Raw genomic sequence first — 115,343 nt, forward strand, 5'->3', positions numbered from 1 at the left:
TCCCTCCATAAAGCGCCGGGATACGGCTGTGAATTCTGTTGCGGGCCACCGGGCCCCTTCTGTGCTTGCAGCCGCTCAGGCGTCCGCAGATTTCGGGCCGAAACGCGCCCAGGTCTCTTCTTCGGTGAGCCGCGGATGATCCCCCGCGATCTCGTAGCAATCCGGTTTGCGGTCGACGAAAATCTCCCGCTCCAGTGGCACCTCCACCCGCTCCAGCAGGCCGATGGCCACCTCAAAATCCCCCGCGCCGTCCGTCCCATGGTCCAGACGATACCAAAGTGGCGCGCCGCAGCGGGTGCAAAAACTGCGCGAGGCCCAGCCAGAGGAGCGGATCGTTCCGATGGCGTCGCCGCCCGCGTCGATCCTCATCTCCGCCTCCGGCACGGTGACCGCGTGAAGCGCAGAGCCGGTCCAGCGGCGACAGGCATCGCAATGACAGATGCCGTAATCCCCGATCTGGCCTGCGGTGAAGCGCACCGCACCGCACATGCATCTGCCCGTCGTCGCGCCCATCGGGCCTCCCCCTTGCCGGAAGGCAGGTCAGCCTTTGTGACCTACGCCCCGTCTCCCGTCACACGATCGTATGCCGCTGTGTCATACGATTGTCATACACATGTCATACGCCGCCGCGGGCCTATTCCGCGGCGATGGCCGTCGCCCCGTCGAGATACCCCAGGATGGCATCCGCCGTGTCACGACCGTCGCGGATCGCCCAAACCACGAGGCTTGCCCCACGGACGATATCGCCGACCGCATAGACCCCCTCGAGCGCGGTTTGCCCGCTGGTGAATTCCGCCTTGATCGTGCCCCAGCGGGTCACTTCAAGCTCATCCACGCCCCAGAGTTTCGGCAGGTCTTCCGGCTCGAACCCCAGCGCCTTGATGACAAGGTCCGCAGGTTCGACATAATCTGATCCATCAATCAATTCAGGAGCTTGGCGACCCGTCGCATCGGGTGCCCCGAGGCGCATACGCTGCGCAAGAACACCCTCGACCGGCTCCCCGACAAAGCCCTTGGGCGCGGTCAGCCATTCGAACACGACGCCCTCTTCTTCGGCGTTCTGCACTTCTCGCTGCGATCCCGGCATGTTGGCCCGGTCCCGGCGATAGAGGCATTTGACGCTCTCAGCACCTTGCCGGATCGCCGTGCGCACACAGTCCATGGCCGTGTCACCACCACCGATGACCACCACGCGCTTGCCTTTGGCGCTGAGCGAGCCGTTCTCCAGCTCCTCGACCTCATCGCCAAAGCTCTCCCGGTTGGACGCCGTGAGATAGTCGAGCGCGCGCACGATGCCCTCGGCCCCGCTGCCCGGACCACCAAGGTCGCGCGACTTGTAAACGCCCGTGGCAATAAGAACGGCATCATGCTTGCCGCGGATCGCGTCGAACGACAGGTCTTCGCCAACGTTGCAGTTGAGCACGAACTCCACACCGCCTGCTTCGAGTTGCTCGATACGGCGCATTACAACGTGTTTTTCCAGCTTGAAGCCCGGAATCCCATAGGTCAGAAGGCCGCCCGCGCGATCATAGCGGTCATAGACAGTAACCTGTACACCAGCCCGGCGCAGTCGATCCGCCGCCGCAAGTCCGCCCGGTCCAGCGCCGATGATCCCCACGGATTGGTCCCGCTCCTGCTTTGGTGCGGCGGGCTTGACCCAGCCCTTTTCCCAAGCGGTGTCGGTGATGTATTTCTCCACCGAACCGATCGTCACGGTGCCGTGGCCCGATTGCTCGATGACGCAGTTACCTTCGCAGAGGCGATCCTGCGGACAGATCCGGCCACAGATCTCGGGGAAGGTGTTGGTCGCCTGACTGACCAGATACGCCTCTTCCAACCGCCCCTCGGCAGTCAGCTTCAGCCAGTCGGGGATGTTGTTGTGCAGGGGGCAATGTGTCTGGCAATAGGGCACGCCGCATTGGCTGCACCTAGAGGATTGCTCCTTGGCCTTGGCATCGGCGAACTCTGCATAGATCTCATCGAAATCCTGCTTGCGTACACTGGCATCCCGCTTCTTCGGCATGTCCCGCGGCAAGTTCACGAATTTCAGCATTGGCTGCTTCGCCATTGGCTCCCACTCCCGAATTTAGGTGGCTCACCGCTCCACTACCCGACCTGCCCGCGAAAGAAAAGTAAGTAGTGCTGACCTATTTGATAGATTTTTTCGCCTTTGCGTCCATCGCCGTCATTTTTTTCGCGATTTTAGGTATTGATGCGGACCTAACTTCTCTCTTCCCCCCTTTCCACCCCTGTCTATAAGGGATGCGAGACCGCTATTCAGGACGCCATCATGCCCCTTCTCCACCTTCTCCTCGTGGCAATCATCCAAGGCGTGACCGAGTTTCTCCCAATTTCGTCGTCAGGTCACCTGATTCTACTGCCGACCCTCACGGGAATGGCCGATCAGGGGCTGGTTGTGGATGTTGCCGTGCACTTGGGAACCTTGGGGGCGGTGGTGCTCTTTTTCCGTCAGGATGTCGGGCGCGCCCTGCGGGGTTTCATTGCGCTTTTGTCCGGACGGGCACGGACCCCCGAGGCACGCCTCGCGCTCGGCCTCGTCATTGCGACGATCCCGGTGGTCCTCGCTGGGCTCGCCATCAAGGTTGCCGGGCTGGACGCGGGGCTGCGTTCGGTGACTGTGATTGCATGGACGACCCTCATCTTCGGGCTGCTGCTCTTCTGGGCTGATCAACGGGGTCCTGAAGATCGCACCGCCGAGGACTGGACCCTGCGGGATGCCGTCATCATGGGCCTGTGGCAGACGATCGCCCTCATCCCCGGAACCTCGCGTTCCGGCATCACCATCACCGGCGCACGACTGCTCGGCTATGAGCGGAGCGATGCGGCGCGGCTTGCCATGTTGATGTCGATCCCGACCATTCTCGCCTCCGGTGCCCTGCTTTCGATCGACGTCGCTCAGCAGGCCGATCTCTCGATTGTCCGGGATGCGGGGATCGCCGCGATCTTTGCCTTTGGCGCAGCGCTTGGCGCGCTTGCTCTTATGATGCGCTTGCTGCGCAGCGTGAGCTTTACCCCCTACGTGATCTATCGGGTGATCCTCGGGGTTGGGCTTCTGCTATACGCCTACACATAAAAAAAGGCCCGAGCCGAAGCCCGGGCCAGTCCAACAGGGAGGTGCAGATCAGACCGGACCTGCAACGGGATCGCCAATCGCTTAGCTTTCTCACATATGGATCGCAAAACGCGGCGGACAAGGGTTTTACATGACCTTCTAGGCGACCAGCCGATATCCGCCGGCTTCCGTCACCAGCAACCGTGCATTCGAAGGGTCGGGCTCAATCTTCTGACGCAGCCGATAAATGTGGGTTTCCAGCGTATGAGTGGTAACCCCGGCATTGTATCCCCAGACTTCGTGCAGCAGCACATCCCGCGCCACCACGCCATCGGGAGACCGGTAGAGAAACTTGAGAATGTTGGTCTCTTTCTCGGTCAGCCGGATCTTGCGGTCGTCCTCCGAAATCAGGACCTTCATGGAGGGGCGGAAGGCATACGGCCCAAGCTGGAACACGGCATCTTCGCTCTGTTCGTGCTGGCGCAGTTGGGCGCGGATCCGGGCGAGAAGAACGGGGAACTTGAATGGTTTGGTCACATAGTCATTGGCACCGGCATCCAGACCAAGAATGGTGTCCGCATCGCTGTCATGCCCGGTGAGCATCAGGATCGGTGCCTTGATCCCCTGTTTGCGCATCACGCGGCAAAGCTCCCGCCCATCGGTATCGGGCAGGCCAACGTCAAGGATGACAAGATCATAGATCTCTTCCTTGGCCTTGGTCAGAGCGCCCGCACCGTTCGCCGCCTCGAACACGTCGAAGTCTTCGGTCATGATAAGCTGTTCGCTCAGCGCCTCACGAAGGTCTTCATCATCATCGACGAGCAGAATGCGTTTGAGCTGTGCCATGTCGTGTAATCCTTTTCCTCTGTTCAACGCGATGTGATGCGCAATGGGCCGATGAACAAGATTTGTGGCGTTTGCCTCACGTGGACGTGCGAACAGGGCGGCAAATGTTTCAATTTACTGCAGGTGGCGATAGACGAGAGCGATTGCAACGAAAGGGCGCTGGCGTGACCTTGGCACCGGACATCACCGATCTTCTGGCTCGCGCGCGGGCCGATATTCGCATGGGCGTGCCTGTCGTGCTCACAGGTACGGGCGATGGTGGTGCCGTGCTGCTCGCGGCAGAGACCGCCTCGCCGGAACGCCTTGCCGATATGGCCGGGCTGTCGACCGAGACCTGCCTCGTGGTGACTGGGCGGCGGGCCGAAACCTTGCGGGCGCGTGCCTATGATGGCGATATCGCGCGCCTGCCGCTGCCTCGCGGGGTCACGCCAAGCTGGGTGCGTGCCGTGGCCGACCCCTCCGACGATCTAAAGACGCCGATGAAGGGGCCATTCAACGCCCTGCGCGGCGGCGATGCGAGCCTTCATCGACTTGCGGTCGATCTGGTCAAGGAAGCGCGTCTTTTGCCCTCTGTGATCGTGGCGCCGGTAAAGGATGCCGTGGACTTTGCGTCGAAGAATGGCCTGACCTCTTTGCCGGCGGAGGAAAGCGCCGCCACCATGGGGGCCGAGGCTCTGCTCGATCCGGTGATCCGCGCGCGCGTTCCCCTCCTTCTTGCGCCTGATGCGCGTCTGCATGTGTTTCGCCCGAAGGACGGTGCGGAAGAGCACTACGTTATCGAAGTCGGCAGTCCGCCCCGCGACCGGCCCGTGCTGGCCCGTCTTCATTCGGCCTGCTTCACCGGTGATCTGCTCGGCAGTCTGAAATGCGACTGCGGGCCGCAACTTCGCGCCGCCCTCGCGCAGATGGGAAGCGAAGGCGCAGGCGTGCTGCTTTATCTCAATCAGGAAGGGCGCGGGATCGGGCTTGCCAACAAGATGCGCGCCTATTCGTTGCAGGATCAGGGTTTTGACACCGTCGAAGCAAACCACCGCCTCGGGTTCGAGGACGACGAACGTGATTTCCGCCTCGGTGCCGCCTTGTTGCTTAGGATGGGGTTTTCCGCAGTGCGCTTGATGACGAACAATCCCGCCAAGATCGACATGATGCGCCGGATGGACATCGACGTCGTGGAACGAGTGCCGCTCAAAGTCGGCAAAACGCCCCAGAATGAGGCCTATCTCGCGACCAAGGCGGCCAAGTCGGGGCATCTGCTGTGACCCCACAGGATATGGTCCTCACCCCGCTCGGAGTGCGCTTTCACGGGCGGCTCTTTCCCTGTGCCATCGGGCGCGGCGGTATCACGAGCAACAAACGCGAAGGCGATGGCGCCACGCCGCGCGGAGTTCACCGCATCACCGGCCTGCTCTATCGCCCCGACCGGCTCGCCCGCCCCGCGCCCTGGGCCGCGCCTATCGGCCCGACGGACCTTTGGTCGGACGATGCCGGGGATGCGCAGTACAACAGCCTCGTTCAAGCGCCCTACGCCCATAGCCATGAGCGCCTGCGCCGAGCGGACCCGCTCTATGACCTCGTCCTGCTTACCGATTGGAACTGGCCTGCATCGGTGCCCGGCCGTGGCTCCGCGATTTTTCTTCATCAGTGGCGGCGCCCGCGCTTCCCCACGGAGGGCTGCATCGCCTTTCGGCGGGATCACCTGCAAGAAATCGCAGCGCTGGCGCACCCCGGAACACGACTCATCGTGGCCTGACTGTCCATTTCCGACATCTTCGGAATCAGCATGATTCGCCCAAAATCTCAGCAGTTTTTCAACCTTGCCATTGCGTGAGCCAAGAGCTTGGCCAGTTTGCGACATGCCGCTGTTTTTGCCCGCCCTTGGCACGAATTTATCTCAATTGACGCAAGGGCGAATGAGGGCACAAATGCGGCGTCGAGCGAGGAGGCTCGACCACCGAATCACCCGGGAATCAGACCAACCAGGGCCGGCCGAGCTTTGCCGCCGGCGGCCCCCTTTTGAGGATTATCTTCATGTCGGATTACGATCGAGCGCCTGTCGGGGAGGCAGGCCTTGTTCCGGCAAACCGCTGGCTACAACTTGTCGCCGGGGTCGCCTGTATGGTTGCGGCATCGAACGTCCAGTATTCTTGGACGCTCTTCGTTCCCGCAATTCAGGAAGCCCACGACTGGAGCCGCGCGGCGATCCAGACTGCCTTTACCATCTTCGTTCTCTGCCAGACCTGGAGCACGCCCCTGGTCGGTCACTTCATCGACAAACACGGCCCCCGCGCACTCGTTATGCTGGGCGGCATCCTCATCGCCATCGCCTGGATCATCAACTCCATGACCGGCACGCTTTCGGGCTTCTATCTGGGCGGTGCAATTGGCGGCTTCGGTGTGGCTTGCGTCTATTCAAGCTGCATCAACAACGCGCTGAAATGGTTCCCTGACAAGCGCGGCCTTGCGGTGGGCCTGACCGCTGGCGGTTACGGCGCGGGCACGATCTTTACGATCATCCCCATCCGCAACATGATTGAAAGCACTGGCTATTCGAGCGCGTTCTTCACCTTCGCGCTTATTCAGGGTGTCGCTGTCTTTGCGTTGGCATGGCTGCTCAAGGCACCACGGGCCGATCAGGTCGTGTTCTCCGATACCATCGCACAGACGCGTCGCAACTACACCCTGCAAGAAGCACTGCAAACGCCCGTCTTCTGGGTCATGCTCGCCATGTTCACTGCCACGGTGACGGGCGGCCTGATGGCTGTCGCGCAGCTTGGCCCCATGGCCGAGGATCTTGGGGTCAAGGATCAGGTCGTCTTCTGGGGCATGGCTGCTCTGCCGCTCGCCCTGATGCTCGACCGGGTAATGAACGGCCTGTCGCGCCCGCTGTTCGGCTACATCTCCGACCGGATTGGCCGGGAGCCGACGATGTTCATCGCCTTCTCGCTCGAAGGGATCGGTATCTTCGCCCTCGCCCATATGGGCCACAACCCCTACGCCTTCGTGCTGTTGTCGGGCCTCGTGTTCATCGCTTGGGGCGAGGTGTATTCGCTCTTTTCGGCCACGGCGTCTGACGTCTTTGGAACCAAGCATATCGGCAAGATCTACGGCGCGCTCTATACGGCAAAGGGTATCGCCGCACTGCTCGTGCCGGTGGGCAACCTGGTGATGGAGGCCACCGGCGGGTGGACCACCGTTCTGCTTGCCATGGCATGTCTCGACGCCTTCGCGGCTATCTGCGCCATTGCGGTTCTGCGGCCAATGATCAAACGGCACCACATGCGGAATGGCATGACGGAGGCCGATTTGAAACATTCAGCCGTGGCTCACTGACTTCCAACCAACGTAAAATGAAACGGCCCCCAATTCGGGGGCCGTTTTCGTCTGTACTAGCTCTTTGCGCTCGCGATCGGCGGCGCCGTTGGATCGGCGCCATAAAGCTCACCCGGAAGTTCAGGCGGCATGGCATGATCTGCCTCTTCGTCATCACGGTATTTCTGATTGTGGCGATAGACCATCAGCGGATCCCATCGCAGCGCCTTTACCAGCCCGATCAGGATGAACATGACCACCACCGCAAACGGGAACCCGGCGACCACAGCCGCGGCCTGCAAGGCGTTGAGCCCGCCGACCAGCAGCAAGACCGAGGCCACACATCCCTCTGAGATCGCCCAGAAGATGCGCTGAACCTTCGGGGGATCAGGATCCCCGCCCGCCGTGAGCATGTCGATCACAAAGGAACCGGAATCCGACGAGGTGACGAACCACAGGATGATCAGAACGACCGCGAAGCCAGACATCAGATCCGCCGCCGGAAAATAGTCCAGCAGCGCGAACATCGCGTCGCCATAGCTATTCTGGGTCGCCTCCACGAGCGATCGGTCCCCGCCAAGCGAAATGCGCAGCGCCGTGCCGCCAAAGGCGCAGAACCAGAAGAACATGATCGTGCAAGGCAGCAGCATCACCCCAAGCAGGAACTCGCGGATCGTCCGGCCCCGGCTGATCCGGGCAATGAAGACCCCCACAAACGGGGCCCATGAAACCCACCAGGCCCAATAGAAGATCGTCCAGGAATTCTGCCAGGTGCCGCCTTCCTGCCAAGCTTCGGTCCACGTTCCCCAAGACACGAGATCGCGCAAGTAGGCCCCGTAGCTTTGCACGAAGAGGTCGAAAATGAAGAGCGTCGGTCCGACAATTAGGACGAAGCACAGGAAAACGAAACTCAGTGCGATATTGATGCTGGACAGCCGTTTGATCCCGCCATCGAGCCCTGCCACGACTGAGATGGTCGCGAGGCCGGTTATGACGGCGATGATGACGATCTGCGCACCGACGGATTGCGGCACACCGAAGACCTCTCCCAGACCTGAGTTGATCTGCATCGCCCCCAGCCCGAGCGACGTGACGATGCCGAACATTGTCCCGAACACGGCAAGGATATCGACCATGTCGCCAAGGGGGCCGTATATCCGGTCACCCAAGAGGGGATACAGGGCGGAACGGATGGTCAGCGGCAACCCTTTGCGGAAGTGAAAATATGCCAGTGCCAACGCTACGATGGCATAGACGGCCCATGCGTGGAATCCCCAGTGCATGAAGGAGATCACCATCGCCTGCCGCGCGGCGGCTTCCGTCTCTGGCTCCCCGGAAGGCGGCGCGAAATAGTGATACAGCGGTTCGGCCGCCCCCCAATAAATCAAACCAATCCCGACACCGGCGGAGAATAGCATCGCCGTCCAACTGAAGAGGCCATAGGCGGGCTTTTCGTTCATTCGGCCAAGGCGAATATCGCCGAAACGCCCGAAGGCGATCCAGCCAACCGCGATCAGCAAGATATTCACTTCGAGGATGAGGGCCCATCCGAGCGTTTCGGCAAGCCAGCCCTGCATCCCGGAGAAGATCTCATTTGCCAGATCATTGAAGAGCGCACCAAAGATTATGAACCCGACGATCAGGACGGCCGACGTGATGAACACCCTCGGATTGACCTTCGGGAAAATAAACAGGCGACTCTGAGGTATCTTGTTGCTCATGCGCAATTCCCTTCTGATCCGGGCCATACGTGAGCCCACGTTGATACTTGGGGGGGAGATAGCGCGCCTGACCTGCGCAGCAAACCGACGTGGATCGGCCGCGTACCTTTCGGGACGTGACGCGCGGGTCGCTGTGCGGTGTCCTTCAGCAGGATTGGTGCAACGCGGCCGATGAGACGGGGGTCTTAGTTTAGGTCAGTCTGAACCTGAAACCCGGCCTCTTGCATCAAACGATCAGACGCACTCTCAATGTCGGATTCGAGTTTGGCCATGAATGCCGAAATCGGCATCCCGGCCGGGATACGCGGAAGAAACTCTACAACGGCAAGACCCGGGCGCCGCAAAAGACCCCTCCGGGGCCAAAACACGCCGACGTTCGTCGCGGCAGGCACGCAATCCAATCCGAACTGACCATACAGCACTCCCGCCCCGACCTTGTAGGGAAGGCGCGCACCGGGGGCGACGCGGGTGCCTTGCGCATAGATCACCAGTTGCCCGGGGTTGTTCCGCCCCTGTTTAACTTCGGCCACCATCTGCTTCATGGCCTTGCCCCGTTTGCCGCGATCCACAGCGATGCACCCGACGCGACGGGCGTATTGGCCGAAAATGGGCGTCATCAAAAGCTCTTGCTTCATGATGAAGCGCGCCCGCGGAAGTGCGGCATAGATCAATATGATATCGAGGAACGACTGATGCTTTGCCGCGATCAGCACGTCATCCGTGGGAACCTCCCCCCGAACTTCGGAACGCAGCCCCACCATCCAGCGCGCGGTCCAACGAACCCACTGGGAGTAGCTGCGGCACGCCATGCGGGCGCCACGGTTCGAGAGGAGCGCCCAAGGGGCAAATCCGATCCCGATCACCGCCATCGCCAGATACATCTGGCCGATGAACAGCGCCGATCGCACTACTTGAAACGCATGACCCATCAGGACAATCCTCTTAAGGTGCGAAAGGCCGCTCGGCGGGTCGCGGCAAATGCAACAAGCGCCGCGAGTGGCGGGATGGCAAACGGGACGAGCCAATCGAGGTTCGCAAACCCGATCCCGGTCAGGAAACTCATCGGAGCGTCCGGCAAAAGTGCACTTGCGATCAGGCCAAGCCCGGTGCCCACGGCAGCACCGGTCAGGGTGCGAAACGTAAACCGCCGGATGAAGGCACGGGCGATATAGTCGTCGCGCGCGCCGATCAACCGAAGAACGGAAATGACCTGCGCATTGGCTGCAAGGGAGACACTGGCGGCGAGCGTCACGATGGCCGCCATGGTAGCGCCAATAAGCACCATCGCCCCCCAACCCAGCCAGCGGAGCGCCCGCGCCGCTGCGAGAAAGGGCTTCCGCCAGCTTTCGTGATCGTCCAGCATTGCGCCCGGCACTTCCCCTTCGAGACGCAACCGGAGGCCTTCGGCATCGAACCCCTCGGGCGTTTTCTCAATCTCGATCAACTGCGGGATAGGGAGCGACTCAAGCTGCAGATCAGGACCGAACCACGGCTCCAGCAACGCGCGCTGTTCCTCTTCAGTCAACGCTTGGGCGGAGGCAACGCCCGGCGTTTGCTCCAGCACGCGAAGCGCGGCCTCCGTGCGTTCCTGCATCGTGTCGAGCGGCCCGTCGATACGCAATGTGGCTGACCGTGCGAGCGCGCCCCCCCAGTCATCCGCGAGCCGCCCGGCAGAAAGCGCAAGGGCGAGCGCCATTACCGCGAGAAACCCCATGGCAGCAGCGCTAAAGATGGTGAGGCGAACCGTGTAGCCTGAGGGCGGCACCACACGATCCCCGCTCGCATCACCACGCCAAAGTATGCGCAAGTCCCGAAGAAACGCCTTCAAAGGTCCGCTCCCGCAAATTGCAGACGTCGGTTTGAAATCCGCAAGACCCGCACCTGCGTCTGGGTCTTGGCCGCGCGGATCAAAGCAAGATCGTGCGAGGCAACCAGAACGGATTTCCCCATCCGGTTGAGTTCAACCAAAAGCCGCAACAGTCGCTGCGACATCTCCCAATCCACATTCCCGGTCGGCTCATCCGCAAGGATCACATCCGGCGAAAGGATCACCGCTCGGGCGAGTGCCGCCCTCTGACGTTCACCGCCGGAAAGCTCGGGAGGTGTCGCCTTGGCGCGATGGGTCAGACCGACCCACGCCAAGAGCTCATCAAGATTGGCTTTTTGCGCGCGCATATCCTGCCCCGCCACCGTGAGCGGCAAGGAGATGTTCTCCGCCACTGTGAGGTGGTCCAGAAATCGCGCATCCTGCGGGACAAGGCCAATTCGCCGCCGCGCCCCGGCGAGCGCATCGCGCGTCATGCCTGGCAGGCGCTGGCCAAAGAGTTCGACGCGCCCCGAGGTCGGGACGAGTTCGCCAAAGCACATCTTGAGCAGGGTCGTCTTTCCCGCGCCCGATGGCCCGGTGAGGAAATGAAACGATCCTGGCGCGAGTTCGAGCGTCACGCCCGCCAGCAATTCACCGCCGCCATAACTATAGGCCACGTTATCGAGTGCAATCACCAACATACCCCCGGGGTCCGGGCCGCCCGCAGGGCCCTTTGTTCCCCTTCTGCCTCAGTCTCTTGCGTGTTTCAATCCGGTCTGCGCCGCGACACTTTCCATCGGTGCGCGCTGAGGCTACAAGCGCGGCAAAGGCCAAGGGTGCGCCGGCGCACCCGTCAGGATAGAGCAGAAGGGTGTGTCATGCGGCTCACTTGCCCCAATTGCGGCGCGGAATACGAGGTCCCGGAGGAAGCGATTCCCCTGAGCGGGCGGGATGTGCAATGTTCCAACTGCTCAACGCAGTGGTTCCAACTCCCCGCTGAATTCGAGGACGAAGAAGAGTTTGACCCGGCCCCGGAGCCTCAACCGACCGCGACGGATGAGATGCCCAGCCCGCCGCGCGATCTTGATCCCGCAGTTGCCGCGATCTTGCGCGAAGAAGTTGTATTCGAGGAGCGCAGACGCGCTGAAGAAGCGCAAGCTGCGGAGTTGGCCCGCGCCAAGGCTGAGGCTGAGGCGGCTGTTGCATCTCCTGCGCCCCCTCGCGCCCAAGAGCGGAGCGAGTTGCCTGACGTCGCCGAAATTGCCTCCTCCTTCCATGAGGAGCCCGCAGCCGAACAGACGCCCAAGAGACCATCGGGTTTCCGTCGCGGCTTTCTGGTGACACTGTCGCTGGCGGCAATTGCGCTTGTAATTTATGCCTTTGCTGCCGAAATCGGAACCACCATTCCTGAACTGCAGGGCCCGCTCGAAAGCTACGTTCAAACTATCAACGAGTGGCGCAATGCACTCGATACGTTGCTGGTACGCGTCTTGCGGGGCGCCGGGCTCTAGAAACGGTCAAGCAAGCGCCGGAGATAATCTCGCTCCTGCTCGCTTCGCTCCCCATCCCCTGACCGGCGGCGGATTTCGTCAAGAAGCTCGCGCGCCCGGCGATAAACGTCTTCACCCTGAAGCAGGTTTTCCTGCGTGCCCACTTCCCCGCCTTCGCCAGTGCTGCGGCCCAGCGGGTCACGGCGGCTGCTGTCCGGTTGGCCCATCGCCTCACCCTGACCGCCGCCACCGCCTTGTTGCTGCTGTTGGGCCATGGCCTCGCCCATGTTGCGAATCCCTTCGCGCAGCGCATCCATCGCCTCGGCCTGTCGGTCGATTGCCTCGGGGATATCATCTCCGCGCAAGGCCTCCTCCGCGCCATCCATTGCTCGCCCGGCCCGGTCGAGAGCATCGCGCGCGGCCTCGCCTTCTTCGCCGCTCAGGCTTGGCAATCCATCACGCTGGCGCTGCAGTTCGTCCCGCAGAGCGCCCTGCCGGTTGGCAAGTTCGTCCGCGCCGGGGGTGCCTCCCTGGCCGTTCTCGCCGGTTCCCGGCTGGCCGGGCTGTCCCTGCCCTTGCCCCTGCCCTTGTCCCTGCCCTTGTCCCTGTTGGCCGGGCTCCCCTTGCCCCGAGCCGAATTGCTCCTGCAGTTCGCTGAAGGATTCGTCCGAGAGGCCTTGTTGCTCACGCAGGGTTTCAGCCAACCCTTCCATCGCCTGCTGCCCCGGGCTTTGCTGGCCCTGACCTTGGCCCTGCGCCATACGCATGTTTTCCATCATCTGGCGGAACTGTTCGAGCAGCGCTTCGGCCTCCTCCATCCGGCCCTCTTCCATGAGTTCCTGAATGCGATCCATCATGTCCTGCATATCTTGCTGGCTAAGCTGCATGGCGTCGGGATCCATGGGCGGTTGGCTTTCGGCGCTTTGCTGGTCCTGATTGCGCTGCATTTCTTGTGCCAGTTGCCGCATGAAATCGCGCATCGCATCGCGTAGCTCGTTCATAAGCTCAGCGATTTCCTCGTCGGAGGCGCCATTTTCCATCGCTTCCGAAAGGCGATCCTGAGCCCTGCGCAATCGCTCTCGAGCGTCGTCCAGATCGCCCTCTTCCAGAAGGATCGCGAGATTCCATAGCGCTTCGGCGAACTCGGCTTGCTCCGCATCGCTCATCGAGGCGCCCGCGCTCTCTATGCGCCGCATCAGCGTGCGCATCCGGAGGTATGCCCCCTCATTGCGGAACACCTCGTCAGGCCGATGAGAGATCGCGCGCAGAAGCAGTGCGATGTTTGGAGCATTGGACCGCGCCCAGAGCAACGCCTGTCTCTGCTCAATGACAGCGGAGGCCATGGGATCGAAAAAGCGCCGCCCGGGCAGTGTTACATGCAGCGGCGTGGTGCGGCCAACCTGTCCCAAGGCGTCTTCGGCCTCGAAAGAGATGACGACCGGCAACTGCGCGAAAGGATGCTCCGAGAGGTTCTCTACGAGTTGTTCTTCAAAAGCCGAACGGTCGCCCGCAAGTGGAAGGGGCAGGTCGAGCACAATTGCCTCGCGCGGCTCGGGTTCGGCGGCACGGCCATATCGACGATCCACCGACGGCAGGTCCAGCGCGATGGTCGCCCGCCCGGCGACCACTCCGAAGTCATCCTCTGCCCGGAAAGGTTGGCGCATTTCTCCATCGGCTTCTGCGGACAAAGCACCACCGACCTCGATGGACGGTGGCGCGTCTGCCTCCATTGACAGATCCCAAGCGCGACCACCCTCTCCCTCGATGGCAAGTCGGCCGGATTGGGTAATGTCAAAGCTATAGCCATTTGGTGCAGGCGCTTCGGGATCGTGTGCCGGTTGTGCCGAAACACTCTGCTCGATCCGAAGGCTTCCTATCTCGCCGTAGAGTCTGACCGTAATGCGACTGCCTTGAGGAACGGAGAGTTCTCCCGCGCGCTGGTCCGCCAGATAAAGCGTGGGTCGCCCGGTATAAGCGGGTGGCTCGATCCACCCCTCCCAACTTGGCCCCGAGGCGAGCGCAGTGCCCCCCGGCGCGAGGTCCGTGACCGTGCCAATCCGCAAGACTGAGCCAAACAACAGCGCCACAAAGAGCGCAAGCACCGCCACATAGCGCAGGGCATAGGGATCGCGCGGGGCAAGAACCAGATCGGGCTCCACCGCACGGGCCTCCGCGGCACGCGCAGCCATGCGTCTTTGGTGTGCTGCCCAAATCGCGCGGGACGCGGGATCGTCACGGCCAATCGCCGTATCGTCGGTCATGGCGGTGATCGGGCGACCGGGCATGGATCGGTCCAGACGGTCACGCGCCGCAGCGGCGGAGGGCCACCGAAACCGCCTGAACCCATACAGGAGGGAAAGCCCAACGCCGACGACCAGAATTGCCCCCAGTGCCCAGACGAGTTCCACGGCGATGAGATCGTGGAGGCCGAGCGCAAGGGCGGCAATCCCGACAAACAGGACCGACCAGAAGGGCCAGAAAGCGCGCACAGCCGATTCCGCCAGCAGACCGAGCCGGGTCAGAAACAGGGGGCGACGCAGGGCGGCAAGGGTCGTGGTTTGGCGATCGCGCATCAACTCATCCCGATAGGGCCGTGACGCGGGGTCGCGCTACAACCACTCAGGGAGCGTATCGCGTTTTATGATTTCGTCAAACGTCGGACGGGCCCGGATAACCGCGAATTGATCACCGTGCACCATCACTTCGGGCACAAGTGCCCGCGTATTATACTCGCTGGCCATCACCGCGCCATAAGCACCCGCGCTGCGAAAGGCCACCAGATCCCCCGGAAAGACCGGGGGCATGGGGCGCTGTTTGGCGAAAGTATCGCCAGATTCGCAAACCGGCCCGACGATATCGACGTCAGACATCTCCGCACCCGCCTCCGGTTCGACCACCGGGACGATATCGTGATACGCGTCGTACATCGCAGGACGCAGGAGATCATTCATCGCAGCATCAAGGATCAGGAATTCGCGGCCCTCACCGGACTTGTTGTAAATGACCCGCGAGACGAGAAGCCCCGCATTCCCTGCAATGAGACGTCCCGGCTCAATCTCAATCTCGCATCCCAGATGCCCCACGGTGCGCTTGATCAATGCACCATAGTCCACCGGCAGCGGGGGCGCCTCATTCGAACGCGTGTAGGGAATGCCGAGGCCGCCCCCCAGATCCAGTCGCGATATCTCATGCCCATCGGCCCGGAGTTGTTCGGTGAGATCGGCGACTTTGTTGTAAGCAAGCTCAAACGGCATCAGATCCGTGAGCTGCGAGCCGATATGCACGTCGATCCCGACCACCTTGAGCCCCGGCAGGCTGGCAGCATGGGCATACACCTCCCGCGCGCGCGCGATCGGAATGCCGAATTTGTTCTCCGACTTGCCAGTGGCGATCTTGGCATGTGTCTTGGCATCCACGTCCGGGTTTATGCGGATCGTGATCGGGGCCACCACACCCAGAGACGACGCGACTTGGGAAATCACCGCCATCTCGGGTTCGGATTCTACGTTGAACTGGCGAATTCCTTCGCTGAGCGCGGTATGAATTTCCTCTTTCGTCTTGCCGACGCCGGAGAAAACAATGCGATCTCCCGGTACACCGGCGGCGCGCGCACGTGCATATTCCCCGCCCGAAACGACATCCATGCCGGCCCCGAGATCGGCAAGCGTCTTGAGGATCGCTTGGTTGGAGGCCGCCTTCATCGCGTAGCACACGAGATGTGGCATCCCGTCGAGCGCGTCATCGAAAAGCTGGAAATGGCGGGTCAGCGTCGCCGTCGAGTAGACATAAAAAGGTGTTCCCACTGTGGCCGCAATTTCAGCCAGCGGAACGTCTTCGGCATGCAGCGCGCCGCTCTTATAGAGAAAATGGTCCATCGCTTGCTTCCGTTGCCCCAGTGTCGGGTTTCCATAGCAAAGGGGCCAGCCGCGTCAATCAATCGATCCGTTTGTGAGGCGGCGCTTGGAAAAGCTCTCGGTTCAGCGCGGAGTTGGAAAACTCCGACGCTCAAGCGCACAAAAGGCGGCCGATGCGGCCGACCTTCCTCTTCAAGTATTGGTTTTCAGCGCTGTTTCTTGCGAAAGATCCCAAGCCCTGCGAGCCCTACGAGAGCCAGCGGAAGACTTGCAGGAAGAGGCACATCGGGCAGCGGCGTGGTTACGAACCGGCCCTGGAAGTAAATGCCAGTCGGAATAAATGCGTCGGTGTAGCTGATGGTCACACTATCATCGGTGAACGAGACTGATGCATCGCTATAGTTTTGCACGATCACGAAATCCGTCAACGGGAGCCCACCTACGAAGTCCAAATCAGCCAATGTCCAGACCACGGTATCCCCGAGGCAGTTAATTCCACAAAGGCTTCTCTCCGAGCGGATCGTGAAGAGATCGCCATCCGGTCCCGCGTTGAGATCATAGAACTGGCTAGAGATGTTGCCGTCTTCGCCGGCCCCTGCAGTCGGCGTATAGTCGCCCCAGCTAAACGAGGCGAACAGGCCAAGGTTCACAGAGTCGCCATCAAGTGTCGCCGCAGCAACAGGCAGTGCCAAAGCTTGCGCCGCGACCAAGGCCGCCAATAATTTCCTCATCTTCCAACACCTTTTTAGTAAAAACTCTTAAAAACGCTTTGGGTGATAGGTATGCCACCTGTCTTTGTCTACGCTGTTAACCTTTGGGACGTCTTCTAACCTTTGGGACGTCTTCGGTTGAGAATGACCAGCTGCAGAGTAGTTCGCTGTTCCTTCGCTCCCGGCTTTTTGCCCCTACAAAGGCCGAGCCCGCAAAAATAAATAGAGGGGCAGGCCGCAACTGACCCCGACAAGAAAAGTCGCAGGTATGGCAAGCAAAGCCATAAAATTTCGGCGAACGGCCACCTCTGAGATAATCCAGAGTGTAAGCGCGATGGCCGCGATCATCAGATCCCACGCAAGTCCCCTGCTTGCGGCATTGGCGGTCCAGCCCTCCAAGAGGGAGCCGAGCGACCACGGATTGCCGGCGAACCATTGGGCTGCCCAGTATAGCGGGTGCACCGCTCCCCAAATGGCAAGCAGGAGCCAGAGCAACCGCAAGGGGCTCATCGGCTTCCGAACTCCACCCCGATGGACGTGCGGGTGAAGCCGCCATTCTTGGAGTTGACCCCGATGGTCGTATCCCCAGTCACGCGAGGAGGGGTTGGTTCCCCATCTGCACCGCAGGCCGCCAGCGCGAGGATGAAGAGCAAAGATATGGATCTCATGCGAGGGCGTCCTTCCAGCGGGCGACTTGCGCACGGACCTGCTCCGGCGCGGTGCCACCATAAGATGTACGGCTGGCAACGGAGTTGTGAACCCCCAAGACATCAAAGACGGCGCTTGTGATACCGTCATGGACGGATCGCAGGTCATCAATGCTCAATTCCGGCAGGTCACATCCCTTCTGTTCCGCCATCGCCACCAGCGCCCCCGTAACGTGATGCGCCTCTCGGAAGGGAAGGCCAAGCTCCCGCACAAGCCAGTCTGCAAGATCGGTCGCGGTCGAGAAGCCCGCCCCCGCTGCGGCCTGAAGCGCATCCCGGTTGGCCGTCAGATCGGCGATCATTCCGGTCATCGCCGCAAGGGCGAGCATCCAGTTGTCGGCGGCGTCAAAGACTTGTTCCTTGTCCTCCTGCATGTCCTTCGAATAGGCCAGCGGAAGCCCCTTCATCACCATCATCAATGCGGTTTGCGCACCAAAAATCCGCCCGACCTTGGCGCGGATGAGTTCCGCCGCGTCGGGGTTTTTCTTCTGGGGCATAATCGACGAGCCGGTCGAAAAACGATCCGACATTGTAACAAACCGGAATTGTGCCGAGGACCAGATCACCAGCTCTTCGGACAGACGCGACAGATGCATCGCACAGATCGAGGCCACGCCCAGAAACTCCAACGCGAAATCCCGGTCCGAAACGGCATCGAGCGAATTGGCGGTGGGGCGATCAAAACCGAGCGCCTTTGCCGTCATGTCCCGATCGATCGGAAAGGACGTTCCGGCAAGCGCGGCAGAGCCTAGCGGGCATTCGTTCATCCGCGCGCGGGCATCCCTCACGCGGGATCGGTCCCGGGCGAACATCTCGACATAGGCCATCATGTGATGGCCCCAAGTGACCGGTTGCGCCGTCTGAAGGTGCGTGAAGCCCGGCATGACCCAACCGGCCCCCTGCTCGGCCTGCACCAACAGCGCTTGCATCAACGCGGTAAGTCCCTGCTCTGCGGCGTCGAATTGATCGCGCACCCAAAGGCGGAAGTCGGTCGCAACCTGATCGTTGCGCGACCGCGCGGTATGAAGCCGCCCCGCGGCCTCCCCGACCACCTCTTTCAGCCGTGCCTCGACGTTCATGTGAATGTCCTCCAGCGCGGCGGAGAATTCGAACGTGCCGCCCTCGATCTCTGACAACACCGTGAGGAGGCCTTCACGGATGGCCTCTGCGTCTTTATCAGTGATGATGCCTGTCGCAGCCAACATGGATGCATGGGCACGCGAACCTGCGATGTCCTGTGCGGCCAACCGCTTGTCGTATCCGATCGAAGCGTTGATCGCCTCCATGATCGCATCCGGCCCGGCGGAGAAACGTCCGCCCCACATCTGGTTCGCCTTGTCGTTGGTCATGTTCAGCCCTCGGAGGGAAAATGGGAAAGCTCTTTGCCGCAGCGGTGTATACGGCCCTTCTCGTCGGTGCAAATGCCACTCATGCAGACATCGCCAGTCTGCGCGAGGGAGACATGAAAAAGCTCGTGGTTCACACGGAGCCCCGCGGTGCTGCGACGGAAGTCACGTTTGAGACGGCCTCAGGCGGCACGGCCACGCTCAGTGATTACGCGGGCAAGTATGTCCTGTTGAATTTCTGGGCCACGTGGTGCGCCCCCTGCCGCGAAGAGATGCCGATGCTTTCTGAATTGCAGTCCAGCTTCGGCGGGGAGGACTTTGAGGTGGTCACCGTCGCGACAGGGCGAAACATGCCCGCCGCCATCGACCGGTTCTTTGCGGAGATCGACGTGGACAATCTGCCGCGTCACCGCGACCCGAAACAGGCTCTCGCGCGGCGGATGGCCGTTCTCGGGCTGCCGATCACTGTGCTTCTCAATCCCGAGGGGCTTGAAATAGCCCGGTTGCAGGGGGATGCGGATTGGTCGAGCGAGAGCGCCAAGGCGATCATCGCCGCGCTGCTGGCACAGCCTGAAGGCTAGTCGGTCGTATTTGAAAGACTTCCCCAGCAGGGATTCACACCGCGTTAGCCTGAAATCTCTAGGCAAATTGCTCAGGTGAAGTTCGGGGAATTTTCATGGCAGATGATTTCGGTACGAACCGTGGCAACGGCGGTGTGTCCTCACCGCTCGACCTTGCGGTGGAGCAGCGGGATCGAAATACGCTCAGGATGGTGCAAGAAGCGGTCGCCGCTGGCGATCTCACGCTTGCCTATCAACCGGTCGTACAGGCGCGCCAGACGGATCAGGTCGCCTTTTACGAAGGACTGATGCGCATCATCGATGAAACAGGCCGGATCATTCCCGCAGCCGATTTCATGTACGCGGTCGAGGACACCGACACTGGCCGTGAGATCGACCGCGCGGCCCTCGCCATGGGGATGCGAACGCTGATGATGCATTCGAACATCCGGATTTCCGTCAATATGTCGGCGCGTTCCATCGGGTATGAGCCTTGGATGCACACGCTCAACCAGTTTCTCACCGAAGAACCCGGAATAGGGGAGCGTCTGATCCTTGAGATCACCGAAAGCTCGGCCATGCTCATGCCTGACCTCGTGGTCGACTTCATGGATCGCCTGCAGGCACATGGCGTCGCCTTCGCGCTGGACGATTTCGGCTCCGGCTACACCGCGTTCCGTTACTTCAAGGATTTCTTCTTTGATGCGGTCAAGATCGACGGGCAATTCATCTCCGGCATTCATCGCAGCGAGGACAATCAGGTTCTCACGCAGGCTCTCGTGATGATCGCCCGTCATTTCGATATGTTCTCCGTCGCGGAAAACGTGGAAAGTGAGGCAGATGCCCGGTATCTCGCCTCCATTGGAGTGAACTGTTTGCAGGGGTATCTGTTTGGCGCTCCCACAACCGAAGCACTCTTTGACGGGGCTCCACAGCGCAACCGTCAGGCGTAAGGTTCGAAGGTTTTGCGCGCGCCCCATTGTTGACCATGGGTTAATCCATTATTCAGATATCGAGATGCCGGGGGACATCGATCCCCGGCGGGCTCGTGATGGAAAAAGGATCGAACCTCATGACCAACGTTGTAATCGCTTCAGCCGCTCGTACCGCAGTCGGCAGTTTCACCGGATCATTCGCGACGACCCCTGCCCATGATCTCGGCGCGAAGGTTCTGGAGGAAGTCGTCGCAAGAGCGGGCATCGAAAAGGGCGAGGTTTCCGAGACGATCCTCGGTCAGGTATTGACCGCTGCCCAAGGCCAGAACCCCGCCCGCCAAGCCCATATCAACGCAGGATTGCCCCAAGAATCAGCGGCTTGGAGCATCAATCAGGTTTGTGGCTCCGGTCTGCGCGCGGTCGCTCTGGGCGCGCAACACATCCAGCTTGGCGATGCAGATATCATTTGCGCAGGCGGACAGGAGAACATGTCGCTCTCCCCCCATGCCGCCCACCTTCGGGCCGGTCACAAGATGGGCGACGTAAAGTACATCGACACGATGATCCGTGACGGTTTGTGGGATGCATTCAACGGCTATCACATGGGTCAGACGGCCGAGAATGTCGCCGAGAAATGGCAGATCAGCCGCGACGTGCAGGATGAATTCGCCGCCGCTTCACAGAACAAGGCCGAAGCTGCGCAGAAAGCAGGCAAGTTCAAGGACGAGATCGTCCCCTTCACGGTCAAGACCCGGAAGGGCGACATCATCGTGGAAGAGGATGAGTATATCCGCCACGGTGCGTCCGTCGAAGGCATGCAGAAACTGCGCCCCGCCTTCACCAAGGATGGCACGGTCACCGCGGGCAACGCCTCCGGCCTGAACGATGGTGCGGCTGCGGTTCTTCTCATGACAGCGGATGCCGCGGAGAAGCGTGGAATCACGCCGCTCGCGCGTATCGTATCCTACGCCACCGCCGGCCTTGACCCTTCGATCATGGGCGCCGGTCCGATCTATGCCTCGCGCAAGGCGCTCGACAAAGCTGGCTGGAGCGTCGGGGATCTGGACCTCGTTGAGGCGAACGAAGCCTTTGCCGCACAGGCCTGCGCGGTGAACAAGGACATGGGTTGGGACCCGTCCATCGTGAACGTCAACGGCGGCGCGATCGCCATCGGGCATCCGATCGGCGCCTCCGGCTGCCGGGTTCTCAACACGCTGCTGTTCGAAATGCAGCGCCGTGGTGCCAAGAAGGGCCTCGCAACGCTGTGCATTGGTGGCGGTATGGGCGTCGCCATGTGCGTCGAACGGCCATAAAGTCTGGTACGGGCCGGCTCCGTCCGGCCCATCACCATGCCAAGTTTGCCCCCCAACCCCGAACAGATCGTCTTCTCCGGAGGCGGGTTACGCTGTTTCTGGCAAGGCGGGTTCATGAGTGTTTACTGCGAGGCCTGTTCGCCCACGCCGCGTAGGGTAACCGGGGTTTCAGGGGGAGCCTTGGCCGGCGCGGCCTTCCTCGGCGGGGTTGAGCGGCGCTTGCTGGATGTGATGTGCGACGCGTTTGCAGGGCAGGACAGCAATTTCGACCCGTTCCAGAAGGACGGACGCGGTCTTACGCCCCACCAAACCGTTTATTGCGAAGTGGTGGAGCAGGTCCTGGATGCCTCCGTGGCATCGCGCATCGAAAGCGGTCCCTCCTTTCAGATCCTTATCGCTCATCCCCCGGAGCGCCCCGCCCCCACGCTGACCGGCATGGCGATGACCGCCGCCTATGAGGCTGAATTACACATCAAAAACGCGCCGCATTTTGGGTGGGCCCAGAAAATTGGCCTCACGTCACAACTTGTCGACGCAAGGCAAGCCGCGCGTGAGGGAAAGCTTTGCGATCTGGTCTGTGCGGCCGCAGTGATCCCGCCGGTGTTCGAGCCCCCGCTTTGGGAAGGGCGCCCGGTGGTTGATGGCGGAATGGCCGATCAGGCCCCGATGCCCGACCCGGACGAGGGCGAGACGCTGGTTCTGCTGACACGGGACTATGATTCCCTGCCGGAATTTCCGGGCAGGTATTACGTCTCCCCCGAGGTAGAGACGCCCGCAGACAAGATCGATTTTACGGATCCCGACAAGCTTCGGGCGACGTGGGAGCACGGAGAGGAGGATGCGCGGCGCCTTCTCACCGACAGGCACAGGAAGGCCGCGCAATAAACTTGCCCAACATCGCAATTATATTTATTGATGTTGCGAGGGTGTTCAAGAAGAGGATGATGCGATGTCTCGAATAGCGCTTGTTACCGGGGGAAGCCGCGGGATTGGGGAGGCGATTTCCAAAGCTCTCAAGGCCGAAGGGTATACCGTCGCGGCGACCTACGCGGGCAATGACGAAAAGGCCGCGGCATTTACCGAGGCGACCGGGATCAAGACCTACAAGTGGAACGTCGCCGATTACGCGGCGAGCAAGGAAGGGATCGCCAAGGTTGAGGAGGATCTTGGCCCAATCGATGTTGTGGTGGCCAACGCCGGGATCACGCGGGATGCTCCATTCCACAAAATGACCCCCGAGCAGTGGAACGACGTGATAGACACCAACCTGACGGGCGTGTTCAACACGGTTCATCCGATCTGGCCGGGCATGCGCGAACGCGGCTTTGGCCGTATCATCGTGATCAGCTCGATCAACGGGCAAAAGGGCCAGTTTGCGCAGGTCAACTATGCCGCGACCAAGGCGGGGGATCTTGGGATTGTGAAGAGCCTCGCTCAGGAAGGCGCCGCGAAGGGGATCACCGCCAACGCAATCTGTCCGGGATATATCGCAACAGAGATGGTGATGGCCGTCCCGGAAAAGGTGCGCGAGAAGATCATCGGAATGATTCCGGCGGGCCGCCTCGGTGAGCCCGAAGAGATCGCTCGCTGCGTCACGTTCCTTGCATCGGACGATGCCAGCTTCATCAATGGTTCGACCATTTCCGCAAACGGCGCGCAGTTCTTCGCCTGAAACGAGGGGCCCGCTCTATCCGGGCGGGCCCTTTGTGCGCCCAAGCACAGCCCCCGCGCCCGTGTGGGGATTTCAATGGCAGGCACCCGGACCGATATTGCGACCAACGCAAATCTGAAAGGACGTAGCCATGGCAACTCCCATCACTGGCCTGCATCACATCACTTCCTTGGCAAGCGACGCTGCTGCAACCAACGCATTCTTTACGCAAGTACTGGGGCTGCGCCGCGTGAAGAAGACGGTGAATTTCGACGCCCCCAAGGTATATCACCTCTATTTCGGTGATGAGATTGGCCGGGCTGGGACGGTCATGACCTACTTTCCCTTTCCCCATGCCGTGCGCGGTCGTCCAGGCACCGGAGAGGCTGGTCGAACAGTCTTTTCCGTTCCCGAAGGAAGTCTCGACGCATGGGAGGACCGATTGCGTGATGCCGACGTAGGCGGTCTTTTGCGCAAACAATGGTTTGAGGAGGAGCGGCTACAGTTCCACGGCCCGGATGGAGACGGATTCGCGCTTGTCGAAACACGTTCTGATCCCCGAATTTCGTGGTCCGCGGTCCTTCCATCCGAGCAGGCGATTCGCGGATTTCACTCCGTTGAGCTTACCTTGGCCGACCCCGCGGGGATGGCTTCACTGCTCGAGGTGATGGGGTTTTCACGAGCGGCTGAAGACGGCGAAACCACCCGCTTTCACCTCTCCGACGGGAACGGGGCGAATGTGGTCGACCTCACCCGAAGCGATTCTGCCCCGTCGCGGCAAGGCGCAGGTTCAGTACACCATGTTGCGTTCTCCGTTCCCGACCGCGCGGCACAGATGGCCGTGCAAAGCAGCCTGCAAGAAGCTGGGTTCGATGTGACACCGGTCATTGATCGGGATTACTTCTATGCGATCTATTTTCGCACTCCCGGCGGGGTATTGTTCGAGATCGCGACGGAAGAGCCCGGTTTTCTGCGGGACGAGGCCGCTGATACGCTTGGAACAGCGCTAAAGCTTCCTGATCAGCATGCTCATCTTCGTGAGGTTCTAGAAAAGCGCTACTTGCCGTCGCTTGGGGAGTAGAGAGATCACGGGATACGGCGGTCCGCCTGCGCAATGCACCGTGAAGCCGCCGCCGTATCCATTCTCAGGATTCGCCGCAGACACGCGCGGCGTAATCCGTTCTCGGGTCTTGAGCGGGCGTGGATCTCTTCAGACACGCCCGACCGATTTCATGGATTGCTTGCTATGAGGTCAGGCTCAAACGCTGAATTTCTTCTTTCAGCTTCAGTTTCTGCTTCTTGAGCTCCGCAATGCGCAGATCGTCCACTCCGGGTGATCGCTGCGCTTTTTCGACTTTGTCAGAAAGGCTCGTATGTCGCTTCTTCAGTTCCATCACATGCGAACTCAAGCTCATGTCTTTCCTCCTCTAGGATGTGAACAACTGAAGTGCAGCACATTTTTGTTCCGCTGTCACGCCGCACTCGCACAGAAGATTGGGCGCGCAATTTATTGCCAAATGATTAACGCGGCCAACCGAGCGCTGTGCACTCTCGCAGCACCGCCTGAACCTCGGGGCGATAACTCTCCCCATCTTTCTCGTGGGCCTCGCCGCTATGAAGCACGAGCGGCGCATGAAGGCGGAACCGTCCCTTCCCCCCCGCCCGAGCGCGCACAAGGACGAGAGTTGCCTCCCGGCGGACACGGGGCGCGATCGGCAAGACCTCAATACTCCCCAATCGGGGCTGCATTGCCACAAGAAGGTCTGCTAGACGATCCGCGCGCTGAATCATGCTGACGTAGCCGCCAGGGCGCGTTCGTTTTGCCGCGATATGTACCCAATCCTGCAATGCTGTCTCCTCCCCGAGACCGGCCTCGCGCCCGGCTTCGGCCGCCGGAGTGCGCGACCCCGCGACGAAATAGGGAGGATTGGCAATCACATGATCGTACCGGGTTTGCCGCACCTCTGAAGGAAGATCGCGCAGATCCGCTGTGATCACCTCGAGGGGGATGTCATTCTCCGCACCATTGCGGCGGGCGAGGTCTGCATAGTCGGCCTGTCGTTCCACACCGGTGAGCTTGAGTTCCGACACCCGTGCAGCGACGCACAAAAGCGCCACCCCATTACCGCACCCCAATTCGAGCACGCTTTCACCCGAAGTCACGGGCAAACTTGCCGCCAAGAGTACAGGATCGATCCCGGCGCGATAGCCGCGCAGGGGTTGCCAGATTTTCAGACGTCCGCCAAGGAAGGCATCCGCCCGGAGCGCATCTTCCGCAAAGCCGCTCACGAAGACGGCTCAAGCCCATTGTCGACCATAACCACCGCAGAGCGCTGATAATCGGCCTCGCGCACCATGAGTCGGCGCGGCAAAATGCCAATGCCGCCCTCAAGCACGCTCATATTTACGTCCATTTCAAAGCAGTCTATACCCTCGCCCTGAAGGAGCGCTTGGGCGAAGGCTATGACGCTTGGGTCCGTGCTGCGTAGAAGCTCTTTCATAATGGGGATTTAGCGGTATCGGCGCACGAATGTCGAGCCGGCTTGGCGAGGGATACATGGGGCTGGATCAACCGTCTGCGAAACCGCATGAAACCTTGGCCGAGACGCTCGCGTCCGATCTGACGGCGGTGAATGCGCTGATCCGGGAACGGATGGCATCGCGCCATGCTCCGCGAATCCCCGAGGTTACTGCGCATCTTGTCGAGGCCGGAGGAAAGCGGCTTCGGCCCATGCTGACACTCGCGGCCGCGGCGCTTTGTGGCTATCAGGGGCGGCATCATATCCACCTCGCCGCGACGGTTGAGTTTATCCATACCGCGACCCTTTTGCACGACGATGTCGTCGACGAAAGTGAACAGCGCCGTGGGCGTCCGACGGCAAACCTTCTGTGGGACAACCAGTCCAGCGTGCTGGTCGGCGACTATCTATTTGCTCGATCGTTCCAGCTTATGGTTGAAACGGGCAATCTCCGGGTGCTCGATATTCTGGCGAATGCCTCCGCGACCATTGCCGAGGGCGAAGTGCTTCAACTGTCCGCCGCACAAAGCCTTGCAACCGACGAAGACATCTATCTTCAGATCATCCGGGGCAAAACCGCAGCTCTGTTTTCAGCGGCAACCGAAGTCGGGGGTGTCATCGCAGGCGCGCCCGAGGAGCAGGTGAAGGCACTTTTCGAGTTTGGCGACAAGCTCGGTCTGGCCTTTCAGATCGTTGATGATCTGCTCGATTACCGCGGTATTCCGGGCGTCACCGGCAAGAATATCGGCGACGATTTCCGGGAGCGGAAAATGACACTACCCGTCATCAAGGCCGTGGCAATGGCAGACGATGAGGAACGCGCCTTTTGGCGGCGAACCATCGAACTCGGCGATCAGCGACCCGGGGATCTCGACGAAGCACTTGCGATTCTCAACCGGCACGATGCCTTGGACGCGACGAGAGAGGCGGCGAATTCCTATGCCGCGCATGCCCGCCGGTCGCTGCAGGTCCTGGCACCTCACCCGATTCGCGACATGCTCGAAGACCTGACCGACTATGTCGTTGAACGCGTGAACTGACTTTCGGTCAGGTCAAATCATGTCACATTCGTGGCACAAGCGCGCGTCATATTTTCAGTTCATTAACTTCGAATAGCGCCTAGATGGCCAATTCATGGCGATTTCTGGCTAAAATTACCATTTCTTAGCACCATGGCGGCTTCCTGCTCATAGTTGAGAGCAATGGGAGCCATCAATGAAACGCATAATTACCAATTTTGCGGCGGTCTGCTGCCTCGTCGCCGCAGGCCCGCTTGTTGCCGGTCAGGGTGTCGAATCCGGTTCGGTACGATTCGCGCAAGTCGCAGCGCTTGAGGGCCCGGCGGGCGCTCTGGGAACTGGCGTGCGCCAAGGCATTCTTGCCGCCTTCGCGGAAGCCAACAGCGCCGGCGGCGTTCACGGACGTCAAATCGAACTCGACAGCATGGACGACGGCTATGAGCCTGATCGGTCCGCGACCCTGGTTCGCGAAGTCATCGCTGGCGATGGGCATCTAGGCCTGATCGGAGCGGTGGGAACCCCGACCGCTCTGGCGACGCAACCGCTCGCGACCGAGGCGAACATTCCTTACATCGGCCCGTTCACCGGCGCAGGTTTCCTGCGCGACAGTGCGCTGAAGAACGTTCTCAATGTCCGCGCCACCTATGGCAACGAAACAGAAGCGTGGATCGCGCATCTGGTCGACGAAATGGGCATGGATAACATTGCCATCCTTTATCAGGATGACGGGTTCGGCCGCGTCGGTCTTTCGGGCGTCGAAGCGGCCCTCGAAAAGCGCGGCATGACGTTGTCGGCGAAGGGAACGTATACGCGCAACACGCTTGCTGTGAAGTCCGCCCTTCTTGAACTGCGCAAGGCCAAGCCAGACGCCGTGGTGATGGTCGGCGCATACAAGCCGATCGCCGAATTCATCCGTCTTTCGAAGAAGATGAAGTTCGAACCCACATTCGTGAACATCTCCTTTGTTGGATCGCGGGCGCTTGCCGATGATCTTGGCGAAGATGGCCAAGGCGTCATCATCAGCCAGGTCGTTCCCTTCCCTTGGGATACCACGGTTCCGGTCGTGGCTGAGTATCAGGCCGCGCTGGAATCCAGCGAACCCGGCGCTGAGCCCGGTTTCGTCTCACTCGAAGGGTACCTGATCGGCCGGGTGGCAATTGCGGCTCTCGAAGCGGCAGGCCCCTCGCTGGACCGCACGAAGTATCTCGCCGCTCTCTCAGGGCTCGGCAACTTCGACATGGGCGGTCTGACGTTCTCCTATGGCCCGGATGACAACCAGGGTCTCGATACGGTCTTCCTCACCACAATGGACGGTCAGGGCGGTTTTGCGACCGTCGGCGGCGCCATGAAGGCTGGCGGCTAACTACTGGATGCGGGCGGGCCGGTTACGGTTTCGGCCCGCCTTTCGCGTCCACCACAAAAGGCTACGGGCATGTTTGGAAAAATTAAAGACGCACTCGGAAGTATCGGGCTTAAGGTAGCTCTTTCTCTGATGGCAATGGGGGCCATGACGGCCGCCGCAATCGCGATTGGGTTCTTTATGTTCCAATCGCTGTCAAGTTCGCTGAAGACCTTCGAGGAAACGCTGAAGACACGGGTATCGACCAGTGTCTCGGTCATCGAAGAAGCTGGCAATATGCGCGGAAGTCTTTCGCAGCTCCTCTTGGTTCAGTCCCCAGAAGAGCTCAAGCAAGCGGTATCGACCATGCAAGAGGACCGCAGCACGCTGTCCACAGAGGTCGACCGGCTTCCGGCGGATGCAGCGTCACAGATCCATAACCTTCTGTCACAGTTCGACAATCCACTCTCTGAGATGCACAGCGCATTGCAGGAACAATTCGAAGCGCGTTCCACCATGAATTCGATGATCGCGGCTCTGGGGGACATGTCGACCGAGGCGAGTTCTCAGCTAACCGTTCTTGCGGACGACGCCTATTTTGATCTCAGCATGGGCGGCGAAGATACGATCGCCAGCGTGTCCGAGACCTTCAGTTCACTCGTCGCCGACGATTTCCCCATGCTGACCAAACTTTTGGAAGCGCGGGCCGAGGTCAACCTGCTGACGGGCACATCGCTTGTTTTGACAGAAACCAAGGATGAGGCCCTCGCGTCCATCGTTCGCGATCTTCGCAACTCCAATTTCGCGGAACTGCAAGAGTCGCTCGACGTCCTCTCCCAATACGAATCCGTCATTCCGTACCTCGATCCACTCTACGAGTTCCTTGCGACTCTCGAAGACGCTGGCGGCCAGTTCATGAAAAGCGCGAGTGAGCGGCGAACCGAACTGCTGCAGCTTCGTCAGACAACTGATGCTGCGCTGTCCTCCGCCGTCGATGACGTGAGCTTTGAGCTTATAATTCACAGTGAAGATACGGCGAGTTCGAACGAGAGCGCCATCCGTACGCTGCTTGATGTGGATGTGGGCCGGCTCCGCGCCGCGTCTTACATGAATGTCTCGCTGCGCTCCCTCGTTGCGACCAGCTTGCTCGGGGCATCTGTGACCTCGCTTGATGGCATTGATGCGGCACAACGGGCTATCTCTGAAGCAGCCGTGTCGCTTGTCGACGCGCAGAGCAAACTGGAGCTTTCCGAAGACTTCACGAACCTGATCTCCCGCATTACGGCTGTCGCCGATCCCGACAACGGAATCGTCGCCGCACGGGCCCGGATGTTGCAGGCCATGGAAAATGCGACCACCAAGTCGCTTGCCGCCAGCGCGAACCTCAATGAGATCGCCGAAACGGTGAGCAGCTTCGGCACAAGCGCCATCAATGGGCTTGTCGAAGAAGGCGCAGGTCTGGTCGCCCAGTCGGAAACCGCCGAAGCGCAAATGGCGAGCGTCGCTGTCATCAGTCTCGTGATCTTCCTGCTGGCGCTTGCGGCGACCTGGTGGCTCATCTTGCGCCCGATGTCCCGTGTAACTGGCGTGACCGAACGGCTCGCAGCTGGCGACATGGCCCCTGTAACGGGCTTCGACAAAACCGGTGGCGAAATCGGCCGCATGGCAAAGGCGCTCACGATCTTCCGCGATGGTTTGATCGAACGTGCCGAGATGCAGAAGCAGGAAGAACAGCGACGCATCGAAGCCTTTGAGAACGAGAAGCGCGAAGAAGAGGCACGCCGCCAGCGCGAGGAGGCCGAACGTCTCGAAGAGCAGCGACGGATCGAGGAAAAGGCTAAGGCCGAAGCCGAGGAGATGCGTCGGCGCGAAGAACTCCGCGCCGCCACGGAGGCGGAACGCGCGGTGCGCGCCGCCGAACAGACGACGGTCGTGTCTGAACTTGCGGCATCCCTCTCACGTCTGGCCGATGGTGATCTCACCTGTCAGATCGAGGTGGAATTCGCCGAAGGTTATGAGGAACTGCGCAGCAACTTCAACGCGGCTGTCGGCACCTTGTCTTCGCTTGTCTCCGATCTCGCAGGCAGCATCACGGTGGTCGAAGACTCCGCAAGCGAAGTTGCGACGGCGTCAGACAACCTCTCCCGGCGCACCGAGGATGTCGCCGCCACGCTTGAAGAGACATCCGCAGCACTCACGGAGCTGAGTTCCACCGCGAGTTCGACCTCCGAACGGACCAGCGAAGCGGATACGATCATGCAGCGGACACGGTCACACGCGGTCAGCAGCAGCGGGGTGGTTCAAAATGCCGTCTCCACGATGTCCGAGATCGAAAGCTCGTCTCAGGCAATCGCCAAGATCGTGGACATGATCGAAAGCATCGCCTTTCAGACCAACCTGCTTGCGCTCAATGCCGGTGTCGAAGCCGCCCGGGCCGGGGAGCAGGGTCGTGGCTTTGCCGTGGTCGCAACCGAGGTACGGGAGCTTGCGCAACGGTCCTCGTCCGCGGCGAAAGAGATCAACGATCTCATTTCCGCCACCCGCGGCCAGATTGACCGTGGCGTCTGTGAGGTGGGCGAAGCGGGGGATGCGCTGCGAAGCATCATCGAGATGATCACCCAGATCTCCGACGAACTTGGTGCCGTAGCCACCGCATCGCGGGAGCAGTCGCATACGATCACCGCGATCAACGATGCGATGACGCAACTCGAACAATCGACGCAGCACAACGCCGCCGTTTGTGAGGAAACCGCCGCCGCGAGCCAATCGCTCACCGAAGAAGCGCGGCGTCTCACCGAGCTTTCCGGACAGTTCCGGACGGGCAAGACCAGTGAGACCAAGAGTGAATGGCGTATCGCCCCCGAAGATCAGGAAGAAGACGCAGCCTGACGCTTCGTTGAAATCCCGGGCCCCTCGAGGGCCCGGGCACGTCTCTCTCGCGCTCATCGCCTCTCTGCCCTTGCATCTTTCGCCACATGAGCGAGGGTCGGGGGAATTCAGAACCCGGAGGGCAGGATGACAAACAAAGACGAGTGGTGGCGCGGATCGATTACCTATCAGATTTATCCCCGGTCCTTTCAGGATGCGAACGAAGACGGGATGGGCGACCTTGAGGGGATAGCACAGCGTCTTCCGCACGTGGCTGAACTGGGGGTGGATGCGATCTGGATATCTCCCGTCTTTACCTCCCCGATGATCGACATGGGCTACGACGTCGCCGACCACCGCGATATCGATCCCACCTTCGGTACCCTCGAAGATTTCGACCGCGTGGTCGCACGCGCCCATGATCTGGGGCTCAAGGTCATTATTGATCAGGTGCTGTCTCATTCCTCTGACCAGCACCCCCTGTTTCAGGAAAGCCGGTCGAGCCGTACAAATCCCAAACACGACTGGTATGTCTGGGCGGACGCCAAGCCCGAAGGGTCTCCCCCCACCAACTGGCAATCCATTTTTGGCGGTCCTGCGTGGACATGGGATGTGCGCAGGCGGCAATACTACTACCACCAGTTTCTCAAGGAACAGCCGGACCTCAACTTCCATAACCCGGAGGTTCAGGACTGGGCGCTGGAGACGTTGCGGTTCTGGCTCGACCGAGGCGTCGACGGGTTCAGGATCGACGCCGCGAACCACATCTTTCACGATGAACAGTTGCGCGACAACCCGGCTGACTATCGCCCCAAGACGGAGCCGGACTACAAGACATTCGAGATGCAGTATCCCATCTATTCAAAGAACCGCCCGGAAAACGTGGCCTTTCTCGAACGGATGCGCGCGGTGCTCGATGAGTATGACGCGCGTGTTTTCATCGGAGAGATTGGGGAGGGCCACCATCCGGTCGAGCGGCTGGTCGAATACACTTCCGGCAAACGGCTGCACATGGCCTACAACATGGAATTCATGGGCAAGACCTTCACGCCCGAGCATTTCCGCAAGCAGATCGACGCGCTTTTCGTGGACTCGCCCGGTGGTTTCCCGTGCTGGGCATTTTCCAACCACGATGTGCCTCGACATCTGAGCCGGTGGGCAAGTTATGGTGCAGATCAGGATGCGCTGGCCAAGCTCTGCGCAGGAATACTGCTCTCCCTCGAGGGCTCGGTCTGCCTCTATCAAGGAGAAGAGTTGGGGCTCACCGACACCGATCTCAACTTCGAGGAACTTGTGGACCCGGAGGGCAAGACCTTCTGGCCCGACAACAAGGGGCGGGATCCGGAACGCACGCCAATGGTCTGGGAAGAGGCGCGCCCGCACGCGGGCTTTTCCGCCGCCGCGTCCACGTGGCTTCCCGTCAAACCGCCGCAACAATCGCGCGCCGTTGATACTCAGATCGACGATCCCCAAAGCGTGCTCAACTTCTACAAACAGGTGGTCGCACTGCGGCAGGCGACGCCGGCACTCAAAACCGGACGCACGCGGTTTCTCACGAGCAAGGGCGCGATATTGGCGTTTGTGAGGGAGCCCGGAGTAATTTGCGCCTTCAATCTTCGCGACAGCAAAGAGCGGCTACCGATCACCGAGGTACCTGAAACTCTGCTCTCATCGAACGGAGCCACTGTAGAAGACGGCGCCATCATCCTCCCGCCGAACGGGGTTTTCCTTGGACAACTGAAGGGCAAATAGACGCGCGCCAGTCCCTTACTCATGGGGCTGTGCTCCCCCAATTCCGCGCCATTGCTGCGCAGGGAATGCAGCAGCCAAAGCAGAAGTAGTGACATAGGTGAGGAGGTATTGGATCGGCATTCCCACCACCCAAGGGTTGCGCTTCAGGGCGGCAGGAATACCGAAGGCAATCAATACCGTGAGTGGCAAGCGATTGCATGTTGGTCGAACGGCAACGCCCGACCTGAGGGAGTGACGTGCCCGGATGGAAGCACGGTCGGAGTCTGCCTTGAGGGGGGCATGGTCAGGTGTTGCCGTTCGCCATCCTTATCGCACGACTGAAGGCGCGATGCGCCTGTGGAGAAGCATACCGCGCCTAGCCCAAAGGATAGCCCGGGCGACCCCCGCCCGGGCAACTGGTTCAGAACGACTTGGTCAGAGCAAGCGTGTAAGAACGCCCCGGTTCGTTATAGGTGTTCGCCCCGGCGTCGTTCGACGCGCCTTCCCGAAGGATCTCCGTATTGAAGAGGTTCTTGATGCCCGCCTGCATCGAAAACCCATGGTCGAATTCATAGTTCGTGGAGAGGTTCACCAAGGTATACGGGTCTCTGTCATCGGCATTCTCGATTTTGGCCCCATTGGTCGCCGACTGCGTCGGGCTCTCGGTCGCGCCGTAGTGGGTCATGGCAAGCGTGAAGGACCAGTTGTCGCGATAGTCCCAATCAAACTGAGTGTTGATCGTGTAATCTGGAACCAGCGACAGGGGCTGTCCGGTATCACGATTTTCCGAACGCCGCATGACCGTCGCATTGGTGGTCCATGTCAAAGCATCGCTGAGCGGAACACGCAAGTTGCCCTCGAACCCTTCGACCACGGCCAGTTCGGCATTTTCCCACTGGTAGATCTCGGAGCCGCTTACAGTCGCAAAAGGCTCCAGCGAGGCGCCGATCTTGTTCTCATAGTCATTCTTGAAAAAGGTCAGCCCAGCGTTGAAGCCTTCGAGGTTCTGGTAGGAGATTCCGATCTCCTTGTTCCACGACGTTTCATGCTCCAGATCTTCGTTGCCGAGGATATGGCATCCGCCCGCGGGCCTTACGCGATCCGCCGGGCAGGCGTTGCCATTGGTGAAATACACGTAGTTTGGATTGGTCTGGAACAGGTTGGGCGCCTTGAAGGCTCGGCTTACGCCTGCCTTGACTGTGATCTCAGGCGTCGCTTCCCACGACATGTTCAGCGATGGTGACCAGTTGGTTCCTGCCGTTGAATGGTGATCAACCCGCAGCCCCGGGGTGAGGGTCACGCCCCAATCAAGTTCCATGTTTTCCTCGACATAGAGACCGATCAGATGTGCCTCCAACGTATCGTCGCGGTCTGCTGGATCGCTTTCCGTGCCTTCTACCTCAACCATCGTGGCCTGTTGCAGCGACGAGGGGTCTTTCATGAACTCGCCGCGATATTCCGCGCCGAGGGTCAGGGTCTGAGACACGCCGAAGGCCTGCGAATAGAGGTTCCACTCCGTTTTGGCAGATACGTTGTCGAGCAGGGTGACGTTGTAATCGTCGCCTGTGAACATCCCTTCGACGCCCCCGAAAAGGTTCTCTGTGCGGCGCTTGTTGTCCGTATGCTCCCACTGGAGGAAGCTGTTGGACGTGCCGAAATCATAGTCCCCGCGGTGGGTCAGAGCGAGTGCGGAGCGCTGCATGGTGTTGGTGGTTTCACCAACCAGATCAGCCAGCGCTTCGCCAGTCGTCGTGTCGTACACCCTATCCACTGACTGGAAGAGGGAATCGCCAGCATAGAGATTTGCCTGTTTGCTGTAGGAAAGCTCCACGCCCCATGTATTCGCCGCGTCGGACCGGAATTCCAAGAGAGTGCTCAGGTCGTAATTCTTCAGACCTTCTTGCCCGGCGGCGATGGCGCCCCCTTCTTCGGTCGCATCCGCGTTGATGTCCGCATCATCCGCCTCGGATTTGTTGGCGCTCAGGTAGCTGCGATAGCTGAGCCGTTCCCCGATGGGGCCGGAAAAGGCCGCCGTGGCGCGGTAGTTGGCGCCTTCCTTGTCGGATTCCGGCACTTCGGCAAACAGGCTAAGTTCCGTCGTGGGTTCCGACGCTGCCTTGGTGATGATGTTGACGACACCCCCTGCCGATCCCGAACCATAGCGCGCCGCCGCCGGGCCACGGACAACCTCGATGCGATCAATGACCGAGGCCGGAACCCAGTTGGAATCTCCGCGTGTATCCCGCTCCCCGGAGCGGTCCATGCGCACCGAATTTCGCGACAGGACCGGGCGGCCGTCGATCAGGATCAGCGTGTTTTCCGGCCCCATCCCACGCAGGTCGATCTGACGCTGGTTGCCGCGCCTTCCGGTTGAAGTATTGCCGGTCAGGTTTACGCCGGGCTGACGTTTCACCAGTTCGGAGACGTCGTTGGTGATGAGCGCCCGCTCCAGATCCTCTTCTGTGATGGTCGATGCGCCAAGGGCCTGCTTGAGCTCCTCGGATGCGGCCTTGACCGTGATGGTGCCCAGGTCAAAGACCTCTTGGGCATAGGCGGGCAATGCAAAGGTTGTAAGCGCTGTCGCCGCGAGGGCGGCACAACGGCCGTTCGGATACCAAGTCATATAACTGTCCTTGAGACGATGGTTTTTAGGTTGCTTCGTCTGGCGGGATGGCGTCGGCTACCTGGCGACTACGAAAACAGAAGTTTTTCGACCGTTTATCTACAATGAGAATAAACCTTAGTAAATTAGTCGGACATAACGAGATTTGCCCGTGGTGAATTTGCACCACCCTCCGCATCCGCCATGACCGCCTCCAAAGCCTGCACCAGATCGAACCGATGACGTTCGGCCAAAAGCTCACCATGCAGACAGGGAAGCGAGGCGCATACGACACGCCGAGCGAAAGGTTCCCAAAGCTCGGGACGAAGGGCGGTGCCTACGTGATCCCGCGCTGCGCGCACGTGCAGAACGGGGCCGTCGTAGCGAGCTTCACGATGCCCTCGGACAAGACGGTTGGTTTCCTGCACAGATCGGATCACGCCATCCAGTACGGGCTCTGGCAGCGCCGCAAGCGCATGGCCCTTCGCGCGCAAAAAGCCGACAATTCGGTCGCGACCACGCAGTTCGGGATAGGCTTCCGGGTCATGCCCGGCAATTGCGAGCAAGGCCCTTAGCGCGTCATCCGCTGAGGGTTCCGGTTCATCGCGCCAACAGGAGGACGGGTAGGAATCGAGCAACCCGACCAGCCCGACCGACCTGCCCCGCCGCGCGAGCCGGACAGCGATATCCTGCGCGATCAACCCGCCGAGGGACCATCCGGCGACATGAACCATCCCCGACGGCACGACCTCTTCGACACGGTCACAGTAGCTTTCCGCCAGATCCCCAAGGGCACCCGGTGCAGGGCATTCAGGCGTCAGCAAGGGGGACTGCAACGCGATCAGGGGGCGGTCGGACAAGGCCCCCGCAAGCCCGCGATAGCACCATCCGATGCCCCCCGCAGGATGGACAGCGAAGAGAGGCGCTCGCCCCCCTTTCGACAGGTGCAGCACCGGAGAGAGCCCCTCGTATGGTGCGGCTGCCGCATCAAAGCGACGCGCCAGATCGGCGACCACAGGCGCCTCGAGGATAAGACCCAACCCCGGATCGCGCCCCGTTTCTTCCTCCACCCGAAGTGAGAGACGAACAGCACTAAGGGAATCGCCCCCAGCCGCAAAGAAATCCGTTTCAGGTCCAATCCCGCCATCAAGCCCGAGAACCTCGGCGTAGAGACGCACCAGCAGGCTTTCTGTCCCTTCAGCGGCAGAGCGCACGAACGTTTCGACTCGCGGGGCCGGAAGCGCCTTTCGATCAAGCTTGCCACTTGGGTTGAGCGGCAGGGCGTCGAGCAGGACAAAAACGCCGGGCACCATCGCGCTCGGAAGATGTTGCGCAAGTGCCGAGCGCAGCATGTCCGACGTGACATCCCCCTCGCGCGGCACAACCCACGCGATGAGCCTGGACCCGCCCGAGGGCGCATCCTGCGCCATGACGGCGCACTGCCGGACAAGGCCGGTCTCGGTCAGCGCGGCTTCGACTTCACCGGTCTCAACCCGCACACCGCGGATTTTTACCTGCCCATCAGCGCGCCCGACGAAGACGAATTCCCCCTCCGGGGTGGCAACGGCAAGATCACCGGTGTCGTACATGCGCTCACCGGGATGGAACGGGTCCGGCAAGAAACGTTCCTCAGTCAGTTCGGGCTGCCCGAGATAGCCACGGGCAAGCTGCCGTCCGGCAAGATAGAGCCGTCCCGTTACACCATCGGGGACTGGGCGTTTTCGGGCATCAAGGCAATAGAGGCGCGTGTTCCACACCGGCCTGCCGATCGGAACGGATAGACCCTCTTCCGCCTCGCCCGCCTCCCGGTAAGACACATCAACAGCCGCTTCGGTCGGCCCATAGAGGTTGTGCAGCCGCCCCTTGATCCGGCTGTGAAAGGCCGTGGCCAAGCTGCTCGGCAAGGCTTCGCCACTGACAAAAACCTGCGGAATTGCAAGACCTTCGCTTTCTGGCGCGTCGAGGAAGAGGGTCAGCATGGAGGGGACGAAATGCATGGCCGTGATCCCCTCGTCGCGCAATATGCCCGCGAGTGCGCGCGGATCACGGTGCGCTCCCGGCGGCGCAATCACGAGCGTCGCCCCAGCAATCAGCGGCAGGAAGAACTCCCAGACCGATACATCGAAGGTAGCCGGCGTTTTCTGCAGGATCCGGTCGGCGCGGGTAATTCCGTAATGGCTCTGCATCCAGAGCAAGCGATTGACGATGGCGTCATGCTCTACCACGACCCCTTTGGGCCGCCCTGTGGAGCCGGAAGTGAAAAGGACATAGGCCGGATCGCGGGGTTTCGCGCGCACCGGTGCTCCGCCGACCTCCGCCCAGACTTGGGGCGGTATCAGCAGGTCGGGCGGGGCGGGAAAATCTGGCGCCGCGAGCACGGCGCGGGGTTCCGCGCGCGTCAGCATGTCCGTCCGCCGCGACGAGGTATCCTCGGGATCAAGCGGCACATAAGCTGCACCAGCCCGCAACACCCCGACGAGCGCGACCAGAAGTTCCATCGACCGCGGCAGCGCCACCGCCACGCGATCCTCGGGACCGATACCCCGCGCGGCGAGATGACCGGCCAGCGCGGCGCTTCGCCGGTTCAGTTCCGCATAGCTGAGCGCCTCTCCTTTGAAACGCAAGGCAACGGCGTCAGGGCTGCGTTTCATCTGCGCTTCGATCAGCGCCGACAGCGTGGTTTCCGGGACCGGATGAGCCGTGGCGTTGCGGCGATGAACATGCCGGTCGAATTCCGCCTTGGAAATCGTCGGCACATCCGCGAGGCGTGCCGCCGTCACGCTGGCGCGCAGGAACTCGCACAGTCGGTGAAGGTGCGCCGCTGCCTCGTCTCGCCGATAGTGATTGGGATTGCTGTCGAGCTGCAAGATGAGACCGGAGCGCAGATCGCCGCGAAAGGCAAAGGTCATATCATCGACCGATCCGGCGCCCAGAATTTGCAGCGACGTGCGCAGACCTTCGATACGAGGGGATGGATCGAAGGGCAAAACGTTGATGAGCGGCCCATGCAGGCGCCGGCCCTGCCCGACCCGGCCCAACTCGCGGCGCAGCATCTCCCCCCGATACCGTCCATTCCGGCGCATCTCAGCCAGCGTTTTGGCTGCGTCCGCAACGGCGTCTGTCAGGGGAGCATCCTCATCAAACCGATGCCGGAAGGGAAGAACGTTTACTTGGGTTGAGGGGATGCGCGCCGCTGGGGAGCCGAGACGGTTCATAAGCGGAATACCGGGGACGGATTCGCCCTCCGTTACGCTTCGGGCACAGTACGCGGCAGTCAAAGAGGTGACGAGGTCAGGCCATGCAATTCTGGTTCGATCCGCGAGATCGACCAAACCGGCCCGCATCTCTGCGGAAAGCTCCACTTCCTGCCGATCAAACCACGCAGCGCTTTGCGCGGCGCCTGGTTTGAAACTTCCCACCTCCGCGAGGTCTGCGAGATGATCATGCCAGTATACGCGCTCGACGCGCCGCGCCGGGTCCTCGCGCTGCGCCCGGTCCCACTCCGCGATCCGATCGAATGGTCCAAAGGGCGCAGGTGCGGGACGGTCGGAGGTTTCAGCCTCGTAAAGCGCCGCAAGGCGCCGTGTGAGTTGCAGGTTTGCGTAGCCATCCGCCGCGAGGTGATGCACGCGCTGGCTCACCACAAAGTGGTCTGTACCAAGCCACCAGAGGGTCAATGCGGAAATGGGCCCCCGCCGAAGATCTACAGGCGTACGTGCCTCCACCAGAACCGCCGCCTCAAAGGCGGTGCGGGGGGCGTCTTCTTCGCTCAGGTCCCGAAAGCTCGGCTCCGGCGCGCCGTCCGGTTCGAGCCACATCACCGGGCCGCTTTCGCCCTGCATAAAGCGCAGACGCAGACATTCTGCTTCCTGCGCCAGCTTGCGCATCGCCCTGAGCATCGCCTCGACATCAAGACAGCCGTGGAGGTGCAGCGCCTGTCCGGTGTTGAAGATCGGGCTTTCAGGGGATTGTACCTGAGCGTACCAGATCCCCTCTTGCGCGGCGCAAAGCGGGATCGGATCGCTCATGCCTTTTGTCCGGCCGAGACGATCCCCCACCATGCGGCGAGAGTTTCGGATTCCATGAAATCCATGTAATCGAGGCCCGGCTGGCGCGCTTCCCACGCCGACATCAGATCCATCATACGCATGGAATCGACCCCGAGGTCGATCAGGCTGGCATCATCAGCGATCGCTTCCGGCGTCACACCAAGAGCATCGGCGATATCGGCCCGCATTTCGTCCTGAGTCAGAGCGTTGCTCACGTCGTCGCCTCCGTTTCGGTCATGTCTTTTTGCAGCTGGGCCCTGAGAGCCCGCCGGCTGATCTTGCCCACGGCGGTGGTGCCAAGCTCATCGACCATCCGCATCTCATCAGGGATCTTGTAGGCGGCAATCTCGCGGCCTCGCATCCAGCGTCGCAACACCGCAGGCTCCAGCGCCCCGCCGCGCGGGAGGATGAAGGCGCAAGTTCTCTCACCCAACTGGGCATCAGGGACGGAAACCACGACCGCGTCCAGAACGTCGGGGTGGGCAATGAGATGATCCTCGATCTCTTCTGCGGATATTTTTTCCCCCGCGCGATTGATGTGATCCGTCGCCCGTCCTTGCACCACAAGATGCCCTGTCGGAAGCTGCCGCACGATATCGCCGGTGCGATAGAAACCCTCCGCGGTAAAGCTCCGCGCGTTGGCCGCAGGCTCGTCATGATAGGCGCGGATCGTGTAGGGACCGCGTGTTAACAGGTGCCCTGCCTCGTCCGGCGCGACGGGGGTATCCTCATCATCGACAATCAGGATCTCGTCGTCAGGAGAGATCGGCCGCCCCTGTGTCTCGGTGATGGTCGTCTCGTCATCGTCCAGCCGGGTATAATTCACCAAGCCCTCGGCCATGCCAAAGACCTGTTGCAAGGTGCAGCCAAGCACGGGCGCCACCCGCCGCGCGGCGTCGGGCAAAAACTTCGCCCCGCCAACCTGCAGCACCTGTAGCGACGGAATGTCCGCCCCGATCCGCTCGGCGGTATCCATCCACTTCATCGCCAGCGGCGGCACCAGTGCGGTCATCGTAACCCCATGTTCCCGGATCAGGGCAAAGCCCGTTTCCGGCCGAGGGTCCCCGGCCAGCACGACCCGCCCACCGGCATAGAGCGTCCCGAAAACGCCCGGAGAACTCATGGTGAAGTTATGCGCGACCGGCAGCACCGCGAGATAGACGCTTTGAGCATCCAGTCCGCAGATCCGCGCGCTTTCGCGCAAAGTATAGATATAGTCGTCGTGCGTGCGGGGGATCAGCTTGGAAAGCCCGGTGCTCCCCCCGGAAATCTGTAGAAATGCCACCGATCGCGCAGACGGATCTTCAGGCAGCGCGGCAGGTTCGGCGCAGGCATTTTCAAGGTCAGGATCCGCGACAAACACATGGCGCAGCGCGGGGATCGTGTCCGCCAAAGCCTGCGCCAGCCCCGCGTGATCAAACCCGGCGATGCGTGATTGGGTGATGATACCAACCGCTTCGGATTTGCGGGCGAGATGCTCAAGCTCGGTACGGCGGTGGGCGGGAAGTGCATAGACCGGGATCAGACCGGCGGCGAAGAGACCGAAGACCGCCTGAAAGAACTCAGGCACATTCCCCATCTGCACCAGGACGCGCTCCCCCGGTTGCAACCCGGCCTTGCGAAGGCCGGCCGCGAAACGATGGGCCCGGTCGGCCAGATCGCCATAGGTCCAAGCGCTGGTCCGATCCTGAATGGCAATGCGTTCGGGATGCAACGCATCCCAACGGCGGAGAAGGGCGGGGAAAGTTTCCCCGCGCCAATGCCCCTGGCTCTCGTAATGTGCGGCCAGTTCGGGCGACCAGACCTGCTCGACAGGTTTCATGGCAAACTCCTGTATGCCGGCCCGAGGGAGGCCGGCCCTTTAGCGCCTCAGCTTTCTGGGGTGATCCGTGTGATGTGATCTCCGGTGGCGTCTTCGGCCCCTTTCGCCTTGTTCACCACGAGTACGCCGCCTTTTCCGTCAAGCGTGAGGTGGTTGGGAAGGCTTCCGACCGGCAGATTGCCCACGACCTCGCCTTCGGGCGTCACTGCAACAACGGTCCCTGAACCACGCAGGGCCACGTAGGCCACGCCAGCGGTGGGTTCAAACGTGACGTTGAGAGGGTTCGCGCCAACCATCACCTGATGCAGGACTTCGCCGTTCTTGGCATCAAGGATCATCAGGTTGTCGCTGTTCTGACCGACGGCAAAGATCCGATCGGTTTTCGCATCGTACCCGACCCCGATCGTGCTCTTTGTGCCTTGCAGGGGATAGACCGAGACCACTTCCTGACTGGCAAGGTCGATGACCGCAACCTCATCGGACGACAGGCTTGCCACAAAGAGACGCCCCGTTTCAGGGTCGATGTCGAGGCTGGCAGTGCCGAATTCACCGCGGCGGCGGCTGGACGAAATCTCGATGATCCCCTCATGGGACAGGCTTTCTGCGTCGAAAACGTGCACTTCGGGGAGGAACGTGGCGGAGACATAGACCTTGCCGTCGTGTGCTACCGCATCACGCGGATGGCCAACCAGACCCGGCTCGAACTGCTTCAGGAGCGACAGATCATTCGCGTCATAAGCGGCAACCGTGTTCTGGCGGGTGTTGGTGACCCAAACCTGATGTGCGCCCGGCACGTACCCAACCCCATAGACCGCAAAGACGCCGCCGTCGCTGCCGTCTTCCCGTGCGGGGGCCGCTTCGGGAGTGGCTTCGGCCACGACTTCAAAGCTCTCGGGGTCGAGTTTCAGCAACTTGCTGTTCTTGACCGGGGGCCGCCCAACCGCTGCCGTCACATAGATAGCATCAGGGCCGGAGGCGACCTGATAGAGGCCAGAGGCGAGCTTCTGGGATTGCGTCGCGTAGTTGCCGATTTCCTCGAGTACAGGCGAAACCTTGATTTCGAACGTCGTGGCATAGGCAGGATCTGCAACTTCGGCGACGACCGGATAGGTGCCGGCATCCACGCCCTCGGGGATTTCGACCCGTGCCTCAAATGCCCCCTCGTCGTTGACCTCCACAGGGCCCTCGCCCAACTCCGTGCCGTTCTGGCGCAGAGTGACGCTTTGCCCCGGCTCGAACTCGCGCCCGGTGATGATCGCGGTGCCACCTGCGACGATCGGATTGCGATTCTCACCCGACGCGCGGATCGCGCCATCGAAGCTGGTGTCGAGATTCGCAAAGGGTTCCGCCATGAGCGGCGCCGCTGAAAGCAACAAAGCAGCCGCGACGCTTGCGGGGCGGAACAGTGAATTGATGAGGGCCATGGCCTCGATCCTTCTGATGCAAAGGCGCATGAACGCCTTCTGTTGAGATCTGTTTGGCTGGCTTCAGTGCGCGCGAGGCGGTCTGTGGCTCTTCGGGAGGGTCTCAGGACGCCCCCGCCCCATGAACGGGGCTAACGGAGGGCAGCGATAATTTGTCCGAGTCCTTTAGTCAAGTTTGCGCGCGGGTGGAAGAATGCTTCCCGGTATCACCTCGAGCAAGGTGACCTCAACGGAGCGCAAGAAGCTTTCCCCATGGCTGAGGCCCGGGAAAATCAGCAAGTCCCCCGGCGTGCCTGCATCGCGTAGCGCAGCAGCAAGCCGTTCGTGAGAATCCTCGGGCAAGGCATCGCGCATCGCGATGAGCTTTTCGGCGTTTGCCCCCTTTGGGCGACTGGCGCGGGCCCGCTCAGCTTCACCAAAATGGATATCAAGGCGGACATCTGGGCCTGCCCCGTCGCTCAGCCGCGCAAGAAGGCGTTGGTAAAAGTCCGCATGATCCCACCAAAGTGCGGGACTTGCCGAAACGATATGCTTGAACAACTCAGGCGCTTCGAACCCTGCGTACAACGCGAAAAGCCCGCCATAGGAATGACCCCAAAGCGCCCGGCGTGCGGAATCGAGGGGGGCCGATGCCTCCACCTGCGGGATGATCGTCTCTGCCAACAAGGAGAGAAACGCAGCGGCCTGTCCCCCTGAGCGTCCGCGCGGATCGGCAACGGGCGCGCCACGGGCATCGGGCGGGGTATAGTCTCGTGTCCGTTCCTGCGTGGCGAACCGTTGGTCCAGATCGGCCCCGAGGGTCACGATGGCGGGGCCACCTGCCGCAGCCATACGCGCCAGCATCGGCTCATTCAGTGAATCCGCCACCGCGCGCCCATCGAGCATGTAGACCGCCGGGAATCCCCCGTCGGGCACGGGGCCCTTGGGCCAAGCCACGCGGATCAGATGCGCCGCCCCCTCATCTGGCGAAGGAAGGCGAAAGGAATGGACGTGGTAACTTTCGGATCCGGCTTGCAGCACTGTAGGCCTATCGAGAGTGTTGACCGGTTGGGCACGCCCCACCATTGGCGCGAATGGCACCGCGGCAAGTCCGGCGAGCATCCGGCGCCGTGAGATGAGGGAAAGAACGGAATGGTCGGACAGCATTGCACAGCACCTTCAAACGGCGGGCGGACCCCGCAGGAAACGATGGTAGCTGGCGATGCGCTGGCAATGCCCGACTAGCCCGAAACGGTCCCACGGACAAGGGGCCGGATCACCCCCTGCGTAGGCCCGGAAACTGCGACAGTATGGTGGAGATGGCAAAGAGAATGGCCGCCGTGCAGGCGATGCTCGGGCCTGCGGGCGTATCGAATACGAGCGCGAGTCTCAGGCCCAGCAATGCCGATATCGCCCCAAGTCCGGATGCAAGGACGGCCATCCCCTCAGGCGTTCTGGCAAAGGGACGTGCAGCGGCAGCAGGAATGATGAGCAGCGACGCGATGAGCAATACCCCAACAACCTTGATTGCCACGGCGACAACGACGGCAAGCGAGAAGGTCAGAACCATACGCTCATGGCGCGGATTGATCCCGCTCGCCATGGCAAGATCCCCGCCGAGGGTCGCCGTCAGCAACGCGGACCAGCGCCAACAAAGCAGCGCGACGACAAGCCCGCCCCCGCCCCAGATCACCGCCAGATCCATTCGACCCACGGCCAGAATATCGCCAAAGAGATAGGCCACGATGTCGATCCGCACCGCAGGTAGGAACGACACCGCCACCAGGCCGAAGGCGAGGGACGAATGTGCGATTACCCCAAGCAGCGTGTCCGCCGCGACGTTGCGCGAACTGAGCGTCGTAACCAGCGTTGCCATTACCAGCGCCATGACCAGAGCACCGAGAAAGATCGGCGTCCCCGCAGCGAGCGACAGAGCCACACCGAGGATCGCGGCATGCGCTGTCGCATCGCCGAAATAAGCCATACGCCGCCAAACGACAAAACACCCAAGCGGGGCCGCTGCGAGCGCGGTGCCAAGCCCGGCAAGGCCGGCGCGGATCAGGAAGTCGTCGAGCATGCGGCCTCATGTGTGTGGGTATGGTCGTGATTGTGGTCGTGTTCGTGTCGATAGAGTGCGAGCGCGCCGCCCGTCCCCGTCCCGAAAAGTGCCCGGTATTCGGGGGCCGAGGCGACATGCGCCGGCTTCCCCTCGCAACAGACATGACCGTTGAGGCATATCACACGATCCGAGGCACTCATGACGACGTGAAGTTCATGGCTCACCATCAGGACCGCACAGCCGCGGGCAACGCGAAGCTCCTCGATCTGTCGATAGAACGCGGCGGAACCGGGTTGATCAAGACCTTGCGTGGCCTCGTCCAGCAGGAGGATATCGGGCCGAACATGCAGCGCGCGCGCCAGCAACACACGCTGAAATTGCCCGCCTGACAGGCTGCTCATCTGTTGCTCGGCAATGCCTGGAACGCCCGCTTCGGCAAGCACCTGATCTGCAACCTTCCGGGAAACCCTTGCGGGCAGCCCAAGGAAACGCCGGACGGTGAGCGGCAAAGCCGGGTCGATCGACAGCTTCTGCGGGACGTAACCGATACGCAATCCCGGGGCCGTCGTGATCTTGCCGCTATCCGGGGTGACGGCACCGATGATGGCCCGCAGGAGCGTCGACTTCCCCGACCCATTCGGGCCGACGATGGTAACGATCTCCCCGCGATCAATCGTCATGTCGACATGTGCCAAGGCAAGTTGGCCGCCATGTTTTACGGTCAGGCCCCGAACGTCGATAAGGCTCATGCGCTTGCCTCCGGGCGGCAGTTGGGGCAGATACCTTCCGCCTCCACCACCACGCGCTCCACCTCGAACCCCGCTATCTCGGCTGCCTCCGAAACCCCCTGACCGTGAGTCACGGTTTCGGCCACGGCTCGGCAAAGACGGCACACCAGAAAGACAGGGGCGTGATCCTGCCCCGGAAGAGCGCAGGCGGTAAAGGCATTGAGACGTTCGATCTTGTGCGCGAAGCCATGTTGCACGAGGAAATCGAGCGCCCGATACGCCACGGGGGGCTGCGAGCGAAGCCCCTCCTCGCGAAGCTGATCAAGAATATCATATGCCCCCATCGCCTGATGACGCTCCAACAAGATTTCGAGCACACGGCGCCGGATCGGGGTGAGCTGTACCCCGGCTTGGGCGCAATGGCGCTCTGCCGCGCCGACGCTTCCGGCGATGCAATTTCGGTGGTCGTGACTCTCGAAACCAAGCGTTTCGGGCGTGGTGGGATGGTTTCGCGGCAAAGTGTTCCGTCTCACTTGATATGTTATAAGATTACATCTATCAGGTTCTGGCCCTCACGCAACCAGATTTGGACACGCCCATGCATCGCCCGCTTTTGATTTCCCTCACCCTCGCCAGCCCGGTTTACGCCGAAGTGCCTGATGTCGTCTCCGACATTGCTCCGGTGCACTCTCTCGTTTCCATGGTGATGGGCGATCTGGGCGCGCCCAAACTTCTACTTCGCCCCGGCGCATCCCCACATGGCTATGCATTGCGCCCGTCAGAGGCCAAGAGCCTGCAGAATGCCGAGGTGGTTTTCTGGATCGGTGCGGAGTTGGAGCCGTGGCTTGATGCGACTTTGACCACGCTGGCGCCGAATGCGCGCTCCGTTGCTCTGATTGATCTGCCGTCCACAACGCTGCTTGAGGTGCGGGACGACACCATCTTTCATCATGAGGAAGCAAGCGACGACCATGATGACCATGATGACCATGATGACCATGATGACCATGATGACCATGATGACCATGATGGACACGTCCACGAGGGTGTCGACCCCCATGCTTGGCTCGATCCACAAAATGCCGCAGTATGGATAGAGGCCATCGCGCAAACGCTTGCCGAAATAGACCCGGAGAACACGGCAACCTATCAGGCCAACGCCGAGGTCGCACGGGCGGATATCGAAGCTGCCACCGAACAAGCCGCCGGGCACCTTGCCGAAGTCCGCGGGAAGCCGTTCATCGTGTTTCACGATGCCTACCACTATTTCGAAGAAAGCTTCGATCTGACGGCGTTGGGCGCTGTGTCGCTCTCAGATGCGGCTGATGCCGGCCCCGCCGCCATGGCCGAGATCCGCGATCTTCTGGCAGAGGAAGGGATCGTTTGCGCTTTCACCGAGCCGCAGTTCAACCCAACGCTGCTGCGACGCCTGACGGAGAACTCCGACGTTCGCATCGCCGAACTTGACCCGCTGGGGTCCGACATCACGCCGGGACCCGACCACTACATTCGCCTGCTCGACTCGCTTTCACGGAACGCAGCGGCGTGTCTTGGCCACGGCGATTGAGGTCGCGCGGCATGAAAATTGGCGCTAAGCCGAGCGCATGAGCGAAGAAACACACGAACTGTTCCTCACAGCCCCGCCGGGGCTTGAGGATGCCTTGCAAGACGAAGCGGCGGACGCCGGTTTTGCCGAACTTCAATCCGTTCCGGGCGGCGTGATCGCCAAAGGCGGGCTGAGTGAGGCATGGCGCGCGAACCTGGTACTGCGCGGGGCAACGCGGGTTCTGCTGCGGATTGGCAGTTTCCGAGCGATGCATCTAGCACAACTCGACAAGCGCGCGCGAAAGTTTCCGTGGGACACATGGTTGCGGCAGGATCAGCCGATGAAAGTCGAAGCCACGTGCCGACAATCCCGCATCTATCACGCAGGTGCCGCGCGGCAGAGAATCGAGCGGGCATTGCAGGAATCATTTGGCCTGACCATCGCCGATGACGCCGCGATCCGGGTGCTCGTCAGGATCGAAGACGATCTGTGCATTCTGAGCCTTGATACCTCTGGCGAACCGCTGCACCGGCGGGGCACCAAGGAAGCCGTTGGAAAGGCGCCCTTGCGCGAAACGATGGCAGCCCTGTTCCTGCGCCAGTGTGGTTATGATGGCCGCGAAACAGTCGTTGATCCGATGTGTGGATCCGGGACGTTCCTTCTGGAGGCTTCAGGTCTCCGTGCGGGGCATCAACCCGGAGCGCATCGCGCATTCGCGTTCGAGCAGTTCGCAGGTTTTGACCCCTTCGCGTTTCAGTCCATGCGTACCCTGCCCGCAGCCCTGCCGGACGGGATTTTTGCCTATGGGTACGACCGTGATGCAGGGGCGATAGAGCGTTCCCGAGCCAACGCCGAGCGGGCCGGGCTGTCGGAGCGCATTTGTTTTGAGACACAGCCTATTTCGGAACTGACACCGCCGGAAGGGCCTCCGGGACTTCTGATGGTCAACCCCCCTTATGGAGGGCGCATCGGAAACAAGCGTCTTCTCTTTGCCCTTTATGGTCAGTTGGGTCAGGTCCTCAAAGAGCGCTTCTCCGGCTGGCGTGTCGGACTTGTTACAAGCGAAACCTCGCTCGCCCGTGCCACGGGTCTCCCCTTCTTGCCCCCCGGCCCGCCGATTCCGCACGGCGGTCTGAAGATCCGGTTGCACCGAACGGGCCGGATCTAGCCCATCGAAACGCATCATTTTCCTTAACCAAAGGTTCATTGCGCACGGGCGTACTAACACTTTGTTAAGGAATGTGAGCGAACCGTAACCAGAACAAGTGCTACGAAAAGCGGGATTCGTCCCGACTATGCGGTTTTGTAGATTACGGAGGCGGCAGGGGCCGGAAGACCGACATGAGAGAAAGTTACGGCAGCACCACGGCATCCCGGGGGCTTCGGCACCGGCTGATGCGCTGGTTCGGCCGTTCGACGGAGGCAAGGGTTCACCCGTCGCGCCAAACGCTCCGCGGCATCATGGAAATCAGCCCGTCTCCACTGCTCCTCGTGTCGGCAAACGGTCGCATTCTGGAATTATCCCCGTCCGCCGCCGACTTGCTGGAAAGCGACACTCTGGCGGGTACGGACATCGACAAGCTGATTGCCCCCGAGGATTTGCCCGCGTTTCGCCAACTGTGCCGGGCAAATCGACAGTCCGGCGCCCCAGCCAAACTGCGCACCGTGCTCGCGGATGCCTTCCCGGTAGAGATTGCGGTAACGCCGCTTCGAATTTCGACACATACCGGCCTACGGGAAGCCTATCTGCTTGGCCTGACCAATATATCCGAGGTCGAAGTGTTGCGCTCGGCGCTGGAATACCGGGTAAACCACGACCCGCTTACGGGGCTATTGAGCCGGCAGGGTTTCCTACGGCGGGTCCACGCCGCGCATCAGGCGGGTGAACTTGGTCTGGTGCTTCTCGACGTCGATCACTTCAAAACCGTGAACGATAATTTCGGCCATGATACCGGCGATGCGCTTCTGCTTGCCGTGGCTGAGGCGCTGCGCAGCGCCATCGGGGCGAACTGCGCGGCGGGCCGGCTTGGCGGTGAGGAATTCGGCATCGTCTTCCCCTGTCGTGAGGACTCCGAACTGATCGACTTCGCCCAGAAGGTCCGAAAGACTGTGCGTCGCGCCTCCGTCGCCTGCGGCACGCGCCGCATCTCGCGCACATGCAGTCTCGGGGCGATCCTTCCCCCGTCTGACATGTCCGTCGAACAGGCCGTGACGCTTGCCGATGCCGCCATGTTGGAGGCGAAATCCATCGGGCGTGATCGCGCCATTCTTGCCGATGACGCCTTTATCGAAAGCCATGATGCCCGTGGTGGGGGGATCTCGATGGAAGAGATCCGCGAAGCGATCAACAGCGGTGCAATTCGCAACTATCTGCAACCAATCGTCGATGTTGAAACGCGTGAAATCGCAGGCTTCGAGGCTTTGGTCCGCTGGGAGAAATGCGACGGCAGCCTGATCCTGCCCGATAAGTTCCTCGGAAAATTCCTGTCCCTGACCCATGCCGAAGAAGGCGTCAGCCTGTTGCGCCGTCTGCGCATGCAGGTGATGGAGACGTTGACGATCGCACCCGGTGCCTATGTCGCCTTCAACGTGGAACTCGACAGTCTTGCCGTGCCCGGCGCGGCGGCACAACTCGCGGAGAGTTTCGGGCCTTATTGCGGCGGCGACAGGCCCATCGTTCTGGAAATCTCCGAGCGGGCCTTCAATGAGCGGCTTGATCTCAAGACCGTTCTGTCCGAGTTGGAGAAATTGCGCAGCACCGGATTCCGGCTCGCGCTCGACGACTTTGGCGCGGCTTCCTCGAACATCGCACGTCTGCTCGATTTTCCGGTGGATATCGTCAAGCTGGACAAATTGCTGATCAACGATTTGCTCAATGAGAGCACCACGCGCAAGCCGCTTTTCCCCATCGCCATGATGTGCTCATGGCTCAACGTGCGGATCGTGGCGGAGGGCGTGGAAGAACAGGCGCAACTCGAACTGCTACAATCTGCACGGATTACACATCAGCAGGGGTTTCTCTTCAGCCCCCCGCGGCCGGTTGAGGAAATCAACGCGATCAAGCTCACAATCGGGACCGATCCCGAGGCCAAGAGCGCCGATGTGCGCATACCGGAGAGCACAGCGGCCGCCGGAATGCTGGATGATGAACTGGCCGAACTGGATCAGATCGGCCAGTAACGCCTTATTTCGTCAGGATAAGCTTGCCGGCGCGGGTGATGCGCAGGGTATAGACCTGCTCCCCGAGAATGATCTGGGCTGTCTTGCCCCCATCGGTGAGTACTTCGGCATCATGCTGCGGCAGGGCCGCGGTCGCGCCAGTCGTCGATACAATGCGGTTCATCATGGCCAACTCCGTGTTCTGTCGCGCGCGCAGTGGCGCGCCAAAATAAGACTGACCGTTCAAAATCGGCCCTCAAGCTATAGTTGATAGAATCACTCGGAATTGTCAATCGCCCAACGGGCAGCCATAAACTTCTAAGGTCATGACTGCCCGAGAGTTGCTCAGGCGGCGCGTGCTTCGGCCTTACGTTCCTTGGGGAACACAAGGTAGTAGAACACCGGCGCAGCGATCAAAGTTAGGATCGTCGCAAAGCCAAGTCCGCCCATGATGGTCACCGCCATAGAGGCAAAGAAGGCATCGCCAAGCAGAGGCACCATCCCCAGGATCGTGGTCACGGCTGCCAGCATGACAGGCCGCAAGCGCGAGGTGGATGCTTCGACCACCGCATCGGTGAACTTCAACCCCTCGGCTCGCTTGATGTCGATCTCCTCGACCAGAACAATCCCGTTCTTGATCAACATGCCGGACAGGCTCAGCAGCCCGAGAAGCGCGGTGAAGGTGAACGGCAGGCCAGAGCCAAGCAATCCAAGCGCCACCCCGTTGACGGACATCGGCACCAGAAGCCAAATGACCAGCGGTTGCCGAAGTTTTCCGAAGAGCAAGATGGAGATCAAGACCATCACGAGGAGCGAAAGCGGAAGCTGCTTCCCGAGGCTTGCTTGGGCATCGGATGAACTTTCGTACTCCCCGCCCCACTCCATCCGGTAGCCTTCGGGCAACTCGATCGCCTCAATATCCGCACGGAGATCCGCGAAAACTTCAGCAGCATTCGCATCGGCCACGATATCGGCCTCTACCGCAATCGTCGGCAATCGGTCACGCCGCTGAATGAGAGTGTCCTGCACCAGATAGTCAAAGCCATCGATAAGTTGTTCCAGCGGAATGAAGGTGCTGGCTGGCTCCGAATATATGGGCTGATCGATCAGCGCGTGGACCTGAGCGTCGTTCCCGTCGGCGGTTCGCACTACAAGAGGTATGAGGCGATCATCCTCGCGATACACCCCGGCCCTTGTGCCGTCCGTCGCCGTTTGCAGCGCCTGAGCGACATCCTCACGGGCGACCCCTGCCGTTTGCGCCCGCTCAGCCGCATAGACAGGCTTTATCACAAGCTCCCGCTCTCGCCAGTTCGTACGCAGATTGACGAGGTCGTCTGACGCGGCCTGCATTCGCCGTGCGGCCTCTTCGGAAATCGCGCGAAGCGTATCCGCGTCCGAGCCGGAGAACCGAACCCCGATAGGGGCGCCGCCGCCCGGCCCGAAGGCAAGACGCTCGGTCCTGAACTCCCCTTGAGGAAGCGCGTTCTGGCCAAAGGCATCCAGATCGTCCCGAAGTTCCGGAATCTGGTCGAGTCGGTCCGTACGGATGATGAGGTGCCCGTAGCTGGGCAGCGCTTCTTCCGGCCCGTAGGTCAGCATGAAGCGCGTGGCACCACCGCCGACAAAAGTCGAAACGGATCGTACCTCTTCCCGCTCCAACAACCACTCCTCGACCATCGCCATATCCCGCGCCGTGCGCGCGATATCCGCCCCTTGAGGCAGTTTGTAGTGGACGTAGAAGAGCGGTGTGTTGCTGTCCGGAAAGAAGGCCTGTTTGACCATACCGAAGCCAGCATAGCAGGCGACGGTGATCACGATGAGGCCTGCAACCACCAACCAGCGCAGTTTAAGTGCCAATCGCAGCATGGCCGCATAGGCGCGAAAGATCGGGCCGTCATACTGGCCCGCTTCGCCCCCTGTTCCCTTCCGGAAGAAGTAGTGCGCCATGAGAGGGGTCGCGGTAATGGCGAGCACCCACGAGAGCAGGAGAGATATCCCGATCACGGCAAAGAGCGAGAACAGGAATTCACCCGTAGCGTCGGGGCTGAGGCCGATCCCCGCAAAGGCCATGATGCCGATCACTGTGGCCCCAAGAAGGGGGATCTGCGTCTTGCTGGCCACTTCATCGGCCGAGTCGCGGGCGGAGCGGCCGGACGCCATTTCGCCCTGCATCCCTTCGGCGACCACGATCGCGTTGTCCACCAGCATCCCCATGGCGATGATGAGCGCCCCGAGGGAAATCCGCTCCATCTCGATCTCGAAGATGGCCATGAAGAAAACCGTACCGACGACCGTCAGCAACAGGGTGATGCCGACGACGAGGGCCGCGCGCCAGCCCATGAAGAGCGCAAGCACGACCACAACGATGGCCACCGACATGGCAAGGTTCACAAGAAAGCCGTTGGCCGCATCTTCGACCACGAGGTGCTGTTGATAGATCGGGTGCAGTTCGACGCCGACCGGTATGTCGGCCATAAGCTGATCGATACGCGCATCGACCCTGTGCCCTACCTCCACGATGTTCAAGTCGGCCTTGCCGGCGACACCGAGGGTAAAGGCTTCCTTTCCGTTGAACCGGATCAGCATCTGTGGATCGGTCGTGCGCCCCCGATAAACATTGGCGACATCGGTGAGTTCGATAACCTCGCCCGCCACACCGATGGTGAGGCCCTGTATCTCTTCGACACTGTCACTTCCCGACGGGGCTTCAATGCGGATTTTCTGGCCATTCTGATCTATCGAGCCGGCGGAAACGACCGAGTTGGAGTTGGCGATCGCGGCGACGATGGCCGAAGGCGGCAAGCCAAGGTTCGTCATGATCGCGCGGTCCGGCTCGACATAAATCGCCTCGTCGGGAAGACCCGCAACAGCGACATCGGCCACCCCGTCAACGGCAAGGATCTCGCGTCGCAGGAAGGTCGCAAGATCATGCACTTCGGCATCGGTGAATCCCGGCGCGGTTACGCCGAAAAAGAGGCCGTAGACGTCGCCAAAGCTGTCGTTCACGAGCGGCGTTCCAACCCCTTCGGGGAGGTTCCCCTGCGCGTCGTTCACCCGGTTGCGCAGTTTGCTCCAGACTTCGGGAAGCTCGCTACCGTCATAGGTGCTCTCGATCTCGACGGAGATACGGCTGACCCCTGGTTTGTTTGAGGAGGTGATGAAATCCACCTCGGACATCTGCTGGATGGCGGATTCGAGTGGCTCGCTGACCTCCCGGGCCACTTGTTCCGCCGAAGCTCCCGGATACTGGGTGATGATGACGGCTGTCTTGATCGTGAAGGACGGGTCTTCGAGCCTGCCGATGGTGGCAAAACCCCAGATGCCGCCAAACAGCAGGCCGAGCATCAGCAGCCACGTCAAAAGAGCCTTGTCGATAGAGGCGCGGGCGATCTGCATGGTTTACTCCCCGACAGCGGTAAAGCGACGGACGGATTGACCATCCTCGAGAAAGGAGACACCGGTGGTGACGATCTCATCCCCCGGCTCCGCGCCGGACAGGAGTACGATCTGGCCATCGGAGCGCACGCGGATTTCGACGGGCACGCGGGTCACCGTGCCGGTCATGCCATCCTCGCCAGACGCATCATACCGCATGACGGACGGAGAGCGATCGGGCCCGAACAGAAGGGCCGTTTCAGGGACGAATATCTCGTCACCGATGCCATTTGCGCTCCGCGCGGTCACTGTCGCGGATGCACCGGGCAACAGCCAGTCTCCGGGGCTTTGCGCAAACGCGAGAGTGATGGAAAAGGTCTGACCGACCTGCGCTGTCTCCGCCTCATATTCGCGAATCTCGAGCGGATACCGGGCGTCATCACCGGGAAAGCTAGCTTCAAGCTCGATCCCCTGCCCCCCCTTCGCGCTTCGGAACAGCACCTCGGGCACGTCTATGTCCACGCGAAGCTCCGACATGTCATGCAGCCGCACAACCGGTGTACCGGGCGATACGGTTGCGAACGCGGGCACGAGCCTGCGGGCGACGAGGGCATCGAACGGCGCCGTCATCGTCGCGTCATCAAGCTGATCCTGCGCATTGCGGACGCTGACCCGGGCCAGCTGTTCTTGGGTGCGGGCGTCTTCGATCTGCACCTCGGGCACGTTTGCATCCGACAACCTCTCAAGCCGTGCAAGATCACGCTGCGCCTTTGCGAGGTTGATATTGGCCTGCTCTAAAGCAAGCTCAAAATCCGTCAGATCGAGTTGCGCGATCAGTCCACCTTCATCGATACGCTCGCCTTCAGTGGCCTGCATCTCAACGACTTGGCCGCCGACCTGAAATGCCAGATCGACGGTTTCACGGGCCTTTACCCGGCCGAAGAAACGACGCTCGATTGTTGCACCGCCTGAGGTCAGCTCCATGAGCTTGGCAGGTCGGGGCACATCCTGCGCAAGGGCGGGAAAGGCGAGGAACGCCGACAGGAGAAGGACAGTAAAACGTTTCATATCAGGTGCTTTCGTCAAAAGGGGGCGCCGCGCCAAGCCGGCCGTTGAGCGCGAAATCGGAAAAGGCACGCCCCATGGCGTAGGGGTCTATTCCGGGGGGAGACTGGACCCAGTAGCGCAACGCACCAATGAAGGCTCCAGTGAAGAAATGAGCTTTGAATCGCCGGGCTTCCGCGCTCCAGACCTTGTGATCAGGCACATCCGCGCGGACCATGATCCGCTCGACCACCGCGGCGAAACGGGGTTCGGGGGCGAGGTTGGGAACGCCTTGAAACAACGCGATCAGACGAGGATCATTCCGGTCGATCTCGGAAAAGACCGACGCGGAGAATCGCCCCATTCCCTCAAGGCAATCTGTTGCGCCGCCTCCGTCCATCATCGCCTCCATCCGCGCCTCTACTTCGACGAGGAGACCCTCAAGGTATTCGTCGAGCATATCGGTGAGAGCCGCGTAGTTGGAATAGAAGGTCGGCCGCGTTACGCGCGCCTTTGCGGTCAACGCCTCCACGGAGATCGCCGACAGGGGTTGCTCTGCAAGCAGGTCGCATAGCGCGCGATGAAGACGTATGCGGGTACGGCGGCGGCGAATATCCATGGCGCCTCATGTGCGCTTTCTTTTACATCTGTCAAGAAAGCCGTGTAGAAAATTCGACCCATTTCGAATTTAGTCACATTTTGGCTTGAGTATTTCTCTGTATACGCGGCACCTTGGCCCAAAAATGTTCTAAATGATAATTTTCAGGGGCGACCAGCCCCGCTCTGTTGAGGTGTGTTCGATGACAAACTCTTCCCCCATGGCGGGAACGACCGAACTGAGATCCGGCGAGCAAAGCGTCGGCTCGGACATCAAGGCCAACGCGACGCTGACATTCATCGGCAGGATCCGTACACCATTCCTCAGCCGCGAAGACTGCCCACGTCAGGGGCGGCTTGACGGGCCAGAGTGCAGGCTTGTGCTCAATCCCGAATGGGCGGACTCCTTGAAGGGCCTCGCTGATTATCGCCTTCTGGAAGTGCTCTACTGGCTTGATCAGAGCCGGCGCGACCTGATCCTGCAAAGCCCGAAGTTCGATGGGGAAACCATCGGCACATTTGCCCTGCGCTCTCCTTGCCGACCCAATCCCATCGGCACGACAATGGCCCGACTGGAACGGATCGAAGGCAACGAACTGGTGGTGCGTGGCCTTGATTGCCTGGACATGACCCCTCTGCTCGACATCAAGCCGGATCGCTGCCTGTTCACGGAAAAGGCCCCGGCCAAGGCCAGACAGAGCACTTTTTAGGTCGTCTTTCTGAAGTCAGCGGTATCAAGGACCGGCACCGCGTCCACGTCGGATGGGTCCAACATCGCTGCCACCCGCTCCAATGCCGACACGAGCATCGACTGCTCCCAATCCTCGAGCCCCTCGAAGGTCCGGACAAACCGTTGCTGCAGGGCATCGGGGGCGTCACGTGCCGTTCGCGCGCCTTTCTCGGTCACTTCGATATGCGTCTGACGACGGTCACGCTCTGATCTTTGGCGAAGCACCATCCCTTGAGCGACGAGTTTGTCGACCAGAGAAGTGACCGTTGCCTGACTGATCTTCATGCGGCGCGAGATATCAGTCGCCGTGCATGGCCGACTTTCAGAGACCAGTTGCAACACGCGGAACTGTGCGGCAGTCAACCCGGCGGCCTGAGCAAGGTCCCGGCCGTAGCGCTCTGTTGCCCGTAGAATCCGGCGCAAGGCAATCAGGCTGTCATCAGTACGATCCATGGTCTTCACCGCAAATTATGGGGACGCGCAGTTATGCCAGACTCCCTCCAGCCTCGCAAGATACACGAAAACCAAAGCATATGGAGTCCAGCATTTAAGCATTATACTTGGACTTCATTAGCATTTTGGGGCGCCAGAGACGCATTTACCGGGATTTTGGCCAAAATTTACTTAGCCTGTTGAAATATTTTCCAAAGCATTATATTTCAATGCTCGAAGCAATGAGAGGCCAGATCCATGCGTCATGCACGCGAGATGAAGCAACCGACCAAGATCGCAACCCTGCGCAAGCCCACCGCTGAGGATGGAGCTGCAATCTGGGAACTGATCCGGGAGTGCAAACCGCTCGATGAAAATTCGATGTATGCAAACCTGCTGCAGTGCGATCACTTTGCGGATACTTGCGTGGTGGCCGAGCTTGATGGCGAGATCGTCGGCTGGATTTCCGGGTATCTTGTCCCGAAGGATGACGCCCTGTTCGTCTGGCAGGTGGCCGTTTCCGGCAAGGCGCGCGGAATGGGCCTTGGCTCACAGATGTTGCAGCATCTTTGGAACCGAGACGACTGTTCAGGTGTTGAACGGATGAAGACCACTATTACCCAAGACAATGAGGCGAGCTGGGCGCTGTTCCGCAAGTTCGCCAAGAAGATGAATGGTGAGCTCTCATCGCAAGCGCACTTCAAAGAAAACGACCACTTTGCCGGTCAACACTCGACCGAACACATGGTGTCGATCAACGTACCAGTGGAGATGAAGAAGGCCGCCTGAGCGCGGCTTTCTCCTCCGCCCCCCCCTTTCACGCCGAAAAATCGAGGACTTTCCCATGCCGAAGGACACTTCGACATCCAAAGAGATATTTGCCCGTCGCGAATCCGAAGCACGCAGCTATTGCCGTAGCTTCGATACCGTTTTCACCAAGGCTCAGGGCTCTGAGTTGACCGATGAGGAGGGACGCACCTACATCGATTTCCTCGCGGGCTGTTCCTCCCTGAACTACGGGCATAACGACCCCGACATGAAGCAAGCTCTGATCGAGCATATCACCGCCGATGGCGTCACCCACGGCCTTGATATGTTTACAGATACCAAGGCGCGGTTTTTCGAGACCTTTGAGGAGAAAATCCTTGTGCCGCGCGGCATGAACCACAAGATCATGATGACTGGCCCGACCGGCACGAATGCTGTCGAGGCCGCCATGAAGCTTGCGCGCAAGGTGACCGGCCGCGACCAGATCATCGCGTTCACCAATGGCTTCCACGGCATGACGATGGGCGCATTGGCAGCGACCGGAAACGCCGGCAAGCGTGCCGGTGGCGGCATGGCGCTCAGCGGTGTCACGCGCATGCCTTATGAGGGTTCCCTCGGCGAGGTCGATACGCTCGCGATGATGGAAGCGATGCTGGACAATCCCTCAAGCGGTATTGATGCGCCAGCGGCCTTCTTGCTGGAACCTGTTCAGGGCGAAGGTGGTCTGAATGCCGCCTCCAAGGAATGGATCGAGGGAATTGGTCGTCTGGCCAAGAAGCACGGCGCCCTACTCATCCTTGATGATATCCAAGCAGGCTGTGGTAGAACGGGCACGTTCTTCTCCTTCGAGGATATGGACGTCGATCCGGACCTTATTCCGATGGCAAAATCGTTTTCCGGCATGGGCCTTCCCTTTGCTGCGTTGCTCGTGAAGCCGGAGCATGACATCTGGAAGCCCGCAGAGCACAACGGGACGTTTCGCGGGAATAACCACGCGTTCGTGACAGCGCGGATCGCGATCGAGAAGTTCTGGTCCGATGACAAGTTCCAACGCGAGATAGCCGACAAATCCCTCATGCTGACGAGCGGCCTTCAGGCTATTGCCGATGAGATCCCCGGTGCTGTCCTGAAAGGGCGCGGCATGATGCAGGGTGTCGATGTGGGTGATGGAGAACTGGCGGGCCGGGTTTGCGCGCGGGCGTTTGAGAAAGGCCTCGTGATCGAAACCTCCGGCGCACATGACGAAGTTGTAAAGGTTCTCGCCCCCCTGACGACGCCTGCGGAAACGCTCCGGCGCGGGCTTGATATCTTGCTCGAAGCGGTGCGCGACGTGAACACATCCACCAAGATAGCTGCGGAGTAACCGACATGATCGTCCGAGATTTCAACGAACTTAAAAACTCCGACCGCGCGGTGTCCGATGCGAAGTGGACCTCTGTCAGAATGCTGTTGGCCAATGACGGAATGGGGTTCAGCTTCCACATCACGACGCTTCAGGCGGGCTCGGAGCACCAGTTCGAGTACAAGCACCACTTTGAGAGCGTGTATTGCATCTCCGGAAAAGGGTCGATCACCGACCGGAATACTGGCGAGACTCACGACATCAAACCCGGAGTGATGTACGCCTTGGATAAGCACGACCCCCATATCCTCCGGTCCGAAGAAGAACTAGTGATGGCATGCTGCTTCAACCCGCCCGTGACGGGCACCGAAGTCCATCGCGCGGACGGATCATATGCCCCTGTGGATGAACTCGAAGAGAGCTGAGGAGGGTCCGGGCGATAGGTCCGGACGACCATACATGACCATTTCAAAAGATGAGTTCACCGTCGAGAAAATCGGCGGAACGTCCATGAGCCGAGTGAAAGAGCTTCAGGAAACGCTCTTCATCGGTGATCGGACGGAAGCGCAACTCTACAATCGGTGTTTTGTCGTCTCGGCGTTCGGTGGGATTACGAACCTCCTCCTGGAGGACAAGAAAACCGGTGAGCCGGGCGTCTATGGCCTGTTCTCGAATGACGATGCCGATCACGCTTGGCTGACCGCGCTGAACCGCGTGGCGGACGCCATGGGCAAGGCACATCGGGAGGCCCTCGACCACCCTGCCGAGATCGCGGCGGCAGACGAATTCGTCCGCGAGCGCATTGAGGGTGCCCGCAGTTGTCTTTTCGACCTGCGCCGTCTGTGTTCCTACGGGCATTTCCGGCTCGAAAACCACATGATGGTGATCCGGGAGTTGCTCTCGGGTTTGGGAGAGGCGCACTCAGCTTTCGTGACGACCCAGATGCTCCGGCGTTCGGGTGTGAACGCGCGTTTCGTGGATCTGTCCGGTTGGCGTGATGAAGCGGAATATTCGCTGGATGAGCGTATCCGTGCAGGGTTTGCTGACGTGGATCTGAAGACGGAACTGCCAATCATCACGGGCTATGCCCAATGCTCCGAAGGGCTCATGGGGGCCTATGACCGTGGCTATTCCGAGGTGACCTTCGCGAATATCGCGGCCTTGATGGGCGCGGCTGAGGCTATCATCCACAAGGAGTTCCATCTCTCGTCAGCTGATCCGAAGTTGGTCGGTGCTGAGAACGTTCGAAAGCTGGGACACACGAACTACGACGTGGCCGACCAGCTTTCCAATATGGGAATGGAAGCGATCCACCCCAACGCCGCCAAGATCCTGCGTCAGGCCGAAGTTCCGCTTCGGGTAACCAACGCTTTCGAGCCGGAAGATCCCGGTACGCTGATTGATGACAAACCGGCCGAAGGTAGCTCGGTGGAGATTGTCACGGGTCTGGGCGTCGTGGCGCTGGAAGTCTTTGAGCAAGACATGGTCGGGGTGAAGGGCTACGATGCCGCGATCCTTGAGGCGCTTAAACGGCACAAGGTCTGGATTGTCTCAAAGACATCCAACGCGAATACCATCGTTCACTATGTGCAGGCATCCCTCAAAACCGTGCGGCGCGTGATCGCGGATCTCGAAGAGCAGTTCCCATCGGCTTGTATCTCTGCGCGCAACCTCGCGATCGTCTCCGTGATCGGTCGGGATCTTACCGGATTGAAGGCGATGCGTCGCGGGCTTCAGGCGATGGAGGATGCAGAAGTCGAGGTGATTTCGGCACACCAAACCCCGCGAAGTGTCGATGTTCAGTTTGTACTGCCCAAAGACCGAATGGAAGCGGGGGTGAAGGCCCTCCATGATGCTCTCGTGGGTCGCGCAGAACGCTTGGAAGCCGCAGCGTAGCAAGCCGCGCCTTTGAGACACCGACAGCAGGCCCCGCGTGATTCCGCGGGGCCTTTGACGCACCCGCCGCGACGGGTTTCTTAAAAAACGATACGATTTCATCGGCTAGACCAAATGCTTTCTTAGCATTTTCAGCCCACGTTCCCTCAACTTGACCGCCTTACAGTGTCTTGATGGAGTGGAGCCGCGCCGGCATGGACAAACGGTATATTGACGCCAAAAACTGGTTCGACCGGATGTTTGACGGCGCGGATATCGCCGCCGGCATGATGACGCTTGATGGCACCATTCTCTCAGTAAATCCGACATTTTGTGCGCTTTTGGGCTATGAGCGCGAGGATCTTCTCGGGCAGAAGAACTATGAGGTCGTCTCTCAAGGAGCTATCCGGCAGCTTGAAAGCGAATTCGCCGCACGCCGCGGCCAGCGCGTATCCAGTTTCTCCACCAAGATGGAATTGCGGGGACGCGACGGAAAGCTACGAACCGTCCAAGCGACGCTGCGTACGATCAGGGACGAATACGGCCGCGCATTTGCGATACTAGGGCAGGCTTGGGATATCACCAGCGAGATCGATGCCCGATCGGCGGCCGCCCACGCACGGCACGAGCTGGAGCGGCACGAGCAAGTCCTTCGCCTGCTGTCAAAAAATGGCCAAGTCGGACTTTGGAGCTTTTGCCCTGAGTTGAACACCAGTTGGGCAAGCGACAGTTGGCTTGCGATGCTCGGCTATGAGCCGGGGGAAATTGAAGTCGATGCCGACTTCTTTTCCGACATGCTCCACCCCGAGGACCGGGACGGCACCTTGGCCGCGCTGCAAGACCTTCTGGACGGAGTTTCAGCCAACTATGCCGTAGACTTCCGTCTGCGTGGAAAGGATGGAGAGTGGCGATGGATCTCCTCCACGGCACAGAAATTCGACGGTGGGGCGGAGGGGCCTTCGACCCTGATCTATGGAATGCACATCGACATTTCGGGCCGCAAGCAACTGGAATGTGCGCTGGCAAGCTCCGCCCAGGCTGCGGAAGCGGCGCGACAGGAGGCCGTATCCGCGCGCATCGGAATGAAGCGGAATAGTGAAATTCTGCGCGTCTCCACCGAGAGCGGTAGCATTGTTCCCTGGCACTATGTCCCCGATACAAATGAGATGTGGGTCGGCGATTTCTTCTTCGAATTGTTGGGTTATGAGCCGGGTGAACTCGATCAGGCCACCAATCTCGTCGGCCTTTTGATCCATCCAGATGACGCTGATGAAACCGACGCGACATTTCAGGATCTCGTCGCCGGGCATAGCGATTTCTACAACGTCGATTTTCGTCTGCGCCACCGTGATGGAAGCTGGCGCTGGATGAACTCGACCGGGCGGCGGGTGAAACGTCTGGACGACTCCCTCCCAGTGCTCATTTGTGGAAGCTTCAAGGACATCTCCGACCGCAAAGCGAACGAACGACAGCAGGAAGAGGCGGCCCGCGCAGCCAATGCCGCACGATGCGATGCCGAGATCGCCCGCGAAGAGGCTCAACGCAGCGAAGAGCTTCTACGTACCGCCACCGATGGAAGCGGTATTGGGCTATGGCACATCATGCCCGATACGGGCGAATGCTGGTTGAGTGATCGTTGGTACACCCTTCTGGGCTTTCAGCCCGGAGAGTTTCCTCCGACGATTCCCGCCTTTCACGGTCGCATCCACCCCGCAGACCGGCATCACATCAGGATCTCCTATGAGGCGCTGCTGTTTAACGGGGCAGATTTCTACCAAGCCGACTTCCGCATGCGGCACAAGGATGGGAGATGGATCTGGTTCAGTGGGACCGCACGATCGATTTCTCATAGCAAAAGCCCCGTCGTCGCGGGCACCTTGATCGATATTTCTCTGCGGAAAGATCACGAAGAGCAGCTTCGGACTGCCGCGAGCGCCGCGCGTCTGGCGAGTGATCGGCTCAATACACTCTCCGACAATGCCCCCGGCGCGCTGTTTGAGTACCGGATTACCGCCGAGGGCAACATAAGCTGTACCTATCAAAGCGCGAAACTCGCCGGACTTTGCGGGGTTGCGGCGAGCGACATCGATGAGGAACCCATCTCTGCGGGACGACACATCCACACCGGGGATCGGGACCGGCTGATCGCACAGTTCCGAGCGGCCCAGCAGGACAACACCCGGTTTCAAAGCCGTTTGCGCATCGAGCACCCGAGGCGGGGTCTGCGCTGGCTTTTGGCCACGGCGATCCCTCACGAACAGGACGATGGCGCGGTGGTGTGGTACGGAAACCTGCTGGACATCACCGAACAACTGCAAAGCGAGCACCGAGCAAGCCTTGCCGCCCGAGCGGTCCGCACGGCCCATGAACGCCTGACGGACATCGCTGACAATGCGCCTGCGGGCCTGTGCGAGTTTCGACTGCATGACGACGGGCGCATAGATTTCCCCTATGCGAGCGAGCGATTTTGCGAACTCATGGGCCTGACACGCACAGAGCTTTCAGCCAACGGCACGCGGTTGATGGAGCGGCTAAAACCCAAAGACCGGCAGAAGATGCGCAAATCGCTTCTGACCTCAGCACGCACCATGAATTCCTGGGTACAGAAGGTAGAGATCGAGCACCCCACGCTAGGAAGCCGCTGGATCGGCGGTTCGGCCAGTCCGCGTCGTGATGCGGGCGGTACCATCCGTTGGGCCGGTGCCCTTTACGACATCACCGAGGACATGCGGCGAGAAGAAGAGCTTGAACGCGCACGCCTTGATGCTGAGGACATGCGCACACAGATCGAGCATCAGGCCTTGCACGATGTTCTGACCGAACTGCCAAACCGGCGCTACTTCGACCAGCAGATGCACGAACGACAATCCCGCGCCGAAAGCAGCGGCGAAAAGTTTGATTGCTCGCTCATTCGGATGGACCTGGACCATTTCAAATACGTGAATGACACGCTGGGCCATGAGGCGGGCGACCGGTTGCTCGTCCACGTGGCCGATATCCTGCGCAAGGAGATCCGAAAGGGTGATCTGGCGGCCCGCGTAGGGGGTGACGAATTTTCGATCCTGATGGCCCCGGGCTCCGGTCTCAAAGCCTCCAAGTCCCTCGTTGAGCGGCTGCAGAAAAGGCTACGGGAGCCCGTTCTATACAAGGGAAGGCAATGCCGCTACGGGGCGAGTTTCGGCGTGGCCTCGACCGATATGGTCGAAGAGATCGGCGATGACCTACTCTCCTTCGCCGACGTGGCTCTTTATCGCGCCAAGGAAAGCGGCCGCAATCGGGTCGAGATTTTCACCGGTTCGCTGCATCAGGACATCCTGAACGACCGCCGCCTCGCCACGGAGCTTCAGGACGGATTGGACCGAGAGGAGTTCGTTCCCTACTTCCAACCACAGGTTTCCGCATCAGACGGCCGTATCACAGGTCTCGAAGTCCTGGTCCGCTGGCAGCACCCCACGCGGGGTATTTTGCAACCCTCTGCCTTTCTCGATGTGGCAGAGCAGGTCCGTATGGTGCACGACATCGACCGGATGATGTTCGAAAAATCTCGCACCGCGCTTGCGAAGTGGCGCACGATGGGCATTACAGTTCCGAAGATCAGTTTCAACGTCAGTTCGGCCCGCATCCACGATCCCGATGTCCTGGATGCCGCATTCAGCATCGGCAACTCCGAAACGCGGGTCGCATTCGAATTGCTGGAGTCCATCCTGGTCGAGGAAGAGAGCAGTTCCTTCCGCTTCCATCTTGACCGGATAAAAGATGCCGGGATCGATATCGAGATTGATGACTTCGGCTCTGGCCATGCATCCATTATCGGTCTGATGGAGATAGAGCCGACCATTCTGAAAATCGACCGCAGGATCGTGGCCCCCGTTGAAAAGGGCGAGAAGGCGCGCAAGCTTGTCAGCGCGATCGTAGAGATCGGCCAGACACTGGGGATAGGAATCCTCGCCGAAGGTGTCGAAAATGCCGAACAGGCGCGCATCCTGCGAGATGTCGGCTGCGACACGCTTCAGGGTTTCCACTTTGCCACTCCGATGCCCGAAGCGCAGTTGCTGGACTTCATCATCGGCAGCGAAAAGCGCAGCGCCTGACCTAGTAGTCCCTCTCGAAGAACACGCCGATCCCGGTATCCCCGTCATTCGCGACAGACCCGCGCGCCGTGATGGAGGGCGTGACGTTGAGGTTGAGGTTGATCTCGCTCCGCCCTGTCGAATCCACGGTCACGTCGGTATAGATGTTGTCGGAGATGTATTTGCCGACAGTCACACCGGTGTTGCCTTCCTCATCCGTGGACAGGTCGAGATCGTCGACACCGAAATCCTCACGCAAGCGCGAAAGCATCCCCTCGCCGCCGTATCCGGCCAGCGTGCGAACGGCGTTGGCGATCCGCAACGCCTGAAGCGCCGAAATCTCTGATATGTCGCGCCCGAAGAGAAGGCGTGACAGGATCTCATCCTCGGGCAAGTCGGGGTTTGACGAGAAGCTTACCTGTGGGTCCGTGGAGGGCCCAGCGACGGTGATGGCGATGTCGGTTTCTGCATTCGTGGTACCGGCCACAATGCTGATCTCCGGGTTGAAATCGCCTTGCAGCCGCACAAGACCCTCGGTCAGGGACAGCCGTTGTCCCAATATGTCGAGACGACCGCGGATCAGTTCGAAACGGCCTTCGGTGATCGGTGTACGGGTCGTGCCGCGAAGTTGGACTGTTCCGCCAAGCTCGGCATCAAGCCCGCGACCGCGCACGAACACACGGCTTGGGGCCACAACTTCGATCTCGAGCCCATAGGCCGGACCATTCGCAGAAGGCGTATCTTCGGTAAGCAGCCCCGCGCGAATACGCGATTGACGTACCGCCGCCGGCTCGTTCCGGTGTTCGAGTTCCGGCAGGGCCACGGCGGTTGCCCCCCCGGCGGCAGGAATACGTATTTCCGTTTCACCCAACGTCAAACGGCCAGCCAACCGCGCCCCACCTGTGAGCGGGCCAGCGAGGGCCAGCTCTCCATCGACCGTTGTGGCGAGCAACCCGGGCCGCACGTAGTCCACTTCGTCCAACTCTACGGCAAGATCGCCCGCAAACGGTGCTGTGAGCGTAACGGGACCGGAAATAGCGAGCCGCCCCCCTTCCGCGACTTGCGCGGTAAGGTCGATCTCCGCCCGCCCCGTGGACAGATTGACTGTCGCGTCTATGCCGCGCAAGGCAGCGCCGACTTGCGGCAACGCCAGACGCGCGCCGCTGGTCGTGATGCGACCCGAAAGGGAGGAAAGCTGCGGTGCGCCATTCACCGCAAGATTGAAATCCGCCGAGCCGGTGAGCGTGCGCGGCGTGATGAAGCGATTGGCAAGTCCAAGCGGCGCATTCCCATCTGCCGACAGATCGAGGCGGCTCGTATCCGGCGCGGCGCTCCCCGTCACGCGGGCGCGGGTCCCGCCGGGGGCGGAGAGCACGGCGTCAATCCCCCAATCGGCAGAGGCGCTCGGGCGTGTCAGGGTTCCGTCTGCTTCCACCGGACCTGGCAGATCCTCCACGAAGATCCCGAGATTGGCGAGCCGAGCGGTGAGGGCGACGCGACTCTCATTTGGTCCGTAGCGCCCGGAAACCTGCGCCGATACCAGCGGGGCATCCACCTCCATCCGGCCGATTTCCAACGTCCCATCGTCGATGCGCGTAACATCTGCGACGAGAGATGTGCGGCCCGCCATCAGTTGATCGAGTTCCGCCACACCGAGCGAGAGGTTCTGCCCGTTTGCGTCAAGCGATATCGAACCGGTTCCGAGCGAGAGGTTCCCCTCGCCCTCGGCTTCAACGGAGATGCTGCCGCCCAAGGGACGGCCCGCAAGTTCGGAGAGCACCGAAATCTGGGGGATATCGGCAGAGAGGGTCCCGGACGTCGCGCCCAGAACACCATCCCGAAGCGTGGTCTCCACCACGGCGTTGCCTCGAAGCCCGTCGGCCCCCTCAAGCGTCGCGAATACCGCCCACTGCTCGTTCTGCTGCCTCGCTTCAAACGACAGGGCGGCCTCGCCCGACAATCCCGGGGTGAACAGCGCCGCATCGAATACGGTCAACCGAAGGTCCGCCTGACTGGCGGTGCTATTGAGCCGTGCACTGCCGAAAATCTGAGCGGCGGGGGAGGATATGTTGATACCATCGAGAGCCAACCCCAAGGCATCGCGGCGCGCGGCCAAAGCCACATTCGTCTCGCCTGCGATGAGCGGATCGAGTTGTGCCTGTCCGATACCCAAATCATTTGTCCGCCCTGCGATCCTGAGGTCGAAACCGCCACTGACGGGTGTCATGGACCCTTCGACATCGAGCCGCGCGGAACCGGAGATAGATTGCCCGGCCAATCCCGCAAACCGGCTGAGGTCCTGCGCAGAGAGGCTGATCGTGCCCCCGGCACGCAGATCAACCTGTCCTTCGACGCCCGCGATCGTCAGATCGCCAGACAGCGCATAATCGCTCCCTGAAAGCTCTACCTTTGGCAGACGAAGCGGCTCTCCTTGGGTCCAATCGAAATTGATTGTCCCGCCCAGCGCCTCACCAACAGCTTCCTGAAGCCCCGCATCCGCCAATCCGAGCCCCTCGGCGCGCATGTCGACCGTACCGGAAACGCTCCCCGGTGCGGTGCCTTCGCCGCGCGTCAAAGCCCCTGCACCAGTAACTCGCAGAACGGCAATCTCCGTCGCGGCACGTTCCACGCCATCCGCGTCAAGCTCAAGAGCCCAACGATCGCCCTCCGCCGCGTCAAAGCGCAGGGAGATTGTAGCAGAGCGCAGGTCGGTCGGCTCCCCGGGAACGGGCAAGGTCACCGGTTCGCCGGACGGTAAACCAATGCGCCCCGATAGATCGATCTTTGCCGGCCAGTTCTGTGCATCGAGGGTCAGCATCCCCGCGAGCGAAAGCGCCTGCGCCTCCACTGCAAGAGCGTCTATCTCCAGCCCGCCCGTAGACCGTGCGATCCCGCCCACCTCCAGCGATACGCGGTCGCCAAGAAACTCGTGGTATTGCGTGTCGAGCAACGGGCGAAGATCGCCGTTCAGGTTCGCCGCGAACTGCCGGTCCCCCTCCTCGGTACCGCGAAGCTGCACATTCCCGGAAAGACGCGGCTCGCCCTCGGTTTCAAGCGCGATATCCGCGCCGAAGTCATCCAACTCCCCGCTTCCCTCGACAGTAAGGGCGAGCGCGGGGGTGCCCGGCACCCCCAGCTTGGTTGCGGCGATCCCGCCATCCCCTTCGCGCAGCGCGAGCGACAGATCCAGCACTTCGGTTGCATTGCTGTACCCGCCCTGAAGGGCGAATTCCCCCTCCATTCCGTCGACGCGCGCGATACGAAGCTGTGCGCTCCCCTCGCCACCGGCCAACGAAGCCGCCCCTTCCAACTCCGCAATCAGCTCTTGGCCCAGAACGGGGGCCCCGAACTCTGCCCTCTCGACCCGCAGCGCTCCTATGTCCACGGAAACGGGGAGGTCCGGAAGGGAAAATCCCCCACTCGCCTCGGGGGCGGGCATGCTTTCCGTCTCGCTTACCGGAAGTCGCGGCATCACCACTTCGGCGGCAGAAAACTCCGTCACGTCCAGCGCGCCGCGCAGCAAGGCCGAACGGTTCCAGTCGAGCACGATGTCACGAACGGTCAGCCAGACTCCGTCATCATCGGAAACGGTCAACTCGGCGATCCGGGCGGTGGAGCTTAGCGCCCCTTGGAACCCCTGAATGCGCACATCTCGTCCCGCACCGGATAGGTTGTCTTCGAGCAACCCTTCAAGAAAGCCCCGATCTTCGGCCTCCTGTGCGTCTTGGGCCGGTGCCGACAGGGCGAGAAGGAGCGCGGCAACGACGCCCAGAAGGATACGATACACGGGGGTCAAAATGCCTGTCCTATGCCGAGGTAAATCTGAACGTCTTCGCCCGCGTTATCGCCGAGCGGTGTCGCAACGTCGAACCGTACGGGGCCGATACCGGTGTTGTACCGAATGCCAAGGCCCCCGCCAGAATGCCACATGCCTGAGCCGTCATAAAACTCCTCCGCGCCGACATAGCCGGTATCGGCAAAGACCACCGCCCCGAGGGCCTCAGTGATCCCGACGCGCACCTCTCCCGAAAGGCCGACGAAGCTGCGTCCGCCAAGATCCACGCCGCCGGGCAAAGTCACGCCCAGCGATTGATAGGACTGGCCCCGCACAGTGCCGCCACCGCCGGAATAGAACAGAAAATCCTGCGGTGTTTCGGTGATATCCGGCCCGTAAACCGACCCGAACTGAAGCCGCCCCGCCAACACGAAACGGTCCTCTTCGTCGATACCGTAATATCCACGGGCATCGAGCGTGGAGCGCAGGCCGGAATCAAGCCCTTCGATTGCGCTGAACGGGCGCAACTCCCCACGAACGTACAGGCCTTGCGTCGGGTTGAGCTGATCGTTTCGCCGGTCCCACGTCAGGGCAAGTGGAAAACTGAGATACTGGAAGGTCCGGTCGCCCAGCTCGTCTTCAGTCTCCGCATAGGTGTAGGTCAGGGAGAACTCTCCCTCCAGTGAGGACGAGATATAGCGGGTCGCGCCGATGCCTGCCTCAAGACGGTCCGACAGGTAATCCGGCTCATCCTCATGGGTATAATTGGCAAAGGCAAAAAGAACGGTATCGGCCCCGAAGCGGCCCGGCGTGGTAATCCGGGAGCCAAGGAAATAGTCGATCCCCCCGGCCTCATCCGTGCCGATGTTGGAAATCTCCGCATCGAACCGAAGTCTCTCGGCACCACCCAGCAGGTTGCGGTGGAACCAATAGGCCGAGAGTTCCAGCCCCTCGAGCGACGACAGTTCAGCGCCAAAGCCGAAACGGCGCGGGGCCTCGTCAGCGACCTCGACGACGATATCGACAACACCGCTGCTGGGTGAAGGACGCTCTTTCAGAACCACAGAGGAGAACGCACCGGTCCGGCGTAACCGCTGCACCACCTGATCGAGTTCGGCCGGGGAGAAAGTCTCCCCTTCGGGCAGTCCTCCGATCCGCCGGATGCGCATACTCCGCACCGCACTCTCGCTTCCCACGACCAACCGCCCAAAGACATAGCGGCGGCCCGGGTCAAGGGTGAGATCGGTGTCGAGCCTGCGACGTGCATGGTCGGCGACCACACGTTGATCCGCGACGGCGGCCTCCGCAAATCCAGCATCGCGCCAGTCATCCACCGCCGTTTGGGCAGCGTCACGGATGGCACCTGCCCGCGCGCGCTCCCCACGGGAGAATTCCGGGAGCGGTACGGTTTCCGGGACGAGGGGGCCTATCTCCGCGCGGCCAAAGCGGAACGGCTCGCCGGGCTCCACTTCGATGAGCACCATGGAAATCTGGTTCGGAACCGAAAGCGGAGAAACAGCCGAAGCTTCGCGCCCGTCGAGTTTGATGGAGATGACGCCGTTGTAATACCCTTCGGCATAAAGCGTTTCCGTCAGGCGGCGATAGTCGGCGAGGGCCGCGGCATAGACATCGCGGCCGGTGGGCAACTCCTCTTCGGATGTACGCAGGATCGAACTGGCCACGAGCGTGTCCCGCAAGCCCTCTTCGGTGCCGTCGGGCACCCGCAACTTGATATCATCAAGCGCGTAGGCAGAGCTTGCCGCCCAGACCAGAAAGCCCGCGCCAAACTTGCGCCATGCCCGGCAAGCGATCACGCCCATACCCCACCCCGTCTTGTCGCCCCGGTCCCCGCGCCGGATTTGACCTCAATATAGGCGAGTGCGCAGGCCGCGACCACTCAACTTTTGTACCGGCATGCTTGGAAATGGCCACGGCGTCCGCATAAGGCGCGGCGGTGCCTTGCCCGCGAGAATTCGTCGGGATGTCAGGTCAGGAGACCGCCCAGTCGGCGGATTGCATTTCCCGAAGGCGGCTTGCCGTCCGCTCAAACTCAAAGACGCCTTCGCCCTCGACATAAAGGTATTCCGGCTCGGCCGCGGCGGAACAGATCAGGCGCACATGCGCCTCATAGAGCGCATCGATCAACGTGACAAAGCGCTTGGCCTCGTTGAAGTTGTGACGGCCAAGTGTGGGGATGTTTTCGAGGATCAGGACACGGACCGCTTCGGCGATCGCGAGATAGTCCGCTGGGCCGAGAGGTTGACCACACAGGTCATAGAACCGCGCGCGCGCCACCCCGTCCTTGAACGCCGGAAGTTCAACCACGCGCCCCTTGACCGTGAGGTGCAGCGGACTTTCACCACCTGCAAGATCCTGCCAGATCGCTTGAATGGCCGCGCGGGACTCGGCGTTTGCCGGGCTGAAGTACACCTGCTCGCCCGTAAGACGTTCCTGCCGATAGTCGCGCGGAGAGATCAACTCGTGCACCACCATCTTATCCTTGAGGAGTTCGATGAAGGGCACGAAAAGGTTACGGTTCAACCCGTCCTTGTAGAGATCGTCAGGCACCCGATTGGAGGTGGTGACCACGGTCACGCCCGCGGCAAAAAGCTTCTCGAACAAACGCCCGACAATCATCGCATCGGTGATGTCCGTGATCTGCATCTCATCAAGCGCGAGGAGGTCAAGATCGCGCCCGATCTCCTCGGCCACAGGCGCAATTGCATCATCGACGCCGCGCTTGCGGGCGGTGTGCATCCCGGTGTGAACTTCCTGCATGAAAGCATGGAAATGAACCCGCCGGGTACGCGCGCCCGCATGTGAAACGAAAAGATCCATCAGCATGGATTTTCCGCGTCCGACCCCGCCCCATAGATACAGCCCCTTGGGCGGATCGGGCGAGCGCCGGAAAAGGCCTCCGCCCTTGGCGCGCGCCGCGAGACCTTCCTGAATCCGGTCGAATTCCGGCATGACCGCGTCTTGAGCGGGATCATGGGTCAGATCCCCCGAGGCGATCTTGGCCGAATAGATGTCTGACAGTGTTTGCATCGCGCATCGCATACCCCACCCATTGACGCTTGTGTAGGGGGGCGAGATTGACCTTTGGACGTCGCTCGCTATCGTGACCGCGCCGTCAGGAGATCTCCATGCAGAGCCGTGCCAAACTCTTCTCCCCCGTGCTTGTCGTGGGATGCCTTATAATCATGATTTCCTTCGCGATCCGCGCGAGCTTCGGTGTCTTTCAGATCCCGATTGCGGAGGAGTTTGGCTGGCTCCGGGCGGAATTTTCACTCGCCATCGCGATCCAGAACCTGTTTTGGGGGATCGGACAGCCGCTCTTTGGTGCGCTGGCCGAGAAAATCGGGGACCGTAGGGCGATCATCATCGGCGCGCTCTTCTATGCCGCCGGCCTCGTTCTATCGAGTTTTGCCACAACCCCCGAGGCGCATCAGATGCTGGAAATTCTGGTGGGCTTTGGCATCGCAGGCACCGGTTTCGGGGTGATCCTCGCCGTCGTGGGGCGTGCAAGTTCGGACGAGAACCGCTCCATGTCCCTCGCTATCGCGACGGCTGCGGGCAGCGCGGGCCAGATCTTTGGTGCGCCGGTTTCGGAGTGGATGCTTGGTTTTCTCGCGTGGCAGCAGGTCTTTGTCGTCTTTGCGGCTGTCATGCTCTTGGTTCTCTTTGCCTTGCCCTTCATGCGCGCGCCTATCACGGCGAACCGTGCCGAGCTTGAAGAGAGCATGGGAACCGTCCTGAAGCGCGCGGCGCGGGATCCGTCGTTCTCGCTCATCTTCATCGGGTTTTTCTCCTGCGGATATCAGCTTGCGTTCATCACCGCCCATTTCCCGGCCTTCGTCAGCGAGATGTGCGGGCCAATCCTGCCCGGCGGCGTGCTGCATAATATCGGCATTACCACCACCTCCGCACTCGGGGCCGTGGCAATCTCCCTTATCGGTGCCGCCAATATCGCCGGAACGCTGGCCGCGGGGTGGGCCGGGCGGCGATTTTCCAAGAAATACCTGCTTGCCGGGATCTATGTCGGGCGAACGCTGGTCGCGACGGCCTTCATCCTGACGCCAATCACCCCTGCGACGGTCATCCTGTTCTCGGTGTTCATGGGCTCCCTCTGGCTTGCCACGGTACCGCTGACCTCTGGATTGGTCGCCCACATCTGGGGCCTGCGTTACATGGGAACGCTCTATGGCATCGTTTTCTTCAGTCACCAACTCGGGAGTTTCCTCGGTGTTTGGCTCGGGGGGCGCATGTACGACCTCCATGGCGACTACACCGCCGTCTGGTGGGTCGGCATCGGTGTCGGGGCGCTGTCAGCAATCGTGCACCTGCCAATTCGAGAAAAACGCGCCCTCGCGCCCGCCTAGATCGCGCTCAGGATATAGCGGCTGGTCATCAGGTCGAGATGCGCGCCGCCGCCATTCTTGAAAACCGTGATCTCCTCGTCGGAGGTACGTGCAAACCTCGCGGGATCGTAGAAATCGGCGATCAGATCGGCTTTGGTGATCGTCCCCGCCGTGAGGGGGATGTCGATTTCACCAATATGGCCGATGGTGGTATCGAGACTGTCGACAAAGAGACTGGCGCGCCGAAGCACATCATCATCCGCCTCCCGCATGTCGGGACGAAAGGCGCCGATCAGGTCCACATGCTGGCCCGGGCGCAACCACTCTCCGCGCAGCACCGGCGATTTTGCCATGGTCGCACAAGCGACGATATCGGCTTTGCCCACGGCCCCGGCCAGATCATCGGCGATCTCCGCCCCCAATTCAGCGGCAAGCTCGGCCGCCTTTGAGGCGGTGCGGTTCCACAGGGTGAACCGAGCTTTGGGGAAGGCCGCGCCATAGGCTTCGACCAGCGATCGCGCGACCGCCCCCGCGCCGATGATCAGGATCTCCCGGCTATCAGGGCGCGCAAGGCGTCGCGCCGCCAGAAGGCTGTCGCCTGCGGTTTTCCACTTTGTCACGAGGTGAAAATCCAGCACCGCCTCAAGCCGCCCATCCCCACCGAAAAGCGTCACTGCCCCGTTGACGGAAGGCAGGCCCTGCGCCGCATTACCGGGCGTGATCGTCGCGGCTTTCACGAGGCTTCCGAGGCCGGGAATGGCCGCGGCGCGCGTCAGAAGCGTGGCGTCGCCCTGATAAAGAAAGCTATCTGTCAGGGTGGCCTTCGGCAGCTCGTGGCCCGCGGCAAGGGCATCGGTCAGCGCGAGCCAGTCAAGCTTCGCTTCGGCGTCCGCTGGGACAAAGCGCGGCGTCATTTCGCTTCATCCGGCGTCAGCAGCCCGGCGGACACCAAACGTTCGGCCCATCCGGCGGGTCCCGTGAAATGATGCACCTGCCAGCCACGTGCGGAGGCGGCCGCGATATTCTCCGCCCGATCATCGGTAAAAAGCAAAGCGTCGGGCGGCAGGCCGCTGTCGGCCTCGACCATGGCATAAATCTCCGCATCGGGTTTCGCCGTCTTCATGTGGCCCGAAATATAGGGGCGGTCGAATTCACTAAGAAAATCAAACTGGGTCTGGGCATAGGCAAAGCTCTCGACCCCGAAATTGGTCAGCGTGAATACCGGCACTCCTTTCTCCCTCAAGGCCCTGAGCAACCTGACAGAGTGGTCAATCACCGGACTTGCCAATTCGATCCAATTATCGTGCCACATTCGGATTTCGTCCCCGAAGTCGGGATAATCGAGCGCTGTGGCATAGATCGTTTCCCTGAAGGGTGCCCCCCGGTCGACCCGGTCATTCATCTGGTGCAGATCGACGGCCTCGAACATTGCCTTGCGCCTCGGCTCCCCGACCGTGCGATCATAAAACCGTTCCGGCTGCCACTCGATAAGGACATTTCCAATGTCGAAGATCACTGCGTGAGGGGTCATATGGGCTCCGGGATCAGGGTTTCAGGGTGCGCACCGCCCGTTCAAGGGCATCGAGAAAACGGGATCTGTCCGCCTTGCCGAACGGGCGGCCTCCGCCCCCTGTTCCCAAAGGGTTCGCTCCGCGAAGGTCGGTCATCAGGTTCCGTGTCGCCAATGCCTGTCCGACATTTCTTGAGGTAAGGGCCTCTCCGTCAGGTTTCAGAACGGTGCCGCCCGCTTCGACCACACGGGCCGCAAGCGGTATGTCAGCCGTAATTGCAATGACCCCGGGGCGCGCGCGTTCCGCGATCCAGTCATCCGCCACATCGGGACCGGCCGAGACGATCACGGTTTCCACCAGAGGGTTGGCCGAGGGCCGTATTCCCCCGTTGGAGACGACATGCACCGGTATCTTGTGACGTGTCGCGACCCGTTCCACCTCTGACCGGACGGGACAGGCATCCGCATCCACGAGGATCGCGGGACCTTCGGCAAGCGCGCTCATGGCCCCACCCAAGCGATGACCGCGCTGACCGTCAGTATGGAAAAGGCCGTCGATATGAGAATGGAAGCCGAGACGCGCTGCGGCGCGACCCCGTAATGCTGGGCAAGGATGTAGACATTCCCCGCGACGGGAAGGGCCGCCGCGCTGATGATCACGCCTGCCCTGTAGGGATCGACCGGAAAAACCCACAAAGCCGCAATAGCCACCGAGGCGGGGTGAAGCACGAGTTTGCAGAAACTCAGCCAGCCCGCCACATGCAGACGCTCCGCCGCCTTCGTCGCAAGGGAGGCCCCGATTGCAAAGAGTGCCCCCGGTGTCGCGGCGCTTCCCAAGATGGAGAGAAACTCATTCATCGGCGCGGGGATCGGCAGCGCTGCGGCAGACCACAAAAGCCCGAGCACCATGGAGACAATCATCGGGTTCTTGAGCAGACCCATTCCAACGGTGCGCAAAACACCGAGCGACATGCGCCCATCGCGCGACCCCGTGATGAGGATGACGATGAGCGACGAGAAGACGATCAGGTCAATCGACAACGCCAGCATGACGGTTCCGATTGCCTCCTGCCCCAGCAGAAGCACCAGCATGGGAACGCCGAGAAAGCCGGTGTTCCCAATGACCGCGCATTGCGCCTCAATCGCGTTGGTCTGAATATCGAGCCCGCGAAACAGGCCTACCGCGGTCGCGAGCAGGTAAATCACCGTCGTACCCGCCAGATACGCCGCGGCCAGCCACGGATCCCAGATATCCGCGAATGAGAGATTGGCGGAGAACCGAAAGAGCATGGCCGACAGTGCGAAGTAGAAAACGAACTTGGTCAGATAGGCGGTTGCTTCGGCCGTGAAGAATCGTGTGACACCGGCAAGATAGCCGAGGCCAATCAGAGCAAAGAAGGGCAGCGTCTTTAGAAAGATCTCGACCATTCGACAAGCGTTAGCCGCGCCCACCAAGGGGCGCAACCATCCCCCCTTTTAATCGACCCGGCGAATCAAAAGCTGATTGCCCGCGCCGCGTTTGGTCTCAAACACCTTCAGATCGGCAACGAGGTCGCTCAACTTGCGTTTGCCATAGGTGCGGGTGTCGAAATCGGGGTTGGACGCGGTGATGAATTGGCCAAGCTGACCCAGCCCGTACCAATCGTCGTCCTGCTCGATGCCGTCCATCGCCTTGAAAATAAGATCGCGCGCCTCGATCATGTCGCGCTTGACCCTTGCCGGCTCCGGGGTTGGCGCGCCCTGTTCGTTGCCCCCGCCGAGGTTTTCAAGGAATATGAACCGCTTGCAGGCCTTGCGGAACGCATCCGGCGTTTTTTGCATGCCCATGCCATAAACCGCGAGGCCCTGTTCCCGAATACGGCTGGCAAGACGCGTGAAATCGCTATCCGAAGATATCAGGACGAAACCGTCGAACCGGCCAGAGTGCATCAGGTCCATGGCGTCGATGACCAGCGCGATATCCGACGCGTTCTTTCCGACGGTATTCGCTGGCTGATGATGGGGAACGAGGCCGAATTCCGCCTGCACCTTGGACCACCCGGCCATCTGCTGACTGGAAAAGTCACCATAGACCCGGCGAACGGAGGCCTCTCCGAGCGATGCGATCTCCTCAAAGATGGCGCGGGCGTAACGGGGCGAAGTGTTGTCCCCGTCGATGAGAATTGCGAGGAGGGGCGTCGTCTCTGGCATGAGAACTCCTAGTTTTTCTTCCTGTTACACGACTCCCCCGCCCCTGACGAGGGCGATAAGTCAGGCAGCCGAGGACACCCCATTAACCGGATGACCGTACGCTGGTTCCCCCAAAGCCGAACGCGAGAGTAAGACATGTGAAAGCCCTGAGGCGCATTGTGATCCCAACGCGACGAAACAGTCGGATTACAAATAAAAGAGCGGCGGATAAACGTCGCTTTGGCAGAGCATGCAGGCAACGCGGTCAGGTCAACAGCCTGGCCGCGTTCACATATCCAAAACGCTTGATTTGCCGGGGAAACGGCGCAACTCTCCGAGTATGAACTCGCTCACCCCCTTTTCGGATCAGAGCGGCGGGGAAAGGGTCTCCTTTCACCGTCAGGAACTGGCCGTGATCCTTTCCCTTTACGGCCGGATGGTCGCGGCGGGAGAGTGGCGGGATTATGGGATTTCGGCCCTCAGAGAAGTGGCTGTTTTTTCAGTCTTCCGCCGAACCGCCGAACATCCGCTCTACCGGATCGAAAAAAGGCCGAAGCTGCGAAACCGTCAGGGGCTTTATGCGGTTATCGGAATGGATGGGCAAATCCTGAAGCGTGGCCATGACCTTCGCTCCGTCCTCAAGGTGCTGGAGCGAAAGTTGATCAGAGTGGTGGAGTAACGGCCCTTTCGCCCCGCGACGCGCCGGGATAGAACCTCTTTCATGACATTGACCATCCCAAATATGCTTACCGTCCTACGGTTGCTCGCGGCCCCCGGCCTCGCCGTGATGTTCCTCTATTTCACGCGCCCCTACGCCGACTGGTTTGCGCTCTTGCTGTTCGTGGGCGCGGCTGTGACCGACTGGTTCGACGGCTACCTTGCGCGTAGCTGGAAGCAGGAAACAAAACTTGGGGCGATGCTCGACCCCATCGCGGACAAGGCGATGGTTGTCATCGCACTCATGGTGATCGTGGGCTATTCGTCCATGTCGCCATGGCTCGTGCTGCCCGCCACATTCATTCTCTTCCGAGAGGTTTTTGTCTCCGGTTTACGAGAGTTTCTGGGGGATACGGCAGGTACGCTCAAGGTGACGAAGCTCGCGAAGTGGAAAACCACCGCACAGATGGTGGCCATTGCGGTGCTCTTTGCCCAAGGCGTTTTCGAGCATTACCTCGTCATGTCTTCGTGGGGCATGAGCGGCGAGATGATTGAACAGGTCGTGCGCGGGGAGTTTGAGGATACGCAAGGATTACGCTGGAAATACACCGGTATGATCTGGTCGGGCCGCGCGGGGCTCTGGCTCTTGTGGATCGCGGCCGGGCTGACGCTGATCACGGGGTGGGATTACTTCCGAAAGGCGGCGCCATATCTGAGGGGTTCGAAATGATCGACGTTCTGTATTTTGCATGGGTGCGCGAACGCATCGGCCTCCCGAAGGAGCGGATCGAAACCCAAGCCGAAACGGTTGCGGCCTTGGTCGAGGAACTGAAAGGCCGCGAGGCGCGCTATGAGTTGGCATTCGCAGATTCCGATGCCTTGCGCGTCGCGCTCGATCAGGAACTTTCAGGTTTTGATGCCCCGCTCGCGGGTGTGCGCGAGGTCGCGTTCTTCCCCCCCATGACGGGCGGCTGACGTCATGCGCATTGTCGTCCAGGAAGACCGCTTCGACATCGGCGCCGAAACCGCAGCCTTTGCCGCCGGGCGTACCGACATGGGGGCCATCGTCACCTTCACCGGGATCGTGCGGGAGATCGCAGAGAGCCCGCTGGAGGCAATGGTGATTGAGCACTACCCCGGCATGACGGAGAAGGCGCTGACAGAAATTGCGCAAGAGGCCTCCCGCCGATGGGCGCTCGGCGATGTTCTGGTGATCCACCGATTTGGCAGATTGGCACCCGGCGAAACGATCATGATGATCGCCACTGCCGCGCCTCATCGCGCCGATGCCTTTGCCGCGGCCGAGTTCCTGATGGACTATCTCAAATCCCGCGCGCCCTTCTGGAAGAAGGAAATCACCGCAACTGGCGATGGCTGGGTGGCCGCGAAGGATGAAGACGAAGCCGCCCTTGACCGCTGGCAAGCTTGACTCCGTCCCCCGCCCCCCTCATGTAGCGCGGGACTGAAAATCCTCTGAAAGCCCCCGTTCATGGCCGAAAAGACCAGCGCCCTCCACAGCGTGCTCGAGACTATCAAGACCATTGTCTACGCGCTTCTGATCGCAGGCATCTTTCGCACGCTGTTCTTTCAGCCGTTCTGGATTCCCTCCGGCTCGATGAAAGATACGCTGCTGATTGGCGACTTTCTCTTCGTGAACAAGATGGCCTACGGATATTCCTACGCCTCCTGCCCCTCCATCGTCATTCCCCGTTTCGGCGTGGACGTCGGTTCCGACGATTTCTGTGGCTGGGCCAAGGGGTCGGACAAGCGGCTCTTCGGATCCACGCCTGAGCGCGGGGATGTTGTTGTCTTTCAACACCCCACATCAGGGCGCGATTTCATCAAGCGCCTTATCGGCCTTCCCGGCGACCGCATCCAGATGAAGGATGGCGTGCTGCATATCAATGAAGAACCCGTCCAACTTCGGGACGCCGGCATCTTCCGCGAGACCTACGAGCAGCAAGGGCCCCAGGGCCTCCGGCCTCGGTGTGAAAACGGCGCGGTCGGTGAGGGTGGGACGTGTCTCAAGAGCCGCCTCATCGAAACGCTGCCGGGCGGAACAGAGCACGCAATCCTCAACATCACCACGCAGAGCAGCGACAACACCCGCGTCTACACCGTTCCTGAGGGGCAGTTCTTCTTCATGGGGGACAACCGCGACAATTCCACCGATAGCCGCGTTCCACAAAACCTCGGCGGCGTCGGCTTCGTGCCCCTTGAAAACATCGTGGGCCGAGCCGATCGGATCATGTTCTCCTCGGCGGGACGGTCGATGCTCTATTTCTGGACGTGGCGGGCAGATCGCTTTTTCAAGGGAATCGAGTGAAGCTTTCGGCAGAAATGACGGAGTTTTCGGAACGCATCGGTCATGAGTTCACCGATGGCGATCTGCTGCGCCGTGCTCTGACGCATAGTTCCATGGCGACGGCCAACCGCGAGGACAATCAGCGCCTTGAATTCCTCGGGGATCGTGTTCTGGGGCTGGTGATGTCCGAAGCGCTGCTGGCTGCCGATCGTGACGCCGCCGAGGGGCTTCTTGCTCCGCGCTTCAACGCCCTCGTCCGCAAGGAAGCCTGTGCCGAAGTCGCCCGGCAGATCGAACTGGGTGCCGTTCTGAAGCTGGGACGCTCCGAAATGTTGTCCGGTGGCCGCCGCAAGGAAGCACTGCTTGGCGATGCGATGGAGGCGGTGATCGCCGCCGTTTATCTCGATGGCGGGTTCGAGGTTGCCAAGGCGATGATCCTGCGTCTTTGGGGAGATCGCATCAAGAATGTGGACAGCGATGCCCGCGATCCCAAGACCGCGTTGCAGGAATGGGCGCAGGCGCGCAAGTTTTCACCACCCCGCTACGTCGAGGTTGGGCGGACCGGCCCTGACCATGCTCCGGAATTCACCATCGCCGCCGAACTCGACAACGGCAGCAGACAAGTGGCCACGGCCCGCTCCAAGCGTCTCGCCGAGCAGGCCGCCGCCAAAGTCCTCCTCGCGCGCATCGAGGCCGGGGAAATCTGATTCAACTGGCCCCACGGGGCGGAATCGGCTAGAGACGCAACCTTGCAGAACGGATGGCCGGATATGAGCACACGCGCAGGTTTCATTGCCCTTATCGGGGAGCCCAATGCGGGCAAATCGACGCTCCTCAATCGCATGGTGGGGGCCAAGGTTTCTATCGTGACGCACAAGGTGCAGACGACACGCACGCGCATTCGCGGCGTGGCGATGGCGGGACAGAGCCAACTTGTCTTTGTCGATACTCCGGGGCTCTTCAAACCGCGCCGCAGACTCGACCGCGCCATGGTCGCCGCCGCTTGGGGCGGCGCGACGGATGCAGACGTGATCGTTCTGCTGATCGAAGCGCACCGTGGATTGACCGAAGGCGTCGGACGCATCCTGGAGAGCCTCGGCGAAGTGGCTCAGGGCCGCAAGGTCGCATTGGCCATCAACAAGATCGACCGGGTCAAGAGCGAGCGGCTTCTCAGCCTGACGCAGGACGTGAATGCGCGGTTCAGCTTTCTCCGGACCTTTATGATTTCCGCCGAAAAGGGCCACGGCGTAGAGGATCTGCGCACATGGCTCGCCGGCGAAGTGCCTGAGAGCCCGTGGCTCTACCCCGAGGATCAGATCGCCGACCTGCCGATGCGCATGATCGCCGCAGAGACCACGCGTGAGAAACTGACCCTGCGCCTGCATCAGGAAATTCCCTATCAACTCACCGTCGAAACCGAGAGCTGGGAAGAGCGTGAGGACGGCAGCGCCCGGATCGACCAGATCATCTATGTGGCGCGCGATGGCCACAAGGGCATCGTCCTTGGCAACAAGGGCGAGACGATCAAGGCCGTGAGCAAGGCCGCGCGCGAAGACCTCGAAGAGTTTCTCGGCCGTCGCGTGCATCTTTTCTGTCAGGTCAAGGTTCGGGAGAAGTGGCTGGATGAGGCCGAACGCTACGAACAGATGGGCTTGGATTTCCGCGACGGGAACGCCTGACCCGTGCGGTTGACGTCCCGGTTCTGGGTGGATGCCTATCTCGCGCGGCTGCGCTTTTCCGATATCCCCGCCTATGTTGTCGCTCATGGCGACGATACCGCAGGGGCCGTACTCGTGAAACTCAGCACTCTCGATGGATCCGCCCGCGTCTTCCAACGCTCATTCGACCTCATGAGCGGCGAGCGGAACTGGATCGTGCTCAGCGAAGGGGCTGAGAGAGAGGTCGACCAGATGATCGCGCGGCAAAGAGGCTATGACCCCGATCTATGGGTGATAGAGGTCGAGGATCGTGCGGGCCGCCACCTTTTGGACGAAGAAGGGCTTTCCACCTAAATACGGGATGACGTTCGTTCCGGGGGGAGAGGCCACGGTAAATTGACGCCCCGCGCCCCTTTGCTCCCTACCCCGTTGTAGCTTGCATGGCGCGTCAATCACGGGATACTGCGCCTATGATCGAATGGCGTGATCAGGGTATTCTTCTCGGGACGCGGCGCCATGGCGAGACCTCCGCGATTATTGAGGTACTCACCGAAACGCGAGGGCTGCATGCCGGTATCGTGCGCGGTGGCGCTGGTCGGCGAATGGCCCCCGTGCTGCAACCCGGCGCGCAAATCGACCTGTCTTGGAAGGCTCGTCTTGAGGACCATCTTGGCACTTTTTCTGTAGAGCCAGTGCGAAGCCGGACCTCCGTTTTGTCTGACCGGCTGCTGCTGGCCGGCATGGCCTCGGTTCTTTCGCTCCTGCGGTTTTCCCTCCCCGAGCGGGAGGCGCATCCCGCGCTTTACCATGGCTCAACCCGCCTCCTTGATCTGTTCCAACACCCGGATCTCTGGCCGCTTGGCTATTTGCGGTGGGAGATGGATTTGCTTGATGATCTGGGCTTTGGCCTCGACCTATCGGCCTGCGCCGTTTTGGGGACCAATGAGCCGCTCTCCTATGTCTCCCCCCGCACTGGCCGGGCGGTTTCCGCGCTTGGGGCGGGCGATTGGGCGGACCGCCTCCTCCCCCTGCCCGATGCGCTCCTTGGGCGGGGCACAGGTGATACGCAGGAAGTTCTCGCGGGGCTTCGGGTCACGGGGCATTTCCTCACCCATCACCTCGCGGCGGGAATGGTGCAAAAACCCCTGCCAGAAGCCCGCGCTCGGTTCATAGACCGACTGGAGGCAAAAGGCGGCTAGCGGCGCCAAGGCTCGGAGCCGGCGCACGCTGGATTGTGGCACATCGGGTGTCCTACGAGGCGAACGACGAGGAGTTCGAAACCGATCGGTACATGATGGGTCTGGGCCTGAGCGGTTCGGTCGATCATGCGATCGGCACATTTGAGCCTCGTATCCGCATTGACGCCGCACGGGAGGAATTCCCGGACGACATCGCGGGCCTTACGGGTGGGCGGTTTGAACAGATCGTTGCATCGGCCGGCGGACGCTTCGATTGGAACACCGGTATTCTCGACACCGGGCTGACACCTTTCGCCTCACTCGACATCGAAATGTCGCGGTCCGAAGACACGGATGGAGAGACAGACAGCTTTGCGTCCCCCCGCATCGGCTTTGGTCTGAGCGGATCCTTGAAGGGCGGCTATCTGCACTCCTCCATCGACGTTGGCCGCGTAGGCTCCGACGTTTATGACGCGGGCCTTGAACTGAGCTACGAGTTCAAGTTCTAAGAACTATCGGGGCGGGTGATCGCCCGCCCCGACACTACGTTACCCGAGCAAGCGCCGCGCGATGACTTGCGCCTGAATTTCCGCAGCGCCTTCGAATATGTTCAGAATACGCGCATCGCAGAGAATTCTCGAAATACGGTATTCGAGCGCAAATCCATTCCCTCCATGAATCTGAAGCCCGTTGTCGGCGGCGGCCCATGCGACCCGCGCGCCCAGCAATTTGGCCATCCCCGCCTCAAGATCACAGCGCTGACCGTGATCCTTCTCCCATGCGGAGAAGTACGTAAGCTGGCGCGCGATCATGATCTCCACCGCCATCATGGCCAGCTTTCCCGACACGCGCGGGAAGGCGATCAGGCTCTTTCCGAATTGTTTGCGGTCCTGAGCGTATTGCAGCGACACATCGAGCGCGGATTGCGCGACGCCGATTGCCCGGGCCGCCGTCTGAATCCGGGCGCTCTCGAATGTCTCCATGAGTTGCTTGAAACCGCGCCCTTCCTCGCCACCAAGCAGGTTTTCGCCCTTCACCTGGAAGTTGTCGAAGGCAAGCTCGTATTCCTTCATGCCACGATAGCCGAGCACCTCGATTTCGCCGCCGGTCATCCCTTCGGTTGGAAAGGGATCATCGTCGGTACCGGGGGTCTTTTCCGCGAGGAACATCGACAGGCCCCGGTGATCGGTACTGCCCGGATCGGTACGCGCCAACAAGGTCATGACATGAGTGCGGGCGGCATGGGTGATCCAGGTCTTGTTGCCGGTAACGCGGTAATCCTTGCCCTCCTTGACCGCCCGCGTGCGCAAACTGCCCAGATCAGAGCCGGTATTGGGTTCGGTAAAGACCGCGGTGGGCAGGATTTCGGCGGACGCAATCCGGGGAAGCCACTGGGCCTTCTGCGCATCAGTTCCGCCGCACAGGATAAGCTCGGCGGCGATTTCCGACCGGGTTCCAAGAGAGCCGACACCGATATAGCCGCGCGACAATTCCTCTGACACGACACACATGGAGGCCTTCGAGAGACCAAGACCGCCGTGCTCCTCGGGAATGGTGAGGCCAAAGACGCCCATTTCAGCCAACTCATCGATGATCTCCATCGGGATGAGTTCGTCCTTGAGATGCCAATCATGCGCATGAGGGTCGATCCGATCCAGCGTATAGCGCCGGAATTGCTCGCGGATCATTTCCAGTTCATCGTCGAGCCCGGTCGCACCGGGGGTGATCTCGGCCCCGCGTTCCACGAGCAGTTCGGCAAGACGGGTACGGGCGGACTGGGTATTGCCCCGCGCGATCAACTCCCCCGCAACCGACGCGCGCAGATCGTCCGACGACAGGCCAAGGTCGGAGAGGCGAAAGATCTCTCCTTGGTTCATCGGGATGCCACCGACGATCTGGGCCAGATATTCACCGAAGCCGATCTGAAGCAGAAGTTGCTCCAACTCCGACAAACGCCCTTGCTCGGTGAGCCGCTCCCCCCAAGCATGCATCTGCCGCAGCGCCTCCACATAGGTCGCAAGCCAAGCGAGGCCGTGCGCGGCGCTTTGGTTCTGTTCCAGCAACGCGCCAGAGACGCGATCCCCCTCGGACACGGTGGATCGCAACGCGTTCTTGGCTTTCTCCAACAGGGCCTCCACCGGCGAAAGCGCCGCCCCTGCCCGTTCAAGCAAACCCTCCAGGATCACACCGCTCGTCATCGCACCATCCATCGCACATACCTCCTGCCGCTAGCTTCAAATAACTCCTTCGCACCTGCAGCGCAATATAAATACCCTATGACAGGGTTTTATTGCCTTTTATTGCTACGCCGGATCGTATCGACACGCCCTCAGATTGCTGGAATAAGGGGCCATGGTCATTCTCTCCGATCCAACATTAGTGTTTGTAGCCTTCGCAGTAGGGCTTTTCGCCGGTGTCATCAAAGGGCTCGTAGGCTTTGCGATGCCCATGATCCTGATATCGGGCCTGTCCACGTTTCTTGAACCGGATATTGCGCTTGCAGCGTTGATCGTCCCGACGCTTGTGACGAACTGGATGCAAGCACTGCGCCAAGGTGTGGGTGAGGCGTTGGCCTCGGTGAAGCGGTTCCGGATCTTTCTGATTGCCGGGCTGATCATGCTGCTGACCTCGGCCCAACTGTTCCGGGTCCTGCCCGCAGAGACCATCTTGCTGTTCATCGGGGTGCCGATCACCGCCTTCGCGGCGATACAGCTTTTGGGTTATGAATTGCGCCTGCCCCGCGGCCCATCAAAGAAGATCGAAGTCATCGTGGGCGGCTTCGCTGGTTTCATCGGCGGCGTCTCCGGGGTATGGGGCCCGCCGACGGTTGCCTATCTCAACGCGATCGACACCGAAAAGCGCGAACACCTTCGGGTGCAGGGCGTGATTTATGGGCTGGGGGCGGTGGCGCTTCTGCTGGCCCACCTCGGGTCGGGCGTTCTCAACCGCCAAACTTGGCCGCTGTCGTTGCTGATGGTCATTCCAGCAGTGGGCGGCACGCTGATCGGACTGCGCTTGCAGGACAGAATCGACCAGCGCGCCTTCCGTAAGGCCACCCTCATTGTCCTGCTGTTTGCCGGGCTTAACCTGATACGGCGCGCAACTTTTAACGGCTAGTTACCAAACGGACGGGGCCTCAGCCCCGCTTCGATACCGTTGAAGCCGGCCCAAGGGCCGATCATTTCGGAATTAAGCGTCTCAAAACAGGGCCAATTTATGGCGTCTGTTTGCCGGTTTTCGACATAGTTCCAACAATTCTTACTATTCACTCAATCAAAAGGACTCACATCTAACGTCCTCTCGCATGTGTAGTGAGCGGCGGTTCTCCGTCGGAATGGAAGGAAACACTTATGCGAGCCGTTATCGTCGCCGCCATAATCGCGGCAACCGGAGCCTCTGTTTCAGCCAATGAATTCGCCCCGGCGATGCAGACATATCTGGATACTGAAATCCGCGGATGGTCAGACAACCCTCTTTTGGTAGAGGCGATCAAGTCTCAGAACGCCAAGACCGCCGGATATGCCGAAGCAACCATTCTGGAGCTTGACTCCCAATGGCGCTCGGAAGTCGGATCCGGAAGCTCCGAACTGGTGAATGGCGTGCTCGATAGCGAAGCCTCCACATATCTTCGCGATGTCATCGAACGGTCGCAGGGATCAGTCACCGAAATCTTCTTGATGGATTCCGTCGGCCTCAACGTCGCGGCGAGCGGGGCAACGTCGGACTATTGGCAGGGGGATGAGGCGAAGCACGCCGAGACCTATGCCAAGGGGCCCGATGCGGTCCATTTTGGCGATGTCGAATTCGACGAGTCCAGCCAGACCTTTCAGGTCCAGATTTCATTCCCCGTCATCGACCCGGCCAATAATGAGCCCGTGGGCGCGATCACCGTCGGCCTGAACGCCGAAGCGCTCTACTGATCCCGGTCGGCGTAAAGCCAGTCAAAGAAGGCACGAAAGATGAGTAAAGTTTCCAAACAATCCGTTTTCAAGTCCGTATTCGTGAAGTGTACGGCCCTGATCGCGCTCTGTGCGGCGCTCGTCGCCGTGTCTCTTACACTTGAGGCGAGGGCCCTTGGCAACAACGTTGCCACAAAGGGTGCTGTCCTCATGGTGGACAAAGTCACCGGCTTGATGGCCAAGCAACTCGGCGGCGCATTCAAGTTCAAGAAGTACGATCCCGTGGGCCCCTTGCTCACCAGCACACTCGAAAAGTCAGAAGGCGGCATTACGCAGATCCTCGGCGTGGCTGGCACCGGTGAAGTGGTCGTTGAGGTTGGTGCAAGCGCAGGCGACTCTGGCGCGGCTCTTTCCGAATTGGCCATGGAGGCCATAGCCTCTGGCGAGCCAGCCTATAGCGCGGACGGCATGTCGGTCGCGCACCCGGTATTCATGGGTACGAACCCCACGCCTCTTGGCGCGATAGCCTCCAACGCGTCCACCGCGCCCATGGTGGCCACAATCACAGCCGATTTGACCTTGGCGTATATCATTGCCGGTGTGGTCATGGTCGTGGCGCTGATTTCTTCGGCAATCCTGCTGCGTTATATCATCTCCCGCCCGCTGACGAATGTCGGCGAAGCCATGCGCAAGGTTGGCGAGCGTCAATACGACATTGAGGTTCCGAACCAGAACCGCGGCGACGAAATCGGGGCCATCGCACGGCAACTCGATACCTTCCGCGCGGATCTCCTGAAGGCCGAAGCGGCGACCAAGGAAGCCGTGAAGAAGGGCGCAGGCTTCCAGAACAGCTCGGCCCCGATGCTGATGCTCAATCTCGATGGCCAGATCGAAGCCTGGAACGCAGCGGCCTCCAGCCTCCTGCAGGACAAGTTCGGGCTTGAGGCTCCGGAAGAGGCGCTTGAGAATGCGCGTCTTGCGACGATCCATCCCGACTTCGCCAAGGCCCTCTCCGCTGCCGAAGGGCAGGCAACCTCCCATTCGGAAATCGTTGTGGGCAACGCGAATATCTCGGTGGAATTCAACGCGATCAAGGATGATGACGGCGCGACCGTTGGCACCGTCGTCGAAATGGCCGACGTGACCACCGCAAAGATCAACGAATCCGTCTTCTCTGCACTCGACACAGAGCGGGTACGCGCCGAATTCACACCCAAGGGCGACTGCCTCAGCGCGAACGACAACTATTCTGAGATGGTTTGCGACGGGTCGGGCACCTGCGGGAACCTCGGCACGACGATGAGCATGGACGGTGTCTCCGGCTCGGAACTCATGGCGCGGCTGGCCACAGGGGAATCCATCTTTGGTCGCTTCGAGGTTTCCTCCGGCGGTGCCCCGAAGGCGCTCATGGATGGTGGATTGTGCGCCATTCGCGACGTCAACGATCAGGTCTTCCGTCTGGCTGTCATTGGCACCAACGTGACCCAAGAGGTCGCCGAACGTAAGGCCGCTCAACAAAAGGCCGAGACGACGCAACAGGAACAGGGCGCTGCCGTGGGTGGCCTCCGCGACGGGCTTCGCAGCCTTTCTGCCGGGGATCTTACCGCGCGCATCGAAACACCCTTTGCCAGTGACTATGAAACCCTGCGGGCCGATTTCAACAACGCGCTCTCAATGATGGAAAACATGGTGATCGCGATCAACGAAAAGGCCGCGAACATCAACGGAGAAATCGCAAGCATCTCCGAAAGCTCTTCCAACCTCTCCGAACGGACAGAGCATCAGGCGGCCACACTCGCCGAATCCGTCGCGGCGATCACTGAAATCACCGCCGCCGTCAACACCGCGACGGCAGGTGCCCGGGAAGCCGCCAAGCTGGTCGACTCAGCCCGTAGCGATGCGGCAAATTCCGAGAAAGTCGTTGAACAGGCAATCGACGCCGTGGGCAAGATCGAGGCGTCCTCGCAGCGGATTTCCCAGATCGTCAGTGTCATCGACGACATCGCCTTTCAAACCAACCTCCTCGCGCTCAACGCTGGGGTCGAAGCGGCGCGCGCTGGCGAAGCGGGTCGTGGCTTTGCAGTCGTCGCCTCCGAAGTCCGCGAACTGGCACAACGCTCGTCGATTGCGGCAAAGGAAATCTCGGACGTTATCCTGCGCTCACGCGCGGACGTGGACAACGGTGTGGAACTGGTCCGCAAGGCTGGCGACGCATTGAACCAGATCGCCGGCTCCGTCGCGCAGATCTCCGAGCATGTGAGCGGTATCGCCAGCTCGAGCAATGAGCAATCTGCCGGTCTCAACGAAGTCAACGAAGCGATGAACCAGCTCGATACCGTAACCCAGCACAACGTCGGCACCTTTGAGGAAACCGCCGCCGCGATTTCCGTGCTGTCGAGCGAGACGGGCGAATTGTCCCAATCCCTCGAAGGGTTCACCATCAACTGGCAGCAAAAGCCGAAAGCGGTCGCAAAGCACCCTGCGAATTCCCCCGGTGTTGCGGAGGATCGGGCGCCCGCGCAGTCCTTCAAGAAGGTCGCGAACGGACCCGATGTCGATGATTTCTTCGATGACGGCGGGGATGCGGACTGGAAAGACTTCTAAGTCCTGCCCCCAAGGCACAAGACAACGGCAGCGCGGTGCGCTGCCGTTTTTCGCTTCCGCAACCGATTCAGATACCCCAGGCGGCGCATTTCCGGTCGATGGTCTTGCGAGACACCCCTAGCCTGCGGGCCGCTTCGGCGCGGTTTCCACCGCAAGCATCCAGAACCTGCAGGATATGGCGCTGTTCGACGAGTTCGAGCGTTTCGATGGCCTGCACCCCGCTCACCTCACCCTCGCCCGCAAATTCAGGCGGTAGCGCCCCCAACAACAGCGACCGTTCGATCATGTTGCGCAGTTCGCGCACGTTCCCGGGCCAACTGTAGCGGCTGAGCTTCAACAGAACGACATCGTTCAACTCAAGTGGCGGCACGCCCAGTTCAGCCGAAAGTTGCGCCATGAAGTGACCGGCCAGTTCAACGATATCTTCGCGCCGATCCTGCAAGCGTGGCATCTCGATCTGCAGCACGTTGATCCGGTGAAAGAGGTCGGCCCGGAAGCTCCCCCCATCCACTTGTGCGGCGAGGTCAGCATTCGTGGCAAAGAGGAACCGCAGATTGAGCGGAATTTCCCGCTCGGAACCGAGGGGACGGACACGCCGGTCTTCGAGCACCCGAAGGAGACTGGCCTGCAAGGCAAGCGGCATTTGCGCGATCTCGTCAAAAAAGAGCGTGCCGCCATCGGCATGGAGCAACAGACCTTCCTTACGCTGCACATCCTGATCGACCACACCAAAGAGATCCTGAGCAATCCGTTCCGGCGCAAGCCCGGCGCAGTTTACCGCAACAAATGGCGCCCCTGCCCGATCGGACATCTGATGCAGCGAACGCGCGGCAACCTCTTTCCCGCTGCCAGTCTCCCCGGTGAACAGGACCGTGGTGGGCGCGTGCGCGGCCCTGGCCAGCGTGGAACGAACGGCGTCAATCTGCGGGGAATGCCCGAGCAGCCGATTTCCCGCCCGCAGCGGCCCGCTCGAAAGCGCATGCCGCAAAAGCACATTCTCCCCCCGCAGGTATTTGCGGTCGAGAGCGCGGGCCGCAGCGTTCAGAATCTGATTGGCGCGAAATGGCTTCAGCACGAAATCGGCCACGCCAGAGCGCACCGCCTGAATGGCGGTATCGAGGTCGGCGTAGGCTGTGATCAGGATCGCATCGGCGAAAAGGCCAATCCGGCGCTGTTCGGCCATCCATTCAAGCCCCGTCATCCCCGGCATCACGTTATCGAGGATCACGAGATCGAAATGCGCACGATCAAGCATCTCGCTGGCGGCTTGGGTCGACCCTGCCTGCTCGACGCGCTTGGCGCGTGGGCCAAGTGTTTTCACCAGAAAGTTGCGCATACCCGGCTCATCGTCGACCACAAGGATCGACGCGCGGGATAGAATATCACCGAGACCGTCCGCCCCGGGTGCATCACTCACTGGGCGGCATCTCCGAGCCGAACCGCGCTGGAACTCATCGTGCGCTCAGGGCTGCTGAACCCTACGCCATTGAGCAGGAAACCAGCGCCCACGGCAATCAGTCCGACCATGACGGCGGCAAACAAAAAGGCTTTCATTTCAATTCTCCTGCGGCGCAGTTGCTGTTTTCAGAAATTCGATCAAGTCGTCACGGTCCTTCTGCTCTGTGATACGCTGCATCGGCATCTTGGACCCCGGGATATAGTGCTCCGGCCCGAGGTCGAAAAGCGCATCAATGGTCTCCGCTGTCCAGATGAGATCTCCCGCATCAAGCGTATCGGAATAGGGGTAATCGGGGAGCGCCCCAGCAGGCCGCCCGAAGAGTTGGTAGAGTGATGGCCCAGCCCGGCGAGATGGGCCCGGTGAAAGATCGTGACAGACCGAACACTTCCGTTGAAACTGGCGCTCGCCATTTCCCATGGTTTCCGGCGCAAGCTGGAAACTGCGCGGGGCGGGATCGACCGGCTCATAGTTCTGCAAGCCATCCACCGGCCATGAATAGACGATATCCTCGATACCGCCCGCATAGAGCGTATCCCCGTCCGAAGAGAAGGACAGCGCCCAGATCGGCCCACGGAGCGTCGCGTGAAAATCATGGACGATCCGCCAGAGCGCGGTATCAATAACCATGATGTACCCGTGCCCGTCCCCGACGGCGAGCAACGGCACGCTCGGGGACTGATCCATGGCGAGGATCGGCCGACGGTCAAACGAAAAATCCTTGAGGGGCGCCGCATCGGGCAGAGAGACCACGCGGGTCGCGCCATCCACGGCCCCAAAGGCGAGCCATTTACCAGCCCGGTCCACGGCAAGCCGATTGATGCCAAAGCCATTGCCCAGAAGGACGCGCCCTTCGCCAGAAGCGATATCCCAAACACGGATCGTTCCATCCGCCGACGCGGATAGCAGCTCGCCCCGGGCGGAGAATGCCACGTCATTGACTGCTCCATCGTGCCCTTCGAGGAAACGTGGCGGCCCGCCCCCAACTGGCCAAAGCCCGATCGTACCATCCCAGCTCGCCGAGGCGATCAGGTCAGCTTTGGGGGAAAGCGCCAGAGAGGCGACCTTTCCCTTATGGCCCTCAAGCCGCTGGGGGCTATCCCCCCAGAGTATGATATCGAAGTCGTCGCCGCCCGATACGAGCCGACCATCGGGCAACCACAGCAGAGCGACCACGGCCGCATCATGCCCTTCGCGCCAAGCTGGTTCCGTTTCCGTCCATAGACCGATGGAATTGTCAAAGCTGGCGCTCGCCACCACATCGGTTCGGGGGTTCACGGCGATATCCATGATGGGACCGCCGTGCCCCTTCAGCGTTGCAAAGCCTTCGGCCGCCGCCGCATAAGGCAGGACCGAAAGCACCAACCCAAAACCCGCGTTCCTCATTCCGCGGGGGTCGCACCTTTTGGCGGTGCCTTACCCTTTTCCTCCAACTCTTCGAGCCAGAGGCCGTGGTGTTCGCGCGCCCACTGTTCTTCGACCTCGCCGGAACCCATCGCGTCGAAAGCACCCTCCATCCCGAGCGTTCCGATATAGATATGCGCGATGATGATCGCCATCAGGACGAAGGCAATGATCGCATGCCAAAGCTGCGAAAGCTGCATTTCCTGATGCGGTGCGAGCGCGGTCGGCAAGGCATCCATACCGAACCACCCCGGAGCCCCGATCGCATTAAGCTTGGAGAAGGTCGCCGCGAACATCGGAAGCTCAAACGGAAAGAGCAGCGCGAGCCCGGATACGGAAATGGAAGTGCCGAGGATAATGACGGACCAGAAGATGATCTTCTGCCCGAAGTTGAACTTCTTCGCTGGCGGATGCCCTTTTCCGACAAAACCGCCCCCTGCCTTGATCCACTTCAGATCGGTCTTGTTGGGGATGTTCTCACTGACCCACAACACAAAGACAAAGATCAGCGCCACGATGAAGGCCCAGGACACATTGTTATGGATCCACTTGGACCCGATAGCGAGCGTCGAGAATGCCTCATGCCCGAAGAGAGGGATCAAGACCTTGCGCCCGAACAGCGTGATCAGCCCTGTGAACCCAAGCAGCAGGAAAGACCCCGCAAGAAGCCAGTGGGAGAAACGTTCAAAGGCCCGAAAGCGCGTGACAGTGCGACCTGTCTTTGGCCCATCGATACGAATGCGTCCCTTTACCAGGTAGAAAAGGGCGAGCAGGACGATCATCCCTCCAAGCAGCATCGCACCATAGTTGGCCAGTGGCCCTTCGCGGAAACGCAGCCAGCTCATGCCGCTGTCTTGGATCAAGACATCCGTCGCGGGACCGCGCGCCTGCGTGGTGATATCGAGCGCATTGAAGCGCATGCCGCGCCAAAGGTCCGCGTCCGATTGTCCGCCAAGCGGGCCAAGGCCCGGCGCATTCGCGCCTGCGGCAGGATCATCATTGCCAAACTCGCGGCGGTAGTCATCGTCGACCTCCAGCCCTTGCTGACGTCGGAGGATGTCTTCAAGGGTGGTCGCGCCGCCCGTGGCGCTGCGGTCGATGGGTGCGGGCTCCTCCTGAGCGGCAAGTGGCGCCGCCAGAAACAGGGCCAGAAGCCAGGCCAGCAGGATGCGGATCATCGCGGGACTCCTCGGAATCTCTGTCGTGAATTTTACTTGGTGGCGAGGCGGCCCGAAAGCCGCCTCGCGTGATCGACAAGAACGATCAGCCGCCCTTTTGGTCGTAGGCCGTGCCCCAACCCCAAGCGCCCGAGCCGAAGCCACGTGCAACGACCCGCTCGCGGTAGATCGCAGAGACGACATCGCCGTCGCCGGCGAGAAGCGCCTTGGTGGAACACATCTCGGCGCAGATCGGCAGCTTGCCTTCCGCGATCCGGTTGCGCCCGTACTTGGAGAACTCCGCTTGCGAAGTGTTCTCCTCGGGGCCGCCGGCGCAGAAGGTGCATTTGTCCATCTTGCCGCGGGAGCCGAAGTTACCCGCTTGCGGATACTGCGGCGCACCGAAGGGGCATGCATAGAAGCAATATCCGCACCCGATGCAGAGGTCCTTGGAGTGCAACACCACACCGTCTTCGGTCTGATAGAAACAGTCCACCGGACATACCGCCATGCACGGTGCGTCGGAGCAGTGCATGCAGGCGACGGAAATCGACCGTTCGCCGGGCTTGCCATCTTCGATCGTCACCACCCGCCGGCGGTTGATGCCCCAAGGCACCTCATGCTCGTTCTTGCATGCCGTGACGCAGGCGTTGCACTCGATGCAGCGCTCAGCGTCGCAGAGAAATTTAGCTCGTGCCATATCTCATATTCTCCTTACGCTGCCGAGATCTTGCAGAGAGTGGCCTTGGTCTCCTGCATCTGGGTCACCGAGTCATAGCCATAGGTCTGGGCGGTGTTGGTGGATTCACCAAGCACATAGGGATCGGCACCATCGGGATACTTGCTCCTCTGGTCCTCACCCTGGAAATGACCGCCGAAGTGGAAGGGCATGAAGGCGACGCCCTCACCCACCCGTTCGGTCACCATCGCCATGACCCGGACCTTGCCGCCTTCCGGGCCTTCGACCCAGACCATCGCCCCGTCCCGAACGCCAAGGTTGTTGGCATCGCGTGGGTTGATTTCGACGAACATGTCCTGCTGCAGTTCGGCCAGCCAGGGGTTGGAGCGCGTCTCATCGCCCCCGCCCTCATATTCAACCAGACGGCCCGAGGTCAGGATGATCGGATAATCCTTCGAGAAATCCTGCTTCTGGATCGATGCGTACATCGTCGGCAGGCGATAGAATTTCCGGTCCTCATAGGTCGGATAATCCTCCACGAGATCGCGGCGGTTGGTATAGAGCGGCTCCCGGTGCGTCGGGATCGGATCCGGGAAGGTCCAGACCACGGCGCGGGCCTTTGCATTGCCATAGGGCGCGCAACCATGCTCGATCGCGACCCGCTGGATGCCGCCGGACAGGTCGGTCTTCCAGTTTATCTTGGAAGCCCGCTCATTGTAGTCCGACGGGAAAGGCGACATCGACTGTTCGCCGACTTCCTCGTTGCTGGCCTGATCACCATTACCGTTGGAAACGCCGCCTTCGGAGCTCTGAAACTCCATTCCCGCGGCCCTGCCGATGACCCGCTTTTCCTCTTCTGTGAGATCGCCATCCCAGCCGAGGTCCACGAGCATCTGATAGGTGAACTCAGGATAACCGTCCGTCAGTTCGGCACCCGGATTGGAGACACCTTCGGCCAGCAGATTGTCTCCGTTACGCTCCACCCCGTAGCGGGCGCGGAACGGCAGACCGCCATCCTTGACCGGTACCGAGATGTCATAAAGGTTCGGTGAGCCCGGGTGGTTGATTTCGGGCGTGCCCCAGCATGGCCAGGGAAGCCCGTAGAAATCACCGTCGGCCGGACCACCGTTCGCACGGAGCGTGGTCTTGTCGAAGGTATGCTGATTTTCCATGTGCATCTTGAGACGCTCAGGCGATTGGCCCGTATATCCGACCGTCCACATGCCGCGGTTGATCTCGCGCAGCGTGTCCTCGATGTTCGGCGTGATCCCGTCATCCTCAATCGAGATGTTGCGGAAGATGCGATCATGAAAGCCAAATTTCTTGGAGAAGAGACCGATGATCTCATGGTCGGTCTTGGACTCGAAAAGCGGATCGAAAACCTTGGACCGCCATTGAATCGACCGGTTCGACGCGGTGACCGATCCATAGGTCTCGAACTGCGTGGCCGCCGGCAGGAGATAGACCCCGTCGGTGCGGTCATGCAGTACGGCGGAAACGGTGGGATACGGGTCGATCACGACCAGCATGTCCAGCATCTCCATGGCCTTCTTCATTTCGACCATACGCGTCTGGGAGTTGGGCGCATGCCCCCAAAGAACCATGGCCCGAAGGTTGTTCGGTTGATCCATGTTCTCCGGCTTCTCCAGCACGCCGTCGATCCAGCGGCTCACCGGGATCCCCGTCAGGGTCATGAGCGACTTGTCTTTGCCGTCCTTGTCCTTGACCGTCGCGAACTGGCTCTTCAGCCAATCGGGATCTTCTTCCCAGACGCGGGCCCAGTGGCCCCAAGCACCCGCCGTCAGGCCATAGTAGCCTGGCAATGTGTGCGAGAGCACGCCAAGGTCCGTCGCGCCCTGCACGTTGTCGTGGCCGCGGAAGATGTTGGTGCCGCCGCCCGAAGTGCCCATGTTGCCAAGGGCGAGTTGCAGGATGCAGTATGCGCGGGTGTTGTTGTTGCCGTTGGTGTGCTGCGTGCCGCCCATGCACCAGATGACGGTGCCGGGACGGTTATTGGCCATCTGCATGGCCACGCGCTTGAGTTGCTCACCCGGCGCGCCGGTGACACGCTCGACTTCCTCAGGTGTCCACTTGGCTACTTCTTCGCGGATCTGATCCATCCCCCAGACGCGGGTACGGATGAATTCCTTGTCTTCCCACCCGTTCTCAAAGATGTGCCACAGGATTCCCCAGACGAGGGCGACATCGGTGCCCGGACGGAATCGGACATATTCGTCGGCATGCGCAGCCGTCCGCGTGAAGCGGGGGTCGCAGACGATGAGCGGTGCATTGTTCTGCTCTTTCGCCTTCAGGACGTGCTGAAGTGAGACCGGATGCGCTTCGGCCGGGTTGCCGCCGATGATGAAGATCGCTCTGGAATTGTGAATGTCGTTGTAGGAGTTGGTCATGGCGCCGTAGCCCCATGTGTTGGCAACCCCGGCAACGGTGGTGGAGTGACAAATCCGTGCCTGATGGTCGACGTTGTTCGTCCCCCAATAGGCTGCGAATTTGCGGAACAGGTAGGCCTGCTCGTTGTTGTGCTTTGCCGATCCCAGCCAATAGACGCTGTCCGGGCCGCTCTCATCACGGATCGAGAGCATCTTGTCGCCGATCTCGTTGATCGCCTGCTCCCAGGACATGCGAACCCATTCCCCGGCGACTTTCTTCATCGGGTACTTCAGGCGACGTTCGCCATGGGCATGTTCGCGGACCGATGCGCCCTTGGCGCAGTGGGCACCAAGATTGAACGGGCTGTCCCAGCCGGGCTCCTGCCCGACCCAGACACCGTTGGAGACCTCGGCGATCACGGTGCAACCAACTGAACAGTGGGTGCAAACCGATTTGACCGTCTCAAGGGCGCCCTCCGCGGCGGTTGCCGCAGTGGCTTGCGTGACCGTTCCGCCGGTCGCGCTGATGGCGGCAAGGCCACCAATGGCCAGGCCAGAGCCACGCAGGAACGCGCGGCGGTCTACCGATGTTTCGGAGACTTCGTTGAGGATACTTGTCCGCTGGGAGCGTCGCGCAACCCCGTTGGTCTTTTTCCTGAGCATTTTCAGAACCTCCCTTGCTTGCTCGGCCTCTTGCGATGGGCCTCACTCGCTTGGTGACGACGAAGGCATCGGCGGTCGGGCGTCACGCAACCAGTTGCCGGATACCGGGGAATTAGCGTCCGATCAGAATCGGGCGCTCTCGAGATACGCGCGGGTGTGCGCGGTGTCCTGCATCTTGGTGGATGTCAGGTCTGGCTCCGCGGCCTCGGCCTTGGTGCCCGAAAGCATCGCGGCGGCAGCTGCAACAGGTGCAGCCGATGCGCCGAGCTTCAGAAAATCGCGACGGCTGCTGCCATCTTCGGTTTTCTTTGTCATGAAGGTTTCCCTCCTCTGGCTGTGGCGGCATGGCCGCCGGCTTTGACGGGCACGCCCGCCGATGTGCGGATCACTCCGCGGTCAGTCGAAACCCCTCGGACTCGATCTCCATGAAGACACGGCCAACCTGGCCTACCGCCGCATAGAGGACCGAGTTCTTGGCGGCCTCCAGATCCGAAAAGAAATGTCCCGCCCAAGGAGAGACATGTTTGTTAAAGAATTGTTTCTGTTCGCCAATTGACGCAGGGGAACCGAAACGCCCCACGATCAGCCCGGCCATCATCTCCACCAGAGAAGCGATGTTGTCCTCGGGCTCATAGACGTTCTGGGCGCGGGTGATCCCCTTGGCCGCCATATCGCGGCGCAGGGCGGCGAGCGGTTTCTCATTGAGAAACCCCGTCAGGTAGTAACTCGCATACGGCAAAAGCTCACCGCGTCCGAGACCGATGAAGAGCGCATTGAATTCGCTGCGCACCGCGCGGGGCTTGGTGACCTTGGCGACTCGGGAAAGTCCGCCGATGGCTTCGCCCAAAGGCGTTTCATCGCCCGACAAACCGGCACATTGCTGCAACACCGTCTGATCTGGCGGCCCGGAGAGAAGCAATCCAAGGAAATTATACAGATCCGCCCTGAGGCGGTCCTCCTCCGACACTGTCTGGCTCGCGGCATGCTGGCTCATTTAGGCTCCTGTCAGGTGTCTTCGAATGTGAAACGCATGGATCGACGCGGCAGGTCGAGCGGCGCAGGCTCTTCCGTCTCGTCGGAGGCGGCAAGCGCGATGCTTGCGTTTTCAGGGTTTGGATCGGAGGCTTCGGAAGAGGCGTCAGCCACATCTTCCGCCAGATCATCCTCCTCCGGCTCAGCTTTGGAGTCGGGCTCTGCGAACATTTCCCGGAATTGAGAGGCCATGCCCTTGCCGACTTCATACGCCGTCTGGAGGTTTTCGATCACGGTCGCGCTGTCCGTATAATCCTCGCCATACTCCACAAGACCATCAACGTTGGCGAGAACCGGATTCGATCGCCACAGCGCACGAAGAGCCCGCCGACGCAGGCGCTCGGGAACCGTTTCCGTCATGAAACGCTGCAATTCATCCTTGGTGGCCACCGCATCGGGATCTGGCAGATCAAGCTCCGCCAACAACTCCTCATCCGTACGCTCGGCCAGCTCCTCATCGCGTTTGATCCGCGCAAGTTCACGCTCCTGCTCGCGGACTTCGGCTTCCTCGGCCTCGACACGCGCCTTGCGGCGGGACCAGAAATCGCCACGGACGCTCAATTCACACGCTCCTTGCGACCTTGCTTCAGCGAAGAGGGAGAGCGGTATACATCGGTGGATTGTGCGATACGCGGATCACCGATGCCGTCCTCTTGTGCGGAAATATCCTTCACATCACGACGGCGCTTCTTGAACGCCTCATGAGTGTGGTGTTCCGCCACGAACCGCTCCACCCACGCAATAAGGGCGGAGGGCATAGGCACCTTCTCGACAAGTTCCTCGCCACTGTCGGTGTAATCCTGCGCCTCATAGGGGGACGCGGTCACCAACAGAACCTCCAGCGGCTCGGGGCCGCCTGTTTCACGCAGGATGATGTAAACCGACGGCGCGCCGGTGCGTAGGTTTTCAAGATACGCTTCGGTATCGCCCCGAAACAGTTCGAGGTCGCGGGTCGCGGCATGAAACTCAGTGACGCCATCCTGCTCACGCATGACCTTCCAGTCGGCGGACGCCGCCCCGGGGAGTACCGCAACAGCCTGCCACGCCCACTTCGCCCACCGGGTCACACCCGGGGCGCGCCTGACGACAACACCCAGACGCATGGCCTGATATATACCGACTGTTTCGGTCATTTCCCTCCCGATGCGCTGTACCGCGCCCTTTTGCATACCGTGGTATAGAAACGCCTCCGTTCAAAGCGGAATTTCGCCCATGGCCGACACCTTGGACAAAATGACCGCCCACGCGTGACCTTGGTCCGCCCGCCGGACGATTTGACCGTATCGCAGTTTGGTTCTGGCGGCTGGGGGTCAACTCGGGGCAACTTGGTCAGCGAATCGGGCGAATCTTCAGGTTCGCCGCGACCAGAATCGCGCCTTGGCGAAGCTATTTGCAGCGGCGCGCCAACAGGACTAGCTTGCAGCTTGGACCGACGCATCGCCATCTTGGCGACGGTTCAGCCGCCACAAAGGGAACGCCATGTCCAAGCAATTGATTTTGTGCAACTGTCTCGGCACTCAGACGCTCGATGCAGAGGCGCTAGAGACGGCAACCGGCCTGCCCTGTTCGAAGGTTCATGACAACCTTTGCATGGGTCAGATGGGCGTAGCGGCAGAGGCAATGCAAAACGAAGACGCCGTGATCTGCTGTCAGCAGGAGCGCCGCCGATTCGAAGAACTCGCCGATGACCTCGGACTAGAGCATCCAGCCTTTCTCGACCTGCGGGATCGGGCAGGTTGGTCCGCAGATATGGCCGCGAAACTTCCCAAAATGTCCGCGCTCGTCGCAGAAGCCAAGCTGCCATCGCCTCAGGTAAAGTCGCTAGATATCGCATCCGAAGGGCTTTGCCTTATCTTCGGAGAGGACGAGGCGGCACTTTCGCTGGCGCGCCAGATCGCGGGACAACTCAACGTGACGGTTTTGCTTTCCGACCCAGAGAGCCTGCCGCTGGACCGCGGATTCGATGTCGTGGTCGGGCGACTGCGCCGGGTCGAGGGGGCACTGGGCGGCTTCTCACTCACCATCGATGCGCTCCGCGAGTTGATCCCCGGCGGACGCGGTCCCTTCGGCCTCACCGAGCCGAAAGACGGTGGAAAATCCGCCTGCGATATTCTCATCGACCTGAGTCGCGACGCCCCCATGGTTTCCGCCCCGCAAAAGCGGGAGGGGTATTTGCGCGCCGATCCGCACAGCCCCAGAGCGGTGATGGACGTCGCGCTCGAAGCGGTACAACTTGTCGGCACCTTCGAGAAACCGCTCTACGTAAAACTGGAGCCACACCTTTGCGCCCACTCCCGCGCGAACCAGCCGGCCTGTTCCAATTGCCTCGACATCTGCCCCACCGGCGCGATCACCTCGGCGGGCGAACATGTGGCCGTCGATCCGATGATCTGCGCAGGCTGCGGGTCCTGCTCCGCCGTCTGCCCCTCCGGCGCGATCAGTTATGACGCGCCCCCCGTTTCGGAAACCTTCCGCCGGATGCAGGTCATGAGCGAGGCCTACCGCGGCGCGGGCGGCAAAGCTCCCCGGCTTCTGATCGTCGATGAGGCGCATGGACTGGAGATGATCCGCCTTGCCGCACGCTTTGGGCGGGGCCTGCCTGCGGATGTGATCCCACTGGAAATCGAGGCTCTTGCCGGGTTTGGACACGCCGAAATGCTCGGGGCGCTCGGATGCGGCTTTGCCTCGGTCGACGTTCTATTGAACCCGCGCACCGAACGCGACGCACCGGACAGAGAACTTGCACTTGCCGAAGCGATCGCCGGGCCGGGCAAGCTTCGGCTGCTGGACCTGACGGATCCTGACGCGCTTTCCGAAATCCTCTTTGCGAGTGAAGTTCCCGGGGCGGTCGACACGCCGATGCTTCCCTTGGGAACCCGCCGCCAGATCGCGCGTCTGGCCGCAAGGACGCTACGCCCCGAAGACAGCAAGATCGACCTGCCGGAGAATGCCCCCTATGGCGCGGTGCTAGTCGACCAGGATGCCTGCACGCTTTGCCTGTCCTGCGTCTCGCTCTGCCCGTCCGGGGCGCTTGGGGACAATCCCGACAAACCTCAACTCCTGTTTCAGGAAGACGCCTGCCTCCAGTGCGGTCTTTGTGAGAATGCCTGTCCGGAGGATGCTATCACGCTGCAACCGCGTATGGACCTCACCGACGAAGCTCTCTCGCAACGCGTGTTGAACGAGGAAGAGCCGTTCGCCTGCATCGAATGCGGCGCGCTCTTTGGTGTGAAGTCCACAATCGAACGGATCACCGAACGACTGGCCGGCAAGCATTCGATGTTTGCCACGTCCGACGCGGCAAAGACGATCCAGATGTGCGACGATTGCCGGGTCCGGGCACAGTTCCGCGCCACGGACAATCCGTTTGCGGGCGGCGAACGGCCACGTCCCCGCACCTCGGATGACTATTTCTCACGCCGCCGGGACCACTGATCCGGACCCGTTTGATAAGCGGGCGGGAAATACTCATATTGCACCACGAAACACGCGGCGATCCGCCGCCCGCCCCATGGGGCCAAAGGAAGGGAGATCAGGATGAGCGACGATTTCAACATGTCGATGCGTAAATTCCTCAAGCAGGTCGGGGTTACGTCCCAGCAGCAGATCGAGGAAGCCATTCGCGCCAAGGGTAACACCGAAGGGCAAAGCTTTGAGGCGAAGGTCGTGCTGACCATCGACGGGCTTGATCTCGAACACACCGTGACCGGCACGATCAAAGGACAGGGCTGACGTGGCATTGACACGCGAAGATGTACTGGGCGCGCTCAAGGGGATCACAGATCCGGTGAGCGGCTCCGATATTGTGAGCACCGGAATGGTGCGGGCACTCGCCGTCGAAGAGAGCGGTGCCGTTCGCTTCGTTCTTGAAATTGATCCCAAGCGCGCCGAACAGATGGAGCCGGTACGCGCCGAGGCCGAGGCAAAGGTAAAAGCGTTGGCGGGCGTGGGGGCCGTCTCGGTCGTGATGACCGCGCATAGCACGCAAAATGCCCCCCCTGACCTGAAGCCCAAGAAGAAAGCTGAGCCTACCGGCCCGCAAAAGATCGCCGGGATCGAACACATTATTGCGGTCGCATCCGGCAAGGGTGGCGTGGGCAAATCGACCGTCTCGGCAAACCTCGCCTGCGCGCTCGCCGCCGAAGGCAAGCGGGTCGGCCTGCTCGACGCAGATGTCTACGGGCCTTCACAGCCACGGATGCTCGGCGTATCGGGCCGCCCGGCAAGCCCGGACGGCAAGACCATCATGCCGCTCAGGAACCATGGCGTGACCATGATGTCGCTTGGCCTCATGGTCAACGAAGGTCAGGCGGTTGTCTGGCGCGGTCCGATGCTCATCGGCGCGCTCCAGCAGATGCTGATGCAGGTTCAATGGGGCGCGCTCGACGTGCTCATCGTGGATCTGCCGCCCGGCACCGGCGATGTCGGCATGACGCTGGCGCAAAAGGCACATATCGACGGCGTGGTTGTTGTCTCGACCCCGCAGGACGTCGCGCTGATCGACGCCCGCAAAGGGATCGACATGTTCAACCAGCTCAAGACACCCATCTTGGGCATGATCGAGAACATGAGCACCCACATCTGCTCCAACTGTGGTCATGAAGAGCATATCTTCGGTCATGGTGGCGTAGCGCGCGAAGCGGAAAAGATCGGGGCGCCACTGCTCGGGGAAATCCCGCTGCACCTCGACATCCGGACCGCGGCCGACGGCGGCGCACCCATCGTTGTGGCCAAGCCTGAAAGCCCGCAAGCGCAGTCGTTCCGGGAGATCGCACGCAAACTGATGGAGATGGGCGTTACATGATCGACGCCGCACCGCAGTTCCCACCGTTGTTCCAGGGCCTCGCCGTGGAGCCGGGCATCGACCCCTTCGCCAAGGCCTGCGCCAAGGGCGCGATGGGCTGCGACGCGGGGCTCGTGGTGCATCGTCTCGCGGCGGACCGGATGTCTGCCGCAGTCGTGCTTGCGCCCGAGGTTCCGCTCGAAGAGGCCGTGGCGATGCTCCCGCTCTCGGGGGTCGCCTTTCAGAACGCGCTGGGCGCACTTGCCCCGCCGGAGGTCGCGGTTCATCTCGAATGGACGGGCGGCATCCGGGTCAACGGGGCGCGTTGCGGTGATCTGCGGATCGCGGCGGGAACAGGCGATCCAGACGCGCAACCGGAATGGCTGGTTGTCGGACTGGACCTGCCGCTTTGGCCCGAGGATCTCGACCGCACGGGCGATACGCCGGATCAAACAGCGCTTTATGCCGAAGGCTGTGCCGATGTGGACGCAATCGCCCTACTGGAAAGTTGGGTTCGGCATCTGCTGCTCTGGATTTCCCGGTGGGAGGAAGCGGGCGCAAAGCCGATCCACGCGGAGTGGCGGGGACTGGCCCACGGTATGGGTGAGGATATGTCCATCGATGGGCGTTCGGGCACCTTTCTGGGGGTGGACGAAAGATTTGGACTGCTACTTCGGGATGCGGAGACAACGCATCTCATCCCGCTGAGCACTAGGTTGGAGACGATGACATGAAGCTCGCACGGGCGATCCACTTCGATGAAAGCGACCAGCGCGTCTTTCATTCGCCGGCCCGCACCGGGGAATGGTGCATCACCGGGGGTTTTGAGTTTTCCAACTGGGGAGAGGCGGACCTTGTCGGCAAGGCACGGCAGGCATTTTCCAACAGTTGGCTTGGAATGGAGACATGGGGCCGCGTGACTTTCGTCGCCGTGACCCAGATCGAGGCCGCTGAATATGCGCGGCTCGAAGAGCTTCTGACCCTCCACTTCATGGAGATGTACGGCGCCCCGGACCGAGAGGCGGCGCGGCCCGTGGCACAGGAAGAATTGGCCTATATGGTCGAACTTTGTGAGGATCATCAGCCCAATACGCTGTTGACCGTCGCGCGGGAGTTGACCGAAACAGGTGTGCGCGAAAGCTTTCGGGCGATTGAGCCTTCCGAGGCCGGGCTGGAGCAATTCGCCATTCACGGTGATCTCGACGACCCCGCGTGAGGTCTACACCCGCGCTGAAAACCCCGGCTCAGGCATCTGTCTGTTCGGCTTGACCTGCTGCCATGGGGAATGCCTCGTGGAACGCCTCTAGGACGCTTGGCTCAGTCTCTGCGTGGTTGGCGATGAGCCGCGCCTTGAATCCTCCTCGTCCGCGTAACCTGCTGAAGTTGTTGCCATGGTTCGTCATGTAGCAGACGAGCGGAGTGTCGACCGGGGTCAGGGGGCGGCCAGCGAGACGCGCGAGGTATTCAAACATCCGGTGCTCGTAACTGACCGCGCCGCTGAGAAAATTCTTTGATTTCGGATCGCCCGGCAGAAGCGGAAACGCCGCGCAAGAGCCGCAGAGCTTCCAGAAAGCTCGCTGGTTCGGGGCCATGAGGCTGCGTGGATTGGCGATGGCGATCTGGCGCTCCGAAACATCATAGAGATAACCCCGGCGCATCAGATACCCGTTCGGGCTGGCGTCTCGCAGCAGGGTTGCGACCAACTCTGGATGCAGCAGATCGTCCGCATCGAGCGGCATGAGATACCCCTCGGGGCCGCGATCCGTCGCAGCGTTGACCAGATGCCGAAGCTTGTCCCATTTGTCGAAGCTCTCATCCGCCTTCACGTAGGGCAGGTGAAAGAGGGTTCTGGACCACGGAAGATCGGGCATATCCTCACAGCAGATCAGCGCTTCCCATCTGGAATCGCTCTGACTGAGGAGACCTGCCACGGTGGCTTGCAGCCGCGCTTCGACGGCCGCCCAATCCTCGATCAGGCGCCGTCCGACAACGGGAATGACAAACACAACCCGCTCCGGCTGCCGAAGCCTTGGCGCGGTCCGAAGATCGACCGCCGCCATCTCCGCCGCATCCAGAGACCCGAGCAGTTGGGGAGCGACTCCCGCTGCGAAGGGGCGTAGAAACCGGCGCCATTTCCCAACCGTCTTGCGTTGCATTCCGCGCTCCTGAAAACATGCCTTGGCTTCTACCTAGCGACCAGACCCTGCGTGGACCAGAGGAAGCGCTTCACGGAGCATCGAGATCGAGGATTTCACGCAGGATGCGAACATGCTCGGGGGTTTTGTCCGGCGCGTCCGTGCTCATCCTTCTTTCCCCGTTCCAGTAGTGATTGTGGGTCACCAGCCCTTCGGGCAGAACGGCAATGTCTCGGGCACCTCGGGCACTCTTCTCCCCCCGCTCCAGCGCAAAAGGCTCCGCCACGGGGCCAGAAATGAGATCGCCCTTCACGATGCGCGACTGCGGCGAATAGAGGTTGGTCCAGCGCGTATATCCGAACACGGCGCCATGATGCGGACATCGCGGCGCCACCGGATCGAATTCCTCCCCTTCGGAGCGCACCACGCCGGATCGGTATGTCCAATGCCGACTGCCGGTGCGGGAATCGTATTCGAGCGCGGGCGGGCAACAGGGCACGACGCGGCGGCGCTGTAGCTCGCGCAGGTCGTCGCGATCGGCCGCAATCAGAAACTCCGCATGGGTCAACGGCGACCCCATAGAGATGAAGTCTGTGACCTTCCACGGGTTACCTTGAGAAGAAAGCTCGGCAAGCGCCTTTTTCTGCTGTTCTTGATAGGCGGCCGTGAAATCCTCGGGGGCTTCGCCGTCCTCCAGCCCCAATGCCACGCGCACCATGGCTTCGAGCTTTGCCCGCTCGGGTTGCGGTCCGATGCGGTCCTTGTTGAAGCGTTTGTTGGTGCGGGCGAAGGTTTGATTCAGGATATCCAAGGCGACGATGGTGCCCAAAGAATGCGCGGCGACAATGACACGGTCATACTCGTCCGACTCAATCAACCGTTCGAGCAGCGCGACCCCGTTTGCGCGTATCTCCTGTCGGCGCGCGACATTGGCGGGCTTGGCCATGACATATCGCGCCACATCCCCAAAGCGGTCGATCATCACCGTGCGCAAAAGAATAGGCGAGAGTGCGATCACCCCAAGGAGAACCCAGCCAAGCCATGCGGGCAATGGAAGCGCCTCCTTGACCATGGGCAAGGAGGTCCACAGCAGTGCGAACACCCCCAACAGGACGATGACCCAAAGAGAGATCCATGTCGCAAGAACCGGGCGCGGCACGCGCGTTCGGGGATTTCGCCAGAGCAACGTCCTGAGCCATGAGGTTACATGCTGCCACGTTGTGCCGTGCATGAGATGCGCCCAGTAGAATTCGTAGAAGTCCGCGCGCCAGCCGTTTTCGGTCCGTTCCGTAGTGACGCGGCGCAATTCGAAATTGTCATAAGCCGCATCCGGCTTGGCCCAGACGGTATTCTTGGCGCGGGGGCTCTCGCCCGTTTCGCTATCGGGACGGTCGCGCCGAACAAGCGCATCGTCGGTGGTCCAGACCGTATCAATGAAACTGCGCAAGGTCTGCATGGGGATCTGTTCCCCCATGCCATGCACGATAAGCACCGCCTGTTTTCTGGTGGCCATGCGCCCCTCCCCCCAAATCCCTCAACCAATGCGGGCAGCCTAGCACGAGCGGAAGGGGCGCGGAAGTTTTAGAGCGGGCGCCAGTCCATGCCCTTGAAATCCTCGCGGAAGGCAAAGCGGACGAGGTGATCGTCGATGATATGCCGCGCGCGGGAAAGCCCGGCTTCGTCCGGCCCGGTGATCTCTATGCGGAGCATTTCCTGACCTGCGTCCAGCCGCGCGGGGCCGGGTGGCAAGGCGGCGTGACCCGTCTGGCTGTCATACTCAACGTCGATCTTGTGGGCGAAGTGCTTGCACAGCTGCTGAAGGTATTTGCTGGCATGCTCGGTGGCAAACGTGCCGATTTCGGTCCGAAGTGTTGTTTGGGTCATCCCCATCGGTGGGCCTCGTGCTTTCCTGACTCTTTGCGTCAATTTAAGCCTTGCGGCATCTCGGGACAAGGACGTATCCAAGGCCCCGTATCCGCGCCGCCAGCCAGCCGCCAGCAACGCGCCGTCATTCCGAAGGAGTTCGACATGACCAGCCGCTTCGTGGCCGCTTTGCTATTGGCCCTTGCCCCCGCCGTTTCTGCTGTTGCCGAGACCCTCACGCTCGAAACCGCCACCGGCCCGCGTGAGATCGAAGCCGGGCCGGAAAGGGTCGTCGTCTTTGACCCCGCCGCGATCGACACACTGGAAGCGCTTGGCGTGCCCATCGTGGGCGTACCAAGCCCCATCTACCTCGACTATCTCGCTGACGTCGCAGAGGAAGCCGAGGTCGTGGGCACGATGTTTGAACCCGACTATGAAACGCTCGCCGCGCTCCAGCCTGATCTTATCGTTGCGGGAAGCCGCTCTTCCGCTCAGGTGGATGCCCTCTCCCGCGTGGCCCCCACGATCGACATGACACTTTGGGGCGAGGATCTGCTGGGCGAAGCACGTGCGCGGACAGAGACCTATGCCGCGATTTTCTCCCGCGAGGCGGAGGCAGACGCACTTCTGGCCGACTTTGAAGCCAAGATCGAAGATGCCAAATCGGCCGTCGCAGGCAAGGGAAACGCACTCATACTCCTTACCAACAGCGGCAAGATCTCTGCCTATGGCATTGAGAGTCGTTTCGGATGGATCCACACGGCACTGGACCTGCCTCAGGCCGTGGAGAACGTCAGTGACGAGACCCATGGCGAAGCGATCTCCTTCGAGTTCATCGCACAGGCCAATCCCGATTGGCTGATCGTGGTGGACCGGGGCGCGGCGATTGGTGCATCGGGCGACTCCGCCGCTGCAACACTGGATAATCCCTTGGTTGCGGGAACCACGGCCGCGCAAAAAGGCCAAATCATCTATCTCGACGCGGGCCCCATTTATATTGCCGGGGGCGGGATGCAGTCCATGGCGGGCACCCTCGATGAGATCATCACCGCGTTCTCCGGGACCGATAGCTGACCTCTTGCGACCTGCAATTCTCATAGCGGCCGCGCTCATTGCGTTGACGACGGCGAGCCTCGCCATCGGGTCGGCGTCGCTATGGGGCGGTGATCTCGGCACCGGCTGGCTCCTTGCGGTGAGCCGCTTCCCTCGCACTGCGGCCGCGCTTCTTGCTGGGGCGGGCCTCGCCGTCGCGGGAACCGTGGTACAACAGGCCGTTCAAAACAGGCTGGTGGAGCCATCGCTGACCGGGACGACTGAATCCGCTATGCTGGGCCTTATCGCCATAACCCTGATCGCTCCGGGCATGTCCATCGGGTGGAAGGCCGCCCTCGCCGCTGTCGCCGCCCTCGCGGGCACGGGCGGCTTTCTGATGTTGGCCCGGCGCGTTCCCATGCAGGATCCGCTGCTGTTGCCCATCGTGGGATTGATCTATGGCGGCATCCTCAGCGCCATGGCGATCTGGCTCGCGTGGAATGCCGACCTGATGCAGCTTCTGGGGGCTTGGCGGCTTGGTGAGTTTTCCGGCATCGTGCAGGGGCGCTATGAACTTCTGTGGATCATCGCGGCCCTCAGCCTGCTTCTCTATACGCTTGCCGATCGGCTCACCCTGCTCGGTCTTGGGGAGACTCAGGCCCGGAGCCTCGGCCTCAACTACACCCAAACCCGCCTGCTTGCGCTCGCCGTCATGTCGCTTATCGCGTCGCTCGTAACGGTCACCGTGGGCGCCTTGCCTTTCGTCGGGTTGGTGGCTCCAAACCTCATCTCCCGCTGGCGCGGCGACAATCTTCGCGCCAACCTGCCCTTCATCGCGGCGGGCGGGGGCGGGTTGGTGCTCGCGGCCGACATCGCCGGACGACTGATCCGCTATCCCTATGAAATCCCCGCTGCCACCGTCTTCTCTGTTTTCGGAGCGGCGATTTTCCTTTGGCTGCTTCACTCCGTTCCGGCGCGATCCCATGGTTGAACGGCGCGTGCTCTGGTTGGTCGGCGCGCTGATTGCGCTGTCGGCGCTCTTCCTGCTCTGGCAGCTTCGCGCGCCGATGGGCTTCATCCTGTCGCTGCGCGGCACCAAGCTTGCCTCCCTGATCCTCGTTGGTGCGGCAACCGGCATCGCGACCGTCCTGTTTCAGACGGTGGCGGGCAACCGCCTGCTGACCCCCGGCATCGTCGGTTTCGACGCGCTGTTCGTGTTCATCCAGACCGCTCTTGTCCTCAGTCTTGGCGGCATCGGCTATGCGACACTTCCCTCCGTGGCCAAGTTCCTTTTCGAGACAGGGGCGCTGGTCGGAACGGGCCTGTTGCTGTTCGGGGGCTTGCTGCTTCGCGACGCGCGCGATCTGACCCGCATGATCCTGACCGGGGTGATCCTCGGGGTCATGCTGCGGGGCCTGGCCGAGATGATGCAACGCGTCATGGCGCCGTCGGAATTCGCCGTCGTGCAGCAGGCGCTTTTCGCAACCTTCGGCGCGGTCGATACCAATCAACTCTGGATCGCCGGCGCCTTGCTTGGGGCCGCGACCGTTGCCGCGTTACGTCTTGCCCCGGCTCTTGATGTCGCAGCGCTCGGGCGGGATCGCGCTCGCTCGCTCGGTCTCGGCTACGATTTTCTGATGCTGCAGGCACTGGCGCTTGTCGCCGTGCTCGTGGCCGTCGCGACCGCGCTGGTTGGGCCGATGACCTTTCTGGGCCTGCTCGCAGCCAGCCTCGCGCGCGAAATCACGGGCACGCATCGCCATGCCGCCGTTCTGCCTGCCGCGGGCCTCATGGGCGCGCTGATCCTCGTCGCGGGGCAGTTCGGGTTCGAACGTCTGCTGTCACGCCAATCCGCGCTTGCCGTCATGGTCGAATTCTTCGGCGGGCTTCTTTTCCTGCTTCTCGTGCTCAGACGGAGGTCCGTATGATCAAGGTCGAAGGCCTGTCTAAAAACGCAGGAGCTGTAGAGATCCTGAAGGATCTGACGCTGAGCATTCCGCCCGGAGGCATCACCGCGCTTATCGGACCGAATGGTGCGGGAAAATCCAGCTTGCTTCACTGCATTGCGGGACTCGATCGCCCCACCTCAGGGATGGTGCGCATCGATGGCACGGATCCGTTCTCCTGTCCCGATCGGGAACGCGCGCGGCACCTTGCGTTTCTGCAGCAGTCACAGCCCGTCGTTCCGCGCCTGACCGTCCGCGACATGGTGGCGTTCGGGCGCTGGCCCCATCATGGCGGGCGTCCGCGCCCCGAAGATGCCGAAGCGACCGAGCAGGCCTTGCGAGCCTTTGAACTTGAAGACCTGAGCGAACGCCCCCTCGAAGTACTCTCCGGTGGTCAGCGTCAACGCGCCCTCGTCGCCATGACCTATGCGCAGGCGACCCCGTGGCTCTTGCTTGATGAACCCCTCAACGCGCTTGACCCGCGCCATGCGCATGACCTGATGCGGCGGCTCAATGATCTGAGCCATGCCGCGGATGAGCGCAGCGTCGTGGTCGTCCTGCATGATATAAACGCGGCCGCACGCTGGGCAGATCGGATCATCGCCATGAAAGACGGTCGGATCGCCGCGGAGGGGCTGGTTGCAGAGGTGCTGACCGGCGAAGTGCTTCGGGACCTCTACGATACGCCCTTCGACGTACTTGTCCACGGCGGGCGTCCCCTCGTTGTGACGGTGTGAACCCGGCCCGAAATTTCCGAGCAATTTCGTCAAGTTTAGAATGATTCAAAAAGACTTGGCAGCGCTGCGAATCCATGTCATGTTGCTTGTGCAAGCCAGCGCAATGCCAGCCAGCCAATCATCCCCCACTCGTTTTCGAGTGGGGTTTTTTGTTTGTGCAGAGCATATTGCGCAAAGGCTTCGCAACGGGTGCCCATAGGATTGCCGCTTTGACACGGGGCATTTATGGTCCGCGTGTAGCCGCCCGAAGTTGGGCGCTCCGACACAACAGGATCCTCCGTGACCCGCCACCTGATCCATGCTGAAATCCTTTACGACGGAACGGGCGCCCCCCCTCAATCAGAATGCTTGGTCGAGGTTCTGGATGGGCGCATTGTCTCCGTTGGCGAAGCGCCCAGTCCCTTGCCCGCGGAAGCGCGACGGGAAAAGGTAGTCGCTCCGGGGTTCATTGATCTGCAAATCAACGGCGCGGCGGATGTTCAGTTCAACGACACTCCAACGGCCGAAGCCGCCGCCCGTATTGCGGCCGGGGCCCGATCAGGTGGCGCGGCGCATATCCTGCCGACATTCATCACGGCTCCGGGTTCCGCCTATCTCGGCGCGATCTCCGCCGTGCAAGAGGCCCTTGCGCGCCAAATTCCCGGCATTCTGGGCTTGCACCTTGAGGGCCCGTTCCTCTCACCCCTTAAACCCGGCATCCATCCCCAGGATGCCATCCGCCCGCTAGAGCCGGACGATATTGCGGCAATTCGTTCCGCGCGCCTCCCGCTTTTGCTGACCCTCGCCCCGGAGGCCCAACCTAGGGAAGCGGTCCGACAGCTCTCAGAGGCCGGGGTGGTGGTCTTCGCGGGCCACAGCGCCGCGACCGCAGAGGAGCTCGACGCAGCCGCCCGCGACGGGCTTTCCGGCGTTACCCATCTGTGGAACGCCATGCCCCCGCCCGAAGGCCGCGCTCCGGGCATTGTGTCCCGCGCGCTCACACATCCGATGCTCTTTGCCGGGATCATCGCCGATGGTCACCATGTGCATCCTCTCAACCTGACACTCGCGGCCAAGATGATGGCGCAGCGCCTGTTTCTAGTGTCCGATACGATGCGGACCTATGCGGGAACCTCAACGGAATTCGACCTGCTCGGCACGCAAGTCACCCTCGCCGACGGGCGACTGACCGGCCCGGACGGGCGGCTTGCCGGGGCGCATCTAGGGATGGACGATGCGGTGCGTTTCATGGTGGCGCATACCGGCGTCGAACCCGAAACCGCGATCGCAATGGCAACCTCAACCCCCGCGCGCGCAATGCGCCAGCAGGAGCATCTGGGCCGCATCGCACCGGGGTTTCGGGCCAGCCTGACCTTCCTCGACGTCGATCTGCGGGCAAAAGGCGGGATGGTCGACGGCCGATTTTTCGAAGACCTGCCCGCGATCTAACCGTTCGCTGCTGTCAGCGCGGCGATGACCCCGCGCAACTCTGCCAATCCTTTCAGACGCCCGATGGCCGGATAGCCCGGTTGCGCGTTCCGATCATGATCGTCGAGGATATTCTGTCCGTGATCTGGCCGGAACGGGATTCCCCAATCCGATCGCCCCGAAGCGCGGCGGCGCGTTTCCTCTGCCAGAACGGCCCGCACGAGCGCCACCATATCTGTATCACCGCTCAGATGCTCATCCTCGAAGAAGGATCCCCGGATCCCCTGCCCTTCCCGCCTGACATTTCGCAAGTGCAGGAAGTGAACGCGATCCCCGAGCCGTCTCATCATCCCCGGCAGGTCATTGTCGGAGCGTACGCCCAGAGACCCTGAACACAGCGTCAGGCCGTTGGCGGGGCTATCGACCGCATCAAGGATCGCCCGACAGTGTGTTTCGGTCGACATGATGCGCGGCAGACCAAGCAGCGGAAAGGGCGGATCGTCAGGGTGACAGCACAGCCGGAGTCCGAGGGACTCGGCAGTCGGGACGACCTCAGTCAGAAAGTCGATGAAATGGCCCCGGAGACGGTCCTCCGAGATCGTGTCGTATTCGTGAAGATGTTGCCGCACGTCGTCCAGCGAGAACTTCTCCGCAGCGCCGGGCAAGCCGAAGACAACGTTTCCTGAAAGCTGTTCGCGCGCGGTTTCGTCCATCTCTTCATACCGGCGGCGGGCGGCCTCGCGCAGATCAGGCTCGTAATCGGCCTCGACCCCGTCGCGAGACAGGATGAACAAATCGAAGGCCGCAAAGTCGACCAGGTCGAACCGCATGCAAGTGGCCCCGTTCGGGCGACGCCATGACAGATCCGTGCGGGTCCAGTCGAGAACGGGCATGAAGTTGTAACAGACCGTCTCGATCCCTGCATCGGCAAGGTTGTGAAGCGACATGCGCCACGCCTCCAGATGGGCGCGCCATTCGCCCTTTTGCTTCTTGATGTCCTCCGACACGGGCAAGCTTTCCACAACGTCCCAAGTCAGGCCGGAGGGGGTGCCATCGCGAAAGGTCGCAACCTCTCGCTGCCGCTGTGCGATGTCGTCGGCCCGCCATTCCGTTCCGGTTGGAACATGGTGCAACGCCGTGACGATACCGGTGGCGCCTGCCTGCGCGATATCATCCGTGGAGACCTGATCGGCGGGGCCGAACCAGCGCCAAGTTTGCTTCATTGCCGATCCTTTCCTTGCTGATGCCTTCTGTATCAGATGACGAATATGGATGGTAGTATGGAAGTATGCCAGAGAGCGATATCGTAAAGCATCGGTTTAATGCGTCCCTCATAATCGATATATCTCGGGGCAAATCACTGCGGTCCGCGCCCGGACCGCGATGAGCCATAGGGAGAGGGAGACTCAGATGTTCAGAGCCGTGCTTGTCGAAAAGTCCGAAGAGGGCCAGACCACCGCCAGCGTTCAGGAGATCGAAGAGGATCGCTTGCCTGAAGGGGACGTCACTGTTGACGTCGAATATTCGACCGTCAACTACAAGGACGGATTGTGCATCGGGCCGGGGGGCGGGCTGGTACGGGCCTATCCCCATGTCCCGGGAATAGACTTCGCTGGGACCGTCACAAGCTCAGACGATGCGCGCTACAGCCCCGGGGACAAGGTGGTTCTGACTGGCTGGCGTGTCGGCGAAAATCGCTGGGGCGGCTATGCGGAGAAGGCACGGGTCAAGGCGGATATGCTCGTTCCGCTGCCCAAGGGCCTTGATACCCGTCAGGCGATGGCCGTGGGCACGGCGGGCTTTACCGCGATGCTGGCGGTCATGGCGCTCGAAGATCACGGGATCAAGGACGGTCCCGTCCTCGTGACCGGCGCGGCGGGCGGCGTCGGGTCGGTCGCAACTGCAATTCTCGCACATCTCGGCCATGAGGTGGCGGCCGTGACGGGGCGTGCCGAACAGGAAGACTATTTGCGCGATCTCGGCGCGACCCAGATCGTTCCCCGCGCGGATCTCAGCGAGACCACCCGCAAGCCCCTTGAGGCGGAGATGTGGGGTGGGTGCGTGGACGCCGTTGCGGGCGTGATGCTCGGGCGCGTTCTCAAACAGATCAAATACGGCGGGTCGGTCGCGGCCATCGGACTGGCAGGAGGTGCGGCGATCGAGGGCGCGCTCATCACCCCGTTCATTCTGCGCGGCGTGAATCTGCTTGGGATCGACAGCGTGATGCAACCCTACGACGCTCGCTTGCGCGCATGGGAACGTATCGCGCGGGATCTGCCTATGGAGAAGCTCGAAAAGATGGTGCAGCCGGCGACGCTTGCCGACTTGCCACAGCTTGGAGCGGATATTCTCAAGGGCAAGGTAAAGGGCCGCGTGGTCGTGGATGTGCGCGCCTGATGCAGTGACGAGCGGGGCCGAAGGGGGGGGTACTGACTGCAATCCCGGCCTCTTCGCCGCCGGACCTGCGCTTGCCATCTGAGCCTCAGTGGAAATCCCGGCTCGGAAAGAGGCGTTTGGCCTGATCCCGAGGGTGCATGGCCCGCGCGGGGTAGCGCGGTGCCCGGGGCGCGTCGTCGGCTTGCGGCTGAGTGATCCCCACCGCCTCATCCATCGGGTGACCCAGTTCGGAGAGGCAGTGCGAAAGATCCTCGATCTGTTCCGCAATCACATGCACGACGATGCCTTCGCGCTGAATCTGGCCAGTGACCCGCAAGAGCCGCCCTCCCATCACAGTCCGGCGAAAACGCTCATACACCTTGGGCCAAACGACCACATTCGACACGCCCGTCTCATCTTCCAACGTCAGGAAAATCACCCCTGAGGAAGTGCCCGGACGCTGGCGCGTGATAACAAGACCGCAGATGCACGTCCGCCCCAGCGGTGCATCGGCAAGCGTCTCATGGGGCAGGATGCCCGGGATCACAGGGCGCAGCAACTCCATCGGATGGGCCCGAAGCGTGAGCCGCATGGAGACGTAATCCTCTACCACCTCCTCACCCAGATGGGCGGGGGGCAACACGACGTCCGGCTCTCGGAGGCCTTCGCCATCCAACGGGTTGGCGAAAAGCGGCAAGGGCGCGGGCGCACGGATTGCGCGGACCTGCCAGAGAGCATCGCGCCGCGTGAAGCCCATCGCCCCGAAAGCATCGGCCTCGGCAAGCCGCTCAAGGACCGACGGGCCGATCCCCGCCCGCAACCAGAGGCTCTCCGGATCGGGATAGCCATTGCCGCGAGCCGCCGCGATCCAGCCTGCGTCCTCTTCCCGGAAGCCCTTGATCTGGCGGAACCCGAGCCGCAGCGCCAGCGCCCCATCAGCCCGCCGTTCCAGCAGGTTGTCCCATGCGCTATGGTTGACGCAGATGGGGCGCACCTCCACCCCGTGTTCGCGCATGTCGCGTACGATCTGGGCCGGGGCGTAAAACCCCATCGGCTGGGAGTTGAGCAGCGCACAGCCAAAGATCGCCGGGTGATGGCATTTAAGCCATGAGGAAACGTAGGTCAGCATGGCAAAGGCCGCCGCGTGGCTCTCGGGGAAGCCGTAATCGGCGAACCCCTCGATCTGGGAAAAGCACTGTTCGGATACGTCGCGCGTATATCCGTTGCGCGCCATCCCCTCGAGGAACCGCTCCCGGTGCGCCCCGATTGTGCCCATTCGGCGGAAGGAGGCGATAGACCGGCGCAGGCGATCCGCCTCTTCTGCCGAGAACCCCGCCCCAACCACCGCGATCTGCATCGCCTGTTCCTGAAACAGGGGCACACCCAGCGTGCGTTTGGTCACCTCCTCCAGAGCGGAGCCGAAAGGTTCGGGCCTCTCCATTCCCTGACGGCGGCGGATATAAGGTTGAACCATGCCGCCCTGAATCGGTCCGGGGCGGACAATGGCCACCTCGATCACCAGATCATAGAAGGTGCGTGGGCGCATTCGGGGCAGAAAGTTCATCTGCGCCCGGCTCTCCACCTGAAACACGCCCACCGCATCAGCGACGCAGAGCATGTCATAGGTCGGCGCATCCTCTTGGGGCACGGTATCGAGAGTGTGGGTGATCTTCTCGTGTTGCGCCAGCAAATCGAAGGATTTGCGGATACAGGTCAGCATCCCCAGAGAGAGCACATCGACCTTCAGTATGCCGAGCGCGTCGATATCATC

At 61.1% G+C, this 115,343-nt stretch carries 103 protein-coding genes (1 of these 103 only partly in view); 49 read left to right on the top strand and 54 right to left on the bottom strand.

The features are described from left to right. Positions 1–75 precede the first annotated feature (75 nt). Both BM234_RS07905 and BM234_RS07910 read right to left on the bottom strand, forming a co-directional pair. Positions 76–513: a GFA family protein gene (locus BM234_RS07905; protein WP_245752546.1), complete on the bottom strand. Its 438-nt coding sequence runs from the start codon at positions 511–513 to the stop codon at positions 76–78. Positions 514–634: 121 nt separating this feature from the next. Then, positions 635–2,068 carry an NAD(P)-dependent oxidoreductase gene (locus tag BM234_RS07910; RefSeq protein WP_092062815.1) on the bottom strand — a complete coding sequence of 478 codons (1,434 nt, stop codon included), beginning with the start codon at positions 2,066–2,068 and terminating at the stop codon, positions 635–637. Positions 2,069–2,290: 222 nt separating this feature from the next. Here BM234_RS07910 and BM234_RS07915 point away from each other — a divergent pair, with 222 nt between their 5' ends. Next, the gene (locus BM234_RS07915; RefSeq protein ID WP_092062817.1) at positions 2,291–3,094 is read left to right on the top strand and encodes an undecaprenyl-diphosphate phosphatase; all 804 of its coding nucleotides are present in this window, start codon (positions 2,291–2,293) and stop codon (positions 3,092–3,094) included. 138 nt (positions 3,095–3,232) lie between these two features. Here the strand turns inward: BM234_RS07915 and BM234_RS07920 are convergent, their stop codons facing one another. After that, the gene (locus tag BM234_RS07920; protein WP_092062819.1) at positions 3,233–3,919 is read right to left on the bottom strand and encodes a response regulator transcription factor; all 687 of its coding nucleotides are present in this window, start codon (positions 3,917–3,919) and stop codon (positions 3,233–3,235) included. 164 nt (positions 3,920–4,083) lie between these two features. Between BM234_RS07920 and ribA the strand changes: the two genes are divergently transcribed. From ribA to oxlT, 3 genes are all read left to right on the top strand, one after another. Beyond that, entirely contained in the window at positions 4,084–5,178 is a 1,095-nt protein-coding gene (gene ribA / locus BM234_RS07925; protein ID WP_092062821.1) for a GTP cyclohydrolase II, read from the top strand. Next, on the top strand, positions 5,175–5,669 hold the full coding sequence (locus BM234_RS07930; protein ID WP_092062823.1) for a L,D-transpeptidase family protein: 495 nt from the start codon (positions 5,175–5,177) through the stop codon (positions 5,667–5,669). The genes ribA and BM234_RS07930 overlap by 4 nt, the downstream gene beginning before the upstream one ends. 278 nt (positions 5,670–5,947) lie before the next feature. After that, complete coding sequence (oxlT, locus tag BM234_RS07935; RefSeq protein ID WP_092062826.1) at positions 5,948–7,249, top strand: oxalate/formate MFS antiporter; 1,302 nt, start codon at positions 5,948–5,950, stop codon at positions 7,247–7,249. 56 nt (positions 7,250–7,305) lie between these two features. On the opposite strand, the gene BM234_RS07940 is transcribed toward oxlT, so the two are convergent. From BM234_RS07940 to BM234_RS07955, 4 genes are all read right to left on the bottom strand, one after another. Then, positions 7,306–8,949, bottom strand: coding sequence for a BCCT family transporter (locus tag BM234_RS07940; protein WP_092062834.1), 1,644 nt, complete (start codon positions 8,947–8,949; stop codon positions 7,306–7,308). A 185-nt stretch (positions 8,950–9,134) separates the two neighbouring features. Further along, positions 9,135–9,878, bottom strand: coding sequence for a lysophospholipid acyltransferase family protein (locus tag BM234_RS07945; RefSeq protein ID WP_092062837.1), 744 nt, complete (start codon positions 9,876–9,878; stop codon positions 9,135–9,137). After that, positions 9,878–10,777 (bottom strand): cell division protein FtsX, encoded by a 900-nt coding sequence (locus tag BM234_RS07950; protein ID WP_175501220.1) that lies wholly within the window; start codon positions 10,775–10,777, stop codon positions 9,878–9,880. The genes BM234_RS07945 and BM234_RS07950 overlap by 1 nt, the downstream gene beginning before the upstream one ends. Next, positions 10,774–11,451, bottom strand: a complete 678-nt coding sequence (locus BM234_RS07955) for a cell division ATP-binding protein FtsE (RefSeq protein WP_092062839.1) — start codon at positions 11,449–11,451, stop codon at positions 10,774–10,776. The genes BM234_RS07950 and BM234_RS07955 overlap by 4 nt, the downstream gene beginning before the upstream one ends. Positions 11,452–11,634: 183 nt before the next feature. Here BM234_RS07955 and BM234_RS07960 point away from each other — a divergent pair, with 183 nt between their 5' ends. Further along, positions 11,635–12,267 (top strand): zinc-ribbon domain-containing protein, encoded by a 633-nt coding sequence (locus BM234_RS07960; protein WP_175501221.1) that lies wholly within the window; start codon positions 11,635–11,637, stop codon positions 12,265–12,267. On the opposite strand, the gene BM234_RS07965 is transcribed toward BM234_RS07960, so the two are convergent. From BM234_RS07965 to argH, 6 genes are all read right to left on the bottom strand, one after another. Further along, positions 12,264–14,819, bottom strand: coding sequence for a TIGR02302 family protein (locus BM234_RS07965; protein WP_092062845.1), 2,556 nt, complete (start codon positions 14,817–14,819; stop codon positions 12,264–12,266). The genes BM234_RS07960 and BM234_RS07965 overlap by 4 nt on opposite strands. Positions 14,820–14,855: 36 nt before the next feature. Next, a complete protein-coding gene (gene lysA / locus BM234_RS07970; RefSeq protein ID WP_092062848.1) occupies positions 14,856–16,121 on the bottom strand; it encodes a diaminopimelate decarboxylase in 1,266 nt (421 codons plus the stop codon). A 185-nt stretch (positions 16,122–16,306) separates the two neighbouring features. Beyond that, complete coding sequence (locus BM234_RS07975) at positions 16,307–16,831, bottom strand: VPLPA-CTERM sorting domain-containing protein (protein ID WP_139226784.1); 525 nt, start codon at positions 16,829–16,831, stop codon at positions 16,307–16,309. Positions 16,832–17,005: 174 nt separating this feature from the next. Next, a complete protein-coding gene (locus BM234_RS07980) occupies positions 17,006–17,320 on the bottom strand; it encodes a DUF2834 domain-containing protein (RefSeq protein WP_092062855.1) in 315 nt (104 codons plus the stop codon). Then, on the bottom strand, positions 17,317–17,478 hold the full coding sequence (locus BM234_RS17450) for a hypothetical protein (protein WP_175501222.1): 162 nt from the start codon (positions 17,476–17,478) through the stop codon (positions 17,317–17,319). Before BM234_RS17450 ends, BM234_RS07980 begins: the two co-directional genes overlap by 4 nt. After that, entirely contained in the window at positions 17,475–18,866 is a 1,392-nt protein-coding gene (argH, locus tag BM234_RS07985) for an argininosuccinate lyase (RefSeq protein ID WP_092062858.1), read from the bottom strand. Before argH ends, BM234_RS17450 begins: the two co-directional genes overlap by 4 nt. 20 nt (positions 18,867–18,886) lie before the next feature. Here argH and BM234_RS07990 point away from each other — a divergent pair, with 20 nt between their 5' ends. The 6 genes from BM234_RS07990 (at position 18,887) to BM234_RS08015 (ending at position 24,403) form a co-directional block, all read left to right on the top strand. Then, the gene (locus BM234_RS07990) at positions 18,887–19,444 is read left to right on the top strand and encodes a TlpA disulfide reductase family protein (protein WP_092062861.1); all 558 of its coding nucleotides are present in this window, start codon (positions 18,887–18,889) and stop codon (positions 19,442–19,444) included. A gap of 95 nt (positions 19,445–19,539) precedes the next feature. Continuing rightward, entirely contained in the window at positions 19,540–20,376 is an 837-nt protein-coding gene (locus BM234_RS07995) for an EAL domain-containing protein (RefSeq protein ID WP_092062864.1), read from the top strand. Between the two features lie 119 nt (positions 20,377–20,495). Beyond that, positions 20,496–21,671, top strand: a complete 1,176-nt coding sequence (locus BM234_RS08000; protein ID WP_092062866.1) for an acetyl-CoA C-acetyltransferase — start codon at positions 20,496–20,498, stop codon at positions 21,669–21,671. A gap of 36 nt (positions 21,672–21,707) precedes the next feature. Further along, positions 21,708–22,556 carry a patatin-like phospholipase family protein gene (locus BM234_RS08005; RefSeq protein ID WP_092062869.1) on the top strand — a complete coding sequence of 283 codons (849 nt, stop codon included), beginning with the start codon at positions 21,708–21,710 and terminating at the stop codon, positions 22,554–22,556. Positions 22,557–22,620: 64 nt separating this feature from the next. Continuing rightward, complete coding sequence (phbB, locus tag BM234_RS08010) at positions 22,621–23,343, top strand: acetoacetyl-CoA reductase (protein ID WP_092062872.1); 723 nt, start codon at positions 22,621–22,623, stop codon at positions 23,341–23,343. Between the two features lie 130 nt (positions 23,344–23,473). Then, positions 23,474–24,403 carry a VOC family protein gene (locus tag BM234_RS08015; RefSeq protein ID WP_092062875.1) on the top strand — a complete coding sequence of 310 codons (930 nt, stop codon included), beginning with the start codon at positions 23,474–23,476 and terminating at the stop codon, positions 24,401–24,403. A gap of 163 nt (positions 24,404–24,566) precedes the next feature. Here the strand turns inward: BM234_RS08015 and BM234_RS08020 are convergent, their stop codons facing one another. The 3 genes from BM234_RS08020 to BM234_RS08030 form a co-directional block, all read right to left on the bottom strand. Beyond that, positions 24,567–24,737 (bottom strand): DUF465 domain-containing protein, encoded by a 171-nt coding sequence (locus tag BM234_RS08020; RefSeq protein ID WP_092062877.1) that lies wholly within the window; start codon positions 24,735–24,737, stop codon positions 24,567–24,569. A 106-nt stretch (positions 24,738–24,843) separates the two neighbouring features. Next, a complete protein-coding gene (locus BM234_RS08025) occupies positions 24,844–25,611 on the bottom strand; it encodes a tRNA1(Val) (adenine(37)-N6)-methyltransferase (RefSeq protein ID WP_092062879.1) in 768 nt (255 codons plus the stop codon). Then, entirely contained in the window at positions 25,608–25,823 is a 216-nt protein-coding gene (locus BM234_RS08030; RefSeq protein ID WP_092062882.1) for a putative signal transducing protein, read from the bottom strand. The genes BM234_RS08025 and BM234_RS08030 overlap by 4 nt, the downstream gene beginning before the upstream one ends. A gap of 56 nt (positions 25,824–25,879) precedes the next feature. Between BM234_RS08030 and BM234_RS08035 the strand changes: the two genes are divergently transcribed. The 4 genes from BM234_RS08035 to BM234_RS08050 all read left to right on the top strand — a co-directional run bounded on the left by BM234_RS08035 (position 25,880) and on the right by BM234_RS08050 (position 32,819). Further along, entirely contained in the window at positions 25,880–26,881 is a 1,002-nt protein-coding gene (locus BM234_RS08035) for a polyprenyl synthetase family protein (protein ID WP_092063314.1), read from the top strand. A gap of 175 nt (positions 26,882–27,056) precedes the next feature. Further along, the gene (locus tag BM234_RS08040) at positions 27,057–28,223 is read left to right on the top strand and encodes an ABC transporter substrate-binding protein (protein ID WP_092062884.1); all 1,167 of its coding nucleotides are present in this window, start codon (positions 27,057–27,059) and stop codon (positions 28,221–28,223) included. Between the two features lie 69 nt (positions 28,224–28,292). Then, entirely contained in the window at positions 28,293–31,088 is a 2,796-nt protein-coding gene (locus tag BM234_RS08045; protein WP_092062887.1) for a methyl-accepting chemotaxis protein, read from the top strand. A 126-nt stretch (positions 31,089–31,214) separates the two neighbouring features. Then, on the top strand, positions 31,215–32,819 hold the full coding sequence (locus BM234_RS08050) for an alpha-glucosidase (protein WP_092062890.1): 1,605 nt from the start codon (positions 31,215–31,217) through the stop codon (positions 32,817–32,819). Positions 32,820–33,219: 400 nt separating this feature from the next. Here BM234_RS08050 and BM234_RS08055 read toward each other — a convergent pair whose 3' ends face one another. The 9 genes from BM234_RS08055 to BM234_RS08095 all read right to left on the bottom strand — a co-directional run bounded on the left by BM234_RS08055 (position 33,220) and on the right by BM234_RS08095 (position 45,994). Then, the gene (locus tag BM234_RS08055; RefSeq protein ID WP_092062893.1) at positions 33,220–35,421 is read right to left on the bottom strand and encodes a FepA family TonB-dependent siderophore receptor; all 2,202 of its coding nucleotides are present in this window, start codon (positions 35,419–35,421) and stop codon (positions 33,220–33,222) included. 125 nt (positions 35,422–35,546) lie between these two features. Beyond that, positions 35,547–39,428 carry a non-ribosomal peptide synthetase gene (locus BM234_RS08060; RefSeq protein WP_175501223.1) on the bottom strand — a complete coding sequence of 1,294 codons (3,882 nt, stop codon included), beginning with the start codon at positions 39,426–39,428 and terminating at the stop codon, positions 35,547–35,549. Beyond that, positions 39,425–39,664: a phosphopantetheine-binding protein gene (locus BM234_RS08065; RefSeq protein WP_092062900.1), complete on the bottom strand. Its 240-nt coding sequence runs from the start codon at positions 39,662–39,664 to the stop codon at positions 39,425–39,427. Before BM234_RS08065 ends, BM234_RS08060 begins: the two co-directional genes overlap by 4 nt. Beyond that, positions 39,661–41,271, bottom strand: a complete 1,611-nt coding sequence (locus BM234_RS08070) for a (2,3-dihydroxybenzoyl)adenylate synthase (protein ID WP_092062903.1) — start codon at positions 41,269–41,271, stop codon at positions 39,661–39,663. The genes BM234_RS08065 and BM234_RS08070 overlap by 4 nt, the downstream gene beginning before the upstream one ends. Before the next feature lie 47 nt (positions 41,272–41,318). Further along, positions 41,319–42,695 (bottom strand): beta-propeller fold lactonase family protein, encoded by a 1,377-nt coding sequence (locus BM234_RS08075; protein ID WP_092062906.1) that lies wholly within the window; start codon positions 42,693–42,695, stop codon positions 41,319–41,321. A 165-nt stretch (positions 42,696–42,860) separates the two neighbouring features. Continuing rightward, positions 42,861–43,841 (bottom strand): alpha/beta hydrolase, encoded by a 981-nt coding sequence (locus BM234_RS08080; protein ID WP_092062909.1) that lies wholly within the window; start codon positions 43,839–43,841, stop codon positions 42,861–42,863. A gap of 109 nt (positions 43,842–43,950) precedes the next feature. Next, entirely contained in the window at positions 43,951–44,751 is an 801-nt protein-coding gene (locus BM234_RS08085; RefSeq protein ID WP_092062913.1) for a metal ABC transporter permease, read from the bottom strand. Further along, complete coding sequence (locus tag BM234_RS08090) at positions 44,733–45,482, bottom strand: metal ABC transporter ATP-binding protein (RefSeq protein ID WP_092062918.1); 750 nt, start codon at positions 45,480–45,482, stop codon at positions 44,733–44,735. Before BM234_RS08090 ends, BM234_RS08085 begins: the two co-directional genes overlap by 19 nt. Then, positions 45,479–45,994 carry a helix-turn-helix domain-containing protein gene (locus tag BM234_RS08095; RefSeq protein WP_245752547.1) on the bottom strand — a complete coding sequence of 172 codons (516 nt, stop codon included), beginning with the start codon at positions 45,992–45,994 and terminating at the stop codon, positions 45,479–45,481. Before BM234_RS08095 ends, BM234_RS08090 begins: the two co-directional genes overlap by 4 nt. Before the next feature lie 65 nt (positions 45,995–46,059). On the opposite strand from BM234_RS08095, the gene BM234_RS08100 reads away from it, so the two are divergent. The 3 genes from BM234_RS08100 (at position 46,060) to BM234_RS08110 (ending at position 50,187) form a co-directional block, all read left to right on the top strand. Beyond that, entirely contained in the window at positions 46,060–47,028 is a 969-nt protein-coding gene (locus tag BM234_RS08100) for a zinc ABC transporter substrate-binding protein (protein WP_092062924.1), read from the top strand. 37 nt (positions 47,029–47,065) lie between these two features. Beyond that, positions 47,066–48,175 (top strand): THUMP domain-containing class I SAM-dependent RNA methyltransferase, encoded by a 1,110-nt coding sequence (locus BM234_RS08105; protein ID WP_092062927.1) that lies wholly within the window; start codon positions 47,066–47,068, stop codon positions 48,173–48,175. A 173-nt stretch (positions 48,176–48,348) separates the two neighbouring features. Further along, the gene (locus BM234_RS08110; protein WP_092062930.1) at positions 48,349–50,187 is read left to right on the top strand and encodes a sensor domain-containing phosphodiesterase; all 1,839 of its coding nucleotides are present in this window, start codon (positions 48,349–48,351) and stop codon (positions 50,185–50,187) included. Between the two features lie 4 nt (positions 50,188–50,191). Here BM234_RS08110 and hemP read toward each other — a convergent pair whose 3' ends face one another. The 4 genes from hemP to BM234_RS08130 form a co-directional block, all read right to left on the bottom strand. Then, positions 50,192–50,353, bottom strand: coding sequence for a hemin uptake protein HemP (gene hemP, locus BM234_RS08115; RefSeq protein ID WP_425439233.1), 162 nt, complete (start codon positions 50,351–50,353; stop codon positions 50,192–50,194). Between the two features lie 158 nt (positions 50,354–50,511). After that, positions 50,512–53,562 (bottom strand): efflux RND transporter permease subunit, encoded by a 3,051-nt coding sequence (locus tag BM234_RS08120; RefSeq protein ID WP_092062933.1) that lies wholly within the window; start codon positions 53,560–53,562, stop codon positions 50,512–50,514. Between the two features lie 3 nt (positions 53,563–53,565). Continuing rightward, complete coding sequence (locus tag BM234_RS08125; protein WP_092062936.1) at positions 53,566–54,609, bottom strand: efflux RND transporter periplasmic adaptor subunit; 1,044 nt, start codon at positions 54,607–54,609, stop codon at positions 53,566–53,568. A gap of 1 nt (position 54,610) precedes the next feature. Next, positions 54,611–55,204 (bottom strand): TetR/AcrR family transcriptional regulator, encoded by a 594-nt coding sequence (locus tag BM234_RS08130; RefSeq protein ID WP_092062939.1) that lies wholly within the window; start codon positions 55,202–55,204, stop codon positions 54,611–54,613. A gap of 181 nt (positions 55,205–55,385) precedes the next feature. Between BM234_RS08130 and tsaA the strand changes: the two genes are divergently transcribed. Continuing rightward, on the top strand, positions 55,386–55,892 hold the full coding sequence (tsaA, locus tag BM234_RS08135; protein ID WP_425439234.1) for a tRNA (N6-threonylcarbamoyladenosine(37)-N6)-methyltransferase TrmO: 507 nt from the start codon (positions 55,386–55,388) through the stop codon (positions 55,890–55,892). On the opposite strand, the gene BM234_RS08140 is transcribed toward tsaA, so the two are convergent. Next, on the bottom strand, positions 55,889–56,365 hold the full coding sequence (locus BM234_RS08140) for a MarR family winged helix-turn-helix transcriptional regulator (protein ID WP_092063320.1): 477 nt from the start codon (positions 56,363–56,365) through the stop codon (positions 55,889–55,891). The genes tsaA and BM234_RS08140 overlap by 4 nt on opposite strands. A gap of 237 nt (positions 56,366–56,602) precedes the next feature. On the opposite strand from BM234_RS08140, the gene ectA reads away from it, so the two are divergent. The 5 genes from ectA to BM234_RS08165 all read left to right on the top strand — a co-directional run bounded on the left by ectA (position 56,603) and on the right by BM234_RS08165 (position 64,420). Next, positions 56,603–57,133: a diaminobutyrate acetyltransferase gene (gene ectA / locus BM234_RS08145; protein ID WP_092062944.1), complete on the top strand. Its 531-nt coding sequence runs from the start codon at positions 56,603–56,605 to the stop codon at positions 57,131–57,133. 55 nt (positions 57,134–57,188) lie between these two features. Continuing rightward, a complete protein-coding gene (ectB, locus tag BM234_RS08150; RefSeq protein ID WP_092062947.1) occupies positions 57,189–58,475 on the top strand; it encodes a diaminobutyrate--2-oxoglutarate transaminase in 1,287 nt (428 codons plus the stop codon). A 5-nt stretch (positions 58,476–58,480) separates the two neighbouring features. Then, positions 58,481–58,879 (top strand): ectoine synthase, encoded by a 399-nt coding sequence (locus BM234_RS08155; RefSeq protein ID WP_092062950.1) that lies wholly within the window; start codon positions 58,481–58,483, stop codon positions 58,877–58,879. Between the two features lie 34 nt (positions 58,880–58,913). After that, entirely contained in the window at positions 58,914–60,350 is a 1,437-nt protein-coding gene (locus tag BM234_RS08160) for an aspartate kinase (RefSeq protein WP_092062955.1), read from the top strand. A gap of 194 nt (positions 60,351–60,544) precedes the next feature. Continuing rightward, positions 60,545–64,420 (top strand): sensor domain-containing protein, encoded by a 3,876-nt coding sequence (locus BM234_RS08165; RefSeq protein WP_175501224.1) that lies wholly within the window; start codon positions 60,545–60,547, stop codon positions 64,418–64,420. 1 nt (position 64,421) lies between these two features. Here the strand turns inward: BM234_RS08165 and BM234_RS08170 are convergent, their stop codons facing one another. The 3 genes from BM234_RS08170 to zapE form a co-directional block, all read right to left on the bottom strand. Further along, positions 64,422–68,186, bottom strand: coding sequence for a translocation/assembly module TamB domain-containing protein (locus BM234_RS08170; RefSeq protein WP_245752556.1), 3,765 nt, complete (start codon positions 68,184–68,186; stop codon positions 64,422–64,424). 5 nt (positions 68,187–68,191) lie between these two features. Next, complete coding sequence (locus BM234_RS08175) at positions 68,192–69,994, bottom strand: autotransporter assembly complex protein TamA (protein WP_092062964.1); 1,803 nt, start codon at positions 69,992–69,994, stop codon at positions 68,192–68,194. 169 nt (positions 69,995–70,163) lie between these two features. Continuing rightward, positions 70,164–71,222 carry a cell division protein ZapE gene (zapE, locus tag BM234_RS08180; protein ID WP_092063323.1) on the bottom strand — a complete coding sequence of 353 codons (1,059 nt, stop codon included), beginning with the start codon at positions 71,220–71,222 and terminating at the stop codon, positions 70,164–70,166. A 98-nt stretch (positions 71,223–71,320) separates the two neighbouring features. On the opposite strand from zapE, the gene BM234_RS08185 reads away from it, so the two are divergent. Continuing rightward, a complete protein-coding gene (locus BM234_RS08185; protein ID WP_092062967.1) occupies positions 71,321–72,556 on the top strand; it encodes an MFS transporter in 1,236 nt (411 codons plus the stop codon). Here BM234_RS08185 and BM234_RS08190 read toward each other — a convergent pair. From BM234_RS08190 to BM234_RS08210, 5 genes are read right to left on the bottom strand one after another with little or no spacing between them, the layout of a single operon-like run. After that, a complete protein-coding gene (locus tag BM234_RS08190; protein WP_092062970.1) occupies positions 72,553–73,449 on the bottom strand; it encodes an ornithine cyclodeaminase family protein in 897 nt (298 codons plus the stop codon). The two genes, BM234_RS08185 and BM234_RS08190, sit on opposite strands and share 4 nt — an antisense overlap. Beyond that, positions 73,446–74,066, bottom strand: coding sequence for an HAD family hydrolase (locus BM234_RS08195; protein WP_092062973.1), 621 nt, complete (start codon positions 74,064–74,066; stop codon positions 73,446–73,448). The genes BM234_RS08190 and BM234_RS08195 overlap by 4 nt, the downstream gene beginning before the upstream one ends. A gap of 13 nt (positions 74,067–74,079) precedes the next feature. After that, a complete protein-coding gene (locus tag BM234_RS08200) occupies positions 74,080–74,550 on the bottom strand; it encodes a YaiI/YqxD family protein (RefSeq protein WP_092062976.1) in 471 nt (156 codons plus the stop codon). After that, the gene (locus tag BM234_RS08205; protein WP_092062979.1) at positions 74,547–75,473 is read right to left on the bottom strand and encodes an AEC family transporter; all 927 of its coding nucleotides are present in this window, start codon (positions 75,471–75,473) and stop codon (positions 74,547–74,549) included. Before BM234_RS08205 ends, BM234_RS08200 begins: the two co-directional genes overlap by 4 nt. A 48-nt stretch (positions 75,474–75,521) precedes the next feature. After that, positions 75,522–76,235, bottom strand: a complete 714-nt coding sequence (locus tag BM234_RS08210) for an NYN domain-containing protein (RefSeq protein WP_092062982.1) — start codon at positions 76,233–76,235, stop codon at positions 75,522–75,524. A gap of 319 nt (positions 76,236–76,554) precedes the next feature. On the opposite strand from BM234_RS08210, the gene BM234_RS08215 reads away from it, so the two are divergent. From BM234_RS08215 to BM234_RS08260, 10 genes are all read left to right on the top strand, one after another. Further along, positions 76,555–76,893: a DUF2794 domain-containing protein gene (locus BM234_RS08215; RefSeq protein ID WP_092062985.1), complete on the top strand. Its 339-nt coding sequence runs from the start codon at positions 76,555–76,557 to the stop codon at positions 76,891–76,893. A gap of 42 nt (positions 76,894–76,935) precedes the next feature. Next, positions 76,936–77,601: a CDP-diacylglycerol--glycerol-3-phosphate 3-phosphatidyltransferase gene (pgsA, locus tag BM234_RS08220; protein ID WP_092062988.1), complete on the top strand. Its 666-nt coding sequence runs from the start codon at positions 76,936–76,938 to the stop codon at positions 77,599–77,601. Further along, positions 77,598–77,846, top strand: coding sequence for a molybdopterin converting factor subunit 1 (gene moaD / locus BM234_RS08225; protein ID WP_092062991.1), 249 nt, complete (start codon positions 77,598–77,600; stop codon positions 77,844–77,846). The genes pgsA and moaD overlap by 4 nt, the downstream gene beginning before the upstream one ends. A gap of 4 nt (positions 77,847–77,850) precedes the next feature. Then, positions 77,851–78,300, top strand: a complete 450-nt coding sequence (locus BM234_RS08230) for a molybdenum cofactor biosynthesis protein MoaE (RefSeq protein ID WP_092062994.1) — start codon at positions 77,851–77,853, stop codon at positions 78,298–78,300. A gap of 60 nt (positions 78,301–78,360) precedes the next feature. Continuing rightward, positions 78,361–79,197 carry a signal peptidase I gene (gene lepB, locus BM234_RS08235; RefSeq protein ID WP_092062997.1) on the top strand — a complete coding sequence of 279 codons (837 nt, stop codon included), beginning with the start codon at positions 78,361–78,363 and terminating at the stop codon, positions 79,195–79,197. Further along, positions 79,194–79,883, top strand: coding sequence for a ribonuclease III (gene rnc, locus BM234_RS08240; RefSeq protein WP_092063000.1), 690 nt, complete (start codon positions 79,194–79,196; stop codon positions 79,881–79,883). The genes lepB and rnc overlap by 4 nt, the downstream gene beginning before the upstream one ends. Positions 79,884–79,946: 63 nt before the next feature. Continuing rightward, positions 79,947–80,855, top strand: coding sequence for a GTPase Era (era, locus tag BM234_RS08245; protein WP_092063003.1), 909 nt, complete (start codon positions 79,947–79,949; stop codon positions 80,853–80,855). A gap of 3 nt (positions 80,856–80,858) precedes the next feature. Next, positions 80,859–81,188 carry a DUF1491 family protein gene (locus tag BM234_RS08250; RefSeq protein ID WP_092063006.1) on the top strand — a complete coding sequence of 110 codons (330 nt, stop codon included), beginning with the start codon at positions 80,859–80,861 and terminating at the stop codon, positions 81,186–81,188. A 116-nt stretch (positions 81,189–81,304) separates the two neighbouring features. Continuing rightward, complete coding sequence (gene recO / locus BM234_RS08255) at positions 81,305–82,033, top strand: DNA repair protein RecO (protein ID WP_092063009.1); 729 nt, start codon at positions 81,305–81,307, stop codon at positions 82,031–82,033. A gap of 47 nt (positions 82,034–82,080) precedes the next feature. After that, positions 82,081–82,521 (top strand): hypothetical protein, encoded by a 441-nt coding sequence (locus BM234_RS08260; protein ID WP_092063012.1) that lies wholly within the window; start codon positions 82,081–82,083, stop codon positions 82,519–82,521. A 39-nt stretch (positions 82,522–82,560) separates the two neighbouring features. Here the strand turns inward: BM234_RS08260 and BM234_RS08265 are convergent, their stop codons facing one another. Next, on the bottom strand, positions 82,561–84,222 hold the full coding sequence (locus BM234_RS08265; RefSeq protein ID WP_092063014.1) for an acyl-CoA dehydrogenase family protein: 1,662 nt from the start codon (positions 84,220–84,222) through the stop codon (positions 82,561–82,563). A 142-nt stretch (positions 84,223–84,364) separates the two neighbouring features. Here BM234_RS08265 and BM234_RS08270 point away from each other — a divergent pair, with 142 nt between their 5' ends. The 3 genes from BM234_RS08270 to BM234_RS08280 all read left to right on the top strand — a co-directional run bounded on the left by BM234_RS08270 (position 84,365) and on the right by BM234_RS08280 (position 88,515). After that, on the top strand, positions 84,365–85,129 hold the full coding sequence (locus BM234_RS08270; protein WP_092063017.1) for a sulfite exporter TauE/SafE family protein: 765 nt from the start codon (positions 84,365–84,367) through the stop codon (positions 85,127–85,129). A 233-nt stretch (positions 85,130–85,362) separates the two neighbouring features. Continuing rightward, complete coding sequence (locus BM234_RS08275) at positions 85,363–85,932, top strand: PDC sensor domain-containing protein (RefSeq protein WP_092063020.1); 570 nt, start codon at positions 85,363–85,365, stop codon at positions 85,930–85,932. Positions 85,933–85,971: 39 nt separating this feature from the next. After that, positions 85,972–88,515, top strand: coding sequence for a methyl-accepting chemotaxis protein (locus tag BM234_RS08280; RefSeq protein ID WP_092063023.1), 2,544 nt, complete (start codon positions 85,972–85,974; stop codon positions 88,513–88,515). Between the two features lie 67 nt (positions 88,516–88,582). Here the strand turns inward: BM234_RS08280 and BM234_RS08285 are convergent, their stop codons facing one another. The 10 genes from BM234_RS08285 to BM234_RS08325 form a co-directional block, all read right to left on the bottom strand. Then, on the bottom strand, positions 88,583–89,932 hold the full coding sequence (locus BM234_RS08285; protein ID WP_245752548.1) for a sigma-54-dependent transcriptional regulator: 1,350 nt from the start codon (positions 89,930–89,932) through the stop codon (positions 88,583–88,585). Next, positions 89,929–90,069, bottom strand: coding sequence for a hypothetical protein (locus BM234_RS17455; protein WP_175501226.1), 141 nt, complete (start codon positions 90,067–90,069; stop codon positions 89,929–89,931). The genes BM234_RS08285 and BM234_RS17455 overlap by 4 nt, the downstream gene beginning before the upstream one ends. A 1-nt stretch (position 90,070) precedes the next feature. After that, positions 90,071–91,357, bottom strand: coding sequence for a c-type cytochrome (locus BM234_RS08290; protein ID WP_092063026.1), 1,287 nt, complete (start codon positions 91,355–91,357; stop codon positions 90,071–90,073). Continuing rightward, positions 91,354–92,553, bottom strand: a complete 1,200-nt coding sequence (locus tag BM234_RS08295; RefSeq protein ID WP_092063029.1) for a formate dehydrogenase subunit gamma — start codon at positions 92,551–92,553, stop codon at positions 91,354–91,356. Before BM234_RS08295 ends, BM234_RS08290 begins: the two co-directional genes overlap by 4 nt. An 85-nt stretch (positions 92,554–92,638) precedes the next feature. Next, positions 92,639–93,232 (bottom strand): formate dehydrogenase FDH3 subunit beta, encoded by a 594-nt coding sequence (gene fdh3B, locus BM234_RS08300; protein ID WP_092063032.1) that lies wholly within the window; start codon positions 93,230–93,232, stop codon positions 92,639–92,641. Positions 93,233–93,246: 14 nt separating this feature from the next. Then, positions 93,247–96,261 (bottom strand): formate dehydrogenase subunit alpha, encoded by a 3,015-nt coding sequence (locus BM234_RS08305; protein WP_092063035.1) that lies wholly within the window; start codon positions 96,259–96,261, stop codon positions 93,247–93,249. 123 nt (positions 96,262–96,384) lie between these two features. Beyond that, the gene (locus BM234_RS08310) at positions 96,385–96,576 is read right to left on the bottom strand and encodes a ubiquinol-cytochrome c reductase iron-sulfur subunit N-terminal domain-containing protein (protein WP_092063039.1); all 192 of its coding nucleotides are present in this window, start codon (positions 96,574–96,576) and stop codon (positions 96,385–96,387) included. Between the two features lie 70 nt (positions 96,577–96,646). Then, positions 96,647–97,255 (bottom strand): TorD/DmsD family molecular chaperone, encoded by a 609-nt coding sequence (locus BM234_RS08315; RefSeq protein ID WP_092063042.1) that lies wholly within the window; start codon positions 97,253–97,255, stop codon positions 96,647–96,649. 11 nt (positions 97,256–97,266) lie between these two features. Further along, a complete protein-coding gene (locus BM234_RS08320) occupies positions 97,267–97,854 on the bottom strand; it encodes a DUF3306 domain-containing protein (RefSeq protein WP_092063045.1) in 588 nt (195 codons plus the stop codon). After that, positions 97,851–98,426 carry a DUF3305 domain-containing protein gene (locus BM234_RS08325; protein WP_245752549.1) on the bottom strand — a complete coding sequence of 192 codons (576 nt, stop codon included), beginning with the start codon at positions 98,424–98,426 and terminating at the stop codon, positions 97,851–97,853. The genes BM234_RS08320 and BM234_RS08325 overlap by 4 nt, the downstream gene beginning before the upstream one ends. A 346-nt stretch (positions 98,427–98,772) precedes the next feature. Between BM234_RS08325 and BM234_RS08330 the strand changes: the two genes are divergently transcribed. The 5 genes from BM234_RS08330 (at position 98,773) to BM234_RS08350 (ending at position 103,292) form a co-directional block, all read left to right on the top strand. Then, entirely contained in the window at positions 98,773–100,728 is a 1,956-nt protein-coding gene (locus BM234_RS08330) for a 4Fe-4S binding protein (RefSeq protein WP_092063049.1), read from the top strand. Positions 100,729–100,830: 102 nt separating this feature from the next. After that, entirely contained in the window at positions 100,831–101,025 is a 195-nt protein-coding gene (locus BM234_RS08335) for a DUF6494 family protein (protein ID WP_092063052.1), read from the top strand. Between the two features lies 1 nt (position 101,026). Next, the gene (locus BM234_RS08340) at positions 101,027–102,097 is read left to right on the top strand and encodes an Mrp/NBP35 family ATP-binding protein (RefSeq protein ID WP_092063055.1); all 1,071 of its coding nucleotides are present in this window, start codon (positions 101,027–101,029) and stop codon (positions 102,095–102,097) included. After that, positions 102,094–102,810, top strand: coding sequence for a biotin/lipoate--protein ligase family protein (locus tag BM234_RS08345; protein WP_092063058.1), 717 nt, complete (start codon positions 102,094–102,096; stop codon positions 102,808–102,810). The genes BM234_RS08340 and BM234_RS08345 overlap by 4 nt, the downstream gene beginning before the upstream one ends. Continuing rightward, positions 102,807–103,292 (top strand): DUF6505 family protein, encoded by a 486-nt coding sequence (locus BM234_RS08350; RefSeq protein WP_092063061.1) that lies wholly within the window; start codon positions 102,807–102,809, stop codon positions 103,290–103,292. Before BM234_RS08345 ends, BM234_RS08350 begins: the two co-directional genes overlap by 4 nt. A gap of 28 nt (positions 103,293–103,320) precedes the next feature. Here BM234_RS08350 and BM234_RS08355 read toward each other — a convergent pair whose 3' ends face one another. From BM234_RS08355 to BM234_RS08365, 3 genes are all read right to left on the bottom strand, one after another. Continuing rightward, complete coding sequence (locus BM234_RS08355; RefSeq protein ID WP_092063064.1) at positions 103,321–104,232, bottom strand: glycosyltransferase family A protein; 912 nt, start codon at positions 104,230–104,232, stop codon at positions 103,321–103,323. A gap of 70 nt (positions 104,233–104,302) precedes the next feature. Then, complete coding sequence (locus BM234_RS08360; RefSeq protein WP_092063067.1) at positions 104,303–105,724, bottom strand: hypothetical protein; 1,422 nt, start codon at positions 105,722–105,724, stop codon at positions 104,303–104,305. A gap of 68 nt (positions 105,725–105,792) precedes the next feature. Further along, entirely contained in the window at positions 105,793–106,095 is a 303-nt protein-coding gene (locus BM234_RS08365) for a DUF2218 domain-containing protein (protein WP_092063331.1), read from the bottom strand. A 144-nt stretch (positions 106,096–106,239) separates the two neighbouring features. Here BM234_RS08365 and BM234_RS08370 point away from each other — a divergent pair, with 144 nt between their 5' ends. The 5 genes from BM234_RS08370 to nagA all read left to right on the top strand — a co-directional run bounded on the left by BM234_RS08370 (position 106,240) and on the right by nagA (position 111,217). Further along, positions 106,240–107,148, top strand: coding sequence for a siderophore ABC transporter substrate-binding protein (locus BM234_RS08370; protein ID WP_092063070.1), 909 nt, complete (start codon positions 106,240–106,242; stop codon positions 107,146–107,148). Next, the gene (locus tag BM234_RS08375; protein WP_092063073.1) at positions 107,111–108,097 is read left to right on the top strand and encodes an iron chelate uptake ABC transporter family permease subunit; all 987 of its coding nucleotides are present in this window, start codon (positions 107,111–107,113) and stop codon (positions 108,095–108,097) included. The genes BM234_RS08370 and BM234_RS08375 overlap by 38 nt, the downstream gene beginning before the upstream one ends. Beyond that, positions 108,090–109,034: an iron chelate uptake ABC transporter family permease subunit gene (locus BM234_RS08380; protein ID WP_092063076.1), complete on the top strand. Its 945-nt coding sequence runs from the start codon at positions 108,090–108,092 to the stop codon at positions 109,032–109,034. The genes BM234_RS08375 and BM234_RS08380 overlap by 8 nt, the downstream gene beginning before the upstream one ends. Next, positions 109,031–109,789 (top strand): iron ABC transporter ATP-binding protein, encoded by a 759-nt coding sequence (locus BM234_RS08385; protein ID WP_092063079.1) that lies wholly within the window; start codon positions 109,031–109,033, stop codon positions 109,787–109,789. Before BM234_RS08380 ends, BM234_RS08385 begins: the two co-directional genes overlap by 4 nt. 279 nt (positions 109,790–110,068) lie before the next feature. After that, positions 110,069–111,217, top strand: a complete 1,149-nt coding sequence (gene nagA, locus BM234_RS08390; protein ID WP_092063083.1) for an N-acetylglucosamine-6-phosphate deacetylase — start codon at positions 110,069–110,071, stop codon at positions 111,215–111,217. Here nagA and uxuA read toward each other — a convergent pair. After that, positions 111,214–112,419 (bottom strand): mannonate dehydratase, encoded by a 1,206-nt coding sequence (uxuA, locus tag BM234_RS08395; protein ID WP_092063086.1) that lies wholly within the window; start codon positions 112,417–112,419, stop codon positions 111,214–111,216. The two genes, nagA and uxuA, sit on opposite strands and share 4 nt — an antisense overlap. 187 nt (positions 112,420–112,606) lie before the next feature. On the opposite strand from uxuA, the gene BM234_RS08400 reads away from it, so the two are divergent. After that, complete coding sequence (locus BM234_RS08400) at positions 112,607–113,593, top strand: MDR family oxidoreductase (RefSeq protein WP_092063088.1); 987 nt, start codon at positions 112,607–112,609, stop codon at positions 113,591–113,593. A gap of 85 nt (positions 113,594–113,678) precedes the next feature. On the opposite strand, the gene BM234_RS08405 is transcribed toward BM234_RS08400, so the two are convergent. Next, a protein-coding gene (locus tag BM234_RS08405) for an error-prone DNA polymerase (RefSeq protein ID WP_092063091.1) crosses the window boundary here: on the bottom strand, positions 113,679–115,343 show its 3' portion. 1,644 nt of this gene lie beyond the right edge of the window; only the last 1,665 of its 3,309 coding nucleotides appear in the window; its start codon lies off the right edge, out of view; its stop codon occupies positions 113,679–113,681.

Origin of the sequence: Poseidonocella pacifica (assembly GCF_900111875.1) — a bacterium.
GTDB lineage: Bacteria > Pseudomonadota > Alphaproteobacteria > Rhodobacterales > Rhodobacteraceae > Poseidonocella > Poseidonocella pacifica.

Excerpts from the sequence above, each read along its gene's own strand:
- fdh3B (WP_092063032.1), bottom strand. The coding sequence starts at position 93,232 with ATGGCACGAGCTAAATTTCTCTGCGACGCTGAGCGCTGCATCGAGTGC.
- BM234_RS07920 (WP_092062819.1), bottom strand. The coding sequence starts at position 3,919 with ATGGCACAGCTCAAACGCATTCTGCTCGTCGATGATGATGAAGACCTT.
- BM234_RS08165 (WP_175501224.1), top strand. The coding sequence starts at position 60,545 with ATGGACAAACGGTATATTGACGCCAAAAACTGGTTCGACCGGATGTTT.
- BM234_RS08355 (WP_092063064.1), bottom strand. The coding sequence starts at position 104,232 with ATGCAACGCAAGACGGTTGGGAAATGGCGCCGGTTTCTACGCCCCTTC.
- BM234_RS08325 (WP_245752549.1), bottom strand. The coding sequence starts at position 98,426 with ATGACCGAAACAGTCGGTATATATCAGGCCATGCGTCTGGGTGTTGTC.
- BM234_RS08375 (WP_092063073.1), top strand. The coding sequence starts at position 107,111 with ATGAGATCATCACCGCGTTCTCCGGGACCGATAGCTGACCTCTTGCGA.
- BM234_RS08230 (WP_092062994.1), top strand. The coding sequence starts at position 77,851 with ATGCGCATTGTCGTCCAGGAAGACCGCTTCGACATCGGCGCCGAAACC.
- tsaA (WP_425439234.1), top strand. The coding sequence starts at position 55,386 with ATGACAAACTCTTCCCCCATGGCGGGAACGACCGAACTGAGATCCGGC.
- BM234_RS08050 (WP_092062890.1), top strand. The coding sequence starts at position 31,215 with ATGACAAACAAAGACGAGTGGTGGCGCGGATCGATTACCTATCAGATT.
- oxlT (WP_092062826.1), top strand. The coding sequence starts at position 5,948 with ATGTCGGATTACGATCGAGCGCCTGTCGGGGAGGCAGGCCTTGTTCCG.
- BM234_RS07960 (WP_175501221.1), top strand. The coding sequence starts at position 11,635 with ATGCGGCTCACTTGCCCCAATTGCGGCGCGGAATACGAGGTCCCGGAG.
- lysA (WP_092062848.1), bottom strand. The coding sequence starts at position 16,121 with ATGGACCATTTTCTCTATAAGAGCGGCGCGCTGCATGCCGAAGACGTT.
- phbB (WP_092062872.1), top strand. The coding sequence starts at position 22,621 with ATGTCTCGAATAGCGCTTGTTACCGGGGGAAGCCGCGGGATTGGGGAG.
- moaD (WP_092062991.1), top strand. The coding sequence starts at position 77,598 with ATGATCGACGTTCTGTATTTTGCATGGGTGCGCGAACGCATCGGCCTC.
- BM234_RS08075 (WP_092062906.1), bottom strand. The coding sequence starts at position 42,695 with ATGGCCCTCATCAATTCACTGTTCCGCCCCGCAAGCGTCGCGGCTGCT.
- BM234_RS08190 (WP_092062970.1), bottom strand. The coding sequence starts at position 73,449 with ATGACGCCGCGCTTTGTCCCAGCGGACGCCGAAGCGAAGCTTGACTGG.
- BM234_RS08000 (WP_092062866.1), top strand. The coding sequence starts at position 20,496 with ATGACCAACGTTGTAATCGCTTCAGCCGCTCGTACCGCAGTCGGCAGT.
- BM234_RS08185 (WP_092062967.1), top strand. The coding sequence starts at position 71,321 with ATGCAGAGCCGTGCCAAACTCTTCTCCCCCGTGCTTGTCGTGGGATGC.
- BM234_RS08270 (WP_092063017.1), top strand. The coding sequence starts at position 84,365 with ATGGTCATTCTCTCCGATCCAACATTAGTGTTTGTAGCCTTCGCAGTA.
- BM234_RS07995 (WP_092062864.1), top strand. The coding sequence starts at position 19,540 with ATGGCAGATGATTTCGGTACGAACCGTGGCAACGGCGGTGTGTCCTCA.
- BM234_RS08370 (WP_092063070.1), top strand. The coding sequence starts at position 106,240 with ATGACCAGCCGCTTCGTGGCCGCTTTGCTATTGGCCCTTGCCCCCGCC.
- BM234_RS08030 (WP_092062882.1), bottom strand. The coding sequence starts at position 25,823 with ATGAAAGAGCTTCTACGCAGCACGGACCCAAGCGTCATAGCCTTCGCC.
- BM234_RS08350 (WP_092063061.1), top strand. The coding sequence starts at position 102,807 with ATGAAGCTCGCACGGGCGATCCACTTCGATGAAAGCGACCAGCGCGTC.
- BM234_RS08040 (WP_092062884.1), top strand. The coding sequence starts at position 27,057 with ATGAAACGCATAATTACCAATTTTGCGGCGGTCTGCTGCCTCGTCGCC.
- BM234_RS08080 (WP_092062909.1), bottom strand. The coding sequence starts at position 43,841 with ATGCTGTCCGACCATTCCGTTCTTTCCCTCATCTCACGGCGCCGGATG.
- BM234_RS08020 (WP_092062877.1), bottom strand. The coding sequence starts at position 24,737 with ATGAGCTTGAGTTCGCATGTGATGGAACTGAAGAAGCGACATACGAGC.
- BM234_RS08365 (WP_092063331.1), bottom strand. The coding sequence starts at position 106,095 with ATGACCCAAACAACACTTCGGACCGAAATCGGCACGTTTGCCACCGAG.
- BM234_RS08210 (WP_092062982.1), bottom strand. The coding sequence starts at position 76,235 with ATGCCAGAGACGACGCCCCTCCTCGCAATTCTCATCGACGGGGACAAC.
- BM234_RS08380 (WP_092063076.1), top strand. The coding sequence starts at position 108,090 with ATGGTTGAACGGCGCGTGCTCTGGTTGGTCGGCGCGCTGATTGCGCTG.
- BM234_RS07940 (WP_092062834.1), bottom strand. The coding sequence starts at position 8,949 with ATGAGCAACAAGATACCTCAGAGTCGCCTGTTTATTTTCCCGAAGGTC.
- BM234_RS07990 (WP_092062861.1), top strand. The coding sequence starts at position 18,887 with ATGGGAAAGCTCTTTGCCGCAGCGGTGTATACGGCCCTTCTCGTCGGT.
- BM234_RS08205 (WP_092062979.1), bottom strand. The coding sequence starts at position 75,473 with ATGGTCGAGATCTTTCTAAAGACGCTGCCCTTCTTTGCTCTGATTGGC.
- BM234_RS08125 (WP_092062936.1), bottom strand. The coding sequence starts at position 54,609 with ATGAAACGTTTTACTGTCCTTCTCCTGTCGGCGTTCCTCGCCTTTCCC.
- BM234_RS07980 (WP_092062855.1), bottom strand. The coding sequence starts at position 17,320 with ATGAGCCCCTTGCGGTTGCTCTGGCTCCTGCTTGCCATTTGGGGAGCG.
- pgsA (WP_092062988.1), top strand. The coding sequence starts at position 76,936 with ATGACATTGACCATCCCAAATATGCTTACCGTCCTACGGTTGCTCGCG.
- BM234_RS08295 (WP_092063029.1), bottom strand. The coding sequence starts at position 92,553 with ATGATCCGCATCCTGCTGGCCTGGCTTCTGGCCCTGTTTCTGGCGGCG.
- BM234_RS08160 (WP_092062955.1), top strand. The coding sequence starts at position 58,914 with ATGACCATTTCAAAAGATGAGTTCACCGTCGAGAAAATCGGCGGAACG.
- BM234_RS08280 (WP_092063023.1), top strand. The coding sequence starts at position 85,972 with ATGAGTAAAGTTTCCAAACAATCCGTTTTCAAGTCCGTATTCGTGAAG.
- ectB (WP_092062947.1), top strand. The coding sequence starts at position 57,189 with ATGCCGAAGGACACTTCGACATCCAAAGAGATATTTGCCCGTCGCGAA.
- BM234_RS08055 (WP_092062893.1), bottom strand. The coding sequence starts at position 35,421 with ATGACTTGGTATCCGAACGGCCGTTGTGCCGCCCTCGCGGCGACAGCG.
- BM234_RS08005 (WP_092062869.1), top strand. The coding sequence starts at position 21,708 with ATGCCAAGTTTGCCCCCCAACCCCGAACAGATCGTCTTCTCCGGAGGC.
- BM234_RS08045 (WP_092062887.1), top strand. The coding sequence starts at position 28,293 with ATGTTTGGAAAAATTAAAGACGCACTCGGAAGTATCGGGCTTAAGGTA.
- BM234_RS08385 (WP_092063079.1), top strand. The coding sequence starts at position 109,031 with ATGATCAAGGTCGAAGGCCTGTCTAAAAACGCAGGAGCTGTAGAGATC.
- BM234_RS08155 (WP_092062950.1), top strand. The coding sequence starts at position 58,481 with ATGATCGTCCGAGATTTCAACGAACTTAAAAACTCCGACCGCGCGGTG.
- BM234_RS17455 (WP_175501226.1), bottom strand. The coding sequence starts at position 90,069 with ATGAAAGCCTTTTTGTTTGCCGCCGTCATGGTCGGACTGATTGCCGTG.
- BM234_RS08275 (WP_092063020.1), top strand. The coding sequence starts at position 85,363 with ATGCGAGCCGTTATCGTCGCCGCCATAATCGCGGCAACCGGAGCCTCT.
- BM234_RS08085 (WP_092062913.1), bottom strand. The coding sequence starts at position 44,751 with ATGCTCGACGACTTCCTGATCCGCGCCGGCCTTGCCGGGCTTGGCACC.
- zapE (WP_092063323.1), bottom strand. The coding sequence starts at position 71,222 with ATGCAAACACTGTCAGACATCTATTCGGCCAAGATCGCCTCGGGGGAT.
- BM234_RS08140 (WP_092063320.1), bottom strand. The coding sequence starts at position 56,365 with ATGGATCGTACTGATGACAGCCTGATTGCCTTGCGCCGGATTCTACGG.
- BM234_RS07915 (WP_092062817.1), top strand. The coding sequence starts at position 2,291 with ATGCCCCTTCTCCACCTTCTCCTCGTGGCAATCATCCAAGGCGTGACC.
- BM234_RS08330 (WP_092063049.1), top strand. The coding sequence starts at position 98,773 with ATGTCCAAGCAATTGATTTTGTGCAACTGTCTCGGCACTCAGACGCTC.
- BM234_RS08175 (WP_092062964.1), bottom strand. The coding sequence starts at position 69,994 with ATGGGCGTGATCGCTTGCCGGGCATGGCGCAAGTTTGGCGCGGGCTTT.
- argH (WP_092062858.1), bottom strand. The coding sequence starts at position 18,866 with ATGACCAACGACAAGGCGAACCAGATGTGGGGCGGACGTTTCTCCGCC.
- BM234_RS07905 (WP_245752546.1), bottom strand. The coding sequence starts at position 513 with ATGGGCGCGACGACGGGCAGATGCATGTGCGGTGCGGTGCGCTTCACC.
- BM234_RS08195 (WP_092062973.1), bottom strand. The coding sequence starts at position 74,066 with ATGACCCCTCACGCAGTGATCTTCGACATTGGAAATGTCCTTATCGAG.
- BM234_RS08035 (WP_092063314.1), top strand. The coding sequence starts at position 25,880 with ATGGGGCTGGATCAACCGTCTGCGAAACCGCATGAAACCTTGGCCGAG.
- BM234_RS08290 (WP_092063026.1), bottom strand. The coding sequence starts at position 91,357 with ATGAGGAACGCGGGTTTTGGGTTGGTGCTTTCGGTCCTGCCTTATGCG.
- BM234_RS08315 (WP_092063042.1), bottom strand. The coding sequence starts at position 97,255 with ATGAGCCAGCATGCCGCGAGCCAGACAGTGTCGGAGGAGGACCGCCTC.
- BM234_RS08060 (WP_175501223.1), bottom strand. The coding sequence starts at position 39,428 with ATGAGCGATCCGATCCCGCTTTGCGCCGCGCAAGAGGGGATCTGGTAC.
- BM234_RS08015 (WP_092062875.1), top strand. The coding sequence starts at position 23,474 with ATGGCAACTCCCATCACTGGCCTGCATCACATCACTTCCTTGGCAAGC.
- BM234_RS07910 (WP_092062815.1), bottom strand. The coding sequence starts at position 2,068 with ATGGCGAAGCAGCCAATGCTGAAATTCGTGAACTTGCCGCGGGACATG.
- BM234_RS08360 (WP_092063067.1), bottom strand. The coding sequence starts at position 105,724 with ATGGCCACCAGAAAACAGGCGGTGCTTATCGTGCATGGCATGGGGGAA.
- recO (WP_092063009.1), top strand. The coding sequence starts at position 81,305 with ATGATCGAATGGCGTGATCAGGGTATTCTTCTCGGGACGCGGCGCCAT.
- lepB (WP_092062997.1), top strand. The coding sequence starts at position 78,361 with ATGGCCGAAAAGACCAGCGCCCTCCACAGCGTGCTCGAGACTATCAAG.
- BM234_RS08215 (WP_092062985.1), top strand. The coding sequence starts at position 76,555 with ATGAACTCGCTCACCCCCTTTTCGGATCAGAGCGGCGGGGAAAGGGTC.
- uxuA (WP_092063086.1), bottom strand. The coding sequence starts at position 112,419 with ATGAAGCAAACTTGGCGCTGGTTCGGCCCCGCCGATCAGGTCTCCACG.
- BM234_RS08090 (WP_092062918.1), bottom strand. The coding sequence starts at position 45,482 with ATGAGCCTTATCGACGTTCGGGGCCTGACCGTAAAACATGGCGGCCAA.
- BM234_RS07975 (WP_139226784.1), bottom strand. The coding sequence starts at position 16,831 with ATGAGGAAATTATTGGCGGCCTTGGTCGCGGCGCAAGCTTTGGCACTG.
- BM234_RS07945 (WP_092062837.1), bottom strand. The coding sequence starts at position 9,878 with ATGGGTCATGCGTTTCAAGTAGTGCGATCGGCGCTGTTCATCGGCCAG.
- BM234_RS08345 (WP_092063058.1), top strand. The coding sequence starts at position 102,094 with ATGATCGACGCCGCACCGCAGTTCCCACCGTTGTTCCAGGGCCTCGCC.
- BM234_RS17450 (WP_175501222.1), bottom strand. The coding sequence starts at position 17,478 with ATGAGATCCATATCTTTGCTCTTCATCCTCGCGCTGGCGGCCTGCGGT.
- BM234_RS08335 (WP_092063052.1), top strand. The coding sequence starts at position 100,831 with ATGAGCGACGATTTCAACATGTCGATGCGTAAATTCCTCAAGCAGGTC.
- BM234_RS08265 (WP_092063014.1), bottom strand. The coding sequence starts at position 84,222 with ATGGATGGTGCGATGACGAGCGGTGTGATCCTGGAGGGTTTGCTTGAA.
- hemP (WP_425439233.1), bottom strand. The coding sequence starts at position 50,353 with ATGATGAACCGCATTGTATCGACGACTGGCGCGACCGCGGCCCTGCCG.
- BM234_RS08070 (WP_092062903.1), bottom strand. The coding sequence starts at position 41,271 with ATGAAACCTGTCGAGCAGGTCTGGTCGCCCGAACTGGCCGCACATTAC.
- BM234_RS08305 (WP_092063035.1), bottom strand. The coding sequence starts at position 96,261 with ATGCTCAGGAAAAAGACCAACGGGGTTGCGCGACGCTCCCAGCGGACA.
- BM234_RS07965 (WP_092062845.1), bottom strand. The coding sequence starts at position 14,819 with ATGCGCGATCGCCAAACCACGACCCTTGCCGCCCTGCGTCGCCCCCTG.
- BM234_RS08400 (WP_092063088.1), top strand. The coding sequence starts at position 112,607 with ATGTTCAGAGCCGTGCTTGTCGAAAAGTCCGAAGAGGGCCAGACCACC.
- BM234_RS08100 (WP_092062924.1), top strand. The coding sequence starts at position 46,060 with ATGCATCGCCCGCTTTTGATTTCCCTCACCCTCGCCAGCCCGGTTTAC.
- BM234_RS08105 (WP_092062927.1), top strand. The coding sequence starts at position 47,066 with ATGAGCGAAGAAACACACGAACTGTTCCTCACAGCCCCGCCGGGGCTT.
- BM234_RS08120 (WP_092062933.1), bottom strand. The coding sequence starts at position 53,562 with ATGCAGATCGCCCGCGCCTCTATCGACAAGGCTCTTTTGACGTGGCTG.
- BM234_RS08200 (WP_092062976.1), bottom strand. The coding sequence starts at position 74,550 with ATGAGCGCGCTTGCCGAAGGTCCCGCGATCCTCGTGGATGCGGATGCC.
- era (WP_092063003.1), top strand. The coding sequence starts at position 79,947 with ATGAGCACACGCGCAGGTTTCATTGCCCTTATCGGGGAGCCCAATGCG.
- BM234_RS08110 (WP_092062930.1), top strand. The coding sequence starts at position 48,349 with ATGAGAGAAAGTTACGGCAGCACCACGGCATCCCGGGGGCTTCGGCAC.
- BM234_RS08310 (WP_092063039.1), bottom strand. The coding sequence starts at position 96,576 with ATGACAAAGAAAACCGAAGATGGCAGCAGCCGTCGCGATTTTCTGAAG.
- ectA (WP_092062944.1), top strand. The coding sequence starts at position 56,603 with ATGCGTCATGCACGCGAGATGAAGCAACCGACCAAGATCGCAACCCTG.
- BM234_RS08130 (WP_092062939.1), bottom strand. The coding sequence starts at position 55,204 with ATGGATATTCGCCGCCGCCGTACCCGCATACGTCTTCATCGCGCGCTA.